111 protein-coding genes and 1 riboswitch are annotated in these 107,216 nt (G+C 71.1%); of the genes, 67 read left to right on the top strand and 44 right to left on the bottom strand.

Features of this window, described 5'->3' with window-relative positions; all coding sequences use genetic code 11:
• Positions 1-603: 603 nt before the first annotated feature.
• Positions 604-870, bottom strand: a complete 267-nt coding sequence (rpsT, locus tag ODJ79_RS34340; protein ID WP_030443163.1) for a 30S ribosomal protein S20 — start codon at positions 868-870, stop codon at positions 604-606.
• Positions 871-1,049: 179 nt separating this feature from the next.
• Complete coding sequence (locus ODJ79_RS34335; protein ID WP_263027805.1) at positions 1,050-2,018, bottom strand: phosphotransferase family protein; 969 nt, start codon at positions 2,016-2,018, stop codon at positions 1,050-1,052.
• 54 nt (positions 2,019-2,072) lie between these two features.
• Here ODJ79_RS34335 and ODJ79_RS34330 point away from each other — a divergent pair, with 54 nt between their 5' ends.
• From ODJ79_RS34330 to ODJ79_RS34315, 4 genes are all read left to right on the top strand, one after another.
• Entirely contained in the window at positions 2,073-2,606 is a 534-nt protein-coding gene (locus ODJ79_RS34330; RefSeq protein ID WP_263027804.1) for a DUF4240 domain-containing protein, read from the top strand.
• A gap of 217 nt (positions 2,607-2,823) precedes the next feature.
• Positions 2,824-3,798, top strand: a complete 975-nt coding sequence (locus tag ODJ79_RS34325; protein WP_263027803.1) for a transcription elongation factor — start codon at positions 2,824-2,826, stop codon at positions 3,796-3,798.
• A 275-nt stretch (positions 3,799-4,073) separates the two neighbouring features.
• The gene (gene lepA / locus ODJ79_RS34320; protein ID WP_263027802.1) at positions 4,074-5,954 is read left to right on the top strand and encodes a translation elongation factor 4; all 1,881 of its coding nucleotides are present in this window, start codon (positions 4,074-4,076) and stop codon (positions 5,952-5,954) included.
• Between the two features lie 81 nt (positions 5,955-6,035).
• A complete protein-coding gene (locus ODJ79_RS34315) occupies positions 6,036-6,314 on the top strand; it encodes a GlsB/YeaQ/YmgE family stress response membrane protein (RefSeq protein ID WP_263027801.1) in 279 nt (92 codons plus the stop codon).
• Between the two features lie 283 nt (positions 6,315-6,597).
• Here the strand turns inward: ODJ79_RS34315 and ODJ79_RS34310 are convergent, their stop codons facing one another.
• The 3 genes from ODJ79_RS34310 to ODJ79_RS34300 form a co-directional block, all read right to left on the bottom strand.
• Positions 6,598-8,253 (bottom strand): PAS domain-containing protein, encoded by a 1,656-nt coding sequence (locus ODJ79_RS34310; protein WP_263027800.1) that lies wholly within the window; start codon positions 8,251-8,253, stop codon positions 6,598-6,600.
• Between the two features lie 141 nt (positions 8,254-8,394).
• On the bottom strand, positions 8,395-9,255 hold the full coding sequence (locus ODJ79_RS34305) for a hypothetical protein (protein WP_411267399.1): 861 nt from the start codon (positions 9,253-9,255) through the stop codon (positions 8,395-8,397).
• Between the two features lie 67 nt (positions 9,256-9,322).
• Positions 9,323-10,111 (bottom strand): enoyl-CoA hydratase-related protein, encoded by a 789-nt coding sequence (locus ODJ79_RS34300; protein WP_263027799.1) that lies wholly within the window; start codon positions 10,109-10,111, stop codon positions 9,323-9,325.
• 31 nt (positions 10,112-10,142) lie between these two features.
• Between ODJ79_RS34300 and hemW the strand changes: the two genes are divergently transcribed.
• On the top strand, positions 10,143-11,345 hold the full coding sequence (gene hemW, locus ODJ79_RS34295) for a radical SAM family heme chaperone HemW (protein WP_263027798.1): 1,203 nt from the start codon (positions 10,143-10,145) through the stop codon (positions 11,343-11,345).
• Positions 11,346-11,378: 33 nt separating this feature from the next.
• On the opposite strand, the gene ODJ79_RS34290 is transcribed toward hemW, so the two are convergent.
• On the bottom strand, positions 11,379-11,951 hold the full coding sequence (locus ODJ79_RS34290) for a DUF4870 domain-containing protein (protein WP_263027797.1): 573 nt from the start codon (positions 11,949-11,951) through the stop codon (positions 11,379-11,381).
• A gap of 160 nt (positions 11,952-12,111) precedes the next feature.
• Here ODJ79_RS34290 and hrcA point away from each other — a divergent pair, with 160 nt between their 5' ends.
• Positions 12,112-13,134, top strand: coding sequence for a heat-inducible transcriptional repressor HrcA (gene hrcA, locus ODJ79_RS34285; RefSeq protein WP_263027796.1), 1,023 nt, complete (start codon positions 12,112-12,114; stop codon positions 13,132-13,134).
• A 34-nt stretch (positions 13,135-13,168) separates the two neighbouring features.
• On the top strand, positions 13,169-14,308 hold the full coding sequence (gene dnaJ, locus ODJ79_RS34280; protein ID WP_263027795.1) for a molecular chaperone DnaJ: 1,140 nt from the start codon (positions 13,169-13,171) through the stop codon (positions 14,306-14,308).
• Positions 14,309-14,512: 204 nt separating this feature from the next.
• Here dnaJ and ODJ79_RS34275 read toward each other — a convergent pair whose 3' ends face one another.
• Positions 14,513-15,145, bottom strand: a complete 633-nt coding sequence (locus ODJ79_RS34275) for an FMN-dependent NADH-azoreductase (protein WP_263027794.1) — start codon at positions 15,143-15,145, stop codon at positions 14,513-14,515.
• A gap of 86 nt (positions 15,146-15,231) precedes the next feature.
• On the opposite strand from ODJ79_RS34275, the gene ODJ79_RS34270 reads away from it, so the two are divergent.
• Together ODJ79_RS34270 and ODJ79_RS34265 are read left to right on the top strand one after the other, a co-directional pair.
• Positions 15,232-16,023, top strand: coding sequence for a MarR family winged helix-turn-helix transcriptional regulator (locus ODJ79_RS34270; protein WP_263027793.1), 792 nt, complete (start codon positions 15,232-15,234; stop codon positions 16,021-16,023).
• The gene (locus ODJ79_RS34265) at positions 16,004-16,444 is read left to right on the top strand and encodes a nitroreductase family deazaflavin-dependent oxidoreductase (protein WP_263027792.1); all 441 of its coding nucleotides are present in this window, start codon (positions 16,004-16,006) and stop codon (positions 16,442-16,444) included. The genes ODJ79_RS34270 and ODJ79_RS34265 overlap by 20 nt, the downstream gene beginning before the upstream one ends.
• Before the next feature lie 305 nt (positions 16,445-16,749).
• Here the strand turns inward: ODJ79_RS34265 and ODJ79_RS34260 are convergent, their stop codons facing one another.
• The 3 genes from ODJ79_RS34260 to ODJ79_RS34250 are packed head-to-tail and all read right to left on the bottom strand — an operon-like array spanning position 16,750 to position 19,328.
• Positions 16,750-17,070 carry a hypothetical protein gene (locus ODJ79_RS34260; protein ID WP_263027791.1) on the bottom strand — a complete coding sequence of 107 codons (321 nt, stop codon included), beginning with the start codon at positions 17,068-17,070 and terminating at the stop codon, positions 16,750-16,752.
• Positions 17,071-17,108: 38 nt separating this feature from the next.
• A complete protein-coding gene (locus tag ODJ79_RS34255) occupies positions 17,109-17,912 on the bottom strand; it encodes an IclR family transcriptional regulator C-terminal domain-containing protein (RefSeq protein WP_263027790.1) in 804 nt (267 codons plus the stop codon).
• Between the two features lie 9 nt (positions 17,913-17,921).
• A complete protein-coding gene (locus ODJ79_RS34250) occupies positions 17,922-19,328 on the bottom strand; it encodes an amidohydrolase family protein (protein WP_263027789.1) in 1,407 nt (468 codons plus the stop codon).
• Between the two features lie 161 nt (positions 19,329-19,489).
• On the opposite strand from ODJ79_RS34250, the gene ODJ79_RS34245 reads away from it, so the two are divergent.
• The 5 genes from ODJ79_RS34245 to ODJ79_RS34225 are packed head-to-tail and all read left to right on the top strand — an operon-like array spanning position 19,490 to position 23,604.
• Entirely contained in the window at positions 19,490-20,647 is a 1,158-nt protein-coding gene (locus ODJ79_RS34245; protein ID WP_263027788.1) for a CaiB/BaiF CoA transferase family protein, read from the top strand.
• On the top strand, positions 20,626-21,423 hold the full coding sequence (locus ODJ79_RS34240) for a citryl-CoA lyase (protein WP_263027787.1): 798 nt from the start codon (positions 20,626-20,628) through the stop codon (positions 21,421-21,423). Before ODJ79_RS34245 ends, ODJ79_RS34240 begins: the two co-directional genes overlap by 22 nt.
• Before the next feature lie 2 nt (positions 21,424-21,425).
• Positions 21,426-22,289 carry an extradiol ring-cleavage dioxygenase gene (locus tag ODJ79_RS34235; RefSeq protein ID WP_263027786.1) on the top strand — a complete coding sequence of 288 codons (864 nt, stop codon included), beginning with the start codon at positions 21,426-21,428 and terminating at the stop codon, positions 22,287-22,289.
• Positions 22,286-22,648 (top strand): hypothetical protein, encoded by a 363-nt coding sequence (locus ODJ79_RS34230; RefSeq protein ID WP_263027785.1) that lies wholly within the window; start codon positions 22,286-22,288, stop codon positions 22,646-22,648. Before ODJ79_RS34235 ends, ODJ79_RS34230 begins: the two co-directional genes overlap by 4 nt.
• Complete coding sequence (locus ODJ79_RS34225; protein ID WP_263027784.1) at positions 22,645-23,604, top strand: zinc-binding alcohol dehydrogenase family protein; 960 nt, start codon at positions 22,645-22,647, stop codon at positions 23,602-23,604. The genes ODJ79_RS34230 and ODJ79_RS34225 overlap by 4 nt, the downstream gene beginning before the upstream one ends.
• Positions 23,605-23,622: 18 nt before the next feature.
• On the opposite strand, the gene ODJ79_RS34220 is transcribed toward ODJ79_RS34225, so the two are convergent.
• Positions 23,623-24,447 (bottom strand): sigma-70 family RNA polymerase sigma factor, encoded by an 825-nt coding sequence (locus tag ODJ79_RS34220; RefSeq protein ID WP_263027783.1) that lies wholly within the window; start codon positions 24,445-24,447, stop codon positions 23,623-23,625.
• A 125-nt stretch (positions 24,448-24,572) separates the two neighbouring features.
• Between ODJ79_RS34220 and ODJ79_RS34215 the strand changes: the two genes are divergently transcribed.
• On the top strand, positions 24,573-25,031 hold the full coding sequence (locus tag ODJ79_RS34215; RefSeq protein WP_263027782.1) for a carboxymuconolactone decarboxylase family protein: 459 nt from the start codon (positions 24,573-24,575) through the stop codon (positions 25,029-25,031).
• A 33-nt stretch (positions 25,032-25,064) separates the two neighbouring features.
• Positions 25,065-25,727: a hypothetical protein gene (locus ODJ79_RS34210; RefSeq protein WP_263027781.1), complete on the top strand. Its 663-nt coding sequence runs from the start codon at positions 25,065-25,067 to the stop codon at positions 25,725-25,727.
• On the opposite strand, the gene ODJ79_RS34205 is transcribed toward ODJ79_RS34210, so the two are convergent.
• Genes ODJ79_RS34205 through ODJ79_RS34195 form a run of 3 tightly spaced genes read right to left on the bottom strand, consistent with a single transcriptional unit; the run spans position 25,722 to position 28,667 of the window.
• A complete protein-coding gene (locus ODJ79_RS34205; protein WP_263027780.1) occupies positions 25,722-26,831 on the bottom strand; it encodes a hypothetical protein in 1,110 nt (369 codons plus the stop codon). The genes ODJ79_RS34210 and ODJ79_RS34205 overlap by 6 nt on opposite strands.
• Positions 26,803-27,414, bottom strand: coding sequence for a class F sortase (locus ODJ79_RS34200; protein WP_263027779.1), 612 nt, complete (start codon positions 27,412-27,414; stop codon positions 26,803-26,805). Before ODJ79_RS34200 ends, ODJ79_RS34205 begins: the two co-directional genes overlap by 29 nt.
• Positions 27,414-28,667 carry a hypothetical protein gene (locus tag ODJ79_RS34195; RefSeq protein WP_263027778.1) on the bottom strand — a complete coding sequence of 418 codons (1,254 nt, stop codon included), beginning with the start codon at positions 28,665-28,667 and terminating at the stop codon, positions 27,414-27,416. Before ODJ79_RS34195 ends, ODJ79_RS34200 begins: the two co-directional genes overlap by 1 nt.
• Before the next feature lie 160 nt (positions 28,668-28,827).
• On the opposite strand from ODJ79_RS34195, the gene ODJ79_RS34190 reads away from it, so the two are divergent.
• The 9 genes from ODJ79_RS34190 (at position 28,828) to ODJ79_RS34150 (ending at position 37,978) form a co-directional block, all read left to right on the top strand.
• Positions 28,828-30,348 carry a serine/threonine-protein kinase gene (locus ODJ79_RS34190; RefSeq protein WP_263027777.1) on the top strand — a complete coding sequence of 507 codons (1,521 nt, stop codon included), beginning with the start codon at positions 28,828-28,830 and terminating at the stop codon, positions 30,346-30,348.
• Between the two features lie 49 nt (positions 30,349-30,397).
• Positions 30,398-31,369 (top strand): serine/threonine-protein kinase, encoded by a 972-nt coding sequence (locus tag ODJ79_RS34185; RefSeq protein ID WP_263027776.1) that lies wholly within the window; start codon positions 30,398-30,400, stop codon positions 31,367-31,369.
• Positions 31,370-31,376: 7 nt separating this feature from the next.
• Positions 31,377-32,111: a 16S rRNA (uracil(1498)-N(3))-methyltransferase gene (locus ODJ79_RS34180; protein WP_263027775.1), complete on the top strand. Its 735-nt coding sequence runs from the start codon at positions 31,377-31,379 to the stop codon at positions 32,109-32,111.
• Between the two features lie 271 nt (positions 32,112-32,382).
• A complete protein-coding gene (locus ODJ79_RS34175) occupies positions 32,383-33,906 on the top strand; it encodes an ABC transporter transmembrane domain-containing protein (protein ID WP_263027774.1) in 1,524 nt (507 codons plus the stop codon).
• 84 nt (positions 33,907-33,990) lie between these two features.
• Positions 33,991-35,712: an ABC transporter ATP-binding protein gene (locus ODJ79_RS34170; RefSeq protein ID WP_263027773.1), complete on the top strand. Its 1,722-nt coding sequence runs from the start codon at positions 33,991-33,993 to the stop codon at positions 35,710-35,712.
• A 298-nt stretch (positions 35,713-36,010) separates the two neighbouring features.
• Entirely contained in the window at positions 36,011-36,427 is a 417-nt protein-coding gene (locus ODJ79_RS34165) for a hypothetical protein (RefSeq protein WP_263027772.1), read from the top strand.
• Between the two features lie 155 nt (positions 36,428-36,582).
• On the top strand, positions 36,583-37,431 hold the full coding sequence (locus tag ODJ79_RS34160; RefSeq protein ID WP_263027771.1) for a helix-turn-helix domain-containing protein: 849 nt from the start codon (positions 36,583-36,585) through the stop codon (positions 37,429-37,431).
• Between the two features lie 64 nt (positions 37,432-37,495).
• A complete protein-coding gene (locus tag ODJ79_RS34155) occupies positions 37,496-37,690 on the top strand; it encodes a DUF397 domain-containing protein (RefSeq protein WP_263027770.1) in 195 nt (64 codons plus the stop codon).
• 105 nt (positions 37,691-37,795) lie between these two features.
• Positions 37,796-37,978, top strand: coding sequence for a DUF397 domain-containing protein (locus tag ODJ79_RS34150; RefSeq protein ID WP_263027769.1), 183 nt, complete (start codon positions 37,796-37,798; stop codon positions 37,976-37,978).
• Between the two features lie 4 nt (positions 37,979-37,982).
• Here ODJ79_RS34150 and ODJ79_RS34145 read toward each other — a convergent pair whose 3' ends face one another.
• Positions 37,983-40,334 carry a glycoside hydrolase family 3 protein gene (locus ODJ79_RS34145; RefSeq protein WP_263027768.1) on the bottom strand — a complete coding sequence of 784 codons (2,352 nt, stop codon included), beginning with the start codon at positions 40,332-40,334 and terminating at the stop codon, positions 37,983-37,985.
• Between the two features lie 23 nt (positions 40,335-40,357).
• Here ODJ79_RS34145 and ODJ79_RS34140 point away from each other — a divergent pair, with 23 nt between their 5' ends.
• From ODJ79_RS34140 to ODJ79_RS34105, 8 genes are all read left to right on the top strand, one after another.
• Positions 40,358-40,711: an HIT domain-containing protein gene (locus ODJ79_RS34140; protein ID WP_263027767.1), complete on the top strand. Its 354-nt coding sequence runs from the start codon at positions 40,358-40,360 to the stop codon at positions 40,709-40,711.
• The gene (locus ODJ79_RS34135) at positions 40,708-42,087 is read left to right on the top strand and encodes a serine hydrolase domain-containing protein (protein WP_263027766.1); all 1,380 of its coding nucleotides are present in this window, start codon (positions 40,708-40,710) and stop codon (positions 42,085-42,087) included. The genes ODJ79_RS34140 and ODJ79_RS34135 overlap by 4 nt, the downstream gene beginning before the upstream one ends.
• 125 nt (positions 42,088-42,212) lie before the next feature.
• The gene (locus tag ODJ79_RS34130) at positions 42,213-43,289 is read left to right on the top strand and encodes a PhoH family protein (RefSeq protein WP_263027765.1); all 1,077 of its coding nucleotides are present in this window, start codon (positions 42,213-42,215) and stop codon (positions 43,287-43,289) included.
• A 24-nt stretch (positions 43,290-43,313) separates the two neighbouring features.
• A complete protein-coding gene (gene ybeY, locus ODJ79_RS34125) occupies positions 43,314-43,784 on the top strand; it encodes an rRNA maturation RNase YbeY (RefSeq protein ID WP_263027764.1) in 471 nt (156 codons plus the stop codon).
• On the top strand, positions 43,784-45,160 hold the full coding sequence (locus ODJ79_RS34120; protein ID WP_263027810.1) for a hemolysin family protein: 1,377 nt from the start codon (positions 43,784-43,786) through the stop codon (positions 45,158-45,160). Before ybeY ends, ODJ79_RS34120 begins: the two co-directional genes overlap by 1 nt.
• The gene (locus tag ODJ79_RS34115) at positions 45,153-45,533 is read left to right on the top strand and encodes a cytidine deaminase (protein WP_263027763.1); all 381 of its coding nucleotides are present in this window, start codon (positions 45,153-45,155) and stop codon (positions 45,531-45,533) included. Before ODJ79_RS34120 ends, ODJ79_RS34115 begins: the two co-directional genes overlap by 8 nt.
• A gap of 520 nt (positions 45,534-46,053) precedes the next feature.
• Complete coding sequence (gene era / locus ODJ79_RS34110; protein WP_263027762.1) at positions 46,054-47,022, top strand: GTPase Era; 969 nt, start codon at positions 46,054-46,056, stop codon at positions 47,020-47,022.
• A gap of 70 nt (positions 47,023-47,092) precedes the next feature.
• Positions 47,093-48,124, top strand: coding sequence for an acyltransferase family protein (locus ODJ79_RS34105; protein WP_263027761.1), 1,032 nt, complete (start codon positions 47,093-47,095; stop codon positions 48,122-48,124).
• Here the strand turns inward: ODJ79_RS34105 and ODJ79_RS34100 are convergent.
• A complete protein-coding gene (locus tag ODJ79_RS34100; protein ID WP_263027760.1) occupies positions 48,104-48,850 on the bottom strand; it encodes a thioesterase family protein in 747 nt (248 codons plus the stop codon). The genes ODJ79_RS34105 and ODJ79_RS34100 overlap by 21 nt on opposite strands.
• Positions 48,847-49,635, bottom strand: coding sequence for a DUF4097 family beta strand repeat-containing protein (locus ODJ79_RS34095; protein WP_263027759.1), 789 nt, complete (start codon positions 49,633-49,635; stop codon positions 48,847-48,849). The genes ODJ79_RS34100 and ODJ79_RS34095 overlap by 4 nt, the downstream gene beginning before the upstream one ends.
• Positions 49,636-49,744: 109 nt before the next feature.
• Here ODJ79_RS34095 and recO point away from each other — a divergent pair, with 109 nt between their 5' ends.
• Entirely contained in the window at positions 49,745-50,533 is a 789-nt protein-coding gene (gene recO, locus ODJ79_RS34090) for a DNA repair protein RecO (protein ID WP_263027758.1), read from the top strand.
• Positions 50,533-51,312, top strand: coding sequence for an isoprenyl transferase (locus ODJ79_RS34085; RefSeq protein ID WP_263027757.1), 780 nt, complete (start codon positions 50,533-50,535; stop codon positions 51,310-51,312). Before recO ends, ODJ79_RS34085 begins: the two co-directional genes overlap by 1 nt.
• Before the next feature lie 460 nt (positions 51,313-51,772).
• Here ODJ79_RS34085 and ODJ79_RS34080 read toward each other — a convergent pair whose 3' ends face one another.
• On the bottom strand, positions 51,773-52,447 hold the full coding sequence (locus tag ODJ79_RS34080; RefSeq protein WP_263027756.1) for an HAD family hydrolase: 675 nt from the start codon (positions 52,445-52,447) through the stop codon (positions 51,773-51,775).
• 143 nt (positions 52,448-52,590) lie between these two features.
• Positions 52,591-52,884 (bottom strand): MTH1187 family thiamine-binding protein, encoded by a 294-nt coding sequence (locus ODJ79_RS34075; protein ID WP_263027755.1) that lies wholly within the window; start codon positions 52,882-52,884, stop codon positions 52,591-52,593.
• 303 nt (positions 52,885-53,187) lie between these two features.
• On the opposite strand from ODJ79_RS34075, the gene ODJ79_RS34070 reads away from it, so the two are divergent.
• Complete coding sequence (locus tag ODJ79_RS34070) at positions 53,188-54,018, top strand: aldo/keto reductase (protein ID WP_263027809.1); 831 nt, start codon at positions 53,188-53,190, stop codon at positions 54,016-54,018.
• On the opposite strand, the gene ODJ79_RS34065 is transcribed toward ODJ79_RS34070, so the two are convergent.
• Genes ODJ79_RS34065 through ODJ79_RS34050 form a run of 4 tightly spaced genes read right to left on the bottom strand, consistent with a single transcriptional unit; the run spans position 54,015 to position 57,779 of the window.
• The gene (locus tag ODJ79_RS34065; RefSeq protein ID WP_263027754.1) at positions 54,015-54,944 is read right to left on the bottom strand and encodes a methylenetetrahydrofolate reductase; all 930 of its coding nucleotides are present in this window, start codon (positions 54,942-54,944) and stop codon (positions 54,015-54,017) included. The genes ODJ79_RS34070 and ODJ79_RS34065 overlap by 4 nt on opposite strands.
• A 22-nt stretch (positions 54,945-54,966) precedes the next feature.
• Positions 54,967-55,752, bottom strand: a complete 786-nt coding sequence (locus ODJ79_RS34060) for an energy-coupling factor transporter transmembrane component T family protein (protein WP_263027753.1) — start codon at positions 55,750-55,752, stop codon at positions 54,967-54,969.
• Positions 55,749-57,179: an ABC transporter ATP-binding protein gene (locus ODJ79_RS34055; RefSeq protein ID WP_263027752.1), complete on the bottom strand. Its 1,431-nt coding sequence runs from the start codon at positions 57,177-57,179 to the stop codon at positions 55,749-55,751. The genes ODJ79_RS34060 and ODJ79_RS34055 overlap by 4 nt, the downstream gene beginning before the upstream one ends.
• Before the next feature lie 21 nt (positions 57,180-57,200).
• On the bottom strand, positions 57,201-57,779 hold the full coding sequence (locus tag ODJ79_RS34050; RefSeq protein WP_263027751.1) for an ECF transporter S component: 579 nt from the start codon (positions 57,777-57,779) through the stop codon (positions 57,201-57,203).
• Positions 57,780-57,842: 63 nt separating this feature from the next.
• A riboswitch (TPP riboswitch) is annotated at positions 57,843-57,947 on the bottom strand.
• A 65-nt stretch (positions 57,948-58,012) separates the two neighbouring features.
• On the opposite strand from ODJ79_RS34050, the gene ODJ79_RS34045 reads away from it, so the two are divergent.
• Together ODJ79_RS34045 and ODJ79_RS34040 are read left to right on the top strand one after the other, a co-directional pair.
• Entirely contained in the window at positions 58,013-58,834 is an 822-nt protein-coding gene (locus ODJ79_RS34045; RefSeq protein ID WP_263027750.1) for an alpha/beta fold hydrolase, read from the top strand.
• Positions 58,835-58,887: 53 nt separating this feature from the next.
• Positions 58,888-59,418 carry a DUF6328 family protein gene (locus tag ODJ79_RS34040; RefSeq protein WP_263027749.1) on the top strand — a complete coding sequence of 177 codons (531 nt, stop codon included), beginning with the start codon at positions 58,888-58,890 and terminating at the stop codon, positions 59,416-59,418.
• On the opposite strand, the gene ODJ79_RS34035 is transcribed toward ODJ79_RS34040, so the two are convergent.
• The 7 genes from ODJ79_RS34035 to ODJ79_RS34005 are packed head-to-tail and all read right to left on the bottom strand — an operon-like array spanning position 59,393 to position 63,616.
• Positions 59,393-60,007: a hypothetical protein gene (locus ODJ79_RS34035; RefSeq protein ID WP_263027748.1), complete on the bottom strand. Its 615-nt coding sequence runs from the start codon at positions 60,005-60,007 to the stop codon at positions 59,393-59,395. The two genes, ODJ79_RS34040 and ODJ79_RS34035, sit on opposite strands and share 26 nt — an antisense overlap.
• A gap of 26 nt (positions 60,008-60,033) precedes the next feature.
• On the bottom strand, positions 60,034-60,438 hold the full coding sequence (locus tag ODJ79_RS34030; protein WP_263027747.1) for a Fur family transcriptional regulator: 405 nt from the start codon (positions 60,436-60,438) through the stop codon (positions 60,034-60,036).
• On the bottom strand, positions 60,435-60,734 hold the full coding sequence (locus ODJ79_RS34025; RefSeq protein WP_263027746.1) for an ArsR/SmtB family transcription factor: 300 nt from the start codon (positions 60,732-60,734) through the stop codon (positions 60,435-60,437). The genes ODJ79_RS34030 and ODJ79_RS34025 overlap by 4 nt, the downstream gene beginning before the upstream one ends.
• A 36-nt stretch (positions 60,735-60,770) precedes the next feature.
• Positions 60,771-61,637: a metal ABC transporter permease gene (locus ODJ79_RS34020; RefSeq protein WP_263027745.1), complete on the bottom strand. Its 867-nt coding sequence runs from the start codon at positions 61,635-61,637 to the stop codon at positions 60,771-60,773.
• Entirely contained in the window at positions 61,634-62,416 is a 783-nt protein-coding gene (locus tag ODJ79_RS34015) for a metal ABC transporter ATP-binding protein (protein WP_263027744.1), read from the bottom strand. Before ODJ79_RS34015 ends, ODJ79_RS34020 begins: the two co-directional genes overlap by 4 nt.
• On the bottom strand, positions 62,413-63,309 hold the full coding sequence (locus ODJ79_RS34010; protein WP_263027743.1) for a metal ABC transporter substrate-binding protein: 897 nt from the start codon (positions 63,307-63,309) through the stop codon (positions 62,413-62,415). Before ODJ79_RS34010 ends, ODJ79_RS34015 begins: the two co-directional genes overlap by 4 nt.
• A 52-nt stretch (positions 63,310-63,361) precedes the next feature.
• On the bottom strand, positions 63,362-63,616 hold the full coding sequence (locus ODJ79_RS34005) for a DUF6703 family protein (RefSeq protein ID WP_263027742.1): 255 nt from the start codon (positions 63,614-63,616) through the stop codon (positions 63,362-63,364).
• Between the two features lie 34 nt (positions 63,617-63,650).
• Between ODJ79_RS34005 and ODJ79_RS34000 the strand changes: the two genes are divergently transcribed.
• From ODJ79_RS34000 to ODJ79_RS33990, 3 genes are all read left to right on the top strand, one after another.
• Positions 63,651-63,992 (top strand): antibiotic biosynthesis monooxygenase family protein, encoded by a 342-nt coding sequence (locus tag ODJ79_RS34000; protein ID WP_263027741.1) that lies wholly within the window; start codon positions 63,651-63,653, stop codon positions 63,990-63,992.
• A gap of 16 nt (positions 63,993-64,008) precedes the next feature.
• Positions 64,009-64,503, top strand: a complete 495-nt coding sequence (locus ODJ79_RS33995; protein ID WP_263027740.1) for a hypothetical protein — start codon at positions 64,009-64,011, stop codon at positions 64,501-64,503.
• Positions 64,504-64,587: 84 nt separating this feature from the next.
• Entirely contained in the window at positions 64,588-65,967 is a 1,380-nt protein-coding gene (locus ODJ79_RS33990) for a glycine--tRNA ligase (protein ID WP_263027739.1), read from the top strand.
• A 7-nt stretch (positions 65,968-65,974) separates the two neighbouring features.
• On the opposite strand, the gene ODJ79_RS33985 is transcribed toward ODJ79_RS33990, so the two are convergent.
• Positions 65,975-66,457, bottom strand: a complete 483-nt coding sequence (locus ODJ79_RS33985) for an XdhC family protein (RefSeq protein WP_263027738.1) — start codon at positions 66,455-66,457, stop codon at positions 65,975-65,977.
• Positions 66,458-66,594: 137 nt separating this feature from the next.
• Here ODJ79_RS33985 and ODJ79_RS33980 point away from each other — a divergent pair, with 137 nt between their 5' ends.
• The 5 genes from ODJ79_RS33980 to ODJ79_RS33960 all read left to right on the top strand — a co-directional run bounded on the left by ODJ79_RS33980 (position 66,595) and on the right by ODJ79_RS33960 (position 70,952).
• Positions 66,595-66,957, top strand: a complete 363-nt coding sequence (locus ODJ79_RS33980; RefSeq protein WP_263027737.1) for a hypothetical protein — start codon at positions 66,595-66,597, stop codon at positions 66,955-66,957.
• A gap of 66 nt (positions 66,958-67,023) precedes the next feature.
• On the top strand, positions 67,024-68,142 hold the full coding sequence (gene dusB, locus ODJ79_RS33975; protein ID WP_263027808.1) for a tRNA dihydrouridine synthase DusB: 1,119 nt from the start codon (positions 67,024-67,026) through the stop codon (positions 68,140-68,142).
• Complete coding sequence (locus ODJ79_RS33970) at positions 68,139-69,209, top strand: DUF2786 domain-containing protein (RefSeq protein ID WP_263027736.1); 1,071 nt, start codon at positions 68,139-68,141, stop codon at positions 69,207-69,209. Before dusB ends, ODJ79_RS33970 begins: the two co-directional genes overlap by 4 nt.
• A gap of 84 nt (positions 69,210-69,293) precedes the next feature.
• Positions 69,294-70,367 (top strand): MFS transporter, encoded by a 1,074-nt coding sequence (locus ODJ79_RS33965; RefSeq protein ID WP_263027807.1) that lies wholly within the window; start codon positions 69,294-69,296, stop codon positions 70,365-70,367.
• Between the two features lie 63 nt (positions 70,368-70,430).
• A complete protein-coding gene (locus tag ODJ79_RS33960) occupies positions 70,431-70,952 on the top strand; it encodes a DUF1269 domain-containing protein (RefSeq protein ID WP_263027735.1) in 522 nt (173 codons plus the stop codon).
• A 75-nt stretch (positions 70,953-71,027) separates the two neighbouring features.
• Here ODJ79_RS33960 and ODJ79_RS33955 read toward each other — a convergent pair whose 3' ends face one another.
• The 4 genes from ODJ79_RS33955 to ODJ79_RS33940 all read right to left on the bottom strand — a co-directional run bounded on the left by ODJ79_RS33955 (position 71,028) and on the right by ODJ79_RS33940 (position 73,502).
• Positions 71,028-71,399, bottom strand: a complete 372-nt coding sequence (locus ODJ79_RS33955; protein ID WP_263027734.1) for a hypothetical protein — start codon at positions 71,397-71,399, stop codon at positions 71,028-71,030.
• A gap of 85 nt (positions 71,400-71,484) precedes the next feature.
• The gene (locus ODJ79_RS33950) at positions 71,485-71,976 is read right to left on the bottom strand and encodes a roadblock/LC7 domain-containing protein (RefSeq protein ID WP_263027733.1); all 492 of its coding nucleotides are present in this window, start codon (positions 71,974-71,976) and stop codon (positions 71,485-71,487) included.
• Between the two features lie 42 nt (positions 71,977-72,018).
• Positions 72,019-73,119, bottom strand: a complete 1,101-nt coding sequence (locus tag ODJ79_RS33945; protein WP_263027732.1) for a DUF4388 domain-containing protein — start codon at positions 73,117-73,119, stop codon at positions 72,019-72,021.
• A gap of 35 nt (positions 73,120-73,154) precedes the next feature.
• The gene (locus tag ODJ79_RS33940) at positions 73,155-73,502 is read right to left on the bottom strand and encodes a hypothetical protein (RefSeq protein ID WP_263027731.1); all 348 of its coding nucleotides are present in this window, start codon (positions 73,500-73,502) and stop codon (positions 73,155-73,157) included.
• A 281-nt stretch (positions 73,503-73,783) separates the two neighbouring features.
• On the opposite strand from ODJ79_RS33940, the gene ODJ79_RS33935 reads away from it, so the two are divergent.
• A complete protein-coding gene (locus tag ODJ79_RS33935) occupies positions 73,784-74,140 on the top strand; it encodes a VOC family protein (RefSeq protein WP_263027730.1) in 357 nt (118 codons plus the stop codon).
• A gap of 29 nt (positions 74,141-74,169) precedes the next feature.
• On the opposite strand, the gene ODJ79_RS33930 is transcribed toward ODJ79_RS33935, so the two are convergent.
• Positions 74,170-75,756: a methyl-accepting chemotaxis protein gene (locus ODJ79_RS33930; protein WP_263027729.1), complete on the bottom strand. Its 1,587-nt coding sequence runs from the start codon at positions 75,754-75,756 to the stop codon at positions 74,170-74,172.
• 44 nt (positions 75,757-75,800) lie between these two features.
• Between ODJ79_RS33930 and ODJ79_RS33925 the strand changes: the two genes are divergently transcribed.
• From ODJ79_RS33925 to ODJ79_RS33915, 3 genes are all read left to right on the top strand, one after another.
• Positions 75,801-77,015, top strand: a complete 1,215-nt coding sequence (locus ODJ79_RS33925) for a deoxyguanosinetriphosphate triphosphohydrolase (RefSeq protein ID WP_263027728.1) — start codon at positions 75,801-75,803, stop codon at positions 77,013-77,015.
• Between the two features lie 20 nt (positions 77,016-77,035).
• Complete coding sequence (dnaG, locus tag ODJ79_RS33920) at positions 77,036-79,840, top strand: DNA primase (RefSeq protein WP_411267398.1); 2,805 nt, start codon at positions 77,036-77,038, stop codon at positions 79,838-79,840.
• Positions 79,841-79,968: 128 nt separating this feature from the next.
• Entirely contained in the window at positions 79,969-80,508 is a 540-nt protein-coding gene (locus ODJ79_RS33915) for a hypothetical protein (RefSeq protein WP_263027726.1), read from the top strand.
• Between the two features lie 197 nt (positions 80,509-80,705).
• On the opposite strand, the gene ODJ79_RS33910 is transcribed toward ODJ79_RS33915, so the two are convergent.
• Positions 80,706-81,827, bottom strand: coding sequence for a YihY/virulence factor BrkB family protein (locus tag ODJ79_RS33910; RefSeq protein WP_263027725.1), 1,122 nt, complete (start codon positions 81,825-81,827; stop codon positions 80,706-80,708).
• A 192-nt stretch (positions 81,828-82,019) separates the two neighbouring features.
• Here ODJ79_RS33910 and ODJ79_RS33905 point away from each other — a divergent pair, with 192 nt between their 5' ends.
• The 7 genes from ODJ79_RS33905 (at position 82,020) to ODJ79_RS33875 (ending at position 90,579) form a co-directional block, all read left to right on the top strand.
• Entirely contained in the window at positions 82,020-83,204 is a 1,185-nt protein-coding gene (locus ODJ79_RS33905; RefSeq protein WP_411267397.1) for an ROK family protein, read from the top strand.
• The gene (locus ODJ79_RS33900) at positions 83,201-84,715 is read left to right on the top strand and encodes a sugar ABC transporter ATP-binding protein (protein WP_263027724.1); all 1,515 of its coding nucleotides are present in this window, start codon (positions 83,201-83,203) and stop codon (positions 84,713-84,715) included. The genes ODJ79_RS33905 and ODJ79_RS33900 overlap by 4 nt, the downstream gene beginning before the upstream one ends.
• The gene (locus ODJ79_RS33895) at positions 84,712-85,713 is read left to right on the top strand and encodes an ABC transporter permease (RefSeq protein WP_263027723.1); all 1,002 of its coding nucleotides are present in this window, start codon (positions 84,712-84,714) and stop codon (positions 85,711-85,713) included. Before ODJ79_RS33900 ends, ODJ79_RS33895 begins: the two co-directional genes overlap by 4 nt.
• A 40-nt stretch (positions 85,714-85,753) precedes the next feature.
• Positions 85,754-86,794 (top strand): substrate-binding domain-containing protein, encoded by a 1,041-nt coding sequence (locus ODJ79_RS33890; RefSeq protein WP_263027722.1) that lies wholly within the window; start codon positions 85,754-85,756, stop codon positions 86,792-86,794.
• Between the two features lie 20 nt (positions 86,795-86,814).
• The gene (locus ODJ79_RS33885; RefSeq protein ID WP_263027721.1) at positions 86,815-87,993 is read left to right on the top strand and encodes a Gfo/Idh/MocA family protein; all 1,179 of its coding nucleotides are present in this window, start codon (positions 86,815-86,817) and stop codon (positions 87,991-87,993) included.
• Positions 87,994-88,510: 517 nt separating this feature from the next.
• Positions 88,511-89,425, top strand: a complete 915-nt coding sequence (locus ODJ79_RS33880; RefSeq protein ID WP_263027720.1) for a sugar phosphate isomerase/epimerase family protein — start codon at positions 88,511-88,513, stop codon at positions 89,423-89,425.
• A gap of 152 nt (positions 89,426-89,577) precedes the next feature.
• Entirely contained in the window at positions 89,578-90,579 is a 1,002-nt protein-coding gene (locus ODJ79_RS33875; RefSeq protein WP_263027719.1) for a sugar phosphate isomerase/epimerase family protein, read from the top strand.
• A 181-nt stretch (positions 90,580-90,760) separates the two neighbouring features.
• On the opposite strand, the gene ODJ79_RS33870 is transcribed toward ODJ79_RS33875, so the two are convergent.
• Complete coding sequence (locus ODJ79_RS33870; RefSeq protein WP_263027718.1) at positions 90,761-92,818, bottom strand: M14 family zinc carboxypeptidase; 2,058 nt, start codon at positions 92,816-92,818, stop codon at positions 90,761-90,763.
• 90 nt (positions 92,819-92,908) lie between these two features.
• On the opposite strand from ODJ79_RS33870, the gene ODJ79_RS33865 reads away from it, so the two are divergent.
• Complete coding sequence (locus ODJ79_RS33865; RefSeq protein ID WP_263027717.1) at positions 92,909-93,850, top strand: nucleoside hydrolase; 942 nt, start codon at positions 92,909-92,911, stop codon at positions 93,848-93,850.
• A gap of 23 nt (positions 93,851-93,873) precedes the next feature.
• Here ODJ79_RS33865 and ODJ79_RS33860 read toward each other — a convergent pair whose 3' ends face one another.
• Together ODJ79_RS33860 and ODJ79_RS33855 are read right to left on the bottom strand one after the other, a co-directional pair.
• Complete coding sequence (locus ODJ79_RS33860; RefSeq protein WP_263027716.1) at positions 93,874-94,107, bottom strand: TM2 domain-containing protein; 234 nt, start codon at positions 94,105-94,107, stop codon at positions 93,874-93,876.
• Between the two features lie 143 nt (positions 94,108-94,250).
• On the bottom strand, positions 94,251-96,296 hold the full coding sequence (locus tag ODJ79_RS33855; protein ID WP_263027715.1) for a prolyl oligopeptidase family serine peptidase: 2,046 nt from the start codon (positions 96,294-96,296) through the stop codon (positions 94,251-94,253).
• A gap of 258 nt (positions 96,297-96,554) precedes the next feature.
• On the opposite strand from ODJ79_RS33855, the gene ODJ79_RS33850 reads away from it, so the two are divergent.
• From ODJ79_RS33850 to ODJ79_RS33825, 6 genes are all read left to right on the top strand, one after another.
• Entirely contained in the window at positions 96,555-97,661 is a 1,107-nt protein-coding gene (locus ODJ79_RS33850) for an SPFH domain-containing protein (RefSeq protein ID WP_263027714.1), read from the top strand.
• Between the two features lie 6 nt (positions 97,662-97,667).
• Positions 97,668-98,738: a hypothetical protein gene (locus tag ODJ79_RS33845; RefSeq protein ID WP_263027713.1), complete on the top strand. Its 1,071-nt coding sequence runs from the start codon at positions 97,668-97,670 to the stop codon at positions 98,736-98,738.
• Between the two features lie 70 nt (positions 98,739-98,808).
• Positions 98,809-99,150, top strand: a complete 342-nt coding sequence (locus ODJ79_RS33840; RefSeq protein WP_317620726.1) for a YciI family protein — start codon at positions 98,809-98,811, stop codon at positions 99,148-99,150.
• Positions 99,147-100,373 (top strand): RNA polymerase sigma factor, encoded by a 1,227-nt coding sequence (locus ODJ79_RS33835; RefSeq protein WP_263027711.1) that lies wholly within the window; start codon positions 99,147-99,149, stop codon positions 100,371-100,373. The genes ODJ79_RS33840 and ODJ79_RS33835 overlap by 4 nt, the downstream gene beginning before the upstream one ends.
• 161 nt (positions 100,374-100,534) lie before the next feature.
• Entirely contained in the window at positions 100,535-100,951 is a 417-nt protein-coding gene (locus ODJ79_RS33830; protein ID WP_263027710.1) for an RpiB/LacA/LacB family sugar-phosphate isomerase, read from the top strand.
• A 96-nt stretch (positions 100,952-101,047) separates the two neighbouring features.
• On the top strand, positions 101,048-101,680 hold the full coding sequence (locus ODJ79_RS33825; protein ID WP_263027709.1) for a PilZ domain-containing protein: 633 nt from the start codon (positions 101,048-101,050) through the stop codon (positions 101,678-101,680).
• Positions 101,681-101,730: 50 nt separating this feature from the next.
• Here the strand turns inward: ODJ79_RS33825 and ODJ79_RS33820 are convergent, their stop codons facing one another.
• The gene (locus ODJ79_RS33820) at positions 101,731-102,126 is read right to left on the bottom strand and encodes an ATP-binding protein (protein ID WP_263027708.1); all 396 of its coding nucleotides are present in this window, start codon (positions 102,124-102,126) and stop codon (positions 101,731-101,733) included.
• Between the two features lie 153 nt (positions 102,127-102,279).
• On the opposite strand from ODJ79_RS33820, the gene ODJ79_RS33815 reads away from it, so the two are divergent.
• The gene (locus ODJ79_RS33815; RefSeq protein ID WP_263027707.1) at positions 102,280-102,654 is read left to right on the top strand and encodes a YciI family protein; all 375 of its coding nucleotides are present in this window, start codon (positions 102,280-102,282) and stop codon (positions 102,652-102,654) included.
• 94 nt (positions 102,655-102,748) lie between these two features.
• Here the strand turns inward: ODJ79_RS33815 and ODJ79_RS33810 are convergent, their stop codons facing one another.
• Positions 102,749-103,729 (bottom strand): transcriptional regulator TrmB, encoded by a 981-nt coding sequence (locus ODJ79_RS33810; RefSeq protein ID WP_263027706.1) that lies wholly within the window; start codon positions 103,727-103,729, stop codon positions 102,749-102,751.
• A 221-nt stretch (positions 103,730-103,950) separates the two neighbouring features.
• On the opposite strand from ODJ79_RS33810, the gene ODJ79_RS33805 reads away from it, so the two are divergent.
• Positions 103,951-105,462, top strand: coding sequence for a Na+/H+ antiporter NhaC family protein (locus tag ODJ79_RS33805; RefSeq protein WP_263027705.1), 1,512 nt, complete (start codon positions 103,951-103,953; stop codon positions 105,460-105,462).
• Between the two features lie 15 nt (positions 105,463-105,477).
• Here ODJ79_RS33805 and ODJ79_RS33800 read toward each other — a convergent pair whose 3' ends face one another.
• Positions 105,478-106,137 (bottom strand): Bax inhibitor-1 family protein, encoded by a 660-nt coding sequence (locus tag ODJ79_RS33800; protein ID WP_263027704.1) that lies wholly within the window; start codon positions 106,135-106,137, stop codon positions 105,478-105,480.
• A 203-nt stretch (positions 106,138-106,340) separates the two neighbouring features.
• Between ODJ79_RS33800 and ODJ79_RS33795 the strand changes: the two genes are divergently transcribed.
• The gene (locus ODJ79_RS33795) at positions 106,341-106,805 is read left to right on the top strand and encodes a DUF1772 domain-containing protein (protein ID WP_263027703.1); all 465 of its coding nucleotides are present in this window, start codon (positions 106,341-106,343) and stop codon (positions 106,803-106,805) included.
• Positions 106,806-106,844: 39 nt separating this feature from the next.
• Here the strand turns inward: ODJ79_RS33795 and ODJ79_RS33790 are convergent.
• Positions 106,845-107,216: cellulose-binding domain-containing protein (locus ODJ79_RS33790; RefSeq protein WP_263027702.1), on the bottom strand; the 372-nt coding region annotated here is incomplete at its 5' end.

Genomic DNA, 107,216 nt, shown 5'->3' with positions numbered 1-107,216 from the left:
CGCCGGCGGGGGGGGGGGGGGCGGGGGGGGGGGGGGGGGGGGGGGGGGGGCCCCCCCCCCCCCCCCCCCGCCGCTACGAGTAAGCCCGCACGGGTAGGCCGGCACGAGTAAGCGGGGAGGAGTTGGCCGGCGGCACGAGGCCCGCGGAGAGGGCGTAAGTCCGCGGGCCGTGAGCAGGGGTGCCGGGCAGGCGTGAGGCCGCTTGGCAAGCGTGAGGCCGACGGGGCATGTGTAAGGCCGCTGGGCACGCGTAAGGGCGCAAGGCGGGCGCAAGGCCGCTGGGGAGTCGTGAGGCCGCGCCGCGCGTGTAACGGCCGCTGAGCAGGCGCAAGGCCGTCAGTAGGAGCAAGGCCGCCGGTAGAAGCAAGGCCGCCGGTAGGAGCAAGGCCGCCGGGAATACGCAAGGCGGTCGGGCAAGCGCAAGGCGACCGGGTGGTGCCGTGGGCTCGCCGGGTGGGCAGCGTCGGGCGCCGGAAACGACGCGGGCACCGCTTTCGGGCCGTTTCCGGCCCGGCGGTGCCCGGGTGTGGTCGTCGAAGACCGGCCCGCGTGTAGCGGGCAGCGGCGCGGCTGCTTCCTTGCTGCCGCGCCTGGCCTGACGGATCAGGCAGACAGCGAAGCGACCCGCTTGGCGATGGCCGACTTGCGGTTCGCCGCCTGGTTCTTGTGGATGACGCCCTTGCTGACAGCCTTGTCCAGCTGACGCGAGGCGTCACGCAGCAGCACGGTAGCCGACTCGACGTTGCCCGCCTCGCTCGCCTCGTTGAGCTTGCGGATCACCGTCTTCAGCGACGACTTGACCGACTTGTTGCGCAGCCGGGCCTTCTCGTTCTGCCGGTTGCGCTTGATCTGGGACTTGATGTTCGCCACGCGACAGCCTTGTCCTGACTAGGTTCGGAAACTGGTCTCAAGCGGTGGTCACCACCATCGGCCGCCGGAGCGACCGTCTGCCGGAGCAGCAAACAGCGGCGCGTCACCACACGCGATGAACCAGATTACCAGCACCGCCGCGACCCGCCAAAACGGCCGCCTCCTCAAGCGGGACGGGCTTACCAGCCGCGCCTTTCGGCGAGCCAGGCCAGCGCCTGCTCGCCGCTGAACCGCTGATGCTGCCGGCTGTGCGGGGACGCACTGCTCGGGCCGCCGTCGGCCCGGACCAGCCAATACCCGGCCAGCGCCGCCAGTGCCCCGTCCACGCCGTCGTCCGGCGCCTCCCAGGATGCCAGACAGGCGTCCGTGTCGAGGCCACTCGCGTAAGCGCTGACCAGCAGGGTGACCGTGTCGAACCAGGGTGCGCCCAGGCTGGGCCAGGTCCAGTCACACAGCCAGGCCCGGCCGTCGCCGTCGATGATGACGTTGTCGATGCGCAGGTCGCCGTGCGTGAGGCCGGACCCGGCGGCCAGCGTGGGCAAGTCTCGTTCCAGGGCCGCCAGCTCGGGGATCCGGGCCGCGGCCACGGTCTCGCGCGCGGTCCGGGGCAGCGGCTCCCGGCCGGCCTCGATCGCCGACCACCAGGACATCTCGCCGCGCAGAATGTCGGGCAGGGCCGGCACGCCCACCGCCAGCAGCTCCGGTGTCGGCTCGCGCAGCGCCGCGGCGGCCGTCGACCAGGCGGACAGCGCCGCCTCCAGGTCGGGCGGTGACCACGGCAGCGACGGCACCCGCCCCTCGACCGCTTCCAGACACAGGACGAAATAGTCGGAGTCCACCATCGTCCAGCGTGGGCGGGCGGCCGCGACGGTCGACGGGAGTGCGGAGGTGAGGGCCGCTTCCCGGGCGTACCAACGGGAATTTGGATCTTGAAGGGGTGCGGCCTTGACGAAGGCACTCGGCCCGGCCGACGTGCGGAGGACCGCGGCGAAGGCGCGGGTGAAGCCGCCGCCGGCGCTTCGCGCCGAGACGACCGGCGAGCCGAGCCGAGCCGAGATGGCCTGCCGCAAGCTGCTGGGCAGGTCAGACCATTGAGGGCGTACGGCGGTGGCGCCGTACGCGACATCGGGGAGCGAAATCGGCCGCACCCGACCATCCTGCCGTCCCGATTCTTGTCGTACCCGGCTGGCAGGATCCTGGCCATGAGAACCGACGACTTCTGGGCGGTCATCGACCGCGCGACCGCCGATCGGCCCGCCTCCCCGGGCGAGGTGGCCAAACGCGCCATCGCCGATCTGGCCGCCCGCGACCCTGAGGAGATCGTCGCCTGGGCCCGCCACCTCGACAAGGTCCTGGTGGCCTCCGGCACCCAGGATCTGTGGGCGGCGGCCTACCTGATCAACGGCGGGTGTTCCGACGAGGGCTTCGACAGCTTCCGCGGGTGGCTGATCGCGCACGGGCGCGAGGCCGTGGCGCGGTCGGTGAAATCACCCGATTCGCTGGCCGATGTGCCGGCGGTGCGGGCCGCCGCGGATTCCGGTGCGGTGTTCGAGGCGGAAGAGGTGCTGGCCATCGGCGCCGAGGCATACCGGCAGGCCACCGGGTCCGAGTTGCCGGCGGGGGAGCGACCGGCGACGCGGCCCGATGCGGCCGAGCTGTGGGATTTCGACAACGAGGAGGAGATGCAGAGGAGATTGCCGCGTTTGTCCGCGTTGTTCCTGGAGCCGCCTGACTGACAGGCAAGGCCTCTGGGTAGCGACCGGTTGGCTGTCCTGCTGGATGTGCCGGCTTGGCGCGTTGCCCATGGCGCGTTTGCCCATGGCGCGTTTGCCCATGGCGCGGGAAACCGGGTCGAGCGGCGGGCGCTGCGTCCGTGACACTCGGGGCATGGGAGCTGTGCAGGGGACGGTTGCGGCGGTCAGCTGTAACGACACGTATGCGTTCACGAAGCCGGTGCGGGACGAGGTCGTGCTGATCGCCGGGGTCGGGGTGCAGGGCGACGTGCATGCCGGAGTGCACGTGAAGCATCGAGGCCGGGTGCGGGCCGATCCGACGCAGCCGAACTTCCGGCAGGTGCATCTGCTTCAGCAGGAGCTGTTCGCCGAGGTCGGGGCCAAGGGGTACGCGGTCGGGGCGGGCGACCTCGGGGAGAACGTGACCACGAGCGGCATCGACCTGCTCGGGCTGCCGCTGGGCACGATCCTGCGCTTCGGGTTGCCGGCGGCCGCTCAATTCGGGCCGCCCTTGGCGGACGGCGCGGCGACTGTGGCGGACGGCGTGGGGACCGCGGCGACTGTGGCGGACGGCGCGGCGACTGCGGCGGACGGCGCGGCGACTGCGGCGGACGGCGCGGCGACTGCGGCGGACGGCGCGGCGACTGTGGCGGACGGCGCGGCGACTGCGGCAGACGGCGTGGGTACCGCGGTGGATGAGGCGGCGACTGCGGCCGGTGAGGGCGACGGCGAAGGGACTGCCGTGGATCGTGCCGGGACCGCGGCGGACGGTGCGGGGACCGCGGTGGATGAGGCGGCGACCGCGGCCGGTGAGGGTGACGGCGGGGCGCTTGGTGAGGGTGCTAGCAGGCCTGACGCCGGGCCCCTTGGCGCGGTGCTGGAGGTTGCCGCGCGGGCGACGCTCGATCGGGAGACGGCGGCTTCGGCGGTGGCGATCGCGGCGGCTGCGGCCGGTGACCGGGGGGTTGATCCGCGGCCGGCGGTGGTGCTTGCGGGGCTTCGGAATCCGTGTGGGCAGATCAACGGGTTCCGGGACGGTCTGCTGAAGGAGGTCGTCGGGCGGGACGCCGACGGGAACGTGGTGCGCAAGGCAGGGGTCATGGCCGTCGTGCTGCGCGGTGGGCTGGTCCGGCCTGGTGACGCGGTGACGGCGGAACTGCCGCCGCTGCCGCATGCGCCGCTTGAGCGGGTGTGAGTGCTGGCGTGCCCCCCGCTTGGGCGCGCGTGAGTGGTGCCGCATTCGCCGGTTGGGTGGGTGTGAGTGCTGGCGTGCCCCCCGCTTGGGCGCGCGTGAGTGGTGCCGCGTGCGCCGGTTGGGTGGGTGTGAGTGCTGCCCTCGGGCGCCGCTTGAACGGGTGTGAGTGGGGCGTTGCCTCGGGCGTGGGACGATAGAACGCGCTGGAGCCCGCTTCGGCTCCGCTGCGCCGCCGGTTGGGGTGGTGCTCAGTCTGTTTGACAGAACGGAAGATCGTGCCTGGACCGCTCGACCCCGGTGTGAATGTGATCGGGGCTACCGACCCGAGTCGCATCCGGAACTTCTGCATCATCGCGCACATCGACCACGGCAAGTCGACGCTGGCCGACCGGATGCTGCAGATCACTGGGGTGGTCGACCCTCGGCAGATGCGGGCGCAGTATCTCGACCGGATGGACATCGAGCGGGAACGCGGCATCACGATCAAGTCGCAGGCTGTGCGTATGCCGTGGGTGGTGCGCGAGGGCGACCGGGCGGGCGAGTCCGCCGTTCTCAACATGATCGACACCCCGGGGCACGTCGACTTCACCTACGAGGTGTCCCGCAGCCTCGCCGCCTGTGAGGGCGCGGTGCTGCTGGTCGACGCGGCGCAGGGCATCGAGGCGCAGACCCTCGCCAACCTCTACCTGGCGATGGAGAACGACCTGCACATCATTCCGGTGCTCAACAAGATCGACCTGCCGGCCGCGCAGCCCGAGAAGTACGCCGAGGAGCTGGCCAAGCTGATCGGCGTCGAGCCGTCGGATGTGCTGCGGGTCTCCGGCAAGACCGGCGTCGGCGTGGATCACCTGCTCGACGAGATCGTCCGGCAGTTCGAGCCGCCGGTCGGCGACGCGCAGGCGCCGGCCCGCGCGATGATCTTCGACTCGGTCTACGACGTCTACCGGGGTGTGGTCACCTACGTCCGGGTCGTCGACGGGCGCATCGAGGCCCGCGACCGGATCAAGATGATGTCCACCGGCGCGGTGCACGAGCTGCTCGAGATCGGCGTCGTCTCGCCCGAGATGGAGAAGGCCGGCGCCCTCGGCGTCGGTGAGGTGGGCTACCTGATCACCGGCGTGAAGGACGTCCGCCAGTCCCGGGTCGGCGACACGGTCACCGGCAACGCCCGGCCCGCCACCGAGCCGCTGGGCGGCTACAAGGATCCCAAGCCGATGGTCTACTCGGGCCTCTACCCGATCGACGGCTCGGACTACCCGGCGCTGCGGGACGCGCTCGACAAGCTCAAGCTCAACGACGCCGCCCTGGTCTACGAGCCGGAGACGTCGGCGGCGCTCGGCTTCGGGTTCCGCGTCGGCTACCTCGGCCTGCTCCACCTGGAGATCATCGGCGAGCGGCTGGAGCGCGAGTTCAACCTCGACCTGATCTCCACGGCGCCGAACGTGGTCTACCGCGTCTTCACCGAGGACGCGGAGGAGAAGATCGTCACCAACCCCAGCGAGTTCCCGAGCGGGAAGATCGCCGAGATCCACGAGCCGGTCGTGCGGGCCACCGTGCTGGTGCCGAACGAGTACGTCGGCGCGGTCATGGAACTGTGCCAGAGCCGGCGCGGCAGTCTGCTCGGCATGGAGTACCTCTCCGCCGAGCGGGTCGAACTGCGCTACACGCTGCCCCTCGCCGAGATCATCTTCGACTTCTTCGACCAGCTGAAGAGCAAGACCAAGGGGTACGCGTCGCTGGACTACGAGCCGTCCGGGGAGCAGGTCGCGGACCTCGTGAAGGTCGACATCCTGCTGCACGGCGAGCCGGTCGACGCGTTCAGCGCGATCGTGCACAAGGACAAGGCGTACAACTACGGCGTGACCATCGCCGCCAAGCTGCAGAAGCTCATTCCGCGGCAGCAGTTCGAGGTCCCGATCCAGGCGGCCATCGGCAGCCGGATCATCGCGCGCGAGACCATTCGGGCGATTCGCAAGGACGTGCTGGCGAAGTGCTACGGCGGTGACATCACGCGGAAGCGGAAGCTGCTGGAGAAGCAGAAAGAGGGCAAGAAGCGGATGAAGATGGTCGGCCGGGTGGAGGTGCCGCAGGAGGCCTTCATCGCGGCGCTGTCGACGTCCGACACTCCGGACACCAAGGGTGCAAGCAAGAAATAGCCCGGTTTGGCTTCCTCGACACTCGGGAAATGTGGGGCTCGACGGACGCAACGTATTGCTCCACCCGAGGAGGAAACCCCCATGACTGTCACCGGCATCATCACCGCTCTCATCGTCGGTCTGATCATCGGTGCGCTGGGTCGCCTGGTCGTACCTGGCAAGCAGAACATCCCCATCTGGCTGACCATGGTGATCGGTGTCGTCGCCGCGCTGCTCGGCACGGTCATCGCTCGCGCCTTCGGTGTCGCACACACCAACGGCGTCGACTGGATCGAGCTGCTGTTCCAGGTGGTCCTCGCCGCGATCGGCGTGGCCCTGGTGGCGGGCGTCGGCGGCCGCCGCGGCATCACGCGGCGGTAACCCTCCACCCCCAGCGCGAAGCGCCGGACCTGGTCCAGGTCCGGCGCTCCGGCGCGCGAAGGGGCGACCGCGAAGGGGCGAGCGGGCCACGAGACGAGCGCGGGCCACGAGACGACCGCGGGCCAGCAGATGAGCGCGGGCCAGCAGATGAGCGCGGGCCAGCAGATGAGCGCGGGCCAGCAGATGAGCGCGGGCCAGCAGATGAGCGCGGGCCAGCAGATGAGCGCGGGCCAGCAGATGAGCGCGGGCCAGCAGATGAGCGCGGGCCAGCAGACAAGCGCCGTCAGTAGCGGAACTTGTGCCGAGCGCTTCGCCGGTTCGACCAGGCGGGCAGTTCGTCGACATGCTCGTGGTGGGGCTGGCGCTCGTCGGGGTCGTGCGCGTCCGTAACGTTGCGCATCGTCACGACGTATCCCCGGACGAGACGGTCTTCGCGCAGGTCCCGGTAGGTCGCCTCGACCAGGATCTGCGACTGGTCGGCCCGGCGGAGCGAGCAGAACAGCGTGCCGTCCCCGGTGGACTGGAACGCCCCCTGCACCTGGTCACGGTCGTCCGGGTGGACCAGGTCGGTGAGCGTCGCGAGCGGGGAGAGCGTGTCGTCGCCGAGCAGGTCGTGGACGGCTGGACTGGCGTACCGGATGCGCTGGTCGTCGTCGATCACCAGCATCAGGTCGGCGGTGTTGCCGATCACCGTGCGCAGGTATTGATCGCTGTCCCGCCGGCCGACCGCCTCGACCAGGGTGATCCGGTCCAACGCCATGGCGGCCTGGCCGGCCAGGGTCTCCAGGGCGTCCCGCGTGGCGGCCAGCACCTCGCGCCGCGCGGTCACGATCAGCGCCCCGCCGTTCGGCCGGGCCACCTCCATCGGCTCCAGCCACAGCGGGCAGACCAGCGTGTCGTCCTCCCCGGACTCGTCGGCCCACCAGCTGCGCGGGCTCGGCTCCGGGGAGACGGCGGGCGAGGCAGGCGAGGCGGCGGGCAGGGCGGGCGCGGTCAGCTTGCGGTCATCGGTCGCAAACACCATTCCCCGTACGGTCGAGGCCGGCATCAGCTGCGCGACGGCCGCGTGCACCGCCTCCTCCACCGCGGGCAGGTCGGCCGCCGCGACCAGTGCGCCGCTGGCCGTGCGCAGGGCGCGTTCCCGGGACGCGGCCTGGCTGTTCCGGGAGATCGAGTCGGCGAGCCGGGTGATCGCCAGCAGCAGGGTCAGCCCACCGGCGATGGCGATCACTACGCCGTCCCGGACCGTGCCGGTCAGCGCTTCGATCAGCAGCACCGCGGGCGGGGTGGCCACCGCCGCGCCGAGCAGGGCCGCCCAGTGCCCGCGCCACGGTGTCGCGCTCGATGGCATCGGCCGGGTCAGCCGGGTCATCGACGGCGGGAGGGCGGCCAGCCCCCAGGCCACATACAGCACGATGTAGCCGGTCTCGGCGATCGGGCTCGGCGCCAGTGGGTAGACGAGGTCGCTGACCAGCATGCCGACCGAGCCGGCCAGCAGCAGTGCGGCCGCCGCGTTGCGCCCGGCGGCGACCACCAGCCGGGCGGCCACGAGGACCAGCAGCAGGTCGCCGATGAAGTCGGACGGCGGGATGTGCCCGAACGGCGCGTTGTCGCCGACCAGGACGATCCAGAGCACCAGCAGCGCCGAACAGGCGCAGGCCAGCAGGTCGATCAGGCGACCACGATCGACCAGCGCCGATCCGGCGCGGGTGAACTGCAAGAGGGTCGCGGCGACGAGCACGAAGATCGCGAGGTCGCAGACCTCGGAGGCGGACAGGGCGCCGATCGCGAAAAAGAAGTCGCTCAGTGCCTTCGCGGCGACGGAGCCCGCGAGCAGCGACCATGGGCTGACGCGGGACGGGCGGTGCCGACGGACGCCGTACCCGATCGCCAGACAGCTCCCCGAACCCAGCAGGATCCATTCGATCGCCCTCGACACGTGTTTCTTAGTACCAGGGCGGTAGCTGTCTGTCCATGCGCGTATATACGCTGCGCTATTCGCCTAGTAAATCGATCGACATCACGGAGAGCTACGCCGATGGGGAGCGCGCCCGATCGTCCGAGCGGGACTTTGCCGACGTCAGCTGAAGACTTGGGCGATGACTTTACGCTCGTCCACTCCGGCGTCCGCGGTTACCGGCTGCCACTTGCCGTCCGGTGCGTACCACTCGAGATCAGCAAAACGTACCCGTTCGAGACCGGTGTCCTTGGCGTGCGAGACGAGCCAGTGTGCGTAGCGCCACCCGGTGCTCTTGTCGGTCACCGCGACCGTCACCCCGGCGGCCTGGGCGGCGGCCGGCTTGCTCAGGCCCTTGCCCCAGTCCAGCCTCAGCCCGTTCATCAGGGCCGCCGCGGCCGCCGCGCCGCGCAGCGCCGGCGCGCCGGTGACGGTGCAGGCAACCGCCCCGGTCGCGCGGCCGGTCAGGGCGCGGGCCAGGACCGCCGACTCGTCGGCCCACTTCTCGTACGCGTTGGGGTAGGCCGACCGCTGCACCCGCTGGGCCGCGTCGGTGACCCGCATCTTGTCCCAGCCCTTGACCTTCTTGAGGGCCGTGTAGAACTTGTCCGCGGCGTACCGCGGATCCTTGATCTTGTCGGCGGTGCCCCAGCCCTGGCTGGGCCGCTGCTGGAAGAGGCCGATCGAGTCGCGGTCGCCGTCTTCCCGATTTTCCAGCTTGGACTCCTGCAGCGCGGTGGCCAGCGCGACCACCACGGCCCGCTCGGGCATCCCGCGCCGGATCCCGACGGCGGTGATCGTCGCGGCGTTGGCCATCTGCACGGTGTCGAGGGTGACCTCGCCGTCGGCCTGCACGGTGCACGCGGGCCCGATCTGCGGCAGGGCGATCTTGATGTCGCCGGACATGCTTCGAACCACGATCACCACGGCGAGGGTGCCGACTATCGCGAGGAGGGCGAGCACCACGATCGGCGTCTTGCGCACTCACACCTCCTCGTCGGCCCGGCCCCCGGATGCAACAAGCGTAGTCAACGACCGCACGGCGCGGACGTCACCGCACGCCGTCCCGCGTGGCACCGGGCACCCAGACCGGGTCCCGCTTCTCGCGGAACGCGTTCACGCCCTCGGTGCCCTCGGCCGAGCGGAAGTAGGCGGCGGAGCGCTCGGAGAGGTCGGCCAGGTCGGCCCGGATCGAGCCGGCCGGGGCGCGCCGGAGCAGCTGCTTGGCGCCGGCCAGGGCGAGCGGGCCGCCGCGCACCAGGGCGTCGCAGTAGCCGGCCACGGTCGCGTCCAGCCCTTCGGCCGAGACCGCGGCGGTGACCAGCCCCACCTCGGCGGCCCGGACGCCGTCGAAGACCTCCCCGGTCAGGTACAGCTCGGTGGCCGCGCGCGGGGTCAGCCTGGGCAGGACCGTGGCGCTGATCACGGCGGGGATGACGCCGAGGCGCACCTCGGAGAAGGCGAACGTCGCCTCCCGGGTGCAGAGCGCGATGTCGGCCGCGGCGATCAGGCCCAGCCCGCCGGCCCGGGCCGGCCCGCCCACCCGGCAGACCACCGGCTTCGGGAACTCCCAGAGCGCGGCCAGCACGTCGGCCAGCAGCTCGGCCGGGACGCGACCGGACGCGCGGGCCTCGGCGGTCTCCTTGAGGTCGGCGCCGGAGCAGAAGACCGGGCCGGTGTGCGAGAGGACCACCACCCGCACGGCCGGATCGGCCAGCGCGGCGTCGAGCGCCTCGAGCAGCTGGGTCATCAGCGGGGTGGAGAGCGCGTTGCGGTTGGCGGGGCTGTCCAGGGTCACGGTGGTCACCCCGGCGGCGGTGGCGGTACGGACCAGATCCATGATCGGAACCCTAGCGGTGCACACTTGACGGATGGCCGGCGCACTTCCCGATGGCGAGCCCGTTCCGCAGGACGGGAGCCTCCCGCCCGACGCCGCGGCGAGCGCCGGAAAAAACGGATTTGCCGTTTACGTGCATGTGCCGTTCTGCGCGAGCCGCTGCGGCTACTGCGACTTCAACACCTACACCGCGAGTGAGCTGGGCGGCGGCGCGAGCCGGGAGACCTACGCCGACACGGTCCTGAGCGAGCTCCGGCTCGCCGGCAACGCCATAAAGCCGCAAAAGGTGGACACGGTCTTCGTCGGCGGTGGCACCCCGACCCTGCTCAGCGCCGACGACCTGGGCCGCATCCTGGACGGCGTCGCCCAGGTCTGGCCGCTCAGCGACGACGCAGAGATCACCACGGAAGCCAACCCGGAATCCGTCACACCCGACTATCTTCGCAAATTGCGCCGCCACGGTTTCACCAGGATCAGCCTCGGCATGCAGTCCTCGAGCCCAGCCGTTCTCAAGATCCTCGACCGGCAACACACCGCCGGGCGGGCGCCCCAGGCGGCCCGGGAGGCGCGAGAGGCCGGCTTCGAGCACGTCAACCTCGATCTGATCTACGGCACCCCGGGCGAGACCCCGGACGACTTCGCCGCCTCGCTGCGGACCGTCATCGACGCCGGGGTGGACCACGTCAGCGCGTACGCCTTGATCGTCGAGGACGGCACGCGGATGGCCGCCCGCATGCGCCGGGGCGAGCTGCCGTACCCGGAGGACGACGTCGCCGCCGACCGCTACCTCGCCGCCGAGGAAGCCCTGAGCGCGGCCGGCTTCGGCTGGTACGAGGTCTCCAACTGGGCCACCTCGGCCGGCGCCCGCTGCCGGCACAACCTGCTCTACTGGACCGGCGGCGACTGGTGGGGGCTCGGCCCCGGGGCGCACAGCCACGTCGGCGGCGTCCGCTGGTGGAACGTCAAACACCCGGCCGCGTACGCGACGAGGCTGGCCGACGGCGTCTCGCCGGGCCACGCCCGCGAGCTGCTCACCGACGAGGACCGCCGGGTCGAGGACATCATGCTGCGGGTCCGCCTCGCCGAGGGCATCCCGCTGGCACAGGTCGACGACCGGGGAGCGAAGCAGGCCCTCGAGGACGGCCTGCTGGTGCCCGAGGCGTACGCGAACGGGCAGTTGATTTTGACCTTGCGCGGCCGGCTGCTGGCCGACGCCGTGATCCGCGACGTCGTGTGACGCCGGGCCCCCCGGCCCGGCGCCTGCGCCTCGCTATTTGATGAACTGCACCGACAACGGATAGTTGTACGGCTCGTTGTTGCTGGCCTTGACGCCGGCGATGATGCCGAAGATCATCCCCACGAGCCAGGCCGCGGCCGTGATGATCACGCCGATGCCGAGGCACGAGGTGGCCCAGCCGATCAGGCCGACGATCGACCAGATGAGCTGGAAGTTCAGCGCCTTGACCGCCTCGCTGCGCAGGTAGGGCGATCGGTTGCCCTGGGCGAGCAGGACGATCAGCGGCGCGATCCAGCCGCCGACGCCGCCACTGACGAAGGCGCCGGCCGCGCCGCCGAAGTGGTTGATCAAGTTCCAGCTGCGGTCGTCGATCCCGGAGCCGCCGCCATACTGCGGGGGCGGGTTGTAGCCACCGGGTGGCTGGTTGTATCCGCCGGGCGGCGGCACGTAGCCGCCGGGCGGCGGAGGCGTGTAGTCACCGGGCGGCGGTGGCGCGTAGCCTCCGGTCGGCGGGGGCGGCGGCGGGGATGCCGGAGGTGGTGTCGAACCCGAGGCCGGGTCGTTCTCCCCATATGGGCCACCGGGCGGTCCAGGCGGTTCAGTCATGGCTGACACGGTATGACCGCTGCTCAACAGGGTCGAGACCGACATGCGGTACGGATCGAGGGAATAGACAGGCCACTCGATCATCGCGCTGTCGCGAACGGCGACGTAGACTGGCACTCGGTCACCCGGAGTGCCAATGCGACCGCGAGGGAGGGGTCATATGAGTCTTGATGACCGCAAGCTCGAGGTCCTGCGGGCCATCGTCGAGGACTACGTCGAAACGCAGGAGCCGGTCGGCAGCAAGGCCCTGGTCGAGCGGCACCAGCTCGGCGTCTCCCCGGCCACCGTGCGCAACGACATGGCCGTGCTGGAGGAGGAGGGGTACATCCGCCAGCCGCACACCAGCGCCGGCCGGGTCCCCACCGACGCGGGCTACCGCCTGTTCGTCGACCGCCTCTCCAAGGTCAAGCCGCTCAGCCAGGCCGAGCGCCGGGCGATCGAGCGGTTCCTGATCGGCGCGGTCGACCTCGACGACGTGGTGCACCGCACCGTCCGGTTGCTCGCCCAGCTGACCCGCCAGGTCGCGGTGGTGCAGTACCCATCGCTCGCCCGCTCGTCCGTGCGCCATCTGGAGCTCGTCCCGATCTCCACCACCCGGCTCATGCTCGTGATGATCGCCGACACCGGGCGGGTCGAGCAGCGCCTGGTCGAGCTGCCCGGCCCGGTCCTCGCCGACGACGTGACCGACCTGCGCCGCAAGGTCAACGAGAAGCTCGGCGGCCAGCGGCTCGCCGACACCCCGCCGCTGGTGCAGAGCCTGGTCGACGACTGCACGCCCGATCGCCGCAACACGATGGCGTGCCTGGCCAGCGTGCTCCTCGAGACGCTGGTCGAGCGGAACGAGGAGCGTCTGATGCTCGCCGGAACGGCGAACTTGACGCGGGGGAGTGTGCTGGACTTCCAGGGCACGCTGCGTCCCGTGCTCGAGGCTCTCGAGGAGGAGGTCATCCTGCTCAAGCTCATCGGCGACCTGGAGCCCAGCAAGACCAGGGTGCGCATCGGCGACGAGAACGAGATCGACAACCTGCGGTCGGCCTCGGTGGTCAGCACGGGTTACGGACCGGGTGCCACTATCGTTGGTGGGCTCGGTGTGCTCGGGCCTACCCGGATGGACTACCCCGGCACCATCGCCACGGTGCGTGCGGTGGCACGCTACGTGGGCGACCTGCTGGCACAGAACTGACGGAATCGCGCTGACATTGAGGACCCCAAACCCCGTGGCCAAGGATTACTACGGCATTCTCGGCGTGAGCCGGGAAGCAACCGACGACGAGATCAAGCGCGCCTACCGGAAGCTGGCTCGGCAGTACCACCCGGACGTCAACCCCGACCCGGAAGCGGCCGAGAAGTTCAAGGACATCAACGCGGCGTACGAGGTTCTCTCCGACGACCAGAAGCGGCAGATCGTCGATCTGGGCGGCGACCCGCTCGCCCCCGGCGGCGGCATGGGCCCGGGCGGTCCCGGCGGTCCGGGCGGCCCGTTCGTGGGCTTCCAGGACATCATGGACGCGTTCTTCGGCACCGCGGCCGGCGGCACCCGCGGCCCGCGCCCCCGCACCCGGCCGGGCGCCGACGCGATCCTGCGGCTCGAGCTCGACCTGGTCGAGACGGCGTTCGGCGTCGAGGCCCCGATCACCGTCGACACCGCCGTCCTGTGCACCCAGTGCTCCGGCGCCGGCACCGCGCCCGGCACCCACCTGGCCACCTGCGAGACCTGCGGCGGCCGCGGCGAGGTGCAGAGCGTCCAGCGCACCTTCCTGGGTCAGGTCGTGTCGTCCCGCCCCTGCTCCAGCTGCCAGGGCCACGGCACGGTCATCCCGCACCCCTGCCCCACCTGCGCCGGCGACGGCCGGGTCCGCACCCGCCGCTCGCTCACCGTGAAGATCCCGGCCGGCGTCGAGGACGGCATGCGCATCCGCCTGGCCCAGCAGGGCGAGGTCGGCCCCGGCGGCGGCACCGCCGGCGACCTCTACGTCGAGATCCACGAGCGCCCGCACGACGTCTACTCCCGCAAGGGCGACGACCTGCACTGCCGCGTGACCCTGCCGATGACCGCCGCCGCCCTCGGCACCCGTCTCACGATCAAGACGCTGGACAGCGAGGAGGCGATCGAGGTCAAGTCCGGCACCCAGCCGGCCAGCACCCTGCGCATCCGCGGCAAGGGCGTCCCGCACCTGCGCGGCCAGGGCCGGGGCGACCTCTTCGTGCACCTCGACGTCAAGACCCCGACCAAGCTCACCGCCGAGCAGGAGCGCATGCTCCGCGAGTTCGCCAAGACTCGCGGCGAGGACGTGGCCGAGCTCAGCAAGCAGGGCGGCTTCTTCAGCAGAATGCGCGACGCCTTCAACGGGCACTAGCTCAAAACCATGCGAAAGTACGCGACGGCACGAGTCCCCGGTCAGCCCGGCGATCGCCGTCGTTGGTCGCGCCTTTGCCGCCCGCGCCGGGCTGAGCTGCCGGGCTGAGCTACGAACAAAGGGCCGGCTTGCGCCGGCCCTTCTTCGTGCGTGCTTCGTGCGTGCTTCGTGCGTGCTTCGTGCGTGCTTCGTCCGTGCGAGGTGTCAGCGGGCGGCCAGCGTGCGGCCGGCGTCGCCGGCGGCCTCGTGGGCGGCCTTCTTGAGCAGGTTGGCGGTCTCGAGGAGCGGGTCCAACGCCGGGTTCACGCCGGCCAGCGTCAGCTCGCGCTCGATCAGCGTGAGGTCGGCACCCCACACGTCGGCGACGATCCGGCGCAGGTAGGCCGTGTTGTGGTCCCAGCCCTCGCGCGGGGTGCCCGGGCCGTAGCCGCCGCCGCGGGTGGTCAGCACGATGGCCGGCTTGCCGTCCAGCAGGCGCTCGCCCTGGCTGCCGCCGGCGATCGCCAGGTCGATCCAGATCTTGGCGTGCTGGGAGACGCCGTAGTTGTAGAGCGGCAGGGCGAGGATCACGGCCTCGGCCTGGCGCAGCTCGTCGGTCAGCGTCGTGGCCAGCTCGACCGCCCGGCGCTGCTGCTCGGTGTGCTGGTCCTCGGGCAGCCAGCGCGCCTGCAGCGCGAGGCTCCAGGCGTCCGCGGGCAGCGGGTCGGTGCCGACGTGCCGGCGCACGAACGTGGTCTCCGGCCGGACGGCCAGCCACTCGGCCTCGGCGAGATCGGCCAGCTCGCTGCTGGCCGAGTTCGGGCCCTGGATGCTGGCGTCGATGCGAAGAACGGTCACGAGGGACTCCTCAGCGAGGTGTTGAATGTTCAACACGAAGCTTGCCACGGCAGGTGTTGAATGTTCAAGACAGCTACGCTTTGGTGGTGAACACCACGGCGCCGGACCCCGACGACGTCCCCTGGCTGGCCGACGACGAGCGAGCCGCCTGGATGACCCTGATCTCGCTGCTGATGAGCCTGCCCACCGCGATCGACGCCCAGCTCAAGCGGGACGCGGGCCTGAACTTCTTCGAGTACTCGATCCTGACCGCACTCTCCCGCCCACCCGGCCGGCCGGTGCGCATGAACACGCTGGCGCTGTTCGCGGGCGGCTCGGCGTCGCGCCTGTCGCACGCGGTGAGCCGGCTCGAGCGACAGGGCTGGGTGCGGCGCGAGGTGCAGAACCCCGAGGTCCGCTGCACCGAGGCGATGCTCACCGAGAAGGGGCTGGCGGCGCTGGCCGCGGCCGCGCCCGACCACGTCCGCGAGGCCCGCCGGCTGGTCTTCGACGCGATCACGCCCGAGCAGGTGGCACAGCTCCAGCAGATCTCCCGGCAACTCCTCGAGGTCGCCGCCCCCGAGGTCGCCACGGCCCTCGACCGGGCGATCCACGAGGAGGCGGCGGTGGGCGGCGAGGCACTCGACGTCGCGATGCCCGCCGACCCGAGGTGCGCCGCTCCCGAGCACCTGTGTGCCGCCGTGACCGAGCCGGAGGGGGCTGACGCCGCCGGGCCGGCGCGGGCTGACGCCGCCGAGCCGGAGCGGGCTGACGTCGGCGAGCCGGAGCGGGTTGAGGTCGCCGAGCCCGTGCGAGGTGACGCGGCCGAGCACGTGCAGGCTGACGTTGCTCAGCACGTGCCGACCGGCGGGGCCGCGCATGTTCGAGCCGAGCGGTGAGGGCGCGGCCGTGGGGCGTGGGGCATTGAGGACGGTCCGGCGCGGCTGGCTGTGGCTGGTCAAGAACACCCTGAACCGGGTGACGACGCCGCTGGCGCGCGGGGGCTTCGGGCCGCTGGCGCTGGTCCGGCACGTGGGTCGCAAGACGGGGCGCCGGTATGAGACACCGTTGCTGCTGGCCCGGCTCGGCGACGACTTCGTGGCCGAGCTGACCTACGGGCCGAGCGTGTCCTGGTATCGCAATGTGGAGGCAGCGGGCCGCTGCGAGGTGGTGGTCGGCGGCCGGGCCGTCGCGATCGAGCGGATCGAGGTGCTGCCGGCCGAGGACGGGTTGCGGGCCTTCGGCTATCCGGCGGCGTTGGTGTTGCGGTTGCTGCGCCGCCGCGACTTCCGGCTCCTGAAGCGCGCCGCCACCCGCTGAGCGCGCCGCCACCCGCTGAGCGCGCCGCCACCCGCTGAGCGCGCCGCCACCCGCTGAGCGCGCCGCCACGCGGTGAGGGCGCTGCCGCGCGTTGCGGGCGTCTCCGCGCGTTGCGGGTGCTGAGGGCGCTGCCGCGCGGTGAGGACGCGGAGCGCGCGGTGAGGACGCGGAGCGCGCGGTGAGGGTGCGGAGCGCGCCGTCAGGCGTGCTGAACCACCGCTACACGCGAGAGTCGCGCTGCGGCCTTTCGTGGCAGGTGGTCGCGGTGTCGATCGGGGACCGGTGCCGTCGCGTACGGGAAAGGTTTAGATCTTTGCTCTTGCTCGGTCGACCAGCAGGGGGATCAGCTCGACGCGCCAGGTTTCCAGGTGGATGCTGCCGGAGGACATGCCGCCGTGGGCGAACTCCTCGCGGAAGACCGACGCGTCGGTCTCGGTGGCCAGGTCGACGGCGACCAGGCGGTTGAAGGCCGTGTAGAGCATCGCCTCGACCTCGCCCAGGGTGGGCGGCAGGGAGAAGCCCGCGAGGTGCTCGCGCATCGCCTGCCACACCCAGGGATCGCCGCGCAGGCCCCATCGGTCGGGCAGGGGATCGAAGAGGTCGTCCACCGTCTTCACAACTGTCACTTTGACACCGCCGCGGCGAATCCGCACGCCGCCGGGGGTCAGACCGTCACGGCCGGGACGGCGGCGGTCAGCGACCAGTCATGGCTGATGTCGGCCGCGGTGCGCAGCAGTTTGGGCAGATGCGCCTCGAGCAGGGTCTCCACCGACGTCTCGGCGGCGTGCACGGTCACGTTGATCGCGGCGATCACAGCGCCGTCGCCGTCGCGCACGCCGGTCGCGATCGAGCGGATGCCCGGCGCCAGGTCCTGGTCGGCGAGCGCCCAGCCCTTGGCCCGCACCTCGCGCAGCGCGGCGTCCAGCTCGGCGGCGGACGGCTGCCAGCGCGGGGTGATGCCGGAGCGGGACGGCTCGGCCAGCACGGACGCCAGCGACGCGGGTGGGAGGGCGGCCAGCAGCACCTTGCCCATCGAGGTGGCCGGGGCCGGGAAGCGGGTGCCGATCGTGACCGCGAGCGTGACGATCTTGGGAACCGCGACCCGGCACACGTAGACGATGTCGCCGCCGTCGAGCTGGGCCATCGAGGTGGACTCGTTGGTCTGGGCGACCAGCTTCTCCATGTGCGGGCGGGCGACGTCCCACATGCTCAGGGCATTCACGTACGCCATGCCCAGGTCGAGCACGCGCGGGGTCAGGGCATAGCCCCGGTCGGCGGCCCGGACGTAGCCGAGCGCCTCCAGGGTGATCAGGATGCGCCGGACCGTGGGGCGGGCGAGCCCGGTCCGGCCGGCGATCTCGCTGAGCGTCATCGCGGGCGTGCCGGGGCGGAAGGAGCGCAGGACGTCGAGGCCGCGGGCGAGGGCCTCGATGAAGTCGGGGCCCGCACCCCTTCCGCTGTCGGTCATTGCCGAACCCTACTTGGTGTACTGGTAAGGATTGTGGAGGATCCGGGCCTCGGGGATCTCCGGGTTCATGCCGCGCTGCCAGGCCTCCTCGCCCATCGTCTCGCGCAGGTAGTCGACGGTGGCGGCGACCTTGGCGCGGGCCGCGGCGAGGTCGGCGTCGACCAGCTTGCCGTCGCGCTTGACCACCCGGCCGCCGACCACGACGGTGTGGACGTCGCCGCGCTGCGCCTGGAAGACCACGTGACCGTACGGGTTGAGCACCGGGAACATGGCCGGCGACGCGTCGTTCTTGAGCAGCACGACGTCGCCCTGGCGTCCCGGGGTGAGCGCGCCGATCGAGGAGTCCATCCCCAGCGCCTTGGCGCCGCCGCGGGTGGCCCAGTCGACCACCTGCTCGGCCCGCAGCTGGTGGTGGGTGACCGTCTCCTTCTTGCCGTGCGCCTCCTGGTGCTCGCGCACCCGGTCGGCGCTGAGCGTGGTACGCATCGCCGAGAAGAGGTCGCCGCTCCACCAGACGCTGGTGTCCATCGACAGCGACACCGGGACGTCGTGCTTGCGCAGCTGCCAGGTGGGCGGGTAGCCCTGGCCGGCGCTCTGCTCGCTCTCGGTGGAGACCGACACCGAGCCGCCGGTGGCGGCGATCCGATGGTACGAGTCGCTGCTGAGCGAGGCGGCGTGGACGTAGACGGTGCCCGGGGTCATGAAGCCGTTCTCGTACATCAGCCGGATGCCGTCGTCGGTGGTGACGCCCCAGACGCCGGCGTGCGTGGTGACCGAGACGCCCAGGTCGCGGGCCACCTCGAAGGCCGCCTTCTCCTGGAAGGCGGGGTCGCCGGGGATGTCGAAGGCGAGCTGGAAGCCGGCCAGCTTGCCGCCGTCGATCCGGCGGCGGTAGAAGTCGTGGAACGCGTCCGAAGTCGACCACTCCCACGGTCCCTGCTGGATGTTGCCGTAGGCGAGCACGAACCGGCCCGGCACCGCCTCGAGCGCGTCCACGGCCGCGTCCGCGTGGTCGGTGGTCTGCAGGCCGTGCGACCAGTCGACGGTGGTGGTGACGCCGGAGTCGATCGCCTCGATCGCGCCCAGCAGGTTGCCGGCGTAGATGTCCTCGGGGCGGAACAGCTTGCCGGACTCGAGGTAGTACCAGACGAAGTACTGGGTGAGGGTCCAGTCGGCGCCGTACCCGCGCATGGCGGTCTGCCACATGTGCCGGTGCGTGTCGACCATGCCGGGCATCACGATGCCGCCGGTGGCGTCGATCTCGACGGCGCCCTCGGGCGCGGTCAGGCCCGGCCCGACCTCGGCGATGCGGCCGTCAATGATCAGCACATCGGCGTTCGGCAGCACCGTGTGCGCGTCGTCCAGGGTGAGAACCAGGCCGTTTCTGAGGATCACCGGCCGGTCGCTGTCGCTCATCGCCCATCCTTTCGGGAAAGCCGGACCACTGTCCGCAGAGCGGGCAGGGCGAGTGGCGCCAGTGTGCTCCCGGTCACCAGCAGGGTCAATAGGGTTCTTCAGATTTGTAAGGCACCCGTTGACAGGCGTGCTCCACCAGCGCAAGCTGACTTGGCGGACGAGTGTCCGCAGAACGGGCGGTGATGATGGCGCACGGTCCCTTGCACGGTCTGCTGGTGGCCGACTTCTCCCGGATCCTGGCCGGGCCGTACGCGACGATGCTGCTGGCCGACCTGGGTGCGCAGGTGATCAAGGTGGAGGGGCCCGGTGGGGACGACACCCGGACCTGGATGCCGCCGGTGCGGGACGGGGTCTCCACCTACTATCTCGGGATAAATCGGAATAAGAGGTCTATCTCCCTCGACCTGAAGGACCCCGCCGACCGGGAGGTCGCTATCGCCCTGGCCGCCCGGGCCGACATCATGATCGAGAACTTCAAGCCTGGGGGCTTGTCCCGATTTGGGCTTGATTTCGCGTCGGTCTCGGCGATCAATTCCAAGATTATTTACGCCAGCATCAGCGGCTTCGGCTCCGGCGCCGGGTCCGATCTCCCCGGATATGACCTGATGGTTCAGGCTATTTCCGGACTTATGAGTCTGACCGGCGACCCCGACGGACCGCCGTACCGCGCGGGGATCTCCGTCTTCGATGTGATGGCCGGCATGCACGCGACGATCGGCATTCTCTCCGCCCTGCATCATCGCGCGGCCACCGGGCGCGGCCAGCACGTCGAGGTCAACCTGCTCTCGTCGGCCCTCTCCGGGCTGGTCAACCACTCCAGCGGGTACGTCGCCGGCGGCACCGTCCCGTTCCGGATGGGCAACGCGCACCCCAGCCTCTTCCCGTACGAGCCGCTGCCCACCGCGGACGGCGAGCTCATCGTGATCGCCGGCAACGACGGGCAGTTCCGCAAGCTGTGTCAGGTGCTCGACCTGCCCGATCTGCCGACGGACCCGCGTTTCTCGCGCAACCAGGACCGTACGGCCAACCGGGAGGAGCTGCGCCCGATTCTGGTGGAGCGGCTCGCCAAGCGAGGCAAGGACGAGTGGTTCCGCGACCTGATCGCGGCCGGCGTGCCGTGCGCCCCGATCAACACGATCGACGGCGGCGTGGCGTTCGCCTCCTCGCTCGGCCTGAAGCCGGTGATCTCGTCCGGGGGCGTGCCCGGCGTCCGTAACCCGATCACCTTCTCCGAGACGCCGGCGACCTATGAGCTCCCGCCGCCGGGGCTCGACGAACACGGTGAGGAGATCCGCGCGTGGCTTCTTCGTCGGAACTGAGCTTCCCGACCGGGCTGGGCACGTCCACCCCCTCGTCCATCTCCCTGCTCGGGCAGGATCTCGCGGCCGACCTGATGGGCAAGGTGGGCTTCGGCGAGCTGGCGTACTGGCTGGTCGCCGGGCGGCGGCCGACGCCCGGCGAGACGCGGCTGTTCGAGGCGGTGCTGGTGGCCCTGGCCGACCACGGCTTCACGCCGACCGCGATCGCGGCCCGCCTCACCTACCTCTCGGCCCCGGAGTCGCTGCAGGGGGCCCTCGCCGCGGGCCTGCTCGGCGGCGGATCCCGCTTTCTCGGCGTGACCGAGGACTGCGGCCGGTTCCTCGCCGACACCCTGGTCGCCGCCGGCACCGAGCGGGACTACGACGTGATCGCGCTGGCCGCCGTGCGCGCGGCCCGCGACCAGAAGCGGCTCATCCCCGGCCTGGGCCACCCGGTGCACAAGGAGCAGGACCCGCGCACCCCGGTGCTGATCGCGATCGCCGAACAGGAGGGGCTGCGCGGCCCACACCTGCGGCTGTTCGAGGCGATCGGCCGGGTGCACCCGCAGGTGCTCGGCAAGCGCCTGCCGCTCAACGGGGCCGGCGTGTGCGGCGCCGCGCTGGCCGACCTGGGCCTGCCCACCGATCTGCTGCGCGGCTTCGCGCTGCTGGCCCGCGCCGCCGGGCTGCTCGGCCAGCTCGCCGAGGAGCGCCGCCGGCCGATCGCGAACCAGATCTACCGCACCGTCGACCGCAACGCCGTCTACGAACCCCTTCCCGGATCTCGAGAGGACTGACAATGGCCAGCATCGTCGCGGTCATCGCCTCGACGCATCACCCGTTCTACTACCGCGCCAGCACCTCGACCGCCGAGGACCGGCCGCCGTTCGCCGACGAGTGGGTCCGGAAGATCACCGCGTTCCGGGAGACGCTCACCAAGGCCAACCCGGACGTGCTGGTGATGGTCGGCTCCGACCACTTCCACCAGCTGTGGCTGGACAACATGCCGCAGTTCCTGGTCGGCAAGGCGCCGTTCTACGACGCCAACTGGTACAACGAGGAGCGCGAGTTCGGCCTGCCGCGGATGCTGCTCAAGGGCCAGGAGGACCTGTCCGCGCACATCCTGCGGGCCGGCCTGGACGCGGGCTTCGACCTGGCGTTCAGCAACGAGCTGCGGATCGACCACAGCGTCACCTGCCCGATCATCACGCTGCGGCCCGAGGCGGACCTGCCGATCGTGCCGATCTACACGAACATCTTCGCGCCGCCGCTGCCGCAGCCGTCGCGATTCGTGGCCCTCGGCACGGCGATCCGCAAGATCGTCGAGGAGTGGCCGTCGCATCTGCGCGTCGCGATCATCGGCACCGGGCACCTGTCGCTGGAGCTGGGCGGGCCCCGGCAGTTCGGGCCGCACGGGCCGGACCCGGAGTTCGACCGCCGGGCGGTCGAGTGGATCGCGACCGGCGACCTGGACAGCTGCCTGCGCGAGGTGTCCCTGGAGAGCCTGCACGCACCGGGCAACGCCACCCACGGCTTCATGGACTTCATGCTGATGATGGGCGTGGCGGGCGCCGGGGCGAAGGCCGATCACGTCGACACCCTTGATTTGTTCCACACCATGGAGGCTTACTTCACCTGGTACCCGAACGGAGTTCCGGCATGAGCAAGTATTTGCTGAACAAGTTTCTGTACACGGTGGACCGCGACCCCTCGCTCGTCGAGCGCTACCGTTCCGATCCTCGCGAGCTCGTCACGTGGTGGGAGGCTTCTCTCTCGAACGCCGTGCTCAACTGCCTCACGGCGGAGGCGAGCACCTGGCAGCGGCTGACGGACGAGGAGCGCGACGCGCTTGTCGAGCACGATCACTGCAAGCTGTTCGAGCTGGGCGCGCACCCGTTCCTCACGCTGACCCTGTTCATCGCGATGTTCGAGCGGGACAACACCGAGCCGCTCGAATACCAGAAGGCGTACGGCGCGCGGATGGCGCACTTCGCGCTGCCGTACCCGGACATCGCGACATGATCCCCGCGGCCGTGCTGCGGATCTGCGGCCGGCCACCGGCGCTGGAGAAGCGGCCGGCGCCGGTGCCGGGCGTGGGCGAGGTGCCGATCACCGTGGCGGCCGCGCCGATCACCCCGCTCGACCTGCTCTGCGCTTCCGGCACCAGCTATTTCGGCCTGCCGGCCACGCCGTACGTGCCGGGGGTGCAGGGCGTCGGCCACCGCGACGACGGCACGCCGGTGTGGTTCGCCACCTCGGCCGGGATGCGGCCCGGCGACGGGAGCATGGCGGCGGCCGTGTCGGTGCCCTTTGTGGACGTCGTGCCGCTGCCGCGCGGGGTGCCGCTGCCGTTGGTCGCGGCGCTCGGGCTCTCCGCGGTGGCGGCGCACTCGGCGCTGACCCGTACCGGTGGGCTGACGCCGGGGGAGACCGTGGTGGTGCTCGGCGCCGGCGGCGTGGTCGGCCAGGCCGCGATCCAGCTCGCGCTGCTGTCCGGCGCGGGCCGGGTGATCGCGGTGTCCCGCTCGGTGGCGGCGCTCGAGCGGGCGATCCGGCTCGGTGCCGAGGAGGCCGTCCAGCTGCTCCCCGACGACGACCCGGGCACGCTCGCGGACCGGCTGCGGGTCGCCTCCGGCCCGGCCGACCTGGTGCTCGACCCGGTCTTCGGGGTGCCGGCCGCGGCCGCGCTGCGGGTGCTGCGGCCGGGCGGCCGGCTGGTCAACCTCGGTGGCTCGGCCGCGCCGACCGCGCCGATCGACTCGGCGACGCTGCGCAGCGGCTCGCTGCGGCTGCTCGGCTACACCAACAACGCGCTCTCGGTGGCGCAGCGGGCCGAGTCGCTCGCCGAGGTGGCCGCGTATGCCGCCGCCGGGCGGCTCACCGTCGCGCACCAGCTGGTGCCGTTCGCCGACGTCGCCGAGGCCTGGGAGCGTCAGGCCGCCGGCGACACCAACGGGCGGATCGTCCTGGTGCTGTAGCAGCTCGACGTCGAACTCTTAGTGCTTTAGCAGCTCAACGTCGAGCGCGGCCACCTGCGAGGGGTCCGTGATCGCCTCGAACACGGTGATCCGGCCGCCGTCGGTGGTCACCCGGAGGGCGACCTTGACCTTGCCGTGCTCCACCACGGCGATCCCGAGCACGCCGTCGAGCAGGGCCGGCCGGGCGCCCTGGGCGCGGCCGTTGAAGAACCGGGCCACCACGCCGGCGCCGCGCTGCTGGCTGACCGGTCCGATCCGGATCTCCACGTCCGGGTCGAGCAACGTCAGCAGGGTGCCCAGGTCGCCGCCGCGGGAGGCCTCGATGAACGCGTCGACCAGCCGGCGGTCGGCGGGCGTGCCGACGTTCGGGGTGGTGCGTACCCGGCGGCGGGCCCGGCTGGCGAGCTGGCGGGTCGCGTCCGGTGACCGGCCGACGACCGGCGCGATCTCCTCGAACGAGACCGCGAACAGGTCGTGCAGCACGAAGGCGAGCCGTTCGGCCGGGGTGAGCGTGTCCAGCACGACCAGCAGGGCGAGGCCGACCGAATCGGCCAGCATCGCCTGCTCCTCGGGGGTCACCTCGGTGGCCGGCGGCTCCGCGGGACACTCGTCCTCCCGTCGCGCGGTACGTGTCCGCAGCATGTCCAGGCAGACCCGGCCGACCACGGTGGTCAGCCACGCCGAGAGGTTGGCGACGTCGTCGCCGCCGGTGCGGCTCAGCCGCAGCCACGCCTCCTGCACCGCGTCGTCGGCCTCGGCGGTGTTGCCCAGCATGCGCAGCGCCACCGCCCGCAACCGCGGCCGGTTCGCCTCGAACCGCTCCGCCAGCACCACGTCGTCCATCGTCGACCGCCCCCTTTGTGGCTTATGCCACATCGGTCACATTCCCCGTGCGGCTTTCGTCTACCCACCGACGAACCAGAGCGCGCCGATGTGACGGCGCCGGGAGAAATCGAAGGAGAAAGACGATGACCGCTCGTCTCACCAACCCCGCCGGGCTGCTGCCGGACACCACGAAGGCCGTCAACATCCTCTACAAGTCGGCGCACTCGGCCGGCGTCGACCCGGCCGTGCTCGCGCTCGTGCACCTGCGGGCCAGCCAGATCAACGGGTGCGGGCCGTGCGTCGACTCCGGCGCCCGGCAGATGCGCAAGGCCGGCGAGAGCGACGACCGGCTGTTCGCGGTGCCGGTGTGGCGGGAGACGCCCTACTTCACCGACCCGGAGCGGGCCGCGCTGGCCCTCGCCGAGTACGCCACCCGGCTGGCCGACCAGGCGGACGCGGTGCCGGACGAGATCTGGGACGAGGCCGCGAAGCATTTCGACGAGAAGCAGTTGGCGGCGATCGTGCTGTGGATCGCGACCACGAACTTCTTCAACCGGATCAACGTCACCACCCGTCAGCCCGCTCCGCAGAACTGGGGCTGATCCGATTTGGGGAGTTGATCTATCATCCGAGCCATGACCAGGACGGATGCTCCGCGTACGGTGCGGCTGGCGGCGATCATGACCATGGCGGTCGCGCCGGTTGGGCTCCTGCTGCTGCTCGACGGCCTGCTGGAAATGCACTGGCTGAGCAGCCCGGCGGCGCACCGGCTGGCCGCGCTGATGGACCAGATTCGCACCGACTACGGCATCGAGCCGCCCGCCTTGCTGCAGGGGTGGCCCGGCGCAGTGCAGGATGTGCTGCTTGGGCTGGTCTGCGTGGGGTATGGCGTCCTGGGCATCTGGCTGCTGCGCGGGCGCGGCTGGGCGCGCACCGCTGCGCTGATCCTCGGCATCGTGGTAACGATGGCCGGGATGGCCGCGATAACCGCCGATGCGACCGATTGGGGTCAGTTTGCCGGGTACGACCGAACGCCGGAGGCCGCAAAGCTCATCGACCGCGTGGCCACGCTGCGAGAGGTGCTCTACCCGGGGTGGCACTCCCGGTTCGAAGACGTCGTGCAGATCTTGCAGGTGATCGTGTCGGTGGTCGCGGTGGTCGCGCTCGCCTGGGCAGTGTTCGCGCACTCCAGCTATTTCACCGGCAAGCGCGACGCCGATGCGCCGCCGGACGACTGGGACAACGCCCTGGCCCGGGCCAAGGAGCTGTCCCGGAAGCCGCGCGAAGCCGGGTCATGACCAGGGTGTGCCGTGCTCCCGGGGCACGGCCGCCCGGCCGCGGGCCGGCTGGGGCGCGGCGGCACGCCCGATGAAGACGCTGGTCAGCGCCGGCGGCCCGGCCACCGGTCGCGGTCGCCGGGCGCGCGCGATCAGCAGGATGGCCACGGCCAGCACGGCCGCGAGCCCGGCGGAGCCCAGCAGCGACCCGATGATCGTGCTGCGGGCCGGCCCGCCACCGTGCGCGTCGCCCGGCGCGGGCACCACGGCGTCCCCGGTCAGCGTCAGGTCGCCGGTGTCGATCCGGACGGCCACCGTGGCCGGCAGCTTGGGCGGGGTCGCGAAACACACCAGATAGCGGTTGCTCAGCGTGGACTCGACCTGATCGAGGGCGGGAACCACCACCGGCTCGCTCGCCGGGGCGAAGAAACCGCCGGTCGCCCCGGCCGCGCCGGACCAGAAGCCGCTGGCCGCGGCGGTGCCGACCACCACGAGGATGGTGCCGGCCGCCCGGAAGTCGTCGGCGAGATCGGTGGCGCGGGCCCCGCCGGCGTCCGGCGCCGACGTGTAGAGCATCACCACCCGGTGGCCGGTCTCGACCCGGGGGAACTGGGTGCGGGCCAGGGTCAGCGCCGCCTCGGTGTCGCGGTCGCCGTCGGCGCGCATGCCGGTCAGCGCCCCGACCACGCCGGACGGCCCGCGGATCACACCGGTGGCCGCGGTGGCCGGGCGGCGATCGGGGATCACCACGGCCTGGGTGCTGGTGGGCGCCTCGAGGATGAACCTCGCGGCGGCGCTCAGCCAGGCCGGCAGGGTGGCGGCGCCGGCCGCGGAGGCGTCCACCACGATCGTGACGGCCAGTCCGTCGGACATCACCGGAACCAGGTCGGCGCGTTCCTGCTGACCGTTCAGGGTGACCTCGACGGTGCGCCGGCCGGTGCCGTTGCTGGCGCTCAGGTCGACCACCAGGGTCGTCTCGCCGCCACCGCTGAGCACCCCGGCCACCGGCAGCGGCACGGCGGCCCGCGCCGGCGCGGGAGCGAGCAGCGGCGCCAGCAGCAGCGCGATCACCGCGACGGCCCGGCGCCGCCCGCGCTCAGGCCGGGGTCGCGAAGGCGATGACATTGTCCCGGTAGCTTCCACGAGCCCGGTCGAAGCTGCCGCCGCAGGTGACGAGCCGGAGGGTGGGGTCGAGGGTGGGCGCGTACACGAGGTCGGTGGGGAACTGCACCTTCGGCACCTTGGTGACCTTCGTGATCCGGAACGTCACCGAGCTGCCGTCGGCGCGGTCGACCCGGACCGTGGTGCCCGGCCGCGCCCGATAGAGGTCGATGAAGATGCCCGGCCCGGCCTGCGAGTCGACGTGGCCGAGCAGCACCGCGGGGCCGGCCTGGCCGGGGCGCGGGCCGTACTCGTACCAGCCCGCGATGTCGGTGGTGGCCGGGACCGCGATCGTGCCGTCCCGTTGCAGGCCGAGTTTTTCGATCTTGGCGTCCACCCCGAGCGCCGGGATGCGCAGCCGCACCGGCACGGCGACCTCGTCGTAGGTGCGCGCCGACTTGAACACCTCGGCGGGAGCCTGGCCACGCGCCGGCGGGGCGACGGCCGCGGCGGTGGCCGGGCGCACGGCCGCGGCCGGCGCCGACCCGCCGGCCAGCAGCGCCAGGCCGAGGGCGGCGAGGGCGGTGACCCGGGCGTACGGCGGCATCAGCGTTTTTCCACGACCGCGGCCATGCCGCCGTACCCGGTCTGTGCCCCGCCGTGCGGGAGTTTCGCCGCGACCGTCGCCCCGAACGCGTCAGCCATCGTCCGGGCCAGCTCGAACATCTGCTGGTACGTGTCGTACGCGACGTCGTGCGCGGTGACGTAGTCCTTGCTCGCGTACGCATCGGCGTGCTTCATCAGCATCATGTCGTGCTTCTGCAGCGCGGCGGTGAGGTCGGCGGTGCTGATCCGCTTCCCGGTGGCGCCGGAGAGGAAGGCACCCATCCGCTTCTCGACGTCGGCCATCTCGGTCTTGGCCCGGGCCTGTCCGCCCGTGTCGCCGGAGGCCTCGGCGCTCGCGTACGCCACCAGCTGCTCGACGTGATCGGCCCAGAGCGACTGGAACTGCTTGGCCGCGGCCGCCCCGAACAGCGTGTCGATCGAGGCCGCGAGGTCGCGGGTGTTCCCGTTGATCATCTGGCCGGAGGCGGCGAAGTCGGGGGAGCGGGTCACCGCGGCCCGGGTCAGGTCCTCCACCAGCGCGGCGTGCTCGGCGAGCAGCTTGCCCAGCTGGGAGCGCAGCCGCCAGAGCGGTTGCTGCAGCGTGGCCCGGTCGGCGGCGGGCAACAGCGCGTTGGCGAGGGTCAGCCCGAGGTCGTACGTGTGCTGGTAGCCCATCCGGTACATCTGGTCGGCGCCGGTGTAGTCCTTGGCCGCGTACGCGTCGGCCTGCGCTGTCAGATGTCCGACATGCTCGACGATCGCCGCGCGGGCCGCCTTCTGGGACAGCCGGCCGTGCGACGCCGCCGCGAAGAAGTCGCCGAGCTCCTGCTCGTACTCGACGAGCTCCTTGCGCGCGTCCGCCTGGGCGGCGGTGTCCTGAGCCGCCAGCGCCCCGGCGTAGGAGAACAGTGTCACGATGTGCTCCGACCACATCGGACTGAACTGGTCGGCCGAGGCCTTGCCGAACAACTGACCGACGAGGTTCGTCATGGCCGTCGTGTTCTTGCCCAGCGCGGCGTTCGCGGCCTGCACGAAGTCGTCGTCACCACGGATCCGGCTGCGCATCAGGTCGGCCGCGAGCACCGAGTGCTGACCGAGCAGCGCCTCGAACTCGATCGCCAGATCGGCCGCCGAGGGCGCCGCCTGAAAGCGGGCCGGCTCGACCGCGGGCGCCGCGGTGGGCGCCACGAAGAGCAGACCGGCACAGAGGAGAGGCAGCGCCCGCCAGAGCCGACCATATCCAGGTATCCGCATGTGCCTCATCGCCCAGCTTCGCCACGGAGGAAGTCAGGGCCGACCATAACGCCACGCCGCCTGCCACGCGAGTCCGTACAGCGATCCCTCCCTTACTGAGCGTCCATGCAGTACGGTCGGTTTTGCTTACTGACACTGGTTGATCTTCGGGGTGGCCGGCATGGTGACGGTGGGACAGCAGGTCGCCGGGCGCTACCGGCTCCTGCGACCGCTCGCCGCCGGGGGCATGGGCGGTGTGTGGCTCGCCCACGACGAGGCCGCCGACGATCTGGTCGCCCTCAAGAAATGCGCCCTGCCCGACGGGCTCACCCCCGACGAGCAGGATCTCTTCCGCGTGTGGACGGTCCGCGAGGCCCGGGCGTTCGCCGTGATCGGTCATCCGAACGTGGTGCGCACGCTGGACGTGATCCCCAGCGACGACGAGCCGTGGATCGTCATGGAGTACGTGCCGTCCCGCTCACTGCAGCAGGTGATCGACGAGTCCGGCGCGCTGCCGCCGGCCCGGGTCGCCGGCATCGGGCTCGCGGTGCTCGATGCGCTGCTCGCCGTACGCCGGGCGGCTCTGTTGCACCTGGACGTCAAGCCGGGCAACGTGCTGATCGCCGACGACGGCCGGGTGATGCTGACCGACTTCGGCCCGGCGGTCACCGCCGAGGGGGTCCGGGCGCTGGCCACCGCCGGCATCATCCTGGGCTCGCCGAAGTACCTCGCGCCCGAGCGGCTGTTCGACGGGGTGGCGCTGCCCGAGTCGGACCTGTGGTCGCTGGGCGCCACGCTCTACCACGCCGTCGAGGGGCACCCGCCGTTCGCCCGGGACACCACGGCAGCGACGCTGCTGGCGCTCACCGAGGGCCCGCCCGATCCGCCGGTCCGGGCCGGCGCGCTCGCCCCGGTGATCGCGGGCCTGCTGCGGGTCGACCCGGCCGCCCGGCTTGCGCCGCCCGCGGTGGAGGACGGGCTGCGCGCGGTTCTCCACCCGCCGGCCGACCACCCGCCGGCCGACCACCCGCCGGCCGACCGCCCGGCGCTGCCCGCCTCGGGCCGCCCGTCGAGGGAGCCGGCGGCGGGCCGGCCGGCCGCGCCGCGCCGGGCCGGCCGGCAGACCGTGACGCTGGTCGCCGCCCTGGTCGTGCTGATCGCGGCGCTGGTCACGGTTCTCGTGGTGACCCGGCCCGGCAGGCCGCCCACCGCCCAGACGCCGACCGCCGCGACGCAGACCGAGGCCACACCGGCCGCCGCACCGGCCGACTACGCCTGGCATTCCCGGCCCGGCCAGTTCCGGATAGCGTTGCCGCGGTCGTGGAGTGTCGCCACGTCCGATCCCTTCTCGGCCACCGGCCCGCACGGCGCGCCGCGGCTGTCCCTGCGCGTCGCGCCGATGCCGGCCAACACGGTGGCCATGCTCACCGGCGAGGAGGCGACGGCCGGCCTGCCCGGGTACCGCCGGATCCGGATCGTGCAGGAGCCCGACGACGTGCTGCCGCGGCAGCAGGCGACGGTGTGGGAGTTCACCTATCGGCACGGCGGCGCCACGATGCGCGCCATGCAGGTGGTGATCGCCGACCCGGCGGCCAAGAAGATCTTCGTCCTCGACTGGCGGACGCCGCGGACGGATTGGGCTCGGGATCTCACCACTTTCGAGCAAATCGGGAGCACATTCAGCCTGCTCTTAGGCGAATGACGTACGGTGCGGGAGTGTCCGCACCGCGCCTCCGGATCGAGCTCATCGCGTGACATCGCACGTGTACCCGGTGCGGACGGGTCAGCTCATCGCCGATCGATACCTGCTGGTCGAGCCCCTGGGAGCCGGTGGTCTGGGCCGGGTGTGGCTGGCCCGCGACCACACCGACGACGGGCTGGTCGCGATCAAGCGATGCGCCCTGCCGGAGGGTCTCGCGCCCGACGCCGGCGACCTGTTCTTCGCCTGGACCGTCCACGAGGCGCGCGAGCTGTCCCGCATCGGTCACCCGAACGTGGTACGCATCTTCGACGTGATCCCGGACGACGAGCCGTGGATCGTCATGGAGTACGTTCCCTCCCGCCCGCTCCAGGAAGTGATCGACGAGTCCGGCCCGCTGCCGCCGGTCCGGGTCGCCGCGATCGGTCTGGCCATGCTCGACGGCCTGCTCGCCGTGCGCCGGGCCGGCCTGCTGCATCTGGACATCAAACCCGGCAACGTGCTGATCGCCCAGGACGGCCGGGCAATGCTCACCGACTTCGGCCCGGCGGTCACCACCGAGGGGCTGCGGGCGCTGGCCGCGGCCGGCATCGTGCTCGGCTCGCCGAAATACCTCGCGCCCGAGCGCCTGATCGACGGGATCTCGCTGCCCGAGTCGGACCTGTGGTCGGTCGGCGCCACCCTCTACTACGCGGTGGAGGGCCGGCCGCCGTTCGCGCGGCCGACGGTCGACGCCACGCTGCTGGCCATCGCCGGTGAGCGCCCCGACCCGCCACGGCGGGCGGGCCCGCTCATCGGCGTGCTCGCCGGCCTGCTGCGGTACGAGCCGGCCGACCGGTTGAGCGTGGACGAAGCCGGCGCGGCGCTGAGCGCGATCGTGCTGGAATCGGTCAGGACGCCGGCCGGCGGCGCCTGGCCGTGTCGCCCGAGCCGGTCGCGGATCGGCTTCGCGGTGCTCGCCGCCATGGTCAGCGCCCTGCTCGCGGTGGTCACGGTGCTGACGCACCGGCCCGGCGGCGCATAATTCTCCGGTGTCCGCACCCCTGTTCCTGGTCGACGACCTGCCTGCCGGCTCCTCCTACACGCTGACCGGGCCGGAGGGCCACCACGCCGCCACGGTGCAGCGGCTGCGCGCCGGCGAGGCGTTGATCCTCGCCGACGGCCGCGGCGGCCTCGCCACCGCCGAGGTCACCGCCGTCGGCAAGGGCGCCGTCGAGGTGCGGGTCACCGCCCGCGAGCACACCGCGGCCGCCGACCCGCGGCTGGTGGTGGCGCAGGGCATCGCCAAGGGCGACCGGGGCGAGCTGGCCGTGCAGGCGATGACCGAGATTGGGGTGGACGAGATCCTGCCCTGGGCGGCGACGCGGTCGGTGGCGCAGTGGCGGGGCGAGCGGGGGGCGAAGTCGCTTCAGAAGTGGGCGGCCACCGCGCGGGAGGCGGCCAAGCAGGCCCGGCGCGCCTGGCTGCCGGTCGTCGGCGGCGACCCGGACTGCTCGACCAAGCAGGTCGCGGCCCGGCTGGCCGACGCGGCGGCCGGGTTCGTGCTGCACGAGGAGGCGACCGTGCGGCTGGCCTCCGCCGAGCTGCCGTCGAGCGGGGAGATCGTGCTGGTGGTGGGTCCCGAGGGCGGCATCGCGGATGCGGAGCGGGCCGCGTTCGAGGAGGCGGGGGCGGTGGCCGTGCGGTTGGGGCGCGAGGTGTTGCGTACCTCGACCGCGGGGGTCGCCGCGCTCGCCGTGCTCTCCGCCCGCCTCGGTCGCTGGTAAACTTTCAGTTCGATCGATATTACGGAAAGTTACGACATCGGGTTGGGCTAGCCTGCCCCGGTGGTCTCCGATGCGACATGTTCTCGCCGCCTCGTACGCGGGGGTCCGGCCCCCGATCCGGCAAGTCCGCCTCTTGATCTGCTGAGCCCGTCGCGCCAATGTCGGTATTTGATTCGGCTAGGGAGGACGCAGTGAGTCGGGGCGTACGAGACCTCGCGGTCGGGCCGGACCGCCTTCCGAACGGCGAGCGTCGCGTCTGCCGGCACCGGCGGTGAGCATCCTCTGGCGGGCGGTGGCCCGCAACCGATGGCGGCTGCTGGCCGGGTGCGGCCTGATCGCGGCGCATCAGGCGTGCGAGGCGACGGTGCCGATCCTCATCGGCGAGACGGTCGACCGGGCGGTGGCGACCGGCTCGCTGGTGCGGCTGGCCGAGTGGGTGGGGTTGCTCGGCCTGCTGTTCCTGCTGCTGACCACGGCGTATCGGACCGGCGCCCGGCAGTTGATGCGGGCGCTGGCCGACGAGTCGCACGCGCTGCGGCTCGAGGTGGCGGCCAGGGTGCTCGACCCGCGCGCCGAGGTGCGTACCGGTGACGTGCTGACCATCTCGACGACAGACGCCGAGCACGCGTCCTACCTGCTGGACTACGTGCCCCGGATCTTCGGGGCGCTGGTCGCGACGGCGGTCAGCGCGGTCGGGCTGTGCCTGATCTCCGTACCGCTCGGGTTGGTGGTCCTGCTCGGAACCCCGGTCGTGCTGATCGCGCTGCAGCGAGCGGCACCACTGATCACCCGGCGGGTGGCGATCCGGCAGGAGGTCGCCGGACGCGCGTCGTCGCTCGCGACCGACCTGGTCACCGGGTTGCGGCCGGTGCGCGGGTTCGGGGCGCAGGAGGCCGCGGGCGACCGGTACCGCACGGTGAGCCGGGAGTCGTTGCACGCGACGCTGCTGGCGGCCCGGACCCAGGGCGGGTTCCAGGCCGCGTCGACCACCGTGAGCACGCTGCTGGCCTGCGGGATCGCGATCCTGGCCGGGTGGTTCGCGCTGACCGGGCGGATCAGCGCGGGGGAGCTGGTCACGGTGATCGGGCTGGCCGGCTTCCTGGGGGAGCCGTTCGGGACGCTGTCGGCGGCGCCCAACTGGGTGGCCACCGCCCGGGCCTCGGCCGATCGCATCGCCGAGGTGCTCTCGGTCGCGCCGTACGCCGAGGTCGCCGTCGATCCGCCGGTGCTGCCGACGTCCGGGGAGTGTCTCGGGGTGGTGGTCGAGACCGATCCGTCGAAGTTGCTGTCGCTCTACGACGACGGCTCGCCGGACGTGCTGGTGGCGCCGCATCACCCGGAGCTGTTCTCCGGAACGATCCGGGAGAACATCGTGCTGTCCCGGCCGCACGGGCTCGACGAGGCCCTGGACGCCTCGGCGGCCGACGACGTGGTCGACGCCCACCCCGACGGGCTCGACCATGCGATCGCCGAGCGCGGCTCCGCCCTCTCCGGCGGTCAGCGGCAACGCCTCGCCCTGGCCCGCGCGCTGCTGGCCAAGCCGCGGCTGCTGGTGCTGCACGACCCCACCACGGCGGTCGACGCGGTCACCGAGCACGCGATCGCCCGCGGCATCCGCGACCTGCGGCACAGCCCCGGCTCCACGCTCGGCACCCTGATCGTGACCACCAGCCCCGCGCTGCTCGCCGTCACCGACCGGGTGGTGGTCCTGCGCGACGGTGAGGTCGTCGCGACCGGCACGCACGCCTCGCTCGCCGCCGTCGACCCCGGGTACCGCGCGGCGGTGCTGCGATGACCCTGCCTGTTGACCCCGGTTGCCGCGCGGCGGTGCTGCGATGACCCTGCCTGTTGACTCCGGTTGCCGCGCGGCGGTGCTGCGATGACCCTGCCCGTCGCCACGCCGGCGCAGACCGGTGGGTGGCTGCTCGCCCAGTTGCGCAGCCGCCGGCTCGAGCTGGCGATCACGCTGTCCGCCGGGCTGGTCGCCGCGACGGCGTCGGTGGTTCCGGTGACCGCGCTGGGCCGCCTGGTCGATCTCGTACGCGGCGGCGCCCACCCCGCCGCCCTCGTCCCGATCGCCCTCGTCGTGACGGTCGCGGCGCTGATCGGCGGCGTCGCCTCGGGCGCCACCACGACCCTGGTGAGCCGCCTCGGCGAACGAATCCTCGCCACCCTGCGCGAGGAGACCGTCGGCATCGCGCTGCGCCTGCCCGCCACGGTGCTCGACCGGGCCGGGCGCGGCGACCTGCTCTCCCGGGTCGGCGCCGACGTCGCCGCGATCGGGACGGCCGCCACCGAGGTGCTGCCCACGGTCATCTCGGCGGTCCTGCTGGCCACGCTCAGCGTCACCGCCATGTTCGGACTCGACTGGCGGCTCGGACTGGCCGGGCTCGCCGCCATGCCCCTCTACCTGGCCGCGCTGCGCTGGTATCTGCCCCGCTCGGCGCCGATCTACGCCCGGGAACGCGCGGCGATCGGCGCCCGCTCGCAACTGCTGATGGAGAGCCTGCAGGGGGTGCGGACGGTCCACGCGTACCGGATCGAGGATCGCCATCTGACCGCGATCGACGCCGCGTCGGCCCGCGCGCGAGACCTGTCCATCGGGGTATTCACCCTGTTCACCCGCTTCGTCGGCCGGATCAACCGGGCCGAGCTGGCCGGCCTCGCCACGATCCTGACGGCCGGCTTCTGGTTCGTCCGGGCCGGCTGGGTCACGGTCGGCGAGACGGCGGCCGCGGCCGTGCTCTTCCACCGCCTGTTCAACCCGATCGGGATGATCCTGTTCACCTTCGACGAGATCCAGGAGGCCGGCGCGAGCCTGGCCCGGCTCGTCGGTGTCGGCACGCTGCCGGTCGCGCCGGCCGGCGACATCCGGCTGGACAAGGCGGACCTCGAGCTGGACCACGTGTGCTTCGCCTACGACGAGCGGGTGCCGGTGCTGCGCGAGATCACCCTGCGGGTCGCGCCGGGCGAGCGGGTCGCGCTGGTCGGCTCCACCGGCGCCGGAAAAACCACGGTGGCATCCATCGCCGCGGGCATCCTGCGCCCACAATGCGGTACGGCGTACGCCGGCGGCATCCCCGTCGAAGACCTGGCGCCCGGCGTGATCGCCGTGATCAGCCAGGAGACCCATGTCTTCGCCGGCCCGCTGGTCGAGGACGTGCGACTGGCCCGCCCGTCCGCGTCCCTGCTGGAGGTACGCCAGGCGCTGGCCACGGTCGGCGCCCTCGACTGGGCGGTGGCCCTGCCGGACGGCCTGCACACGCTGGTCGGCGAGGGCGGGTATCCCCTGACCGCCGCCCAGGGCCAGCAGCTCGCGCTGGCCCGCCTGGTGCTGCTCGACCCGGCCGTCGCGATCCTGGACGAGGCGACAGCGGAGGCGGGCAGCGCCGGGGCGCGGGCCTTGGAGGAGTCGGCGCTGGCCGCGACCCGCGGCCGCACCACCCTGCTGGTGGCCCACCGCCTGACCCAGGCCGCCACCGCCGACCGCATCGTGGTCCTCGAACACGGCACCGTGCTGGAGGAGGGCACCCACACCGAACTGGTCGGCGCGGGCGGCCGCTACGCGGAGCTGTGGGAGGCCTGGCAGTCCCGCTCCTGACCCTCCGTTGCTCCTATGTGCACGATTCCGATTCACTCATGGGCGCTATGTCGCCCTTGTTAGGATTCCTATCTGCGGTACCGCAGATTGCTGTCTAGCTCTCACGTCCGATTGGCCGCATACTGACCGTACAGAGTCATCGTTTGGGGTCAGACAAAAGGAAGCGGCGCGCCAGTCCTACCTGGAGCGCCGCTTCGGGCCTCCGACCCCGGAGAGGGGAAGGGAGTGCCTGTCAAACGCCATCTTTCTCCTCCTTTCCGGGTTGGTGCAAGAGCCACCCGGGAGGAGGTGAAGAAGAATGACTGTCTTTTTCAGATCAGCCAGCCTGGTGATCACGGGTCGGCTCATCCGGGTGCGGGTACCGCACGGCTGGCAGGTCTGGGTCATCACCGACCTCCACGACTACCGCGCCTACCGGATCGCGACGCCGGCCTGCCGCCGCAGTTGGTGCCTGGGCGGGCCGGCATTGGTGCTGGTGGTGGTGACCGGTCCCCTGGGCGGGTGGTTGCTGCCGATCGGGGTGCTGCTGTTCGCGGCCGCCTGCGCCTGGTATGCGGCCGACTGCCGGGCGGCCCGGCGCCGGGCGTGTTCCCAGCTCTGGGCGATGCGCTGGGGCGTGTCGGTGCTGATCTTCGAACGCCCGAACCGGGAGTTCGACGCCGCCTGGCGAGCCCTTCGGCGGGTCCTCGAGCAGGTCGGCGATGGTCTCAATTGAGTCAACCCGCGCGGCAAACCCCGCGGCGGTGGGCCTGTCGACGGTACTGTACCTGCGGTATAGCTACCTGAGGTGCGGCAGGCTCACTACCGGTAACGGATGGGATCGGAACTTTGGCCGGTCAGGGCGAGTCTCCAGCCGTCGCCCGTCGACGGGTGCGGTTGGCGCTGCGCCGCGCCCGCGACGCCATCGGCCTGAGTCAGGGCGCTGTGGCCGACCGCATGGGCTGGTCGCTGTCCAAAGTCCAGCGCATCGAAGCCGGTGACAACGCCATTTCCGGCACCGACCTGCGCGCGCTGCTCGATCTCTACGGCGTCACCGATCCGGAGGAGATCGAGCAGCTCCAGGAAGAGGCGAGGGTCTCCCGCCGCCAGCGTTGGTGGACGAAGCCGGAGTATCGCGAGTATCTGACCACTCCGATGTTGCAGCTTGTGCAGTTCGAGGCGGAGGCGGCAGAGATCCGGCTTTATTCTCCGATGCTGGTGCCGGGGAGCTTTCAGACATCCGAATACGCCGAACATGTCCTCGGCATCTTCAGCGCCGTGTTCGACGACGAGAAACGGCGGGTGCGACGTGATGTGCGGATACGTCGTCGAGAAGCGGTTCTGGAGTCGACCGACAGCACCCGGCACTACATCATTCTCGACGAGTCGGTGATTCAGCGCGAGGTCGGGGGGCTCGCCGTCATGGCCGATCAGCTCGACCTGCTTGCCGATCTCGCCCGGCGGCCGAACGTCTTCGTCCGCATAATCTCCTTGGGGGAAGGGGCGGTGCTGGGTTCGGCCGGCTATTTCTCGATCGTCGACATCGCGGACGAATTCGAGGATGCCATGCTGTATCGCGAGTTCTACACCGAGGATTCTTTCAGTCACGACCCCAAGGACGTGGCCTTCCATCGCGAGATGTTCGAGGACGCATGGAGCCGGTCGTTGAACGAGGAGAAGAGTATCCGGGCGATCGCGGCCGCGGCGACCGCGCTCCGAGCGCGCCTCGACCGCGCCTGACACCCGGAGTTTGATGCGTGCCGCCTAGAAGGGTGGACGGTGAAGATACGGGAAGGTGGAAGTGATGGCTCGGCCCACAACGGAGTGGCGTAAGAGTACGTTCTGCTCGACTGGCGCTTGTGTGGAAGTAGCCTTCGACGGGGATTCGGTTGCCGTGCGCGACGGGAAGAACCCGAAGCGGGAGGCGATTCGCGTCACGCGAGCACAGTGGAACGATTTCGTCCGCGGGGTCCAGGCTCACGAGTTTGACCGCTTTTGATGTGACGAGGCGCGCGCGGCACTTGTCCGCGCGCGCCGTACTTCCTTAGTCTTCGTTCAGGACTGTTGGTCGGTTGGCGTGTGAATCGACGCAGGGGAGGTCGACATGAGCGAAGCGGCGGCGAGGTGGCGTCGGAGCAGCTTCTGTGCGAACGCCGGCTGCGCTGAGATCAAGATTGACCGCGACACCGTCTCTCTGCGCAGCTCGGAGCGGCCCGAGCTCACTGTGGAGCTCACCAAGGCCGAGTGGGAGGCGTTCAAGAAGGGCATCGTCGCGGGCGAGTTCTGAGTTCTCAGATGGGCAGCGTTGCCGACAGGCGTAGGTCGTCCACGGCGTGGGCGGCGTGGATGGTGTAGTCGCCGGGGACCGTTTTCCAGCCTTCGTTCCAGGTCTGGAACGTTCGCGGGGGTAGCGGGATCCGCACCGTGACCGTCTCGCCCGGGTGGGCCTCGACGTTGGCGAAGCCGGCCAGCCAGCGCTGCGGGCGGGACGGGTCGGGGGCGGTGGGGGACACGTACACCTGAATCACCTCGCGGCCGAAGCGTGCGCCCACATTGCTCACCGTGACCATCGCCTCGGTGGCGTCGACCACCATCTCGTCGTAGCTCCACGTGGTGTAGCCGAGCCCATGTCCGAAGGCGTAGAGCGGCGGCTTCCCGGAGCGCAGCCAGCCCCGATAGCCGACGAACACGCCCTCGTCATAGGCGACCACACCGTCCCGAGGCGAAATCGAGAAGACCGGGCAGTCGGCCTCGGCTCGAGGCCACGTCGTGGGCAGGCGGCCGCCCGGCTCGGTGACGCCGAGTAGCACGTCGGCCAGGGCGGCGCCGCCCTCCTGGCCCGGGAACCAGGTCAGCAGGATCGCCGCCACCTCGGACGACCAGGGCATCAGGACCGGGGAGCCGGCGTTCACCACCACGATCGTGCGCGGGTTGGCCGCGGCCACCCGGGAGACCAGCTCGTCCTGGCGGCCGGGGAGGGCCAGGGACGTGCGGTCGAAGCCCTCCGACTCGACCTGCTCGGTGGTGCCGACCACGACCACCGCCACATCGGACTCGGCGGCCACGCGGGCCGCCTCCTCGATCATGCCGTCCTCGTCCGGGCGCGGCGGGCGGTGGCCCAGCGTGGTGGCCACCGAGTGAGCGGCGCCGGGTGCGATGAACTGGTCGAGGACGATCCGGGCGGGGACGCCGGCGGTCAGTTCCACGGTGACGCGTTGCTCGCGGGGCAACAGCAGCAGCTCGGCACGGCCGGTGTTGGCCGGGTGCAGGGCACCCTCGTACTGAAGGTCGCCGTCCACCGCGAGCCGGAACGAGCCGAAACCGGAGACCGCGAAGGTGTGCGGGCCGCTCTCGTCGGGGACGTACGTGGTCTCCAGGCGCAGGCCGTCGACCTGCGCGGGGTCCAGGCCGCCGGGGAGCGAGCCGATCCAGCGCACCGCGGCCGGGTCGACGGTGAAGGAATGCGAGCCGATGGTCACCCGGGTCGGGGCGTGCAGGGCCGGCAGGAACGGGCGCGGGTCGGCGCCGACCGCGTACTCGACGTCCACTCCGGACAGCGCCCGGGCCAGGCCCTCGAGCGGGGAGATCGTGTGCGGCGGGGACACCTGTGCGCTGCCGCCGCCGAGCACCCGCGCGTCCATCGCCAGCGCGCCGATCACCGCGACCCGGGTCAGGCCGGCCGCCTCGAGCGGAAGCGTGTAGTTCTCGTTCCGCGCCAGCACGAACGATCGGGCGGCCACCTCGTGTGCGACCCGGTCGCCGTCCAGGTTCTCGGCGATCTCGGGAAGATCGGCAAAAGCTCCCACGCGTACGGCGAGCCGCAGCACCCGGCGTACCTTCTCGTCGATCACCGCCTCCGGCACCTCGCCCGCGCGAACGGCTTCGACAAGTGCGCCGCCCCACGGGTTCTCCAGTTGCGGCATCGCGATGTCCAGCCCGCCCAGCGCCGCGCCCACGGTGGAGCGGGCGGCCCGCCAGTCCGAGACGACCACGCCGTCGAAGCCCCACTCGCCCTTGAGGATCTCGTCCTGCAGCCGGCCGTTGGCGGCCATCGGCGAGCCGTTCACCCCGTTGTAGGCGCTCATCACGCCCCACCCGCCGGCCTCGACCACCCGCTCGAAGGGCGCCAGGTAGATCTCGCGCAGCGTTCGCTCGTCGATCCGGACGTCCACCTCCATCCGGTCGGTCTCGAAGTCGTTGCCGACCAGATGCTTCACCGTGGTGCCCACCCCGTGCGCCTGTACGCCGCGCACGAATCCCACCGCGATCTCGCCGCTGAGCAGCGGATCCTCCGAATAGCACTCGAAGTGCCGGCCGCCGAGCGGGGTCCGCTGCAGGTTCACCGTCGGGCCGAGCACCACGTGCACCCCCTTGCGCCGCGCCTCCTGCCCCAGCAGCCGGCCCGCCGTCTCGGCCAGCTCCGGGTCCCAGGCCGCGGCCAGCGCGGTCGGGCTCGGCAGCGCGATCGACGGATCGTCCGGCGCCCACCCCGTTCCGCGTACGCCGATCGGCCCGTCCGACATCACCAGCGAGCGCAATCCGATCCGCTCGATCGCCGGCAGCGACCAGAAGTCCTGCCCGGCCAGCAGCGACACCTTCTCCTCAAGGGAGAGCTGCTTGATGACGTCCGCAATTTCGATCATCTGCTCACCCTATGATCTCGGGGGTGGACAATGACTGCTTGTTCTGCCGCATCGTCGCGGGCGAGATCCCGGCCACGGTCGTGCACGAGACCGACACCACGCTCGCTTTCCGGGACATCGACCCGAAGGCCCCCGTGCACGTCCTGGTGATCCCCAAGGAGCATCACGCCGACGTGGTCACGCTCGCACAGAACGATCCGACCGGCTCCGCCGACCTCCTCGCCGCCTGCGCCGCGGTGGCCGAGGCCGAGGGTCTGATCATGGAGGGCTTCCGGTTGCTGTTCAACACCGGGGGGTACGCCGGGCAGGAGGTGTTCCACGTGCACGCCCACGTTCTCGGCGGCGAGCCGCTCGGCCCCATGCTGGCCCGTCGATGACGGCCGCCGCCCGGTTCGAGCGCGCCGCCCGGCAGGCCCAGGCCGACGGCCGCATCCCGGCGCTGTCGGTCGCGCTGCACCGGGCCGACCGCGAGCCCTGGGTGCTCACCGTCGGCGAGTCCGGCAACCCGGACCACCCGCTCGGCCCGGACACCCGCTTCCGGATCGGCTCGGTCACCAAGACCTTCACCGCGGTGCTGGTCATGCAGGCCCGCGACGAGGGACTGCTCGACCTCGACGAGCCGATCTCGGCGTACCTCGACGTCCCGGCGCACGGTGACGCCACCCCGCGCCGGCTGCTCTCGCACACCGCCGGCTTCCAGCGTGAACCGGCCGGCGACGTGTGGGACACCCTGGTCACGCCGGACGCCGCGGACCTGCTCGCCCAGCTCGACCAGGCCGAACGGGTGCTGCCCAACGCCCGCCGGTTCCACTACTCCAACCTCGGCTTCGCCGTGCTCGGCCACCTGGTCGCCAAGCTGCACGGCACCACCTGGGAGCAGCTTTTCGCCGACCGGATCGGCACCCCGCTCGGCCTGACCGCCACCACCGCCGACCGGCCGGCCCAGGCCGCGGTCGGCTACCTGGTCGACGAGTACTCCGACGCCGCCCGCCCCGAGCCGCAGCCCGACCTCGGCGGCGTCGGGCCGGCCGCCCAGCTGTGGAGCACCGCCACCGACATGGCCCGCTGGGCCAGTTTCCTGGTCTCGCCGCAGACCGCCGACCCGGACGGCAAAGTCCTCGCCGCCGCCACGCTCGAGGAGATGCGCTGGCCGCTCACGCCGCGCGAGGAGACGGTCTGGGCCAGCGGCTTCGGCCTCGGCCTGCTGCTGGCCCCGCAAGCCCGCCGGGCCGTGCACGTCGGCCACGACGGCGCCATGCCCGGCTTCCTCGCCGGTGTCTACGGCCGTCGCGGCGACGGCGCGCCGGACGGGCTCGGCTGCGCGGTGCTCGGCTCCTCCGGCACCGCCGGCCAGGTCAACGAGCTGGTGCACGAGCTGCTGCGGATCGCCGTCGACGCCGACCCGGCCGAGATCAAGCCGTGGCGCCCGGCGCCGCCCGCGCCGCGCGAGTACCGCTCGGCGCTCGGCGTCTGGTGGAGCGAGGGCGGCCAGTTCGTCTTCTCCTGGCACGAGGGCGCGCTGCAGGCGCGGGCCGCCGGCGTGCCGGCCGACCGGCCGCCGGCGGTCTTCCGGCCGCTGCCGGACCGGCCGGACGTGCTGCGGACCGTCTCCGGGCGGGAGGCGGGCGAGCAGCTCCGGCTCACCCGCGACGAGCACGGCGTGATCGTGCGGATGCACTGGGCCACCTACCGGTTCACCCGGGTGCAGGAGGCCTTCGACGGGGGCGCGGCGTGGGACGGCAACGGCGACTGAGCGGGCGATAATGGCATCGGCGGCGGGAGGGCCGAGCGGATACGATGGCACGATCCTTTGGTACCCGTCGCCGGTGTCAGCGACGACAAAAATGAAAGCAGGTGCGGAGGCCTGCGGGCCGCCCTATGACCGGTACGCCGAACCCTTCCAGCGCGGGCTCCAGTGGCGCGGCGCGGGTGCAGACCAAGATCTCGGTATCCGACCCGAAGATCATGGTTAACCTGCTGGGTGCCAAGGACGAAATCCTGCGGCTCATCGAGCGAACCCTCGCCAGCGACGTCCACGTCCGTGGCAATGAGATCACCATCACCGGCGACCCCGCCGAGAACGCCATCGCCGAGCGCCTGTTCTCCGAGCTCATCGAGCTGATCGAGAAGGGCGAGACGCTGACCGTCGACTCGGTGCGGCGGACCGTCACGATGCTCGAGGAGAACACCACCGAGCGCCCGGCCGAGGTGCTGACCCTCAACATTCTCTCCCGGCGCGGGCGCACCATCCGCCCCAAGACGCTCGGCCAGAAGCGGTACGTCGACGCCATCGACGAGAACACGATCGTGTTCGGCATCGGCCCCGCCGGTACCGGCAAGACGTACCTGGCGATGGCCAAGGCGGTGCAGGCGCTGACCGCGAAGCAGATCAGCCGGATCATCCTGACCCGGCCCGCGGTCGAGGCCGGCGAGCGGCTGGGCTTCCTGCCCGGCACCCTCACCGAAAAGATCGACCCCTACCTGCGCCCGCTGTACGACGCCCTGCACGACATGCTCGACCCCGAGTCGATCCCGCGCCTGATGGCGGCCGGCACGATCGAAGTGGCCCCCTTGGCCTACATGCGTGGTAGGACATTGAACGACGCGTTCATCATTCTGGACGAGGCGCAGAACACCACGCCCGAGCAGATGAAGATGTTCCTGACGCGGCTGGGGTTCGGGTCGAAGATCGTGGTCACCGGCGACGTCACGCAGGTCGACCTGCCCGGCGGGACCAAGAGCGGCCTCAAGGTCGTCCGCGAGATCCTGCAGAATGTCGACGACGTGCACTTCGCCGAGCTGTCCAGCGCCGACGTCGTCCGGCACCGGTTGGTGGCCGAGATCGTTGACGCATATGCGCGGTACGACGAGGCGCAGGAGCAACCCGCCACATCCGTTCATGCCGTTCCCGGGCGCGCCGCCAGTGGTGGCGGCCGGTCCGGGCGTAGGCGCTGAGTCCAAGGGGTAAAGAGCACCACTATGTCCATCGAGATCGCCAACGAGTCGGGAGTCGAGGTCGACACCGACGCGATCCTCGCGGTGGCCCGGTACGCACTCGACGAGATGGGTGTCAACCCGCTCGCCGAGCTGTCGATCCTGCTTGTCGACATCGACTACATGGCGGAGCTGAACCACCGCTGGATGGGTGGTGACGGCCCCACCGACGTCCTCGCGTTCCCGATGGACGAGGGCAGCGTCGACCACGGTCCGGGCGAGGCCGGCACCGGCGAGCCGGCGCTGCTCGGCGACATCGTGCTCGCCCCGGAGGTCGCCGCCAAGCAGGCGGTGGCGGCCGGCCACTCGCCCGCCGACGAGCTGCACCTGCTCACCGTGCACGGCGCCCTGCACCTGCTCGGTTACGACCATGCCGAGCCGGAGGAGGAGCGCGAGATGTTCTCGTTGCAGAACCGCCTGCTGCAGGCATGGCGGGCCGGCCGGCAGGCCGGTTGATCGCCGTGGACCCCGCCCATCTACTCGCGGCAGGCAACACCTCGGCGGGCCTGCCGGACGTACAACTGATCTCCCTGGCCGTGATTCTGGTGTTGCTCGCCGGGCTCGCCTCGATGGCCGACGCGGCGCTGGCCACGGTGTCGCCGGCCCGGGCCGCCGAGATGGCCCGGGAGGGGCAGCGCGGCGCGGCGGCGCTGGCCGCCGTCGCCAAGGACGTGGTGCGCCACCTCAACCTGCTGCTCCTGCTGCGGCTGCTCTGCGAGCTGACCGCGACCACGCTGATCGCGCTGGTCGCGGTGGACAGCTGGGGGGTGGGCTGGCAGGCGGCGCTGGTCACGGCCGGCGCGATGACCGTGGTCAGCTTCGTCGTGGTCGGTGTCGCCCCGCGTACGGTGGGCCGCCAGCACGCGTACGCGGTGGGCCGGGCCGCGGCGCCGCTGATCCGCTGGCTGGGCAAGGTGCTGAACCCGCTGGCCTCGCTGCTGATCCTGATCGGCAACGCGGTGACCCCGGGCAGGGGGTTCCCGGAGGGGCCGTTCGGCAGCCAGGTCGAGCTGCGTGAGCTGGTGGACCTGGCCGAGCAGCGCGGGGTGGTGGAGCACGGCGAGCGCGAGATGATCCATTCGGTGTTCGCGCTGGGTGACACGATCGCCCGCGAGGTGATGGTGCCGCGTACCGAGATGGTGTGGATAGAGACGTCGAAGACGCTGCAGCAGGCGCTGTACCTCTTCCTGCGCTCGGGTTTCTCGCGCATCCCGGTGATCGGCGAGAGCGTGGACGACGTGCTCGGCGTGCTCTATCTCAAGGATGTGATCCGGCGCACCCAGTCCGGCGACCCGGCGGCGACCGCGCAGGCGGTGGCCGAGCTGATGCGGACCGCGACGTTCGTGCCCGAGTCGAAGCCGGTCGACGACCTGCTGTCGGAGATGCAGTCGGCGCGGACCCACCTGGTGATCGTGGTCGACGAGTACGGCGGCACCGCGGGCCTGGTCACGATCGAGGACATCCTCGAGGAGATCGTCGGCGAGATCACCGACGAGTACGACGTCGAGCGGCCGCCGGTCGAGCATCTCGAGGACGGCGCGGTGCGGGTGACCGCCCGGCTGCCGATCGAGGATCTCGGCGAGATCTTCGGGGTGGAGCTGCCCGCCGACGAGGTGGAGACCGTGGGCGGCCTGCTGGCGCAGACGCTCGGCCGGGTGCCGATTCCCGGCGCGCACGTCGACATGGGCGGGCTGCGCCTGGTCGCCGAGGGCACGACCGGCCGGCGGAACCGGATCGACTCGGTGCTGGTGCGCCGGGTCACGCCGCCGGAGCAGCCGGCCGAGCCCGATTCCGAAACCGAGACAGAGGAAAGACTGACCGCCGATGCCTGACCTGACTCCCGCCTCCGCCGTGCCGGCGACCGACGGCTCGGCGCTGAGCGCCGAGGACAACAAGCTGGTCACCCTGGCGCGAAGCGCACGCGCGCGGGTGGGTGCGGTCGAGGGTGCCGCCGTACGCGACCAGGACGGTCGCACCTACGCCGCGGCCACGGTGGTGCTGCCCAGCCTGGCGGTGACCGCCCTGCAGCTCGCGGTGGCGTCCGCGGTGGCGTCCGGCGCGACGAAGATCGAGGCGGCGGCGGTCGCCACCGAGGCGTCGGAGCTGGACGGCGCGGGACACGCGGCGGTGCGTGACCTGTCCGGGGACGCCCCGATCCACGTGGCCGGGCCGACCGGCGCCCTGCTCGGCACGGTTACGGCATGACCGCCTGCACCGAGCGGCACTGGCGCGAGTTGCCCGCCCAGGCCGCAGGCGAGGGCCAGAAGGGCATGCCTAAGGTGGGCACGGCATGACGGACCAGTCCGGCGAGGGCAGGACCGGCGCGGGCAAGACCGGGTCGGGGAAATCCGGCGCGGGCCGGTCCGGCGCAGGCAAGTCCGGCGCGAGCGACGAGCGGCGGCTCACTGCCGGCGAGCGCAACGAATTGCGGCGCCAGGAGAGGCGGGCCGCCCGGCGGGCCGAGGCGGCGACCGAGAGCGGACGAGGGTCGCGCTCCGGCGCGGGCGGTGGCAAACGTTCCGCCGCGGGCGGTGGCAAGCGTTCCGGTGCGGGCGCGGCCGGGTGGACGGACGGTGCCCGAAGCGGTTCGCGGACGCATCATTCAGGGGGCGGGCCGAGGGACGACCGGACGGGCGGGGCAGGGCCGCGCCGGGAACCGGGTGGACCGGCCAAGAATGCGGGACGGCCGGAATCGGCGTCGGCGGCGCCCACGCGTACGGACAAAATGCCGGAGGCAACCGCTCAGAAGTCGCCGCGGTATGCGGAAACGAAGTCGCATCGGCATGCGGAAGCGGCGCGCAGCGACGCGACGGACGAGGTCTATCGGGCCGGATTCGCGTGCTTCGTGGGGCGGCCGAACGCCGGGAAAAGCACGCTGACCAATGCCATCATCGGGCAGAAGATTGCCATCACGTCGAACAAGCCGCAGACCACGCGGCACGTGATCCGGGGCATTCTGCACCGGGAGAACGCGCAGCTCGTGCTGGTGGACACGCCGGGGCTGCATCGACCGCGGACATTGCTGGGGGAGCGGCTCAACGACCTCGTGCGGGAGGTGTGGAGCGAGGTCGACGTGATCGGCGTGTGTTTCCCGGCGGATGAGCCGGTGGGGCGCGGCGACCGGTTCATCTCGGCGGAGATGGCCGAGTTGAAGGCGACCGTGCTCGCGGTGGTCACCAAGGTCGATCTGGTCGACTCGCGGCGGCTGGCCGAGCATTTGCTGGCGGTCAGCCAGCTGCACGATTTCGCGGAGATCGTGCCGGTGAGCGCGGTCTCCGGGCACCAGGTGCAGAACCTGGTCGACGTGATGATCAAGTACTTGCCGGAGTCGCCGCAGCTGTATCCGGACGACGTGCTGACCGACGAGCCGGAGCAGGTGCTGATCGCCGAGTTGATCCGGGAGGCGGCGCTCGAGGGCGTGCGGGACGAGCTGCCGCACTCGATCGCGGTGCTGGTCGAGGAGATGATCGTCGAGGGCGGTCTCACGAAGATCTATGCGGATCTGTACGTCGAGCGGGACAGCCAGAAGTCGATCGTGATCGGCTCGCGCGGCGTCCGGCTCAAGGAGGTCGGCAGCCGGGCCCGGGCAGAGATCGAGCAGCTTCTCGGTGGCAAGGTGTATCTCGATCTGCACGTGCGCGTGGCCAAGGAGTGGCAGCGTGATCCCCGTCAATTGCGCAAGCTAGGTTTCTGATTTTGCGTATTATGGGATAATTCACTCCGATTTGTGACCTTGGGTGTGGCTTGGGTAAGCCAGTGGTCCTATGCGTACGCGTAACCAGTACCTGGACCTGCTGCGTGCGGTCGCGACCGTCCGCGTGGTCGTCTACCACTCCACCGGCTGGGCCGCCCTCAGCATCGTGTTCCCCGCCATGTCGGTGATGTTCGCGCTCGGCGGGTCACTGATGGCCGCCTCGCTCGACCGCTACGGGCCGTTCGCGGTCGAGAAGCGGCTGCAGCGGCTGCTGCCCTCGCTCTGGGTGCTGGTGGCGATCGCGGTGCCGGCGATGCTCGCGATCGGGCTGGTCTGGGACTGGCGGGTGCTGCTGTGGGCGTTCCCGCTGCAGGACCCGCCGGCCACCGGGTTCTGGCTCGAGGGGCTCGCCGCGATGTGGTACCTGCGCGACTTCCTCTGGCTGGTGATCCTGTCGCCGCTGCTGCTACCGCTGTTCCGGCGGGCGCCGCTGGTGACGATCATCATCCCGTACGTGGCATTGGCCGTCCTCACCTTCGCCGGGTGGCGCCCGCCGCCGGTGCTGCACGACGTCGCCCTGTACGGCGGGGCCTGGCTGCTCGGCTTCGCCCACCACGACGGCCTGTTGCGGCTCACCAAGCGCCGCTGCTGGCTGGTCGGCGTGCTGGCGGTGGCCGGTGCCGCCTGGACGCTGACCCATCCGGGCCCGCGCGGCTTCGACCTGAACGACATCCCGCTCGGCAACGCGCTCTGGTCGGCCGCCTTCATCCTGGTCGCCCTCGGGGTGTCGCCGACCGTGCGGCCGAGCCGGCTGCTGACCGTGCTGAACGCGCGGGCCCTGACGATCTATCTCTGGCACGTGCCGCTGATCGTCGCGGTCGCCCGCTTCGCGGAGTGGTCGGGGCTGCCGATCTTCGGCTGGGTCGGTATCGGCTGGCGGCTCGCCGTGGTGACGGCGGCGCTGTCGCTGGTCGTCCTGGCGGTGGGCTGGATCGAGGACGTCTCGGCCGGGCGGCGTCCCGCCCTGGTGCCCGGGGCGCCGAGTCGCCGGGCGCCGCTATCGCCGGCCCCGGCGTACGCCCTAGCGCGCTCGGACCAGTAGCGGCTGGGCGACCTGACCGATCTTTCCGTGCTCGTCGGACAGGACCGCCTCGGCCAGGCCCAGGCCGTCGTCGCTCAGGATGGTGCGGCAGGCCATGTGCACCCACTCGTCGCCGCTCTCGCGCAGCAGCGTGGCGGTCATCGTCGGCGGGATGGACAGCCACTTGTCCCAGTGCAGCTCGGCGGAGAGCCCGTTCGCCGAGTCGGCCACGATCAGCGCGCGGTCCTGCCCGTCGATCGGCACTCCCTCGATCAGCGGCATCCGCACCCGGGTCCACGCGTGCGTCTCGCCGAAGGCGTTCAGGCCGCCCTTGGTGCACCGCCACTCGATCGCCCGGCCGTAGCCCCAGCCGCCGTCGAACACGTCCTCCCGCTCGGGCAGGGCCGGCGGCAGGACCGGCTCGGAGACCACCGGCGGCTGCGGGCCGGGCGCGATGTGCCAGGCCCGGGCGGTCACCGCGACCCGGCCGTCGACCAGCATCCGGGCCTCGTTGAGCGCGGTCAGCCGGCCCGGCTTGACCGGCGACACCTCGACCCGGAACTCGCGGCGCGGTATCGGCCCGAGGAAGTCCACGGTGATCCGGGCCAGTCGCAGGCCGGTCAGGCGGAGCCGGTGGCCGAGCAGCGCGGCAGGCGGGCCGCCGTGCTGCATGGCGCTGTCCCACGGGGACTCGGTGAACTCGGTCGGTGCATAGTGGTCGTCGCCGAGCGGCTGGTAGAAGCTCACCCCACCGAGGCTACGGTGACGTCTCCGCTCCCGGCTCGGACGTCGATCACATTCTTCGACGACGAGTCGCTCTCCAGCCCATCGATGTTGAGGTCGCCCGAGCCGTGGCTGGTGACCAGCTTGTACTTGCCGTCCTGGGGCACGCCGACGGACACATCGCCGCTGGTGGTGTGCGCGGTCACCGAGTTCGGCGCGGCCAGCGACACCCGCACGTCGCCGGAGGTGACCCGGACGTCGACCGGGCCGCCGGCCTGGAGCGCCTCGATGTCGCCCGAGGTGGACTGGACCTTCACCGAGCTCTTGGCGTCGTTGACGTGGATGTCGCCGGAGGTGGCGCGGATCTGCACCGGGCCGGTCGCGTTGGCCACGATGAGATCGCCCGAGGTCAGCTGAAGGTCGGTGTCGGCCACGCCGTCCAGGCGGATGTCGCCGGACCCCTGCCGGCCGTGCACCTTCACGCCGGGCGGGGTCTTGATCTCGTACGACACCGAGCAGCGCATGCCGCAGGACGTGTCGATCGTCAGCGTCGTGCCCTGCAACTGGTACGAAGTGTCCGGATTGGTGGCCTGGCGGATCACCCGGCGGATCGTCGTCTCGGTCACCGGGGCGGTGGTCACGGTGATGTCGCCGGCCCCGCCGGAGAGCACAATATCGGTGATCTTGCCCTTCTCGGTGTCGTCGTAGGTCATCTTCGCCCCGACCACGCCGGCGCAGCCGCCGAGGCCGGCCGCCGTCGTGGCGATGAGGGCGAGGACTCCGGCACGCCGGATCAGGGTCGTGGTCATGGCCTGACGCTATTCGGGGGCCGGTCCCGGCACCATCGGTCCTCTCACTGAGCGATCCCCGAGATGACCCTGAGATCCGGGTCAGGGTTTGTCGTACCGCAGGGGCAGAATGGCTTCCGTGCCCACCGGATCCGGCTACCGCCGCCAGCTCTACCGCGACGACGCGGTGGTGCTGCGCGTGCAAAAGCTCGGCGAGAGTGACCGGATCATCACGCTGCTCACCCGGCGGCACGGCCGGCTGCGCGCGGTCGCCCGCGGCGTGCGGCGCACGACCTCCCGCTTCGGCGCCCGGCTCGAGCCGTTCGGCCACGTCGACCTGCAGCTGGCCGGCTCGCCCGAGGGCGTCGGCAGCTCGCTGCACTCGGTCAGCCAGGTCGAGGCCGTCGCGCTGTACGGCAAACAGTTCCTCGCCGACTACCCGCGCTACACCGCGGCCAGCGCGATCGCCGAGACCGCCGAGCGGCTCACCCCGATCGAGCGCGAGCCGTCGCTGCGGCTGTTCCAGCTCACCCTGGGCGCGCTCAAGGCGCTCGCCGCCGGGGAGCACGCGGGCAGCCTGGTGCTCGATGCATACCTGTTGCGCGCCATGACCACGGCCGGCTGGGCGCCCGCGATCGCCGAGTGCGCGGTCTGCGGCACCCCGGGCCGGCACGCCGCCTTCTCGGTGCCGGCCGGCGGCGCGGTCTGCCCCGACTGCCGCCCGCCCGGCGCGGCCCACCCGGCGCCCGCGACGCTGGCCCTGATGAGCGCGCTGACCGCGGGCGACTGGTCGGTCGCCGACGCGTCCGAGCCGCCGGTGCGCCGGGAGTGCAGCGGCCTGGTCGCCGCCCACCTGCAATGGCACATGGAGCGGGCGCTGCGCTCGCTCCCGCTTGTCGATCGACGGGAGACTTCCTGATGCCGCGTCCGCCCACCCCGCACCTGTCCGGGGCCCGCCCGCCCGAGCTGCCCAAGGGGTCACTGCCGCGTCACGTCGCGCTCGTCATGGACGGCAACGGGCGGTGGGCCAAGGAGCGCGGGCTCTCCCGCACCAAGGGTCACGAGCAGGGGGAGTATTCGCTGTTCGACGCCATCGAGGGCGCGATCGAGCTGGGCATTCCCTACCTTTCCGCGTACGCGTTCTCCACCGAGAACTGGAAGCGGTCGCCCGACGAGGTGCGCTTCCTGATGGGCTTCAACCGCGACGTCATCCGCCGCCGCCGCGACCAGCTGGTCGACCTCGGCGTGCGGGTGGTGTGGTCGGGCCGGCCCGGCCGGCTGTGGAAGAGCGTGATCCAGGAGCTGCAGACCGCCGAGCAGATGTCCCGCCACAACACCACGCTCACGCTGCAGTTTTGCGTCAACTACGGCGGCCAGGCCGAGATCGCCGACGCCGCCGCGGCCATCGCCCGGGACGTGGCAGCCGGCAAGCTCAAGGCCGACCGGGTCAACGAGAAGACGATCGCGAAATACCTGTACCACCCCGAGGTCCCCGAGGTGGATCTCTTCCTGCGCCCGTCCGGCGAGCAGCGCACGTCGAACTTCCTGCTCTGGCAGTCGGCGTACGCGGAAATGGTCTTCCTCGACACTCTCTGGCCCGACTTCGACCGCCGCCACCTGTGGTACGCGTGCGAGCTGTACGCGGGCCGGGACCGCCGCTTCGGCGGCGCGCTGCCCAACCCGGTGGCGCCGGCTTAGGTGTTCTGGGACGCGCCGGGCGACACCGGCGCAGGATCGCGTGACCGGTCGAGGCAGGCAGACCGAGCCGCCGACCCGGCCGGCCCGGGTGTGCGGGCCGGCTGCGGTGCGGCCGACTGACCCGGGTCGCTCATGCCGGCGGGACGTCTGGGTGGGCCGGCTCGGCGTTGCTGTGCGCGCTGTTGCGGCGGGGGCGTCTGGGTGGGTCGGCTCGGCGGTGCTGTGCGCGCTGTTGCGGCGGGGCGTCTGGGTGGGTCGGCTCGGCGGTGCTGTGCGCGCTGTTGCGGCGGGGCGTCTGGGTGGGTCGGCTCGGCGGTGCTGTGCGCGCTGTTGCGGCGGCGGCTGCGTGCTCGCGGTCCTCGGCGTGGTAGCGGTCGCGCGGGACCGAGCCCATCTCGGCGAGCGGGTTCTCGGTCAGGCGTTTCGCGGTGGTGACCGCCGCCTGGAGCCGGGCGACGGCCTACAGCTTCAGGATCCGCACCGTCGCTTCCACGTCGGAGAGATCCGGCAGCACCGCGTGCGCGCCGGCCAGCGCCAGGTCGGCCATCTTGGTCGACCCGGTGGCCACGCCGACCGCGTACGCGTGGTTGGCCAGCGCCGCCGTCACGTCGTGCACCGTGTCGCCGACGACGACCGGGGCGAAGCGCTCGCCATACTTCGCCTCGGCCCGTTCCAGGCTGCGCCGCACCAGGGTCGCCCGGACGGCGTCGTCGGTGCCGTAGCCGCCGACCTCGGCGTCGAAGGAGTCGGCGAGGTCGAAGGCGGCCACCTTGGCCCGGGCGACCTCGGGGACGTTCCCGGTCACCAGCGTCTGCACCACGGTCGGGTCGTCGCCGAGACGACCGAGCACATCCCGTACGCCCGGCATCAGCGCGCCCTGCTCGCCGAGTTCGTGGCGCACGGCCAGGAAGTTCTCGACGTAGCGGATGAAGAACCGCTCCGGGGTGCAGTCGGTGACACCGTGCGCGGCGAACACCTCGACGCAGATGTCCATGTCGGTGCGCCCGCCGAACTGCGGGTCGGACCGCCACGGGAGGCCGGTGACCTCGGTGAAGGCGCGCTTCCAGGCCCGCCCGGCCACCCCGCCGCCGCGCAGCAGGGTGTAGTCGACGTCCCACATGACCAGGCGTCGCAAGCGCGCGCCCGGTCGCCGTTCCGCAGCGTCAGTCCTCACTCCGGCGTCCGTTCTCACTTCGGCGTCCGTTCTCACTTCGGCGTCCGTTCTCACTTCGGCGTCCGTTCTCACTTCGGCGTCCGTTCTCACTTCGGCGTCCGTTCTCACTCTTGCAGCGCCCGTTCGATGTGCGCGACCTTGGCGGTGAGGGCGTCGGTGACGCCGGGCCGCACGTCGGCCTTGAGCGAGAGGCTGACCCGGGCGCCACCCGCGGCGACGGCCGCCACGGCCTGCTTGACGACCGCGAAGCACTCGTCCCACTCACCCTCGATCGTGGTGAACATGGCGTCGGTGTGGTTGGGCAGGCCGGAGGCGCGCACGACCCGGACCGCCTCGGCGACCAGGTCCCCCACCGACTCACCCGTGCCGATCGGCGTCACGGAAAAGGCAACCAGCATTCGCCCATCGTCCCAGCCTTTCCGGGGTGCTCGGCAAGCCTTGGCCGATCGCGGTTGGGGAACAAAGAGAGCGCTCTCACAGACGCCCGCGACGCGGCGGAAGGCGGGTGGACGGCCGGTCGGCGGCCGGAAAATCCGGCGATGAGATCGCGCTTCCCCGCAGGTCGAGGACCGATCTGCCGCGGGTGTTGCCCGTTCGTGCGCGGCCGGCCGACCTTTTGTACCGACCCGCTGTAGGGTGCTGCGGTGCTTGAGGCGTCGGCTGCGGGGACCTGGCTGCTCGGGGATCGGGTTGTCAACCGGATGGGATTCGGGTCCATGCGACTCACCGTGGATCCGGACGGGGACAATGCGGTTCGCGTTTTGCGGCGGGCGGTCGAGCTGGGCGTCGACCACATCGACACCGCGGCTTTCTACTTCTCGCCCGGCGGGGTCCTGGGCGTGGGGGAGGGCCCCGCTCGGTATGCGACCGAGCTCATTCGGCGCGCGCTTCACCCGTACGCGGGAAAGGTTTTCATTGCCACCAAGGTCGGTCCCGGGGTCCGGCCGGACGGCGGGTGGTGCGAGGCCCGGACGCCCGCCGAACTGCGCCGGCAGGTCGAGGAGAATCTGCGGCGGCTCGGGGTGGACCGCCTGGATCTGGTGAATCTGCGGGTCTTCCGGGGCGCCGACTCGGTGGGGGAGCGGTTCGCGGCGCTCGCGAAGATGCGGGACGAGGGGCTCATTCGGCATCTCGGGCTTTCCGCCGTCCGGCTCGAGCAGGTGGATGAGGCGTCCGCGATTGCGCCGGTGACCTGCGTGCAGAACAGTTTCTCGCTGGATCAGCGGCGCAGTGCCGAGCTCTTGCGGGTGTGCGGCGAGCGGGGCATCGCGTTCGTGCCGTTCTTCGCGATCGCGGGGGCGGGGCGCGAGGCGGGGCCGAGCGGCGAGCACGACGAGGCGGTCGCGCGGGTCGCCGCCCGGCACCGGATCACGCCACATCAGGTGCAGCTGGCGTGGACGCTGCATCAGGGGCCGCATGTGCTCGCCATCCCGGGCACCGGCCGCGAGGAGCACCTGCGAGCCAACGTCGCGGCCGGCGCCGTGCGGTTGACCGCCGACGAACTGCATGAGCTGGAGCGCAGCCCCGCCTAACCGCGCAGCAGGGCGCCGATCTCGGCGGCCAGCCGGGTCGCACCCTCTATCTCGGTCTTGCGGATCGACACGCTCTCCACGTGGAAGCCGTACGGCATGCCCAGCCGCAAGCAGAACGCCTGCAGGTCGCGGGCGATGGCCAGGCACTCCCGGTAGGACTCCGCCAGCGGGTCGGCGCAGTGGCGCAGGGTGTTCGCCATCCAGCGGGGCACGTCCACGCCCAGCCACTGGAGGAACTCCAGCGTCTTCTCCGAGCCGCACAGCGACAGCGTGAAGATCACCGGCCGCGGCTGGATGCCCAGGTCCTGGCAGGCGTAGAAGTAGTCGGAGATGAGGTTCTTGGTCTCGCCCACGTCGTAGATCACCTGGGAGATGAAGAAGCTGCAGCCGCGCTCCTGCTTGGCCAGCATGCGGCGGTGCTCGTCGCCGGAGCGGGCGTGCCGCTCGCTGATCACCACGGCGCCCAGTTGCAGCTCCGGGCGTATCTCGGCGCGCAGGTCCTGGGCCCGGCGCAGGTTGGTGCGCACCGGCTGGTCGCCGGCGGAGGCGCCGACGAAGACGCTCAGCACCCGGCCCGGGTCGGCGCCGTGCAGCCAGGTGCGCAGCTCGTCCTCGTCGTACTTGCCGACGCAGCGGTAGATGATCGTGGGCCGGTCCCACTCGCCGAGGTGCTCCGCGTGGAACGACGCCGGGTCGAGCGTCGGCAGATACGGGAACGGGCGCTCGGACGCGTTCCGCTCCGCCTCGTCGACGATGTCGTACAGGATCAGGCCGTCGAGATCCAGGGCGGACAACCGCTCGAGGGTGACCGCGGCGATCTCCTTGATTCGCGCCGGGGTGGAGCTCTGCCGCGGCGGGGTGATGCCGAACAGCAACACACCGCTCTGCGCTTCGGTCAGCATCGACTGCAAGGGGGGACGAGACATCCGGACAGCTTAGAAAGTGGCGTTAACCGAGGATCGGCCGGAACATGCCGGTGAGGACGGTCGTGGTGATCACCAGCGTGGCCAGGGCGACCGCGCCCACGATCAGCAGCCAGTCGCCCTTCGAAAAAACCTGCTTCCTTGCGTACGTGCGGGGAACGGCCGAATCGAAACCGCGCGCGTCCATCGCCACCGCGAGCCGGGTACCGCGCCGCAGGGCGCCCACGAGCAGGGCGAAGGCGAGCGCCGGGAAGGCGCGGAAGCCGGTGTCCACGCCGCGCGCCCGCCGGGCCAGCGTCAGCGTCTGCCACTCGGCGCCCAGCAGCGGCAGCAGCCGGAACGCGGCCAGCGCGCCGATCGCGAAGCGGGCCGGCGCCTTGGCGTTCTGCACCAGCGCGTCGGCCAGGTCGGTGGGGTCGGTGGTGGCGAAGACGATCACGCCGGGCAGCGAGATCGCGAACAGTCGCAGGATCAGGCCGAGCGCGGTGATCAGCACACCGCTGGTGATGTCGAACGGCCCGAGGTCGACCAGCAGCCGGCCGGAGCGGTCGGCCGCGAACAGCACCAACGAGATCAGCACGCCCGCGGCGGCCACCAGCAGCGGCCAGGCGCGCCGGGCCAGCACCGCGTACCGGACGCCGAACAGCGGCAGCACGGTGAGCTCGATGGCCAGGGCGAGGGCGGGGGTGAGCGGATCCAGCGTGGTGATCAGCGGCAGCGCGAACAGCAGCGCGGCGGCAAGCTTGGCGACCGGGTTGCGCCGGGCGAGCGGCGCGGCCGGATCGGCGACCGATTGCAGGGCGAAGCTCACCAGCGCCGCCGCCGGGGAAGCGGGTCGGGCAGGCGCGGCGACCCCAGCGGAAACGTACGGTCGGCGAGCTTCTGCACGAAGTCGTCGTCGTGGGTGATCGCCACCACGCCGTGCCCCTCGTCGCGCAGCGTCGCCAGCAGCGTGACCAGCTCGATCCAGGTGCGCCGGTCCTGGCCGAAGGTCGGCTCGTCGAGGACGAGCAGCCGCGGCGCGGTGGCCAGCGCCGTCGCCACGCTCAGCCGGCGGGCCTCACCCCCGGAGAGGGTGTACGGGTTGGCCTGCGCCAGCTTGGTCAGGCGCAACCGGTCGAGCAGTGCGTCCACCGTCTCCTTGATCTCGGCCTCGCCCCGGCCGAGTCGCCGCGGCCCGACCGCGAGCTCGTCCGCCACCCGCGCGGTGACGAACTGATGCTCCGGATTCTGGAAGACCGACCCGATCCGCTCGGTCAGCGTGGTGGCCTTCCACCGGTGCGGCGGGCGCGGGTCGCCGAACGCGGTGACCTGCCCGCCGGTCGGCGCCAGCAGCCCGCCCAGCACCAGCGCGAGCGTCGACTTGCCGGCGCCGTTCGGCCCGGTGACGGCCAGCACCTCGCCCTCGCCGACGCACATCGAGACCGGCGCCAGCCGCTGCCCGACCGCGACACCGTCGGCCCGGGCCAGCTCGCCCGTGCCCCGGACGCCGGCCTTGAGCGGCGGGATGGCGAACCCGGGCACCCACACGCCCTCGGCGGCGAGCCGATCCCCGTACGCGGCGAACACGACCTCAGGCGCGCCGTCCGACCGGATCCCGCCGCCGGGCTCGAGCACCACCACCCGGTCGACCAGCGGCAGCGCCTCGGCGACCCGGTGCTCCACCACGATCAGCGTCTCGTCGTCCCGGGACCGGCCGATCGCCTCGCGGACCAGCTGCGCACCGGCCGGGTCCAGGTTCGCCGTCGGCTCGTCGAGCAGCAGCAGGCCGGGCCGCAGCGCGAGCACCCCGGCCAGCGCGAGCCGCTGCGCCTCGCCGCCGGAGAGCGCGCCGGTCGAGCGGGTGATCGGGTACGGGAAGCCGACCCGGTCGAGCGCGTCGCTGACCCGCGGCCAGATCGCGGCGGCCGGCACCCCGCGGTTCTCCAGCCCGAACGCCACGTCGTCGCCGCTGCGGGCCATCACCAGTTGGGTCTGCGGGTCCTGGAAGACGATGCCGACCCGGTCGCGGGCGGCGCGCGGCTCGAGCCCGTCGATCGTCACCGTGCCGGCCGACTCGCCCGAGTCGGCCGGGAGCAGGCCGGCCAGCGCCGCGAGCAGGGTGCTCTTGCCGGCCCCGGACGGGCCGAGCAGGAGCACCCGCTCACCGTGCTCGACGGTCAGGTCGACGTCCCGGACAGCCCACGCGCGGCGGCCGGCATGCCGCCACCCGAAGCCCCGCAACTCGACCCGACTCATGATTCACCATCGAACCAAGAATCAGACCAGCGCGCGCGACCGGCCCGCCGGGAATCGGTCGAGCACACCCGTCTGAGCCAGCGCGCGGACCAGCAGCACGCTGCCGAGGCCGGCGATCACCAGCGAGGACGCCGCGGTGACCAGGATGTACGGGATCCGGAAGGTGGCCCAGGAGTAGCCGGGGTACCAGACGACCGCGTCGTACACCGAGGCCACGACGCCCGCGGTGGCGCCGGCCAGCATGGCCACCGGCAGGGTGTACACCTTGTAGGCGAACGCCGCGAAGATCAGCTCGGCGCCGAGCGCCTCCAGCGGGCCCTGGATCACGAGGGTCCAGCCCCAGCTGGTGCCGATGGCGACCGAGACGAGCGAGGCGAGGGTGAGGGTGTAGAAGGCGGCGCCGGGCTTGCGCACGATCAGCGCGCCGAGCACGGCCGGCACCAGCCACATGCCGTAGATGACGCAGCGGACCGGCTCGGTGATGCCGCTCAGCGGCCCGTTCCAGAGCAGGCCCCAGGCCCAGAAGATGACGCCGAACGCGACCGCGACGATCGAGGCGATCACGATGTCGATCGTGCGCCATCGGTTGGTGGACTCCATGAGTTGACCTCCCAGTTATAGCTACCGGGAGGAGACGCAGCGCCGTGGCTCGCCACGGCACGGCTGGAGAAAAGACCGAGCTTCCTGCGCTGGCATTACCCAGATCAGGTACGAGGGTCTGCGGGTGTCCCCACACTCTCAGCGCTGTGCGCTCCCCTGTCGGATTGCATGTGCTTCGATGGTGACGCTAACACCGGTGGGGGGCGTGCGACAGCGGAGGAGTGATCTACAACATGGAGATCAAGGCGCGGGGGTTCACCTTCGACGTGTACGAGGGCGGACCGGCGGACGGCGACCCGGTACTGCTCCTGCACGGGTTCCCGCAGGATCACCGCGAGTTCGACCTGATCCTGCCCCGGCTGCACGCGGCCGGCCTGCGCACGTACGCCCTCGACCAGCGCGGCTATTCGCCCGGAGCGCGACCCGACGCGGTCTCCGCCTACCGGATCGCCGAGCCGCTCGCGGACGCCGTCGCGGTGCTCGACGCCCTCGGCCTCGAGTCGGCGCACGTGATCGGCCACGACTGGGGCGCGCAGATCGGCTGGCTGCTCGCCGCGATGCACCCGGACCGGGTGCGCACCCTGACCGTCGTCTCCGTGCCGCACCCCAAGGCGCTGCAGCTGGCGATGCGGGTACGCCCGACCCAGCGCGCCCGGTTCGCCTACTTCGCCCTGTTCCGTTCGGCGATCGCGGAGCGCGTCCTGCTGGCCGGCGGCGGGGCCGCGCTCAAGGCGATGCTGCGTCCGATCGGCGACCGCGCCCGGCTGTACGTGGACGCGATGCGCGCCGACCCGGCCCGGCTGACCGGCGGCCTGAACTGGTACCGCGGCCTGGCCGGCACCGACCTCGGCGGCGCGCAGGTGATCACCGTGCCGACCACGTACATCTGGCCCGACCGCGACCTGGTCGTCGCCCGCACCGCCGCGCTGCGTACCCGGGACTGGGTGGAGGCCGATTTCCAGCTGGTGGTGCTGCGCGGGGTGAGCCACTGGGCGCCCGAGCAGGCGCCGGAGTCGGTCGCCGACTGCGCGCTGGCTCGCATCCGGCCGGCATGAGAACAGCGAACCGGCCGGCGTGAGAGCGGCATGAGGACAGAGAACCGGCCGGCATGAGGCCGGAAAGACGAAACCGGCTGGCGCACGAGACCGAGAGACACCGCTGGGATCGCAATTTCGGCGACCTGCTCCAGGAGCTGCGGGTGGCGCAGACCGGCGTGCAGATCCTCTTCGCCTTCCTGCTCACCCTGCCGTTCAGCAACGGCTTCGCGCACGTCTCGACGCTGCAGCGCGACCTGTACGTGGTCGCGCTGCTCGCCGCCGCCGGTGCCGCCGCGATGCTGATCTCGCCGGTCGCGTTCCATCGCGCGCTGTTCCGCCAGGGCCGCAAGCCGGAGCTGGTCCGCTACGCGCACCGGATGGTCACCGGTGGCCTGGCGTTCCTGCTGATCGCGATGGTGAGCAGCATCTTCCTGATCGTCGACTACCTGCTCACCCGCTGGGTCGCGATCGTGCTGGGCGGGACCGCGGCACTGTGGTTCCTGTTCTTCTGGGTCGGCCTCCCGCTCTACCGGCACAACTGGATCGACGAGGCCGACGAGCGGGAGGAGGAGGCGCTCAACGCCGACGACCCGACGCCGTGAGCCCGAGCCGCTTGAGCTCGAGCGCGGCGAGCGCGTCGACCGCCTCCGCGTCGCCGTTGCGCCAGCTCTGCGCGATGTCCGGGCCGAGCCGGGTCAGCTCGTTCAGCGGCCGGCCGGCCAGGGCGCGCAGGGCCAGCAGGTCGCGGCCGGCCGGCTCGGCGCGTACGGCCGACGCCAGCCCGGCCCGGCGCATCCAGCGCAACCGGAACGGCAGCCAGAGGAAGACCACCAGCGCGAGCGGCACCGAGACGGCAAGGATCGCCAGCAGCACCGACATCTGGTCGACGACATGCTGCTGTTGCCGGCCGGCGTCGGCGATCGCCCGGGCCGCGTCGGCGGCACCGTTGAACGGCTTGACCAACTGGTCGCCGACCAGCGGCACCCGGTTGACCTTGCTGCCCGCGTCGGCCAGGTTGTCCGCGATGCCGCCGCCCGCGCTCTGCAGCTTCTGCCCCGGGACGGCCAGTTTCTGCACCATGTCGTGCACCCAGAGGCCGGCCCGGATCCACAGATAGACCCAGACCACCACGACGATGTCGGTGAGCAGTTGACGGATGGCGGTGGGCAGCCGCTCGGCGTAGAGCTTCACGGGGGAAGCGTCGCACGTGGACGGTGTTACCGCTTGGTCGCACAGTCCGGGCAGGTGCCGAAGATCTCCATGGTGTGTGAGACGTCGGCGAAGCCGTGCTTGGCCGCCACCTTCTCCGCCCACGACTCGACGGCCGGGCCCTCCACCTCGACCGCCCGGCCACAGACCCGGCACACCAGGTGGTGGTGATGGCCCTGGCTGCAGCGGCGGTACAGGTGCTCGCCGCCGGGCGGGCGCATCACGTCGATCTCGCCGGCGTCGGCGAGTCCCTGCAGCGTGCGGTACACCGTGGTCAGCCCGACCCGCTCGCCCCGCTCGCGCAGCAGCGCGTGCAGCTCCTGGGCGCTGTTGAAGCCCTCGACGTCGTTGAGCACGGCGCTCACCGCGGTGCGCTGCCTGGTGTTGCGCTGTGCACTCGTCTCGGCGTTCAAGATCGGACCTCCCGCGCATGGTTGACGGCGTCGGCGACGATACGCGCGACATGATCATCCACCAGTGAGTACGCGATCTCCCGGCCGCGGCGCGCGCCACGCACCACTCCCGCCCCGCGCAGCACCCGCAGGTGCTGGGAGACCAGCGGCTGGGGTGCGCCCAGCTTCTCCACCAGCTCGTGCACGCAGCGCTCGCCCTCGCCGAGCTCGGCGACGATCGCGACCCGGATCGGCGCGGCGAGGGCGCGCAGCAGCTCCCCGGCCGACTCGTAGGCCTCATAACCGGTGGTCGTCATGGTTCCCGCCAATTTATCCCTCGGCCCCGTGATCCCTCAGCCTTGCAGGACGACATCGGGCGGCTCCACCTCTCGCGGCTGGTGGACGCGCCGGCGCAGGGTCCGGACGAGCCCGCCGCCGAGCGAGATCGCCACGAACGCGCCGAGCGCGATGATCACCGTGGTGGCGCCGGGCGCGGTGTCGATCCCGGCCGAGACCGCCACGCCCGCGCCGGCCGATGCCAGGCCGATCACCATCGCCAACGCCATCGTGCTGCGGAACCCCCGGGTGACCTGCTGGGCCGCGGCCACCGGAACGACCATCAGGGCCGAGACCAGGAGCAGGCCGACCGTACGCATGGCGATCGTCACCGTCACCGCGGTCGTCACCGCCATCAGGATGTTCAGCGTGCGCACCGGCAGGCCGCTGACCCGGGCGTACTCCTCGTCGTTGCAGACCGCGAACAGGGCCGGCCGGAAGACGGTCATCGCCAGCAGCACGGCCAGGCCCAGCACGGTGATCACCACGAGGTCCTGCGGCGAGGTGGTGATCAGCGAGCCGAACAGGTACTGCATCAGGTTCGCATTGCTGCTGTCGTCGGAGAGCCCGACCAGCACCACCCCGCCCGCGATGCCGCCGTAGAACAGCAGCGCCAGGGCGAGGTCGCCGGAGGTGCGACCGCGCTGGCGGATCAGCTCGATGCCGACCGCCCCGGCCGCCGACACGATCACCGCGCTGATCACCGGGGAGTGGTGCAGCAGCAGGCCCACGCCGACGCCGGTCAGCGCGACGTGCCCGATCCCGTCCCCGATCAGCGACAGCCGCCGCTGCACCAGGTAGATGCCGAGGGCGGGGGCGGCCAGGCCGATCACCAGCGCGCCGATCAACGCGCGGATCATGAAGTCGTACGCGAACAGGCTCATGGGCGGGCCGTGATCCGGTCGGTCGGCGACACGCAGATCTTGTCCTTCTCCGGGGTGGCGTGCGGGTGGACGTGGTCGTGGCCGGGGTCGGCGTGGTGGCCGGCCGGCTCGGGCGGGATGCCCTCGTGCGCTATCCGGCCCTCGTGCACCACGACGGCCCGGTCGATCAGCGGGCGCAGCGGGCCGAGCTCGTGCGCGACCAGCAGGATCGTGCCGCCGCCGGCCGCGAACTCGCCCAGCGCCGCGGCGAACGCCTCCTGGCTGGCCGCGTCCACCCCGGCCGTCGGCTCGTCGAGGACCAGCAGGTCGGGGCGGCCGGCCAGGGCCCGGGCGATCAGCGTGCGCTGCTGCTGGCCGCCGGAGAGGGTGGCCACCGGGTCGCCGATCCGGTCGAGCAGGCCGACCTTGGTCAGCGCGTCGCGGATCGCGGCCTTGTCGGCGGCGCCGGCGGGCCGGAAGATGCCGCGCCGGGCCAGCCGGCCGGAGGCCACCACCTCGCCGACCGTGGCCGGCACGCCGGAACCGGCGCCGAGCCGCTGCGGGACGTAGCCGACCCGGGCCCAGTCCCGGAACCGGCGCTGCGCGGTGCCGAACAGGTCGATCTCGCCGCGCGCGATCGGGACCAGGCCGAGGATGGTGCGGATCAGGGTGGACTTGCCGGAGCCGTTGGCGCCGAGGATCGCGACCACCTCGCCGCCGGGCACCGCGAGCGAGACGTCGTGCAGGATCTCCCGGCCGTCGTAGCCCACGGCCAGGTGGCGTACGTCGACGACGCTCATGAGGTGCACCCCAATGCCGTGGTGAGCGCGGCCAGGTTGGCCCGCATGACGGAGAAGTAGTCGGCGTTCGGGTCGGTCAGGCCTTCGAGCGGGTCCAGCACCGCAGTGCGGGCGCCGACCTCGCGCGCGATGGTCTCGGCGACCTTGGGGCTGACCAGGGTCTCGAAAAAGATCGTCGTGGTGCCGGTGGCTCGGGCCTGGGCGGCGACCGCGGCCAGTTGGCGCGCGGACGGCTCGGCCTCCGGGGAGACGCCGGTGATCCCGATCTGGGTCAGGCCGTACCGGTGGGCCAGGTAGTTGAACGCCTCGTGGCTGGTGACGACCTCGTGCCGCCGGCAGGTCGCCAGGCCCTCCGCGTACGCCCGATCGAGGTCTTGAAGTTGGTCTTGGAGGTCCTGGGCGCGCTCGCGATAGTCGGAGGCGTGCGTGGGGTCGGCCCGGCCGAGGCGGTCGCCCAGCGCGCCGGCGATCGCCGAAAGGCGCACCGGGTCGAGCCAGACATGCGGGTCCTTGCTGCCGTCCTCGGACTCGCCGCCGGTGTAGGGGAGCAGGTCGACGACCGAGGAGACGTCGAACGAGCGGCCCTTCGCCTCCATGGCGACGGCCGAGTCGACGGCCGGCTGGAAGCCCCGGAGGTAGACCGCGAGCCCGGCGTCCGCCACCTGGGCGACCTGGCGCGGGTTGAGCTCCACGTCGTGCGGCTCGGCGCCGGGCTTGGTGAGGTTCGTGACGGTCACCATGTCGCCCCCGATCCGCTCGCTGAGGAACTGCAGCGGATAGAACGCCGTGACCACGGCGAGCCGCCCGCCGGAGAAGCCGTTCTCGGTGGCCCGCCCGGCGCAACCGGCCGCGACGGCGAGCGTCAGGAGCGCGGCGAGCAGGGCGCGGGGCATGCTCCAACTGTCGCCGACAATGATAATGATTGTCAAAAGCGCATGAGTCGCGCTACACGGCCTTCGCCACCACGGCGGCGAGAAGAAGAACGAGCATGAGTACGCGCAGGGCACGGGTCGCCGGCGGCTGCACCGACCAGGTGGTGTACGTCAGCATGGCCAGCCCCGCACCCAGCGCGAACAGCAGCGCCGCCCCGACGATGCCGGGCAGGAACAGCCCCGCCAGCATCAGCGCCAGCGCCACCAGGAACGCCGTCGTCGGCTTCACCCGGGCCAGCCGGCGAAGCAGGTTCTCGGACGGTGCCACCGTGTCGCCTCCTCGCGCTGCGTACGCTCGTCCCATGCTCGTGCTCAACCGCTTCGTCGTCCCGCCGGACACGCAGGACGGCTTCGTGCTCCGGGCGCACGCCGCCCTCACCGCGCTGGCCGAGCGCCCCGGCTACCTTTCCGGCCGGCTGGCCCGAGCCATCGAGGACCCGTCCCGTTGGACGCTGGTCACCGAGTGGGAGTCGGTGGGAGCCTACCGGCGAGCCCTGGGCGGGTTCGACGTCAAGGTGCACGCCACCCCGCTGCTCTCCGAGTCGGTCGACGAACCCTCCGCGTTCGAGACCCTGGCCGAGGCGCGGCCCGGCGCCGAGGTGGTCGTGACCGCGAGCGACCGGGCCGCCGAGCCGTGGCGCTGACGACTAATCTGGCGATATGACGACGGCGCCCCACGTTCCCGCACCACCGCAGGGCCCCGGCGTTCAGCCGCCGTTCCCGGCCCCGCCCGTCGAGGGCCGCGGCCGCCGGATCGGCATGAGCATCGGCATCGCGATCGGCGTCGTCGTGCTGGTCTGCGGCGGCGGGCTCGCCGCGGTGATCGGCATCCTGGTCTCCACCCAGGGCGCCGCCCAGGAGCGAGCGCAGGCCGCGGTCAGCGAATATCTGAACGCGTTGCGCGACGGCAAGTACGACAAGGCGTACGACCTGCTGTGCGACGACGCGCAGCAGGCCGAGAGCGAGAACGCCTTCGAGAGCCGGGTGTCCGACGAGCCGGTCATCCGGTCGTACACGATGGGAAAGTTCGACATCGTGAGCTGGACGATGCCGGTCCAGGCGACCTACGACGACGGCAGCGACGCCCAGCTCGAGGCCCGTCTGGGCACGGATCAGGACACGGGCGAGTTCGAGGTCTGCGGGATCGGGGAGTAACCTCGCTGTTCGTCCGGATCAACCACGACACCGTGCCATCTACACATTTTGGCCCCGCCGACACCCAGCCGGCGTAGGAGGAACATGCCCGCCGACCGTATCGATGCCGTCGTCAGCCTGGCCAAGCGCCGGGGCTTCGTCTTCCCCTCCAGCGAGATCTACGGAGGAACCCGCTCGGCCTGGGACTACGGTCCGCTGGGCGTGGAGTTGAAGGAAAACGTCCGCCGCCAGTGGTGGCGCACCATGGTGCAGCAGCGTGACGACATCGTCGGCCTCGATTCCGCCGTCATCCTGGCCCGCGACGTCTGGGTCGCGTCCGGCCACGTCGAGGCGTTCACCGACCCGCTGACCGAGTGCCAGTCGTGTCACAAGCGCTTCCGGGCCGACCACCTCGAGGAGGCGTGGGAGGAGAAGCACGGCTCGCCGCCGGCATCGCTCGCCGAGCTCAACTGCCCCAACTGCGGCAACAAGGGCACCTTCACCGAGCCGAAGAACTTCAACGGCCTCATGAAGACCTACCTCGGGCCGACCGAGAGCGCCGAGGGCCTGCACTACCTGCGGCCCGAGACCGCCCAGGGCATCTTCGTCAACTACAACAACGTGGCCACCGCGGCGCGCAAGAAGCCGCCGTTCGGCATCGCCCAGATCGGCAAGAGCTTCCGCAACGAGATCACCCCGGGCAACTTCATCTTCCGTACGCGTGAGTTCGAGCAGATGGAGATGGAGTTCTTCGTCGAGCCCGGCACCGACGAGAAGTGGCACGAGTACTGGCTGCAGGAGCGCTGGAACTGGTACCGCGACCTCGGCCTCTCCGAGAACAACCTGCGCTTCTACGAGCACCCGGCGGAGAAGCGCTCGTTCTACTCGACCCGCACGGTCGACATCGAGTACCGCTTCCAGTTCGGCGGCAGCGAGTTCGCCGAGCTCGAGGGCATCGCGAACCGGACGAACTACGACCTGTCCACCCACTCGAAGCACTCCGGCGTCGACCTCAGCTACTTCGACCAGGAGAAGCAGGAGCGCTGGGTGCCGTACGTGATCGAGCCGGCGGCCGGCCTCACCCGCGCGGTCCTGGCCTTCCTGCTCGAGGCGTACGACGAGGACGAGGCGCCGAACACCAAGGGCGGCGTCGACAAGCGCACGGTGATGCGCTTCGACCCGCGGCTCGCGCCGATCAAGGTGGCGGTCCTGCCGCTGTCCCGCAACCCGGAGCTGTCGCCGAAGGCCCGCGGCCTCGCCGACCTGCTGCGCAAGCGCTGGATCGTCGAGTTCGACGACTCGCAGGCGATCGGCCGGCGGTACCGCCGCCAGGACGAGATCGGCACCCCGTTCTGCGTGACGGTCGACTTCGACACCCTCACCGACGACGCGGTGACGGTGCGCGACCGCGACACGATGAAGCAGGAGCGGGTCGCTCTCGCCCAGATCGAGGACTACCTCATTCAGCGTCTGCCCGGCTGCTGAACTTCGCTCAGAAGTCGAAGCCGCCCGGTCGGCCGTTCCGGTCCGCGATGAGCCCGGCCAGGGTCGCGATGGCGATCTCGGCCGGGGTCTTCGCCCCGATGTTGAGGCCGATCGGGCGGTGCACCCGGGCGATCTGATCCTCCGGCACGTCGAGGTCGCGCAGCATCCGGACGTGCGGCCCCTCGATCGTCGGCTTCCCAAGGATTCCGATCCACCGGGTCCGCTGCTCGAGCGCCGCCTTGAGCACCTCACCGATCTCGTCCCGGTGGTGGTCGCTGAGCACGACGTCGGTGTGCTCGTCGAGATGCGCGGCCTCCAGGTCGTGCACGAAGAGATCCCCGTGCGGCCGCGGCGTCCCCTGCAGTCGTGACTGATCCGGCTCGACGAGTACGGACTGGAAGCCGGCCTCCACGGCCAGGCGCAGCATCACTTCCGCCGTCGGCGACTCGAAGACGACGACCAGACGGCGCGGGCTAACCCCTTCGCTCACCGCGTCGACTCTGCCAGACAAATTCGGCTCCCGCAGCCATTGCCCGTCGCGCGACTAGTAGGCATTGGGCTAGTATCTGAGGCAGGCGGAGGCTCGACAGCTCCGCCGATCCCCTTACTCTGGTGCTGGAGACGTCAATGACCCCCACCCTTGAAGACCACGAACGACGCCTCACCGTCGTGGAGGAGCGCTTGGACCAGGAAGCAGGACTTCGTGCCAGCCAGGACCGTGACCTGGCCGCCATAGCCGAGGGCGTCCGTGTTCAAGGCCGCCTCATCCAGGCTCTTGCAGTGACGCAGTCCGAACACACCCGCAGCTTGGCTCAGCTCACCGATTCGGTGAATGAGGTCAACGGGAAAATCGATGAGGTCAACGGGAAAATCGATGGGGTCAACGGGAAAATCGATGAGGCCAACCGGACAATCGATGAGGTCCAAGGCGGGATCACGCAGATTATCGGCATGGTCGAAACGCTGATCGAGCGTCGCGAGAGCCGGTAGGCCGAGCGGGCGATTCGGGGTCGCCGGGCTGGACGTGTCACGCTGTATGGCGTGACTTCACCGCTCATGCTCGGCAACCACGCCGTGAACCCGCCCGTCGTGCTCGCGCCGATGGCCGGGATCACCAACGTGGCGTTCCGGCGGCTCTGCCGCGAGCAGGGCGGTGGCGTCTACGTCTGCGAGATGATCACCACTCGGGCGCTGGTCGAGCGGATCCCCAAGACGCTCAAGATGATTTCGTTCGCCGAGGACGAGGACTTTCGCAGCCTTCAGCTCTACGGCGTCGACCCCGAGATCACCGCGCGGGCGGTCCGGCTGGTCGGCGAGGACGGGCTGGCCGATCACATCGACCTGAACTTCGGCTGCCCGGTACCCAAGGTCACCCGGCGTGGCGGCGGTTCGGCCCTGCCCTGGCGGCGGCGACTGTTCGGCCGGATCGTGGCGCAGGCGGTCGAGGCGGCGCGGCCGTTCGGCATCCCCGTGACGATCAAGATGCGTAAGGGCATCGACGACGAGCACCTCACGTACGTGGAAGCGGGTTTGATCGCGCAGGAGGCGGGCGTGGCGGCGGTGGCGCTGCACGCGCGCACGGCCGAGCAGCGGTACTCGGGCAACGCCGACTGGGACGCGATCGCCACGCTCAAGCAGGCGCTCGACGTGCCGGTGCTGGGTAACGGCGACATCTGGGAGGGTTCGGACGCGCTGCGCATGGTCGAGCACACCGGCGTCGACGGCGTGGTCGTCGGCCGTGGCTGCCTCGGCCGCCCGTGGCTGTTCGCCGACCTGGAGGCCGCGTTCACCCGGGGCGCGGGCTACCGCCCGGTGCTGCCGGCCCTCGGCGAGGTCGCAAAGATCATGTCGCGCCACGCCGAGCTGCTGGTCGACGCCCTGGGCGACGAGCGGCACGGCTGCGCCGACTTCCGCAAGCACGTGGCGTGGTACCTGAAGGGCTTCCCGGTCGGCGGCGACCTGCGGCGCAGCCTCGCCATGATCTCCTCGCTGGCCGAGCTCGACGACCTGCTGGAAAAGCTTGACCCGTCGCTCCCGTTCCCGGCCGAGGCGCTGGGCCAGCCCCGGGGCCGGGTCAACTCCCCGGGCAAGGTCTCCCTGCCCTACGGCTGGCTGGACAGCCGCGACGACGACACGGTCCCCGTGGGCGCCGAAACCGACGAGTCCGGCGGATGACCACTACCACTATCCGGGACGTGCTGCGAGGCACGCTCAGCTACGAGGAGGGCTTGGACGCGCTCACCGTGGCGCCCACCGGTGAGGTGGACGCCGAGCTCGACGCGGCCGTGGATCAGGCGGTCGATCGGCTGTTCCGCAGCGGGTGGCAGCCAGCCGAGCTGTATCGAGTGGTGGCCCGGCTCGGGAACCCCCTGCAGGCGCAACGGGTGACCGATTCCGCCAAGGGCTATCTCACGAAATTTCCGGACATAGACCCTCGGTGGCGTGCGCAGGCTCAGGAGTTGCCGACCGCGAAGAGCCGGGCCGACCGGATCAAGGGCCTGGATGCCGGCCTCGGCCTGCTGCTCGAACTGCGCCGGCTCCCGGCCATCGAGAAGCTGATCCCGGCCCCGGGCGAGGCGCCCGAGAAGCGCCTGCGTGGCGCCGACAACCGGGTGCTTGAGCGGGTCCGGGCGCTGCTCGCCAAGGCCGAGTCCACCGACTTCCCGGCCGAGGCCGAAGCCTTCTCGGGCAAGGCGCAGGAGCTGATCGCCCGGCACAGCATCGAGGAGGTGCTGACCGCCACGCCGGACGAGACGCCGCTGCGCCGCCGGGTGGGGGTCGATCATCCCTACGAGAGCGAGAAGGCCAGCCTGCTCGACGCGGTGGCGCGGGCCAACCACTGTCACACCGTGTGGTCGCCGGAGCTCGCGTTCTCCACGGTGTTCGGCTTCGACGCGGACATCGACGCGGTCGAGTTGCTTTACACCTCGCTGCTGGTGCAGGCCAACCGGGCGATGGCGCGGGACGAGCCGGCCAAGGGCAAGGCCCGGATCAAGGCGTTCCGGCGGAGTTTCCTGGTCGCGTACGCGGTGCGCGTCGGCGAGCGCCTCGAGCGGGCCACCCGGCACGAGATCGCCCTGCACAGCGACCTGCTGCCGGTGCTGCGCGGGCGCGATCTCCAGGTCCGCGAGGCGGTGACGCGAGCCTTTCCGCGTACGGTGCGAGCCCGCGGCAGCCGCGTCGACAGCCTGGAGGGGTGGGAGTCCGGCCGGGCGGCGGCCGACGAGGCCGAATTAGCTTGACCGGCGGGGGAGGATGGACCCATGCCTTCGCCACCGTGCTGATCTCGACTCCTCTACGCGGTCCGCGCCTGTGCGGACGGCGTCCTGCTCTACCCGGTCTACGCGCTGCTGTTCGCCGACGCGGGCCTGTCCACCAGCCAGATCTCCGTGCTGTTCGCGATCTGGTCGGTGGTCTCGTTCGCCTTCGAGGTGCCCTCCGGTGCGCTGGCCGACGCCTGGTCCCGCCGCGGCCTCTACGCGATCGGTGAGCTGCTCACCGCCGCCGGCTACGCGCTGTGGCTGATCTGGCCGGCCTTCCCCGGTTTCGCGCTGGGCTTCGTGCTGTGGGGGCTGGGCGGCGCGCTCGCCTCCGGCACGCTCGAGGCGCTCGTCTACGACCAGGTCGGCGACGACTACGCCAAGGTCATGGGCCGGGCCGGCACCGTGGGCATCCTGGCCACGCTCGCCGCCACCCTGCTGGCCGCCCCGGCGCTCACCCTCGGCGGCTATCGCCTGGTGGGCATCGCGAGCATCGCCGTGGTCACCCTGGGTGGTCTTCTCGCGCTTCGACTTCCCGATTCCGTGCGTACGCCGGGGGAAGCCGACGACAGCGACGGCGGCAGTTATCGGCAACTGTTGCGATCGGGGCTGCGGGACGCGGTCAAGGACCGGCGCACGATCCTGACCGTGGCGGTCGCGGCCATGCTGCCCGGGTTCACCGCGCTCGACGAGTACCTGCCGCTGCTCGCCCGCGACAAGGGAGCGCCGACGGTAGCCGTACCGCTGCTGTATGCCCTGGTCGCACTGGCCATGGCCGCGGGAAGCGCGCTCGCCGGACGCTACGTCGCGTCGCTGCCCTTGGTCGTCGCCGCGGCGGCGGCCCTGCTCGCCGCCGGCGCCCTCGTCCCGCACCTGATCGGCATGGTCCCGGTGGCCGCCACGTTCGGACTGCTCCAGTACGCCATGATCCGCGCGGAGACGAGCCTCCAGGAGTCGATCACCGGGCCGGCCCGGACGACCGTTTTGTCGATCAGCGGCTTCGGCGCGGAAGTGTTCGCGGTCGTTCTCTACGCCGGCTTCGGCCTGCCCGTGCCGCTGCCGCCGCTGTTCGCGCTGGCCGCGCTGCCCTTGCTGTTGACCGCCGTGCTGGCGGCCCGGAATTTCGTCCGCGCAGGATGAGGGGCCAGACATCGATGCCGCCGAGCATGAGCGTGAGCCCCGAGTCTTCTTCAGGAGCGCGACATGACGACGTTTACGGTGTGGAAGTTCGACAGCCCTGACGGCGCGCGGCACGCCGCCGAGCAACTCAAGGACGCCGAAGCCGACGGCCTGGTCAAGATGCTCGACCATGCCGTGATCACCTGGCCGGTCGGTGCCGCACAGCCGGAGAAGCTGCACCACAGCAACGACTCGGTGTGGCGCGGCGCCGGCTGGGGCGCCCTCTGGGGCCTACTGGCCGGCACGCTCTTCCTGGTCCCGGTGATCGGCGGCGCGGCCGGCGCCGCGATCGGTGCGCTGAGCAAGGCCACCGAGGGCGCCGGCATCTCCAAGGACCAGCTCGAGACGATCCGCACCGAGATCACCGAGGGCACGTCGGCGCTGTTCCTGGTCACCGACGAGGGCAACCTGGACCGGCTGGGCGAACGCTTCCACGGCATGGGCGACCACAGCAAGCTGATCAGCACGAACCTCACCGAGGGCGAGCGCGAGATCCTGCTGGACACCTTCGGCGGGGGCGCCCACAAGAACCCGCAGCCCTACTGACCACTGGCGATCCGCCGCCGGGGCGGGGAGGGCTCGAGGAGTGCCCTCCCCGCCGGGAGCGGGCATCGGAGCGGGTCAGACGTCGAGGTCGTTCTCGATGCGCCTGAGTTGGTGGCGGGCCATGGCCAGGTTGGCGCGGTCGCGGCGCAGGGCGAGGTAGAGGAACAGGCCCTTGCCGGCGCGGCTCGTCAGCGGGCGGATCATGTGGTACTGGGTGTCCAATGTGATCAGGATGTCCTCGATCTTCTCGGAGATGTTCAGCATCTCCATCGCCCGCAGCTTGGCCCGGACCACGTCCGTGTTGCCGGCCGCCGCGACCGTCAGGTCGAGTTCCTTGCCGCCGCCGACGGTGCCGAGCGCCATGCCGCTCGTATGGTCCACGAGGGCCACGCCGACGGCGCCGTCGATCTCCATGATTTCCTTGAGTGCGGTGTCCATGTCGCCCATGGCAGTTCCTCCGTATGCGGTGGGATGGCGGCCCGCCGATCGGCGGCGGTACCGGTTGGGTCGCGGCGGATGCCGCGCACTCGGGTCAGCCCGTCGCCTGCCGGCGCCGGGGGTTGGTGGGCGGTGTGCCCGTCGGGGTACGCCGCGCCAGCGACGCCGGACCGGCCTGCGTGGGTATTGCCGGTCGGTTCGGCGATGAGGTGTTCGGCTCGATCGCGAGGATCCGGATCAGTCGGCGCACGCATCGCCGCGCCTCGAGGTGCACCATCGCGAGGTTCGCGTCGCCGGACGTGACCAGGGCGAGCAGCGCGGCCCGGCCCGCGGCGTAGGTGGTGATGTAGCCGCGATCGCACTCGACCACCGACTCCCGCAACTCGCCGTGGTTCACCGCGTGGGCGAACCGCCGGGCCAGCGCGAGGTGCGCGGCGGCGAGCGCGGCGAGACCGTCCGGTTCGATACCGCGCGCGTCGTGCGCGACCACCAGCCCGTCGGTGGTCGCGAGCACGCTGCCGGACAGGCTCGGCACCCGGGCACGCAGGCGGTCGAGCTCCTCCAGCACCGCCGGATCCACCGTCATCCTCGGTCTCGCTTTCTCGTCGGAAGGTCGGAGGCGCGCGCGTCACCGCAAGGCTCTCAATGCGGTGCGGATGCGTTTGAGCAGGAATTCGTCGGTGCCGGTGTAGGGCGGCGGGGGCTCACCGACAACGTCTTTGGGCAGCTTCGCGCCGGGTTTGCGGCGGGCCAGCAGGGACGGGCGATACACCGTGCCGGTGCCGCCGGTGCCGCCGGTGCCGCCGGTGCCGCCGGTGCCGCCGGTGCCGCCGGTCTCCTCGGTCAGGGCGGACGGTGCGGCCGCCGGCGCCGCCCCCGCGGATGACGGCGCCGGCGGGGGCGGTGCCGGGGGACCGGGGACGGCCGGGCGTACGCCGGAGACCACCGGCACCGTCGGCGAGTCGTCCGGCCGGGGCTGGGCGCGACGCGCGTCCACGGCCGTCCCGCGGGCATGCGGGAGCCGCACGAGTTCGGGAGCTTTGCCGCGTACCTCGGGAAGGTCCAGCAAACCGGCGGCCGCGAGCCGGCGCAGCTCCTGGAGGATCGCGAAGCCCGCCCGGCCCAGCAGGAAGGCGAGATCGGTCGGGGTGCGCTGGCCGTCCGCGTGCACGAGCAGCTCCCACTGCGGCGCGGTCAGCGTGATCCGCTCGCGCGGCGGACGGCCGATCGGCGTGACCGCCGCGGTGTCCACCCGCGGGTCCGGGAAGATGTCGTCGAGCATCTTGGCCCGGCGGTGCACCTCCTGGGTGACCGCGGCCGGATCGATGTGCACGACCGGCCCGAGCCAGTGGGTGGCGCCGTTGCGGAACTCGACCGGCGCAGCCGGCTGCGCGAGCGCGAAGTACGCGGCGTCGTAGGTCGCGCCGAGCACGCACAGCTCCAGTTCGCCCTGGGTGAGGTGGCCCTGCTCGACCAGCAGCCGGCCCACCCGGGCGGTGGCGGCGCCCCGGTCGAGGGCGTTCTGCCAGGTGCGCCCGGCCAGCCGGCCGGACGCGGTGAGCAACTCGCCGACCCCGGGGGCGGCCAGCGACTCGGCGTAGATCACCCGGCCCTCGAGGACGTAGACCGCGCCGCCCGGGTGGCCCCCGACCACCAGCGCACCGGTCTGCCGCTCCCCGGCCACCTGGGCGAGTAGGCGTCCCGAAGCGACGGTCGTCGAGCGGCTCACACGTTCTCCATCTCTTTCCGGTGAGATGTCGAGGTTCAGATGGCGACCAGGTCGTCGGCCAGCTTCTGCATCCGGCGACGAGCCACCGCGAGGTTCCCCAGCACGCGGTCGAGCCAGACGTAGAGGACCAGCCGGCCGTCGAAGTCGGTGTGCACCGGCCGTAGCAGGTGATAGCCGCCCGCGGTCGTGATGATCAGATCTTCGAGCAGGTCGTGCGGGACGGCCGAGACGAACAGCGAGCGGCTGTTCGCGGCCTGGACCACTTCGGCCGTGCCGGCGGCGGCGGCCTCGTGGTCGTCGTTCGGTGCGGCTCCCGTCGTGGCGACGGGGAAGCCTGTGGTGTAGTCGACGATGCTGGCGCCGACCGCGCCAGGGATCGCCATGGCCTCCTGCAAACAGTGATCGACGCCGGGCACCTCTACCCCTTGGTCTGCCTCCGCAGCGCTGGGAACCTCGACGGCGTCCCGTGTTCCTCGCCGTCACCGGGGGCCATCCTGCGGCGACCCCCGGGGTCTCAGTCGCACCCGCTGTGCGGCTCTGTCGCTACCGGCGTCTGGTCCTACGGACGGCGCGGAGAACCCGCATCCTCGTGAGGGCTGGAGGCGGGTCGCTCCGGCCCGATGCGCGTAACATGATCGTCACTTTTCGATAAGGAGGCGGCCACATGCCGATCAGCTGGGAACAGGTCGTCGTGGACGCCGACGATCCACATCGCCTGGCCCGATGGTGGGCCGAGGCGCTCGGGTACGTGATCGTGCACGAGGCGCCGGACGAGGTGGAGATCCGTCGTTCCCCCGGCGAACTGCCCGGCCTGCTCTTCGGCGCCTGCCCCGATCCCAAGACCGGGAAGAACCGCCTGCACCTCGACCTGCGCCCGGAGGATCAGGAGGCGGAGGTCGAGCGGCTGGTCGACATGGGCGCCCGCCCGGTGGACATCGGCCAGGGCGACGTGTCCTGGGTGGTGCTCGCCGACCCGGAGGGCAACGAGTTCTGCGTGCTCGCCCCCCGCCGATCTCAGTAGCGGAAACGGTCTCAGCAGCGGAAGCGTTCTCAGTAGCGGAAGCGGCTGATCAGCGTCTGGATCTCCCCGGCGGCCGAGCTAACCAGCTCGGCGGAGCCGCGGGTGGTGTTGGCGCCCTCGGCCGTCGATTCCGTCGACTGGGCGATGGTCGACACCGTGCTCCGGATCTCGGCGGCCGCCGCCGACACCTCGCCCACGTTGCGCCCCATCAGGTCGGTGGTCGCCGACTGCTGCTCGACCGCCGCCGAGATCGTCCGCTGACCGTCGTCGATCTGCTCGATCACCGCGGTGATCGCCGCGATCGCGTCCGCGGTGCCCGTGGTCATCTCCTGGATCGCCGAGATCTTCGCGGTGATGTCCGCGGTCGCCTGCGCGGTCTCCTGCGCCAGGTCCTTGACCTCGGTGGCGACCACCGCGAACCCCTTACCGGCCTCGCCGGCCCGGGCCGCCTCGATCGTCGCGTTCAGCGCCAGCAGGTTCGTCTGCTCGGCGATGTTCGTGATCAGCTGGACGATGTCGCCGATCTCCCGGCTGGCCTCGCTGAGCCGGGCCACCGCCGCCGCCGTGGCCGCCGCGTTCCGGTTCGCCTCGCTGGTCGTCGCGGTGGCCGTGGTCGTCTGCCGGGAGATCTCCCGGATCGACGAGGCCATCTCCTCGGTCGCGCTCGACATGTCGCTCACCGCCGACGCCACGTTCTGCGACGCCGTGTCCGCGCTGCGCGCCTGCGTCAACGTCTGCTCGGCCGACGAGTCCAGGTTGCCGGCCAGCGTCCGCAGATCCACGCTCGCCGCCGACAGCGTCCCCACCCGCGCCGCGGTCGCCGCCACGGTCTCGCGCAGCGCGCTCATCGCGCCGTTCAGCGCCATGGCCATCTCGCCCAGCTCGTCCCGGCGCAGCACCGGCACCTGCGCGGTCAGGTCGCAGCCCTCGGCCGCCCGCAGGCCGGTCAGCATCTCGCGCAGCGGCCGGCGGATCGCCCGCAGCGTCTGCAAGCCGACCAGCAGGGTGATCGCCGCGCCCGCCAGGCCGGCCAGCACGATGATCCAGTCGCTGTTGCGGCCCTTCGCGTTGCCGTTGGCGCTGGAAGCCTCGACCGCCTTGAGCATCGCGTCGTCCAGCCCGCCGAGCTTCTCCTCGAGCTCCGAGTAGACCGCGAGATATCCGTCGAGCTGCGACTTGGCCTTGGCCGGATCGGTGGCGGCGGTCGCCACCAGCGACGTCGCGGCGTCCGCGTAGGCGACCAGGCGCGGTCGCACCTCGGCGTACTGCGCCTGCAGGTCGGCCGGGGCGTCGGCCGCCGCCGCGTCGTACATCTGGAGGATCGTCTTCGCGTGGTCGGTGACCTCGTCCACGCCGTACGCTTGGCGCTGCGCGTCGCTGGTCGCGTACAGCGCCGACATCACGTCCGCCCGCAGCGCGTCGTGCATCATGTCCGCGTTCCACTGGTTGCTCATGCCGTCACTGACCCGGGCCATCTCCCGGCTGGCGTCGGCCTGCGTAGACGAGCTGTAGAGCGCGAAGCCCACGACCAAGCCGACGGAGACCAGCCCGGCCACGATCATGACCTTGAGGCGGGTGACGATCGCGATACCCCGGGACCTCGAATCGGACTCCACGGCTACTACATCGGCATCCGGGACGGGACGCTTAGGCTGAGATCATGACGGCGCTCGACGCCCAACGGTGGATACCCGAACCGACGAAGGACAGCGGCTACGGAAGGACCCCTTACGAGCGAGACCGGGCCCGGGTGCTGCACTCGGCCGGGTTCCGCCGGCTGGCGGCCAAGACCCAGGTGCACACGGCCGGGTCCGACGATTTTCTGCGTACGCGATTGACCCACTCCCTCGAGGTCGCCCAGATCTCCCGCGAGATGGGCGCCCGGCTCGGCTGCGACCCGGACGTCGTCGACGTCGCCGGGCTCGCCCACGACCTCGGTCACCCGCCCTTCGGCCACAACGGCGAGACCGCCCTCGACGAGGTCGCCGAGCCCTGCGGCGGCTTCGAGGGCAACGCGCAGACCCTCCGCGTGCTCACCCGGCTCGAGGCCAAGGTCCCCGGCGGCGGTCTCAACCTCACCCGCGCCTCCCTCGACGCGTGCAGCAAATATCCCTGGCCGCGCAAGCCCGGCACCCGCAAGTTCGGCGTGTACGCCGATGACCGGCCGGTCTTCGACTGGCTGCGCCTCGACGGCCTCGGCGAGCGCCGGTGCCTCGAGGCCCAGGTGATGGACTGGGCCGACGACGTCGCGTACTCCGTGCACGACGTGGAGGACGGCGTGCACGGCGGCTACCTCACCTTGCGCCCGCTGCTCGACGACCCGGCCGAGCGCGCCGAGCTCTGCGCCGACGTTGCCGCCACCTACTCCGACGAGCCGGCCGCCGCGCTCGCCGCCGCCCTCGACCAGCTGCTCGCCGATCCGGCGGTGGTTCCGGTCGCCGACTACGACGGCACCCACCGGGCCCAGGTCACCCTCAAACGGATGACCAGCATCCTGACCGGCCGGTTCGTCGCCTCCGCGGTCGGCGCGACGCAGAGCCGGTACGGCGTCGAGCCGGTACGCCGCTACGACGCCGATCTCATCGTCCCGCGAACCGTGCGTAATCAGTGCGCGCTGCTGAAGGGCATGGCATTGCGCTACGTGATGCGCACACGGGCCGCGGAGAGTTGGTACGAGCAGCAGCGGACGATCCTTGTCGAGCTTGTGGACGCTCTCGTGCGTACACCCGAGGGTTTGGACGTGGTTTTTCGGCCGCTCTTCGAAGCCGCGGAGAGTGACGCGGCGGCACTACGCGTGGTGATCGACCAGGTGGCGTCGCTCACCGATCACGCCGCCGTCGACTGGCACCGGACCCTGGTGGCGGCGCGGGCCTGACGCGAGGCAAGATGTTTGCCGTGGCGGGCAGGGTCAAGGACGAAGACATCGCGCTGGTCCGGGACCGGACGTCGATCGCCGACATCATCGGCGAGTCGGTGACGTTGCGGCCCGCGGGCGGCGGCAACCTGAAGGGGCTGTGCCCCTTCCACGACGAGAAGACGCCGTCCTTCACGGTCGCCCCGGCGCGCAACGTGTACTACTGCCTGGCCGGCGAGACGCGAGTCATCACCGACCAGGGCATTCGCGAGATCCGCGAACTAGCCGGCGGCCGGCATCGAGTGATCACGACGCATGGGGGGTTCGTCGAGGCGCCGTTCTACTCGTTCGGCGAGCAGCCCGTCGTGCATTTGCACCTTTCGCGCAATGGACTGAAGAAGACCATCCGCACGACGCTGAACCATCGGTGGTTCATCCGGAAGCGGAGCGGCGGCGCCGAGAAGCGGGTGGAACGCACGACGGCCGAGCTTCGCGCCGGTGATCGGTTGGCGCACGTCTTTCCGCGCGCACTCAAGACCCGCGACGGTGGGCAATCGCTCGCGCCGTCGCCGTTCGGCGTGGCGCGCGGGATCGTTTTCGGCGACGGCACGCTGTTCAACAAGGGCAGCGTCGCGCTGCTCTACGGTGGCAAAGACCGTGAGCTGCTGAAGTGGTTCCCCCTTAGCGAGACGTACGTATCCGACGGCAAGATCGTTGTTACCGATCTTCCGGCATACTTCAAGACGGATCTTCCGCCGCTCACCGAATCGTTGTCCTACCTTTTCGGCTGGCTGGCCGGCTATTTCGCGGCCGATGGCGACGTCGCCGCCGATGGCTGCATCTCGCTCAACTCGGCGAAGCGGGAGCACCTGGAGTACGTCCGCGATCTCTGCACGCGCATCGGCGTCGGCACGTTCGGCATCCGCGAGTACATCCGTACCGGTTTTGAGGGTTACACCGGGCCGATGTATCGGCTCACTCTCATGGGTGAGGACATTCCGGACGATTTCTTCCTCATCTCCGCTCATCGGGAGAGGTTCACTGCTACCCGCAAGAAATACGAGCGGCGTGGCTGGGTGGTCGAGTCGATCGAGGACCACGGTGAAGTGGAGGAGGTGTTCTGCCCCGTCGTCGAGGGCACGCATGCGTTCGTGCTTGAGGACAACATCCTCACCGGCAACTGCCACGGCTGTGGCCAGGGCGGGGACGCGATCAAGTTCCTGATGGATGCCGAGCATCTGTCGTTCATCGAGTCGATTGAGCGGCTGGCCTCGCGGGCCGGCATTCAGCTTCGGTACGAGACGGACAACTCGCCGAGCGCACCGCGGCCGCAGGCCGGGCACAGGCAGCGGCTGCTCGCCGCCCACGTGGCCGCCGCCGAGTTCTATCGCGACCAGCTCGGCACGCCCGGCGCGCGCAAGGCTCGCGAGTTCCTCGCCCAGCGCGGCTTCGGGCGGGACGCCGCCGAGCGGTACGGGTGCGGGTTCGCCCCCGACTCGTGGGACGCGCTCGCCAAGCACCTGCGGCAGAAGGGCTTCACCGCCGAGGAGCTGAACTCGGCCGGGCTCACCAAGCCGGCCCGGTCCGGGTCGCTGATCGACCGGTTCCGGCGGCGTCTGCTGTGGCCGATCAAGGACCTGACCGGGGACGTGATCGGGTTCGGGGCGCGGAAGCTGTTCGACGACGACGACGGGCCGAAATACCTGAACACGCCCGAGTCGCCGCTGTACAAGAAGTCGCACGTGCTCTACGGCATCGACCAGGCCAAACGGGAGATCGCCAAGCGCGGCCGGGCGGTGATCGTCGAGGGGTACACCGACGTGATGGCCTGTCACGAGGCCGGCGAGCCGACGGCGGTGGCGACCTGCGGCACGGCGTTCGGCGTCGATCACATCGGGGTGCTGCGCCGGCTGCTGATGGACAGCGACAGCTTCACCGGCGAGATCATCTACACCTTCGACGGCGACGCGGCCGGGCAGAAGGCGGCGCTGCGGGCCTTCGAGGAGGATCAGCGGTTCGTCGGGCGTACCTTCATCGCGGTCAGTCCGGACAACATGGACCCTTGCGAGCTGCGGCTGGCCAAGGGCGACCTCGCGGTGCGCGACATGATCGCCGGGCGCGAGCCGCTGGTCGACTTCGCGCTGCGACACACGATCGCCCGCTTCGATCTGGACACGGTCGAGGGGCGGGTCGAGGCGATGCGCCGGGCCGCGCCGCTGGTAGCCAAGATCAAAGACCGGGAGAAGCGACCTGAGTACGCCCGGAAGCTCGCCGGTGATCTGGGGATGGACCTGGAGCCGGTGCATCGGGCGGTGAACTCGGCGCTACGCGGCGAGGCGCCGGAGGCCCGGCCGGCTTCCCGTACCGTCGAGGCACCGCAGCGGCAGGTCGAGCGGGAATCGCTCAAGCTGGCCCTGCAGGAACCGGTGCTGGCCGGCCCGATGTTCGACTCGGTCGGCCCGGAGAACTACGGCGACGGCGTGTACGAGGCGATCCGTACGGCGATTCAGGAGGCCGGCGGCGTGCAGTCGGTCTCGGCCGGCGGGGTGGTGTGGATCGAGAAGGTACGCGACTCCTGCGACGACCTGGCCGGCAAGGGCCTGATCTCGGAGCTGTCGGTGGAGCCGCTGCACGTGGACGGCGTGGTCGACCCGCGCTATGTGCAGATCACGCTGGCCCGGCTGCAGATGGGCTCGGTGACCACCCGGATTCGTGATCTGAAGTCGAAGGTGCAGCGGGTGAACCCGGTGGCGCACAAGGATGAGTACCTGGCGCTGGCCGGGGAGCTCTTCTCGCTGGAACAGCAGGCGCGCGCGTTACGCGAACAGGCGGCAGGCGGACTGTGAGTCTTCAGTCAGGTCAAGGGCGGCGGTGGGGTGGTTGGATGGGGAGTCTTCAGTCAGGTCAAGGGCGGCGGTGGGGTGGTTGGATGGGGAGTCTTCAGTCAGGTCAAGGGCGGCGGTGGGGTGGTTGGATGGGGATTTTTCTTCGGCGGCGAGCCAAGCTGCCCGCGGCGTTGAAGCCCGCTCTCGAACCCGAGGAGCGGGTGTTGACCTGGGCCGGGGTCGGCGAGGACAAGGCGATGGTCGCCACGAACTTCGGGCTGTGGCTGCCCGGCTCGGGACAAGCCGCGGCGAAGCGGCTGGGCTGGCATCAGATCCACAAGGCGGCGTGGTCGGGGCGGGAGCTGCGGATCACGCCGGCCGAGGTGGCCGAGGAGCGGGACGACTACCTCGTGCTGGTGGACGGGCCGGTGGCGGGCTTCCTGCTGCTCGAGCCCGGTGAGCTACCCGATCAGGTGCGTACCCGGGTGACGAAGTCGGTGGCGTACACGTCGCATCACCAGCTGAACGTGGGCGGGGTGCGGGTGGTCGGCCGCCGGGTGCCGGGGCGGAACGGGCTGACCTGGTCGGTGCGCTACGACGCGGGCACCCCGGTGAACCTGCCCGCCGTGATCGAGCTGACCGACGAACTCGTGCTGGCCGCGCAGCGAGCGACGGAGCCACCGGACTGATCGGCCGATGTGGCCGGACCCGACACTCCCGCCCCGAGCCGGGCCCGGAGCGGGAGGACGACAGGGCCGATGCGAACCCGTCGGGTTGGACACCCTAACCGCCGACTCGGAAGGTTTGCCGCCATGATGTCCGACCTTAACGGTAACTCAGCGGTGACCATGGGTCCAACGCACGCGATCGGCGGGCCTCGGGTCGGTCAGTCCACAGTGAGGCCTTTCTCGCTGCCCTTCTTCAGTTTCCGCGAGTCGCGCAGCTCGAGGAACGGCTCGTCGGCGGGGTCGTGGCCGGCCGCGATCGCCCGGCCGCGTTCCAGCTCCGCGTCGAGCTCGGCGCCGAGCAGGATCGCGATGTTGGAGATCCAGAGCCAGACCAGGAAGGCGATGACGCCGCCGAGCGTGCCGTACGTCTTGTCGTAGTTGGCGAAGTTGCCGAGGTAGATCGCGAACGCGGCGGAGGCGACCAGCCAGAGCACGACCGCGAAGATCCCGCCCGGGCTGACCCAGCGGAAGCCGCCGGTCTTCGCGTTCGGCGAGGCCCAGTAGAGGATCGCGAACATCAGGCTGACCAGGACCACCAGCACCGGCCACTTGGCGATGCCCCACACGGTGACGGCGACACCGCCGAAGCCGAGCTTCTGGCCGACCACCTGGGCCAGATTGCCGGTGAAGACCACGATGAACGCCGAGACGATCAGCATCACGCCGACCACCGCGGTGACGCCGACCCGGATCGGCAGCGTCTTCCAGATCGGCCGGCCCTCCGGCACGTCGTAGACGGCGTTCGAGGCGCGCATGAAGGCCGCGATGTAGCCGGAGGCCGACCAGAAGGCGATCACGATGCCGAGGATCGCCGCGAAGCTCGCCTTGCCCGAGCCGTTGACCTGGCTGAGCACGGTGCCGGTCAGGTCCTGGATCTGCTTGTTCCCGGTCAGGTCCTTGATCGTGTCCTGCACGGTCTGCCGGCCGTTCGAGTTGAGGAACCCGAGGATCGACACGAGGACCAGCGCCCCCGGGAAGATCGAGAGCACCCCGTAGTAGGTGAGCGCGGCCGCCCAGTCGGAGATGTTGTCCTCGGAGAACTGCTTGAAGGTCCGCTTGATCGCGGCGAGGATGCCCTTGCCGCGCAGCCCGGCCGGCGATCTCGGGCCGGCGTCGGGCGGCACCGTCCGGCCTATCTCGCCGGTGTCCGGGCCGGTCCGGGTGGTGGTCGCCGCTTCGAGACGGAAGTCCTCGGCGCCCCGGGCACGCGCGTCGGCGGCTTCCGGCGAGTCTTCCGGGACGGCGGTGGCGGTCTTCGACTCGTCTTCATGGGGCTTCATCGCGGCTCTCCTCGAGGCGGGGCCATTTCCCCCACAATGCCCCCGACCAGGAGGTTGCTAACGCTGGTTCACGCGGAAGACCACTTTTGGTTCTGGAGACAAAAGTTTTGGCTGATCTTCGAGAAGGTATGGACTGTTGCGTCGGAAGGGGCCTAGTGTGACGGGCACAACACATCGCTCAGCGTCCCGGAGGTGGCCGTGTTTGGGGCCGACGCACCGCATTTGCGTATTTTGCGGCTTCTCCGTGACGACGGGCCGGTCTCCCGGGCCGAGTTGGGGGACCGGCTCGAGCTGACCCGCCCCCGCCTCCTCGCCGAGGTCGACCGGCTGGTCGCCGCCGAGATGGTGGCCGAGGCCGGCATGGCCGCCTCGCGCGGGGGCCGCCGCTCGACGCTCGTCGAGATCCATCCGCGGCTGCGGTTCGCCGCCGTCGACCTGGGCGCCAGTTCGATCGATATCGAAGTGACCAACGGGCGGCTCGAGCCGGTGGCCGCCTATCGCGAGCCGGCCGACATCCGCTCCGGGCCCAAGGCGATCCTGCAACGGGTCAGCGAGCTGCTGGCCAAGGCCCGCACGGACGGCGCCTACCAGCGGCTCGACGCGGTCGGCATCGGGGTGCCGGGGCCGGTCAGCTTCCGTGACGGGGTGCCGGTGTCCCCGCCGATCATGCCGGGCTGGGATCGCTATCCGGTGCGCGAGGTGCTGACCCGCGAGCACGGCTGCCCGGCCGTGGTGGACAACGACGTGAACATCATGGCGATCGGCGAGCGGCACGGCGGGGTGGCGCACTCGATCGACGACTTCCTGTTCGTGAAGATCGGGACCGGCATCGGGTGTGGCATCCACCTGGGCGGCACGGTGTATCGCGGGGTCGACGGCTGCGCGGGGGACATCGGCCACATCCAGGTCGACGCGAACGGTCCGGTGTGCTCGTGCGGGAACACCGGCTGTCTCGAGGCGCTGTTCAGCGGTGCCGCGCTGGCCCGGGACGCGCTGGCGGCGGCGCGTGCCGGTGATTCGCCGGCGCTGGCCGAGCGGCTGGTCGACGCCACCGAGCTGAGCGCCAAGGACGTCGCCGACGGCGCCGCCGAGGGGGACGTCGTCTGCATCAAGCTGATCCGCGAGGGCGGCCGGCGGGTCGGCGGGGTGCTGGCCACGCTGGTCTCGTTCGCCAATCCGTCGATGATCGTGATCGGGGGCGGGTTGGCCCAGCTGGGGCACGTGCTGCTGGCCGAGATCCGCAGCGTGGTCTACCGCCGGTCGCTGCCGCTGGCCACCGGCAACCTCCCGGTGGTCCTCTCCGAGCTGCAGGGCCGGGCCGGGGTCAGCGGGGCCGCGGTACTGGCCAGCGACATGGCGTTCGAGCAGGCATCATGACCGACGTCGTCCTGCGCCTGGTCGATGTGGTCAAGACCTTCCCGGGCGTACGCGCGCTGGACGGGGTCGAGCTGGAGGTGTCCGCCGGCGAGGTGCACTGCCTGCTCGGGCAGAACGGCGCCGGCAAGTCCACTTTGATCAAGGTGCTGGCCGGGGTGCACCACGCCGACGGTGGTGAGATCAGCTGGCTGGGCAAGCCGTTCGCGCCGGCCGGGCCGCAGGCCGCGATGCGGGCCGGGATCGCCACCATCTACCAGGAGCTCGACCTGGTGGACGAGCTGTCGGTGGCGGAAAATGCGTTCCTCGGGCACGAGCGGAGCCGGCTCGGCTTCAGCCGGCGGCGGGCCGCGGCTGCGAGGACAGCGGCGATCCTGGCCCGGCTGGGGCACGCCGAGATCTCGCCGACGGCCAAGGTCCGCCACCTGCCCGCGGCGGGCAAGCAGATCGTCAGCATGGCGCGTGCGCTCTCGCACGACGCCAAGCTGCTCGTCATGGACGAGCCCAGCGCCGTGCTCGCCCATGACGAGGTGGCGAACCTGTTCCGGATCATCCGGGACCTGACGGCGCAGGGGATCGCGGTCATCTACATCTCGCACCGGCTGGCGGAGATCCGCGAGATCGGTGACCGGGTGACGGTGCTCAAGGACGGCCGCACGACGGCGGCGAACCTCCCGGCCCGCACGACCCCGACCCGGGAGCTGGTCGGCAAGATGACCGGCCGCAGCATCGAGTACCTGTTTCCGGAACGTCCGGCAGATCGGGCGCAAACCCCGCCGATCCTGCAGGTGGCCGGTCTGACCAGGCACGGCGAGTTCGCCGACGCGAGCCTCACGGTGGCGCCCGGCGAGATCGTGGGAATCGCCGGCCTGGTCGGCTCGGGCCGCTCCGAGCTGCTGGAGACCATCTTCGGCGCCCGGCGGGCGGACGCCGGCACGGTCACCATGGACGGTCAGCGGATCACCGGCCTCGGCGCCGCGGTGCGCCGGGGCATGGGGATGGCGCCCGAGGAACGCAAGAGCCAGGCCCTGCTGCTCGACGAGCCGGTCTACAAGAACATGACACTGGCGTCGTTCGCCGGCTTCGCCCGGGCCGGCTTCACCGCCGCCCGGGATGAGCGAGCCGCCGCCCGGAACACCGCCGACCGGCTCGAGCTGCGGCCCCGCGACGTCGAGCGCCCGGTGCGCACGCTCTCCGGCGGTAACCAGCAGAAGGTCGTGGTGGGCCGCTGGCTGCTGGGCAAGACCCGGCTGCTGCTGCTCGACGAGCCGACCCGGGGCGTGGACGTGGGCGCCCGCGTCGAGCTCTACCGGGTGATCCGAGATCTCGCCGAGAACGGGGTGGGCGTGCTGCTGATCTCCAGCGAGGTGCCCGAGGTGCTGGGCCTGGCCGACCGGGTGCTGGTGATGCGGGAGGGCCGGATCGTCCACGAGGCGCCGGCCGACGAGCTCGACGAGGACACCGTGCTCGACCTCGTGATGGCGGGGTCGCTGATGGAGGGGGAGCCCACATGATCGCCGAAACGGCGCCCGCCTCTCGGAGATGGCGGCTCGACGACAACGCGGCACGCAACCTGGGCCTGGTCGGGGTCCTGGTCGTGCTGGTGGTCATCGGGATGGTCACCAAGCCCGAGCTGTATTCCGACCCGACCTGGGTACGCAACAACATCCTGACGATCCTGCAGCAGGCATCGGCGATCGGCGTGGTCACGGTCGGGATGACCTTCGTGATCATCGGCGGCGGCATCGACCTGTCGGTCGGCGCGATCATCGCGCTGGCCGGGGTGTGGTCGACGACGCTGGCGACGCAGAGCCACGGCGCGGGCGGCATGATCTTCACGGCGCTGGTCGTGGGCATCGCGGTCGGCCTGGTCAACGGCGTGCTCATCTCGTACGGCCGGCTCGTGCCGTTCATCGCGACGCTCGCCATGCTGGTGTCGGCGCGGGGACTCGCGGCGCAGATCTCCGGTAAGCAGACCCAGGTCTCGACGAACGACACGATCAACGGCATCGCGACGACCAAGCTGCTCGGCGTACCCCTGCTGGTGTGGATCCTGGCCGTGGTGGTCGCCGCCGGCTGGGTGCTGCTGAACCGCACGACGTTCGGCCGGCGGACGGTCGCGGTCGGCGGCAACCCGGAGGCGGCCCGGCTGGCCGGCATCAGCGTCAAGCGGCACACCGTGCTGCTGTACGTCGTATCCGGGATTTGCTGCGGCCTTGCGGCGATCATGCTGACCTCGCAGGCGACCAGCGCCCAGGCCGCGATGGCCAACCTCTACGAGCTGGACGCGATCGCCGCGGCGATCATCGGCGGCACGCTGCTCAGCGGCGGCCGCGGCACCATCATCGGCGCCCTCTTCGGGGTCCTGGTCTTCTCCACGATCACCAACCTCTTCGCGATCAACAACCTCTCCACCGAGGTCCAGAACATGGTCAAGGGCGGCATCATCGTCGCCGCCGTGTTGATCCAGCAGTTCCGCTACCGCTCACTAACCCAACTCCTCAAGCGCTGACCACTCCCGGCCCGCTTCCGGGTCCCCCCTTGGAGGAATCATGTCCGCTTTGTCCCGTAGGCGCGTTCTGTTCGGCGGCGCGGCCGTCGGCGCCGGCGCGCTGCTGACCGCGTGCACCAGCAACGACCCCGGCACCGGCGCGCAGGTGAAGACCGCCGCGAGCGGCGACGCCAACGCCGCGCCCGGGCAGAAGGTCACCATCGGGTTCTCCGCGCCGGCCGCCGACCACGGCTGGATCGCGGCGATCACCAACAACGCCAAGGCGCAGGCCGCCGCGTACCCCGATGTGGAGTTCAAGCCGGTGGAGGCCGGCGCCGACGCGGCCGCCCAGCGGGCCGCCCTGTCCACCCTGATCGCGCAGAAGCCGACCGTGATCGTGATGCTGCCGTGGGACGGCAAGGAGCTGAACGCGGCCGGGCTCGAAGCGATGCGGGCCGGCATCCCGGTGGTCAACCTGGACCGGGCGTTCCCGTCCGCGGCCGCCTACCGGTTGCAGATCAAGGGCGACAACTACGGCATGGGCCTGGCCGCCGGGCAGTACATCGGCGAGCAGCTCAAGGCCAAGGGCGTGACCAACCCGATCATCGGGGAGATCCCCGGCATCGACTCGCTCGAGCTGACCCAGGAGCGTACGCAGGGCTTCAACGCCGCCCTTTCGGTGTACGGGTTCAAGGTCGCCAACCGCCGGCCGGCCGAGTTCACCGCCGACTCCGGCCAGGCCGCCGCGACCGCCCTGCTGCAGGCACTGCCCAAGATGGACGCGCTGTGGAATCACGACGACGACCAGGGCATCGGCGTGCTCGCCGCGATCAAGCAGGCGAACCGCAGCGAGTTCTTCATGGTCGGCGGGGCCGGCTCGAAGGCGGCGATCGACGCGATCTCGGCCGACAACAGCGTGCTCAAGGCGACGGTCACCTACAGCCCGTCGATGGCCTCCTCGGCGGTCTCCCTGGCCCGGCTGATCGGCCAGGGCAAGGGCATGAGCGACCTGGTCGAGCTGCAGGTGCCCAAGGAGATCACGCTCGCCTCCGAGACGATCACCAAGGCCAACGCCGACAAGTACGCCAAGCTCGGGTTCTAACGGCGCAAGAGGGGATTCTCATGTCGGAACAGCTGCGGGTCGGCATGGTCGGCTACGCGTTCATGGGCGCCGCGCACTCGCAGGCGTGGCGCACCGTGAACCACTTCTTCGACCTGCCGCTGGCGGCCCGGATGTCGGTGGTGTGCGGCCGCTCCCCGGAGGGGGTCGCGGCCGCGGCCGCCAAGCTCGGCTGGGAGTCGCACACCACCGACTGGCGGGCACTGGTCGAACGGGACGACATCGACCTCATCGACATCTGCACCCCGGGCGACACGCACGCCGAGATCGCGCTGGCCGCGCTCGCCGCCGGCAAGCACGTACTGTGCGAGAAACCCCTGGCCAACACCGTGGCCGAGGCGCGCGAGATGGCCGCGGCCGCCGCGGTTGCGCGGACACACGGCGTACGGGCGATGTGCGGTTTCAACTATCGGCGGGTGCCGGCGGTCGAGCTGATGCGGCGGATGGTCGCCGACGGGCGGATCGGCGTGCTCCGCCACGTGCGAGCCCAGTACCTGCAGGACTGGATCGTCGACCCGTCCTTTCCGCTGGTGTGGCGGCTGCGCAAGGAGGTCGCTGGGTCGGGTGCGCTCGGCGACATCGGGGCGCACATCATCGACATGACGCAGTACGTGACCGGGCAGTCGATCGCGTCGGTGTCGGCGCTGACCGAGACCTTCGTCCGGTCGCGGCCGCTGCCCTCCGCCTCGTCCGGGCTGTCCGCCGCCGGCGACGGCACCGAGTTCGGCGAGGTCACGGTCGACGACGCCGCGTTGTTCCTGGCCCGGCTCAGCGGGGGAGCGGTCGCCACGTACGAGGCGACCCGGTTCGCCACCGGGCGCAAGAACGGGCTGCGGGTCGAACTCAACGGCTCGCTCGGGTCGCTGGCGTTCGACTTCGAGCGGATGAACGAACTGTCCTTCCACGACGCCACGCTGCCCGAGGCCGAGCGCGGCTTCACCCGGATCCTGGTGACCGAGCCGATGCACCCGTACATGGCGGCGTGGTGGCCGGCCGGGCATCCGATCGGCTACGAGCACACCTTCACCCACGAGATGCGCGACCTGATCGAGGCGATCGGCGTCGGCGCCGATCCGGCTCCGTCCTTCTCGGACGCCCTGCAGGTGCAGTTGGTGCTGGACGCGGTGTCCCAGTCGGCCGCCTCGGCCCAGTGGACGAAGGTGGAGCAGGTCATCGAATAGACGTCCGTCGCGGGCCGGCGAGGGACGGCGCGGTTGCGCCCCGCGCCGGCCGGCCCGGGACGGGACTTTGCGGCAGGCGGCCCCGGGCCGCCTGCCGCAAGATTTTTCGTTTCTGCATCGTCGGTGTCTTCCCGCACGGGTGAGCGTCGCGTGCATGTCCGAACGTGCATATAGCGCATATAGATAGCGCTCTCCGGGGCCTGGTGCGGCTACCCGAATGCGTATCTACCGGCAGGTCACCCTGGCCGCAAGCATCCACCATGACCGATGATTGAGGCGGTCTTGGATCATGTTCCCGCCGGTCACCGCGTCGCACGGTACGTACGCCGCTGATCCTGGGGACACCTGACGCTCGTATCCGAGGGCAGGTGGACCCCATGGATGGAGGCGTCATGTCAACCCGACGGACCGCGCCGCGTGCATCGAGGCGCGCGCGTCGCATGGTCCATACTGGACGCCTTAGCACGCGCGGATGCACGTGCAGATGCACCCGCTCGCACGCCCGGGGAGGACTCTGATGCGGCTGAGACATCCTTCCGGGCGGATCGTGCACCTCAGTTGTGCGGTCGCCCGACCGGAGAGCAATCTACCGGGCATCGTCCGGCAGCTCGACACGTACGGCGCCGTCCGGGCCCGCCTCGGCGTGGATGCGCTCGGTGTGAACCTCTGGCTTTCCCCCGCGCTCGCCGCCACCCTGGCCGTCGAGAGCCGCGCCCGCACCCGGCTTCGTGCCGAGCTCGACGCCCGCCGCCTCGAGGTCGTTACGTTGAGCGGCGCGCCCTTCGGCGAGGGTGGCGGCGAGCGGTCCCCCGCATGGACCGAACCCGCCCGCCGCGAGTACACCTTGGACCTCGCCCGCATCCTGCTCGACCTGCTCGACGAGGACGCCGTGCGCGGCGCGGTCAGCAGCATCGGCCTCGGCCCCCGGGCCGGTTGGGCCGAGGCCGAGGACAAGGCGAGCGCCGGCATCCTGCGCCGCCTCACCGCCGGCCTCGCCGACCTCGCCTGGCAGAACGGGCGGGCGGTGCGGGTCGGCTTCCTGCCCGAGCCCGGCTGCGTGCTGGACAGCGCCGAGCAGACCGTGGCCGCGCTCAGCCGCCTCGACAAGGAGCGGCTCGGCGTCTGCCTCGACCTCGGTCACGTGGCGCGCACGTGGCCCGACCCGGCCGCCGGCATCGAGTCGCTCACCGACGCCGGGCTGTCCATCATCGAGGTACGCCTCGCCGCGGTGCCGGGCGGGACGACCGAGGCGTGGCGGTCCGCGCTGCGGCACGTGTTCGGGGCCGGCGGGCCTCTCACCGAGTACCTGACCCTGCGGTCCCGGGTGCTCGACCCGGGTCCCGACCAGGTGGCCGGCGATCTCGCGTACCTCCTGGCGGAGCTGGCCGCCCTCGGCCTCGCGCCGGAGAACGAACCCTGCCCCGCCCGCTGAATTTTCGATAAGGTTTCCCTGGCGCTGCCTTATCGGCGGCCGATCGGGAGGCGCAGACCCGGCCGGCCTCAAGACGCTTCGTGGTGGCCCGTGGTTGTCCGGCCGGTATCCCTCGCCGTCCGCCGATTCCGGCTGCGATCAGGGAGAACGACATGGCCCGACCCATCACGCTCTTCACCGGCCAGTGGGCCGACCTGCCTTTCGACGAGGTGTGCCGGCTGGCCGCCGAGTGGGGCTACGACGGCCTCGAGATCGCCTGCTGGGGCGATCACTTCGAGGTCGACCGGGCGCTCGCCGAGCCCGACTACATCGACCGCAAACGCTCCGTTCTGCAGAAGCACGGTTTGCAGGTCTTCGCGATCTCCAACCACCTAGTCGGGCAGGCGGTCTGCGACCACCCGATCGACGAGCGCCATCAGGACATCCTGCCCGCCGCGATCTGGGGCGACGGCGAACCTTCGGGCGTCCGCGAGCGGGCCGCGGAACGGATGAAGGACACCGCACGCGCCGCCGCCAAACTGGGCGTCAAGACGGTCGTCGGCTTCACCGGCTCCTCGATCTGGCACACGGTCGCGATGTTCCCGCCCGCGTCCTCGGCGATGATCGATCGCGGGTATCAGGACTTCGCCGACCGATGGAACCCGATTCTCGACGTCTTCGACGAGGCCGGCGTGCGGTTCGCCCACGAGGTGCACCCCAGCGAGATCGCGTACGACTACTGGACCACCCGCCGGGCCCTGGACGCGATCGGGCACCGGCCGGCCTTCGGCCTCAACTGGGACCCGTCCCACTTCGTCTGGCAGGACCTCGACCCGGTCAACTTCATCCTCGAATTCCGGGACCTCATCTACCACGTCGACTGCAAGGACGCGAAGGTCCGCACCGGCGACGGGCGGCGCGGCCGGCTCAGCTCGCACCTGCCCTGGGCCGACCTGCGCCGGGGCTGGGACTTCGTCTCGACCGGGCACGGCGACGTGCCGTGGGAGGACTGCTTCCGGGCGCTCAACGCGATCGGCTACACCGGGCCGATCTCGATCGAGTGGGAGGACGCCGGGATGGACCGCCTGGTCGGGGCGCCCGAGGCGTTGCAGTTCGTGCGGCGGCTGGCCTTCGACGCGCCCTCGGCAGCCTTCGACGCGGCTTTCCGGAGCTAGCTGGCTCCGCTTCGCTCCGCGGGCGACGATCGCCTTTTGAGGTCAATGAGTTGGGCCCGGTTTTCAGCACCGCAAACCCCGCGGAGCCGAAAACCGGGCCCAACTCATTGACGGGCGATCGCGCGGATAGCTCCGTGGTATGGAGTCCACAGCAATGGCCGCGCCGACGCTGCCACTCCTCCTACTGAGATGGCTGCTCGCTTGCGATGCGGACCAGTTCGACCAGGCCGCCGGCGTACTCCTGGGATTCGGCGTGGGCTTCCGGGAACGGGGGCTGGAAGCCGACGCCGTCCCACTCCTGCGTCTGGTCGTTCCAGATGTCGTTGCCGACCTCGAAGTCCCAGGCGTCGATGCCCAGGTCGTAGTACAGCTCGTCGGCCGAGTTGCCGCCCGCCGAGTACAGCACGTCCGCGACCGGCCCGGTGTAGGCCGGCCAGGTCACCGTGCCGCGCGAGGACGCGATCGCCCCGACGATCCGGCGCGCGCTGTCCAGGAAGAACTTCGACTCGTCGATCGACGGCCGGGGCAGCGTGATCCGCCCGTCCGCCTTGTACGCGCCCGGCGGCCACATGAAGTACCCGCCGTAGCTGTGCACGTTCAGCGCGAACCTGATATTCGGGTGTGCGCTCGCCAGGGCGATCACGTTGCGGCTCTCCGCCTCGGAATGCTCGGCGGTGCCGGCGTAGGTGCCGGAAAGGCAGTTCGGGCTGCCGCCGACGTAACCGTCGAAATAGGAACCGACCGAGTAGTTACGGTTCACGTCGACGCCCCAGGAATCGCGGTACTTGGGGTCGCGGCTGGTACCCGTACAGTGATTGACCAGGTTTTTGCGTTGGAAGTTGTAGTCGTTGAAGGTGTAGTTGGCGCCGTCCGGGTTCACCGTCGGAATGACGAAGATGTCGACCGAGTCCACCAGCTGCCGGGTCGCCGGATCGGTGGTGTAGTTGGCCAGCATCCGCTCCGCGAACTCCAGCGTGACCAGCGGCGTCGCCCATTCCCGGGCATGCTCCTGGCTGTAGGCGAGCACGCCGATCTTGGAGCCGTCGCGCACCTTGCCGATCCGCAGCGCCTGGACCGTCCACGATTTCTTGGTGACCTCGGTGCCTTTCAGCCCGTCGTCGAGCCGGACCGGCCCGGCGATCGGCATGACCAGCCCGGCCGAACCGTCCTCGACAAAGGCGCGGAACCGCTGCGGGTACTTGGCGGTGACAAAGGCGGCGACATCGTCGGTCGTGCTTATCGTCTTGCCGCCGGCATCGGTGGCCAAGCTCAACGTCAAGACCCGGTCCTGGTACGTGGCGGACAACGGCCGATTCGGTTTCCCGGGATCGACGGTCTTCACCTGGACGCCGTTCATTCCCTGATCGCCGAACTTGACCGACTCGACGACGACCGCGGCGACGGCCGGATCGCCGAGGTAGGCCACCGCCGTCCGCCGATAGCCCTGGGTCCGGTTCGGCAGGTCGATGACGTCGACCAGCGCCGGGTACTGCCGCTTGAGCCGCTTGATGCGCGCGGCGATGTCGGTCGGCGTCATGTACGCCTCGACGAAGTCCTTCTGATAGCCGGTCGGCTCGGCCGGGGGAGTGGCGTTCGGCCAGACCGCCGGTGTGGTCGCCCGGGTCTGCCCGCCGAGGCTGGACACCGCGGTGACCTGCGTCGGCCGGCCGGGCAGCGACTGCGGGAGCGCGTAGTGGTACTGATACTCGCCGGAGTCCTCGAAGCGGATCAGCGGGTACGACCCGGTCGCGCCGTCCGCCGTTCGCCAGCTGACCGTGATCTCCACGTCCGGGTCGTCGGTGGCGGTGGTGGTGACCTGCGTCTGCAGGAAGGTGTGCCCGTTGGTGGTCCACCAGTACGCCTGCAGGAAGTGCAGCGTGTCGGCGCCGGCGACGGCGATCTTGGCGCGGCTCTGCGCGATCCGGGCCATGCCGTCCGACTCCCGCTCGATGACCTGCGTCGGCTGGGCACCGGAGTTGGTGAGCGCGGTCAGTTCCGCCTGGTCGACCACCAGGTCGGCGAGGATCGCGCCGTCCGCCGAGGTCTTCGGCCGGGCGGCGATGTCGGCGCCGTCCGCGACCAGCCGCCGCAGGGCGGCCTCGTCGGGAAGGCGGAAGCGGATGAGGGCGTGTTCCGAGCCGAGATCGATCGGCGCGGCGGCGTTCGCCGGTTGTGGGGCGAGCGCGACGATGAGGAGGGCGACGGCCAGCGCCGCCGTCCACCGGGCCCGAGGTGACATCGAACCTCCTGCGTCATCGAAGGATGTCGCTATCAGCCCATCGTCATCATCGATAGATGTCAATCACCTTCGAAGCGGGCAGGGGATCTCATGGCCGAACCGGTGATCATCGACTGCGATCCGGGGCACGACGACGCGCTGGCGTTGCTGCTGGCGGCCGGTGACTCCCGGCTGCGGCTGCTCGGCGTCACCACCGTCGCCGGCAACCAGACGCTCGACAAGACGACGCGTAACGCGTTGCGGATCCTCGCCCTGGCCGGCGCGGTCGACGTGCCGGTCGCGGCCGGAAGCGACCGCCCGCTGGTCGGCGAGCTGACCGTGGCCGAGGACATCCACGGCTCGTCCGGGCTCGACGGTCCGGAGCTCGACGTGCCGGTCGCCGAGGTCGCCGGCGTGCACGCGATCGAGTTGACGCGCCGGCTCATCGCCGGCTCCGACCGCTCGGTCACGCTGATCGCCACCGGCCCGCTGACCAATGTGGCTCTGCTGCTGCGCAGCCATCCCGAGGTGATGCCCCGGGTGCGCCGGGTGGTCTTCATGGGCGGCTCGACCGAGCGGGGCAACACGACGCCGTACGGCGAGTTCAACATCGCGACCGATCCCGAGGCGGCCGACATCGTGCTGCGGTCCGGCCTGCCGGTCACGATGATCGGGCTCAACGTCACCCACCAGGCGCTGGCGACCGACGAGGTGATCGCCGAGTTCCTGGCGATGGGCACCCGGCTCGGCGTGATCTGCGCCGAGCTGATGACGTTCTTCGCGAGCACCTACCGCCGGGTGTTCGGGTTCGCGCATCCGCCAGTGCACGACCCGATCGCCGTGGCCGCGGTGCTCGAGCCGTCGCTCGTGCGAACGGTCGAGGCGCCGGTCCTGGTCGAGCTGGGCGGGGCGTACACCCGCGGCGCGACCGTGGTGGATCTGCATCGCCGCACCGGGCATTCCCCGAACGCGGACGTCGCGGTGGGACTGGACGTGCAGGCCTTCTGGCGGCTGCTGATGGACGCGGTGGGCCGGCTGAACCGGGCGCCCTGAGGACGCCCGGTCACCGCCGAGGGTCAGCGGGCGAGCGCGTTGCCCTGCTTGTCGGAGAACTTGCCGATCGCGATCATGATGAAGTCGATCAGCGTCCAGATGCCGAGCCCGCCGAAGGTGACCAGCATGAGGATGCCCGTGCCGATCTTGCCGACGTAGAAGCGGTGAACACCGAAGGAGCCGACGAAGAAGCAGAGCAGCAGCGCGGCGATCCAGGACTTCGAGCCGGTCGCGGCCGGGGTTTCGGTGGCGGTCATTTCGCTTTATCTCCCAGTTCGAAAATCGTCGAAGGCGATGCAAGATAGCGGTATTCCACGGTCTTGGGCAATATGCGGGCCCGCGAATTCTGCTCGGAAGGGCAAAGATGACGGTGAGTGGGCGGCAGGCTATCGCGCCGTGATCACCGCGACGGCGATGGCCACGACCGCGGCGCGTGCGGCGGGCTGAGCGTGCGCCAGAGAAACTCCTGGGCCAGCGCGTCCAGGGTGGCGGCCTGCGCGTTGTCGGCGGCCGCGCCGTGGCCGCCCTCCACATTCTCGTAATAGCTGACCGGATACCCGTACTCCCGAAGCCGGGCCGTCATCTTGCGCGCGTGTGCCGGATGGACCCGGTCGTCCCGAGTGGACGTGATGAACAGGACCGGCGGGTACGGCTGCCCGGGCCGCACGGCGTGATACGGCGAATACTCCCGGAGGTACGCCCAATCCGCCTCGTCATCGGGGTCGCCGTACTCGGCGATCCAGGAATGGCCGGCGAGCAGCTTGGTGTAGCGGTGCATGTCGAGCAGCGGCACCGAGGCGACGACGGCGCCGAACAGCTCCGGATGCCGGGTCAGCATGACGCCCATCAGCAGCCCGCCGTTGCTGTCCCCGCTGATGCCCAGCCGGTCCGGCGTCGTGATGCCCCGGCTCACCAGGTCGGCGGCGACCGCGGCGAAGTCCTCGTACGCCCGGATCCGATTCTCCCGCCGCGCGGCCCGATGCCAATCCGGACCGTATTCGCCGCCGCCGCGGATGTTCGCGACCGCGTAGGCGCCGCCGCGGGCGAGCCAGCCCCGCCCGAGAACGCCGTCGTAGCCGGGGGTCATCGAGATCTCGAAGCCGCCGTACCCGGTCAGCAGGGTCGGCCCGGGGTGTTCGCCCCCGACCACGAAATAGGGCACCTGCGTCCCGTCGGCGGAGGTGGCGAAGAACTGCCGCACCGCCAGGCCGTCGGTGTCGAAAAACGCCGGCTCGCTCTTCAGGATCGCCATTTTCTCGTCCTCCCCGACCGTGGCCAGGCCCAAGGTGGCGGGCCGGAGATACCCCGAGAAGCGGATGGCGTACGAGTCGTTGCGGTCCGGATCGGTGTCGGCGATGCCGATGTCGTCGAATTCGCCGGGGCCGGGCATCTGCCGTCGCCGCCAGCCCGTCGCCCCCGCCGGTTCCGGGGAGAGGATGTGCACCCGGCTCTTGACGTCGGTCCGGGTGACGAGCAGAAGGTGGTTCCGCGTCCACGCCCAGGTGTCGAGCGACGTGTGCTCGTCCGGCCGGAACAGAACGGTCAACTCCCGTCCGCCACCGAGGAAATCGTCGAACTCGGTGGCCAGCAGCGTGCCGGCCGGATGGGTCAGCCACGCGGACCGAGGCCGGATGAGCAGCCATTTCCGGTGCACGTCGATCCAGGCGTCGTCCGGGACCTCGATCCGGACCAGGGCGCCGTCCGGCGTACGCAGGAAATGCTTTGCGCGGTAGAAGTCCAGGAACTGGGTGACCAGGTCCCGCTCGAATCCCGGCGTCGGATCGTGGCCGGCGCTCACGCCGAGCTCGCCGGTACCCGCCTCGTGCACCGGTTCCGCGGCGGACAGGGGAGTGCTGCGTCGCCATTGTTTGACGATGCGTGGATAGCCCGACGCGGTCAGCGAACCGGGCCCGAAATCCGTCGCGACGTAGATGGTGTCGGCGTCGATCCAGCCGACCGAGCTCTTCGCCTCCGGCAGGGTGAACCCGTCCTCGACGAAGGCCCGGCGCGCCAGGTCGAACTCGCGGACCACGACCGCGTCGGCGCCGCCCCGGGAGAGGCTGATCAGGCAGCGGTCGTACGCCGGGCGCAACACGGTCACCCCGGCCCAGGTCCAGCTCTCGCCCTCGGCCGCGTTCAGCGCATCCAGGTCGAGCAGCACGTCCCACTCGGGCTGGTCGAGGCGGTACTGGTCCGGTGTGGTGCGCCGCCACAGCCCACGGGGATGGTCGGCGTCCGTCCAGAAGTTGTAGTAGAGACCGTCGCCGCGCCACCCCGGCCACGGAACATGGTCCTTGTTGTCGAGCACTTCCCGAATCTCGTCCCGGCGGCGCGCGAAGCCCTCGCCGCCCAGCCCGGCCAGCGTCTCGGCGTTGCGGGCGGTCACCCAGCGCGCGACCTCGGGCGCGTCCAGCGATTCGAGCCAGCGGTACGGGTCGTCGGACACAGCCACCCCCGGCGTCGATCGATAGCTCGACAATCGCACCGTCCGGACCCCGTTGCCAAGCGGCGCCCGATCACCGGCCCCGGCGGCTGTCGGCGGGCCAGTGTCCGGAATCAGGCAGTCGCGGATGGGGGAAAGCCTTCCGCGGCCCACCCCATCAGGCGATTCTCTCTGCATAGGCCGAGCGACGGTGCTGGCGGCGAGTTGATAGCGTCGTCGCCGCGCGATGATCGCGCTTGGCGACGACGTCGAGGAGTCCGGATGGGTCTTTGGGACAAGCTCAAGGGTGAGCTGATCGACATCATCGAGTGGCTCGACGACAGCCGAGACACCATCGTCTGGCGGTTCCCGCGGTACGAGAACGAGATCAAGATGGGCGCCAAGCTCGTCGTCCGCGAGTCGCAGGTGGCCGTCTTCGTCAACGAGGGCCAGATCGCCGACGTCTTCACGCCGGGCACCCACACCCTGACCACGCAGAACATGCCGATCCTCTCGACCCTCAAGGGCTGGAAGTACGGTTTCGAGTCGCCGTGGAAGGCCGAGGTGTACTTCGTCAACACCCGGCAGTTCACCGACATGAAGTGGGGCACCCAGAACCCGGTGATCGTGCGCGATGCCGAGTTCGGCATGGTCCGGCTGCGCGCGTTCGGCGCGTTCGCCATGCGGGTCGCCGACCCGGCCGCGTTGCTGCGCGAGCTGGTCGGCACCGACCCGCAGTTCCGCACCGAGGAGGTGCAGGAATACCTGCGCCAGATGGTGGTCAGCCACCTCGGCAGCGCCCTGGCCACGGCCAACGTGCCGATGCTCGACCTGGCCGCGCGGCAGCAGGCGATCGGCGCCACGCTCGCCGCGGTGCTCACCGACGAGCTCGCGCCGAGCGGCATCGCGATCCCGAAGTTCATCATCGAGAACATCTCGGTGCCGCCGGAGGTGGAGGAGGCGCTGGACAAGCGCACCTCGATCGGCGTGGTCGGCAACCTGGACAACTACACCAAGTTCCAGGCCGCGAACGCGATGGAGGACGCCGCCAACAACACCGGCGGTGCGGGCGAGGCGTTCGGCTTCGGCCTCGGCATGGCTGCCGCCCAGCGGATGACCCAGGCTGCTTCCGGGCCGTCGGCTTCCGGACCGCCGGCTTCCGGGCCGCCGCCGCTGCCCAACGCCGCGGAGTGGTTCGTCGGCGTGGGTGGCCAGCAGCAGGGCCCGTACGACCAGAACGGTCTGGCCGCGATGGTCTCATCCGGCACGCTGCGGCGCGAGACGCTGGTCTGGAAGAACGGCATGGCGGGCTGGACCGCCGCCGGCCAGGTCGCCGAGCTGGGCGGCATCTTCGCCCAGGTCCCCCCGCCGCTCCCGCCGCAGGGCTGACCGCCGATGACCCAGACGCAGTACCCGTGTGCCAACTGCGGGGCGAACGTCGAGTTCGCCCCCGGCACCACCGTGCTCAAGTGCCCGTACTGCGGCGCCGAGACCCCACTCGCGCCCACCGGCCAGCAGATCCGCGAGCACTCGTACGCGCAGTTCGCCGGCCTGCCCCGGAAGCCGGTCGCGACGGTGGCGCCGCACGTCTTCACCTGCAAGGGCTGCGGCGCGATCACGCAGAGCGACAAGATCTCCGACCGTTGTCAGTTCTGCGGCGCGCCGCTGGTCGCCGACGTCTCCTCGGGCGACATGGTGATGCCCGAGGCGGTGCTGCCGTTCGGGGTCGACCGGCCGGCCCTGCGCGAGGCGCTGAAGGCCTGGACGTCGTCGCGGTGGTTCGCGCCGAACGGGCTGAAGAAGGTCACCACGGCCGAATCGTCACACAGCACATATTTGCCCCATTGGACGTACGACGCCCGCACGGTGTCGAACTACTGGGGCGAGCGCGGCGACCACTACTGGGTGACCGAGACCTACACCGAGGACGGCGAGACCAGGACCCGCCAGGTGCAGAAGACGCGCTGGTCGTCGGCGAGCGGCACGGTGGCCCGCGACTTCGACGACGTGCTGATCACCGGCACCACCCGGGTCGCCCCGAAACACCTGGACAAGCTCGAGCCGTGGCCGCTGCCGGAGTCCGAGCCGTACCGTCCCGAATACCTGGCCGGCCACGAGACGCTGCGCTACGACGTCGAGCCGGAGAGCGGGCTCGAGACGGCGAAGTCGCGGATGGCGCCGATCATCGAAGGGGACTGCCGGGACGACATCGGCGGCGACGAGCAGCGGGTGCACCAGGTCGACACCCAGTACGGCGACGTGACCTTCAAGCTGATGCTGCTGCCGGTCTGGATCGCCTGCTACCTGCACGCCGGTAAGACCTACAACATCCTGGTCAACGGGCGTACGGGCGAGGTTGCGGGCGAGCGCCCGTACAGCGCCGCCAAGATCGCCGCCGCGGTGATCGCCGCCATCCTGGTCATCGTCGTCATCGTCGTCCTGATCGCCATGAACAAACAGTCCTGAGGTGTCGGATCGCGGCGGCCGCATTCGTAGCAAGGGATGAGGGCGACCGAACGACGAGGGGATGATCCCGGTGGCGCAATACCTGATGTCCGTGCTCCACGACGACTCGATCGGCCCGGTGACCGCCACGCCGGCGGAGGACGCCGCGATCGACGTCTTCAACGAGAAGCTGCGAGCCGACGGCAACTGGGTCTTCGCGGGTGGCCTCGCGTCGCCCGCCTCGGCCACCGTCGTGGACGGCAGGCACGGCGAGCCGGTGTTCACCGACGGGCCCTACCTCGAGTCGAAGGAGCACGTCGTCGGCTTCTGGATCATCGAGGCACCGCACCTCGACGCGGCGCTCCGGCTGGCCGCCGAGGGGTCGAGGAGCTGCCACCGGCGGATCGAGCTCCGGCCGTTCCTGGCGGGATGACCGACGTCGGCGAGGTGATCGCCCGGGTCCATCGCGAGGAGTGGGCCCGGGTGGTCGCGACCCTGGCGCGCCGCATCGGCGACCTCGACGTCGCCGAGGAGTCGGCCGCCGAGGCGTTCGCGGCCGCCGTCGAGCACTGGCCGGCCGCGGGCGTTCCGCCCAATCCCGGCGGGTGGCTCACCACCACCGCGCACCGCAAGGCCATCGACCGGCTTCGCCGCGAGGTCAGGCGGGAGGAGAAGCACAGGGAGGCGCTGATGCTGCGGTCCGAGCCCGCGGAGCCGTTCGGCGCCATCGACGACGATCGGCTTCGCCTGATCTTCACCTGCTGCCACCCCGCGCTCGCCATGGAGTCGCGGGTCGCGCTGACCCTGCGCATGGTGGGCGGGCTCACCGTGCCCGAGATCGCCCGCGCGTTCCTGGTCCAGGAGACCGCGATGGGCCGGCGCATCACCCGGGCGAAAGTAAAGATCAAAGACGCGAGGATCCCGTACGGGATTCCGTACCGTGAAGATCTTCCGGCGCGCGTCACCGGGGTGCTCGCCGTGCTCTATCTGATCTTCAACGAGGGCTACCTGGCGTCCGACCCGGAGAAGGAGCCGATCCGCGCCGACCTGACCACCGAGGCGATCCGGCTGACCCGGCTGGTCCGCGCCCTGATGCCCGCGGACGGTGAGGTCGCCGGCCTGCTGGCGCTGATGCTGCTGACCGAGGCCCGCGGGCCGGCGCGCCTGTCGGCGACCGGCGAGCTGGTCGCGCTCGGCGATCAGGACCGCGGCGCCTGGGACCGCGCGCTGATCGCCGAGGGGCACGCGCTGGTGCGCGCCTGTCTCGACGCCGGCCGGCCGCCCGGCCGCTACCAGATCCTCGCCGCGATCAACGCGGTCCACACCTCCGCCCCCGACGTCCGGTACACCGACTGGTCGCAGGTGGTGGCGCTGTACGACCAGCTGACCCGCCTCGACCCGTCGCCGATCGTCCGGCTGAACCGGGCGATCGCGCTCGCCGAGCTGGACGGCCCGTCGGTCGCGCTCGCCGAGGTCGACGGCCTGCCGTTGGACGGCTACCACGCCTTCCACGTCGCCCGCGCCGAGTTGCTGCGCCGGCTGGGCCGCAGCGACCAGGCGCGGGCGGCCTACGACCGGGCCATCGAGCTGGCCGCCAACAGCGGCGAGACCGCCTACCTGATCCGCCGCCGCGACCAGTTGCCCGCCCGCCGCTGAAGCGCGTCGTAGGCCGCCAGCGGGTGGGTCGCCAAGCGGTTGGGTCGCCAAGCGGTTGGGTCGCCGGGCGGTTGGGTCGCCCCGCGGGTGGGGTCGCCGGGGCGGCGGGTGGGCCGCCGGCGTCGTCGGCCGCTTCGCCGCGGGCGGCATAGGCTGCGGGCATGCGGGTAGCGTTCGCCAGCGACGACGAGAACGAGACGACCCGAGCCGTCGTCGCGGCCCTGACCGAGGGCGGCCACGAGCTCATCCGCCCGGAAGCGCCGGAGAGCTGGCCCGATCTGGGCCGTTTCGTGGGCCGTGCCGTCGTCGAGGGCCGAGCCGACTACGGCGTGGTGATGTGCTGGACCGGCACCGGCACGGCGATCGCGGCGAACAAGGTTCCCGGCGTCCGGGCGGCGCTCGCGTGGGACCCCTGGATAGCCCGCGGCGCGCGACTCTGGAACGACGCAAATGTGCTGGCGATGAGCCTGAAACGACTGGCGCCGGACGTGGCGGTTGAGGTGCTGCGAGCGTTCCTGGACACGCCGGAACCCGACCCGGAGGAGGCCCGGAACATCGCCGCTGTGGAACACCTGTGAGGCGAGCCGAACTCCGGATGTGAATTTGGCTCAGGTCGGGGGCTCTGGGGCCGACTCCTACCCGCCGACAGGCCCTTTTCGTTTCAGGAGATCGTCGTGGCAGAGCTTCCTCGTCTCGGGACGACCATGTATTTGGTGCACGCCGAGGACACCAACTACCGCTCTCGGCTCGAGGGCGTGGAGAACGAGGTGTTGAGCGTCGCGGCGCCGCTCGAGACGACGGGAACCGAGGTACCCCGGCCGGGGCAGGAGATCGAGGTCTTCTGGGCGCAGCCGCGTACCCGGATCATTCTGCCCTGTCAGCTCGTCGAGATCACCGACAGCGCGCCGTTCCAGTGGCGGCTCCTGCCCACCGGCGAGCCGCAGCCGGGCAACCGCCGTGAGTTCGTCCGCGGCGGCGGCGGCCCGGAGGTGCAGCTCGGCGCCGAGCTCGAGGAGAAGCTGCTCGATGGGCGGCTGCTCGACATCAGCGAGGGCGGGCTGCGCTGCCGGCTCTCGATGAAGCCGCGGATCAAGGTCGGCGACCCGATGTCGGCCTGGCTCCAGCTCAACAACGTCGATGTCGAGGTCACCGGCACGGTGTACCGGCTGCGCGAGGCCTACCTCGGGTCCGGCTGGGAGATGGTGGTCATCTTCCGCGCCGACGAGAAGACCGCCCAGCTGATCCGCCAGTACGTCTACGCCTGGGAGATCGCCGAGCGTCGCCGCAACTCCGAGGACGACCTCTGACCCCAGCGTCGCGGCGCCCGAGCGGCCGGCGTCAGGAGGGCTGAGCTCGGTCACCCGCCGGACGGTGTGGGTGACGGTTCGGCCAGCACGGCGACCCAGGCCCAGACCACCTTGCCGGTGGCCGTGGGCCGGCTTCCCCAGGCCTGGGCGAGGGCGGCGACCAGCAGCAGGCCGCGCCCGCCCGGTCGGCGGGGATCGGACCGCTGCAGCTGCGGGAACGAGCGACTGTGGTCGTGGACCTCCACCTGCACGACGCCCTTCCCAGGGGTCAGGTTCAGATGGCCGCCGCGGTCGGTGTGCTGCACGACGTTCGCGACCAACTCCGTGATCACCACCATCACGTCGTCGACCACCTCGACCGGCTGCCCGCGGAGCACCTCGACCGCTCTGCCCCGGATCGACGCGATCTCCACCGCATCGGTGAAGGACAGCCGCAATACGTCCATCCCGGGTGCGTACCCAGCGGGCGCGATGACACTCCCCCCGTTCGGGGGACACCCACGCTCCGGAATCTGTGGCATAGCGTCGGATCCGGGCCGAGTCGTTCGTAGCTCAGGCGAGAGCGGTCGGCGGCGGCCGCCGGGACAAGGGAGCATGGGATGACGCGATACTTGATCTCGTTCAATGACGGCGCGATGGACCATATCCCCGCCGAGGACATGCCCGACGTCGGCAAGGCCGCGCGCGCGGTGATCGAGGAGGCCGTGAGCGCCGGCGTGTGGGTGTTCGGCCTCGGGATCGAACGGCAGCAGGCGAGCATCGTGTCCACCGACGGGATGGTCACCGACGGCCCGTACCCGGAGACCAAGGAGGTCCTCGGCGGGTTCGCGGTCGTCGACGTGGCCTCGCGCGAGGAGGCGCTGGCGTGGGCGGCCAAGATTGCCGTCGCCTGCCGCTGCGCGCAAGAGGTCCGGGAGGTCCTGCCCGATCCGGAGAGCGAGGCGCTGCTGCGCCAGATCGAGCAGCGACGGTGACCCTCCGGGGATCGGGCTCGAAGTGGAGCCCGGTCCCCGCGCCTGGCCGGCTCACGACCCCGGCGGCGTACCGCTCAGGAGGTTTCGCAGGCCGTCAGGCCCAGTCGTGCCGGGCGGCGTACCAGCCGAGCTGCATCCGGCTCTGCACGCCGGCCAGGTCCATCAGGTGGCGCAGGCGGCGTTGCAGCGTGCGCAGCGAGAGGTCGAGCTGGCCGGCGACCGCCTGATCGGTGAGGCCGGCGAGCAGCAGCGCCAGGATCTTGCGGTCCAGTGCCGTGGGCGCGTCCGCCTCCCGGGCGTCCTCCGCGGTCAGATCACCGAGCGCCGACGCGTCGAGTGGGTATCCGTGCCGCCACACGATCTCGAAGAGCGCGTCCATCGCCGTGAGCAGCCCGGAGCGGTGCAGCAGCACCGCGCCCGGTTCCTCGCCGGCGGTGGCGGTCAACGGGACCAGGGCGAGCTCGGCGTCGGCCAGGATCAGCTTCATCGGCAGCGACTCGGTCACCCGGACCTCGACCCCGTCGCGCAGGGACACGCTGGTCTCGGCGGCCACGCCGGGCTCGGAGAGCGCCGGCTGGTCGATCACCACGCGGTACCGGACGCCCTGGGCGACCAGCTGCGACTCCACCGGGTTGGCGCCCGGCGGCACGGCGACGAAGGGCCTGGTGACGAAGCTGCGAACCTGGGTGCGGGCGGCGTGCTGCACCTGGGCGAACCGGTGCCGGATCGCCTCCACGCCGGTGACCACCTCGATCAGCTCGTTGATGGTGCGGCCGGCCATCGCCTTGCGGTGCTCCTCGGCGAGGGTGACCAGGGCCAGCTCGGCGCTGCGCAGCTCCGCCCGCCGTTCGCTGATCATGGCGCCGAGCGCGATCGCGGGCGGCGCCGCGGCGAAGGCACCGTCCGGAGTGGACTTCACCAGGCCGAACGCCATCAGGTGCGACAGCGTGGCCTCGACCGTGGCGGCGGGCACCTGCAGAGCCTCGCCCAGCTCGGCCAGGTCGGCCTGGGCACGCCCGGCGAGCACGCCGTAGACCGCTTCGTGTTCGGGGGTCAGGCCCAGAGCGCCGAGCATCGGTGGCCGTCTCCTCTCCACCTGTCGCTGCGCAGAGAGTATGCGCTACTCGGCGACTCGTTGCCTAATGCCGCCCACCGAGGACGAATTCGGGTGGTTCGAGCCCGGCGCTTTCTGAAAGCACCTAAAATTCGGCCTTGGACCGGCAACGGTGCATCACAGATCGTGGGAGCGGACGGCGGTCGTCTCGGACGGGCTGGTACGACACGGGGGCAGCGCCCATGGACAACCGCAGTACCGAGGCTGACCGGGCGCCGGACCCCGCGGGCCGGCCACCGACGATGCTCGACGCGGTACTGCCGGTCGTCGTGCTCATCGCGCTGCTCGCGACCACCATCGTCCTGTTCGGCGCGCAGGCCATGGACGGGCCGTTGCAGGTGGCGCTGCTGCTGAGCGCCGCCTTCGCCGCCCTGGTCGCGTTGAAGAACGGCTTCGCGATGACAGCGGTGGCCGACGCGGCGATCGGTGGCGTCACCACGGCCATGGCACCGATCTTCATGCTGCTCGCGATCGGCGCGCTGATCGGCACCTGGAACATGGCGGGCACGATTCCCAGCGTGGTGGACTTCGGCATCCGCCTGATGAGCCCGACCTGGTTCTACCTCGCGACCGCGGTGGTGTGCGCCACGGTCGGCCTGATCACCGGCAGTTCGTGGACCACGGCCGGGACCCTCGGCGTCGCGTTCGTGGGGATGTCGAAGGTGATGGGCCTGCCGGTCGAGGTGACCGCGGGCGCGGTGATCTGCGGTGCCTACTTCGGCGACAAGATGACGCCGTTGTCGGAGACCACGATCCTCGTGCCGAAGCTCGTCGGGCGCGGCCTCACCGTCGCTCAGCACGTGCGCAACGTCTTCTGGACCTCGGGCCCGGCGCTCGCCATCAGCCTGGTCATCTTCTTCTTCATGGGCCTGAACGCGCAGCCGCAGGGCCGGCTCGACACGGCGGCGGCCCAGGAGGCGCTCGGCAACGTCTTCCACCTCTCGGTGCTCAACCTGTTGCCCCTGCTGCTGTTGCTGATCTTCACGGTGAAACAGATCCCACCGTTCCTCGCGCTGCTCGGGTCGGCGCTGTTCGCCGGCATTCTCGCCACCTTCACCCAACATGCCGCGGTGACCGCGTTCGTCCACGAACCGAGCCTCGGCCCGATCGCCACCGGCCTGAAGGCGATCTTCTCGGCCATGGCGACCGGGTTCGTCTGCCGGTCCGGCGCGCCGGTCATCGACGAGCTGTTCACGCGCGGGGGCATGGCGAGCATGCTGAGTACGGTCTGGCTGATCCTGGGCGCCCTCTCGTACGCGGCGATCATGGAGCACGCCGGTTTCCTGCGCCGGATCATCACACCCGTCGTCACCCGGGCGAAGCGGCGCGGCTCGCTGATCCTCGCCGTCAACAGCACCGGGATCGGCCTCAACGTGGTGGCCGGCGACGTGTACGTCGCGGACGTCCTGCCGAGCCGGATGTTCCGGGACGAGTTCGCCCGTCGTGGGCTGGCGCCACAGACGCTCGCCCGCGCGGTCGAGGACGCGGGCACCGTCACGGCCGTACTGGTGCCGTGGAACACCAGCGGGGCGTACACGGCCGGGGTGCTCGGCGTCGCCACCGGCGCCTACCTGCCGTACTGCTTCTTCAACATCCTCAGCCCGATCCTCGACGTGCTCTACGGCTTCATTGGCTTCAAGGTGCCGACCGTGGCGCAGGCCGGCGCGCCGTCCGACGACGCGGAACCGCGATGACCGCGGATCGTCCGGTCAGCGGTTGCCGCCGCGGAAGATGCGTAGGAAGAACAGGAACACGTTGAGGACGTCGAGGAAGATGGACGCCGCGAGCAGCGGTGCCGAGTCGACGTCGGACGAGCGGCGCACCCGCTGGAAGTCGAACATGATGAAACCAGCGAAGATCACCAAGCCGAGTACGGAGTAGATCAGAGCGCCGTTCGGGATGTTCACGAAGATCAGCAAGATCCCGAAGCCGAGCAGCGCCACCAGGGCCCAGAAGCAGATCCGGGCCAGCGCCGTCAGATCGCGCCGGGTGGCGTACCCGGCCGCGCCGAACCCGGCGACGAACAGCGCCGTTGCCGCGCCGGCCTGCCACAACGCCTGCGGGTCGGTGCTGGCGTAGTAGACCAGCGTCGGCGCGACCGCCACGCCCATCAGCAGGCCGAACACCATGAGCAGCGCCACGGTCTGCTGCCGCGACCGGCGTACGGTGAACTGCATGCCGATCAGGGCGGCGAACGACGCGAGATAGGCGACGAACGCCAGCCAGCCGGGCAGATTGCGCCCGAGGTAGGCGCCCAGCGCGAACAGGCCGGTGGTCGCCGCGACGTAGCCCATCGTCTTGGCGAACAGGACGTGGCCGCGGTCGCGGGCAGCGAGACCGGCCGGTTGGTATGGGTACGCGTTGTCCACCGAAGCCCCCTGAGGTCGAGGTGGTCCGACTACCACTGTGACCCCGAGCGGTCGGCGAGACACCGTCCGCCCGGGATGACTTACCACGGACCGGGCCGGTGCCCGGCCGGGCGGTCACATGGTCCGCACGGGGTAGACGCTCGCGTATGTAATCGGGTGTCCGCCGCATGGATCAGCTCACCCGGCTGCGGTCCCATGGAGTCATGAGTCGTACCTGGGAAGTCCTCACCGCAGCCACCACCGTGGGGAGCGGGCTGCTCGCCGGTGTGTTCTTCGCGTTCTCCGCGTTCGTCATGAGTGGTCTGCGGCGGCTGCCGGAGCCGGGTGGCGCGGCCGCGATGCGCTCGCTCAACGTCACCGCGGTCCGTCCGCCCCTCATGATCGCCTTGTTCGGTGTCTCGGCGCTCTGCGTCGCGATCGTCGTCCGGGCGCTCACCACCTGGTCGCAGCCCGGCGCCGCGTGGTTGCTGGCAGGCGCGGCCCTGACCATCGTCGGAGCACTCGGCGTCACGTCCGCGATCAACGTGCCGCTGAACGACCGCCTGGAGTCCGGCGCGGTCACCTGGTCGCGGTTCCTGGCCGGCTGGGAACCGGCGAACCACGCCCGTACCGTCCTCTGCCTGGCCGGATGCGCGGTGCTGCTGGTCGCGGCGGTCCGCCGGCATTGACGGGTGGGGGTCCGCACGGACCCCCACCCGAACGGTCACCTACCCGACGCTGCAGGCGGTGGTGTTGACCGAGAACGCGGTCGGCCGGTTGTTCGTGCCGGACCAGGTGGCGTTGAACCCGACGCCGTCAAGCGTCTGCCCGGGGTTGAGGGTGGCGTTCCAGGACGCGTTCGCCACCGGCACCCGGGCACCGTCCTGCGCGACGGTGCTGTTCCAGAAGCCGGTTATCTGCTGCCCGTTGGCGAACACGAAGCGCAGCTTCCAGGCCGGGATCGGCGTGGAGCCGGTGTTGGTGATGCTCATCGTGACGCCGAAACCGCCGGATGTCGGGGTGGTGTTCCACTGGCTGTCGACCCGGTACGTGACCCGGCAGCTGGTCGGTGGCACGTCGCCGTCGTCGAAGAACACGTT

Origin of the sequence: Actinoplanes sp. KI2 (assembly GCF_025630775.1) — a bacterium.
In the GTDB taxonomy this organism is placed as follows: Bacteria; Actinomycetota; Actinomycetes; order Mycobacteriales; family Micromonosporaceae; genus Actinoplanes.
Note: the sequence above shows the minus strand (reverse complement) of the source record. Positions and strands in the feature narration are given on the sequence as shown.

Excerpts from the sequence above, each read along its gene's own strand:
- ODJ79_RS34330 (WP_263027804.1), top strand. The coding sequence starts at position 2,073 with ATGAGAACCGACGACTTCTGGGCGGTCATCGACCGCGCGACCGCCGAT.
- ODJ79_RS34315 (WP_263027801.1), top strand. The coding sequence starts at position 6,036 with ATGACTGTCACCGGCATCATCACCGCTCTCATCGTCGGTCTGATCATC.
- ODJ79_RS34300 (WP_263027799.1), bottom strand. The coding sequence starts at position 10,111 with ATGGATCTGGTCCGTACCGCCACCGCCGCCGGGGTGACCACCGTGACC.
- hemW (WP_263027798.1), top strand. The coding sequence starts at position 10,143 with ATGGCCGGCGCACTTCCCGATGGCGAGCCCGTTCCGCAGGACGGGAGC.
- ODJ79_RS34290 (WP_263027797.1), bottom strand. The coding sequence starts at position 11,951 with ATGACTGAACCGCCTGGACCGCCCGGTGGCCCATATGGGGAGAACGAC.
- hrcA (WP_263027796.1), top strand. The coding sequence starts at position 12,112 with ATGAGTCTTGATGACCGCAAGCTCGAGGTCCTGCGGGCCATCGTCGAG.
- ODJ79_RS34265 (WP_263027792.1), top strand. The coding sequence starts at position 16,004 with ATGTTCGAGCCGAGCGGTGAGGGCGCGGCCGTGGGGCGTGGGGCATTG.
- ODJ79_RS34255 (WP_263027790.1), bottom strand. The coding sequence starts at position 17,912 with ATGACCGACAGCGGAAGGGGTGCGGGCCCCGACTTCATCGAGGCCCTC.
- ODJ79_RS34250 (WP_263027789.1), bottom strand. The coding sequence starts at position 19,328 with ATGAGCGACAGCGACCGGCCGGTGATCCTCAGAAACGGCCTGGTTCTC.
- ODJ79_RS34235 (WP_263027786.1), top strand. The coding sequence starts at position 21,426 with ATGGCCAGCATCGTCGCGGTCATCGCCTCGACGCATCACCCGTTCTAC.
- ODJ79_RS34230 (WP_263027785.1), top strand. The coding sequence starts at position 22,286 with ATGAGCAAGTATTTGCTGAACAAGTTTCTGTACACGGTGGACCGCGAC.
- ODJ79_RS34225 (WP_263027784.1), top strand. The coding sequence starts at position 22,645 with ATGATCCCCGCGGCCGTGCTGCGGATCTGCGGCCGGCCACCGGCGCTG.
- ODJ79_RS34220 (WP_263027783.1), bottom strand. The coding sequence starts at position 24,447 with ATGGACGACGTGGTGCTGGCGGAGCGGTTCGAGGCGAACCGGCCGCGG.
- ODJ79_RS34215 (WP_263027782.1), top strand. The coding sequence starts at position 24,573 with ATGACCGCTCGTCTCACCAACCCCGCCGGGCTGCTGCCGGACACCACG.
- ODJ79_RS34210 (WP_263027781.1), top strand. The coding sequence starts at position 25,065 with ATGACCAGGACGGATGCTCCGCGTACGGTGCGGCTGGCGGCGATCATG.
- ODJ79_RS34205 (WP_263027780.1), bottom strand. The coding sequence starts at position 26,831 with ATGTCATCGCCTTCGCGACCCCGGCCTGAGCGCGGGCGGCGCCGGGCC.
- ODJ79_RS34200 (WP_263027779.1), bottom strand. The coding sequence starts at position 27,414 with ATGCCGCCGTACGCCCGGGTCACCGCCCTCGCCGCCCTCGGCCTGGCG.
- ODJ79_RS34195 (WP_263027778.1), bottom strand. The coding sequence starts at position 28,667 with ATGCGGATACCTGGATATGGTCGGCTCTGGCGGGCGCTGCCTCTCCTC.
- ODJ79_RS34190 (WP_263027777.1), top strand. The coding sequence starts at position 28,828 with ATGGTGACGGTGGGACAGCAGGTCGCCGGGCGCTACCGGCTCCTGCGA.
- ODJ79_RS34170 (WP_263027773.1), top strand. The coding sequence starts at position 33,991 with ATGACCCTGCCCGTCGCCACGCCGGCGCAGACCGGTGGGTGGCTGCTC.
- ODJ79_RS34165 (WP_263027772.1), top strand. The coding sequence starts at position 36,011 with ATGACTGTCTTTTTCAGATCAGCCAGCCTGGTGATCACGGGTCGGCTC.
- ODJ79_RS34155 (WP_263027770.1), top strand. The coding sequence starts at position 37,496 with ATGGCTCGGCCCACAACGGAGTGGCGTAAGAGTACGTTCTGCTCGACT.
- ODJ79_RS34150 (WP_263027769.1), top strand. The coding sequence starts at position 37,796 with ATGAGCGAAGCGGCGGCGAGGTGGCGTCGGAGCAGCTTCTGTGCGAAC.
- ODJ79_RS34145 (WP_263027768.1), bottom strand. The coding sequence starts at position 40,334 with ATGATCGAAATTGCGGACGTCATCAAGCAGCTCTCCCTTGAGGAGAAG.
- ODJ79_RS34135 (WP_263027766.1), top strand. The coding sequence starts at position 40,708 with ATGACGGCCGCCGCCCGGTTCGAGCGCGCCGCCCGGCAGGCCCAGGCC.
- ODJ79_RS34130 (WP_263027765.1), top strand. The coding sequence starts at position 42,213 with ATGACCGGTACGCCGAACCCTTCCAGCGCGGGCTCCAGTGGCGCGGCG.
- ybeY (WP_263027764.1), top strand. The coding sequence starts at position 43,314 with ATGTCCATCGAGATCGCCAACGAGTCGGGAGTCGAGGTCGACACCGAC.
- ODJ79_RS34115 (WP_263027763.1), top strand. The coding sequence starts at position 45,153 with ATGCCTGACCTGACTCCCGCCTCCGCCGTGCCGGCGACCGACGGCTCG.
- era (WP_263027762.1), top strand. The coding sequence starts at position 46,054 with ATGCCGGAGGCAACCGCTCAGAAGTCGCCGCGGTATGCGGAAACGAAG.
- ODJ79_RS34105 (WP_263027761.1), top strand. The coding sequence starts at position 47,093 with ATGCGTACGCGTAACCAGTACCTGGACCTGCTGCGTGCGGTCGCGACC.
- ODJ79_RS34095 (WP_263027759.1), bottom strand. The coding sequence starts at position 49,635 with ATGACCACGACCCTGATCCGGCGTGCCGGAGTCCTCGCCCTCATCGCC.
- recO (WP_263027758.1), top strand. The coding sequence starts at position 49,745 with ATGGCTTCCGTGCCCACCGGATCCGGCTACCGCCGCCAGCTCTACCGC.
- ODJ79_RS34085 (WP_263027757.1), top strand. The coding sequence starts at position 50,533 with ATGCCGCGTCCGCCCACCCCGCACCTGTCCGGGGCCCGCCCGCCCGAG.
- ODJ79_RS34075 (WP_263027755.1), bottom strand. The coding sequence starts at position 52,884 with ATGCTGGTTGCCTTTTCCGTGACGCCGATCGGCACGGGTGAGTCGGTG.
- ODJ79_RS34070 (WP_263027809.1), top strand. The coding sequence starts at position 53,188 with ATGGGATTCGGGTCCATGCGACTCACCGTGGATCCGGACGGGGACAAT.
- ODJ79_RS34065 (WP_263027754.1), bottom strand. The coding sequence starts at position 54,944 with ATGTCTCGTCCCCCCTTGCAGTCGATGCTGACCGAAGCGCAGAGCGGT.
- ODJ79_RS34055 (WP_263027752.1), bottom strand. The coding sequence starts at position 57,179 with ATGAGTCGGGTCGAGTTGCGGGGCTTCGGGTGGCGGCATGCCGGCCGC.
- ODJ79_RS34050 (WP_263027751.1), bottom strand. The coding sequence starts at position 57,779 with ATGGAGTCCACCAACCGATGGCGCACGATCGACATCGTGATCGCCTCG.
- ODJ79_RS34045 (WP_263027750.1), top strand. The coding sequence starts at position 58,013 with ATGGAGATCAAGGCGCGGGGGTTCACCTTCGACGTGTACGAGGGCGGA.
- ODJ79_RS34040 (WP_263027749.1), top strand. The coding sequence starts at position 58,888 with ATGAGGCCGGAAAGACGAAACCGGCTGGCGCACGAGACCGAGAGACAC.
- ODJ79_RS34025 (WP_263027746.1), bottom strand. The coding sequence starts at position 60,734 with ATGACGACCACCGGTTATGAGGCCTACGAGTCGGCCGGGGAGCTGCTG.
- ODJ79_RS34020 (WP_263027745.1), bottom strand. The coding sequence starts at position 61,637 with ATGAGCCTGTTCGCGTACGACTTCATGATCCGCGCGTTGATCGGCGCG.
- ODJ79_RS34015 (WP_263027744.1), bottom strand. The coding sequence starts at position 62,416 with ATGAGCGTCGTCGACGTACGCCACCTGGCCGTGGGCTACGACGGCCGG.
- ODJ79_RS34010 (WP_263027743.1), bottom strand. The coding sequence starts at position 63,309 with ATGCCCCGCGCCCTGCTCGCCGCGCTCCTGACGCTCGCCGTCGCGGCC.
- ODJ79_RS34000 (WP_263027741.1), top strand. The coding sequence starts at position 63,651 with ATGCTCGTGCTCAACCGCTTCGTCGTCCCGCCGGACACGCAGGACGGC.
- ODJ79_RS33995 (WP_263027740.1), top strand. The coding sequence starts at position 64,009 with ATGACGACGGCGCCCCACGTTCCCGCACCACCGCAGGGCCCCGGCGTT.
- ODJ79_RS33990 (WP_263027739.1), top strand. The coding sequence starts at position 64,588 with ATGCCCGCCGACCGTATCGATGCCGTCGTCAGCCTGGCCAAGCGCCGG.
- ODJ79_RS33980 (WP_263027737.1), top strand. The coding sequence starts at position 66,595 with ATGACCCCCACCCTTGAAGACCACGAACGACGCCTCACCGTCGTGGAG.
- dusB (WP_263027808.1), top strand. The coding sequence starts at position 67,024 with ATGCTCGGCAACCACGCCGTGAACCCGCCCGTCGTGCTCGCGCCGATG.
- ODJ79_RS33970 (WP_263027736.1), top strand. The coding sequence starts at position 68,139 with ATGACCACTACCACTATCCGGGACGTGCTGCGAGGCACGCTCAGCTAC.
- ODJ79_RS33960 (WP_263027735.1), top strand. The coding sequence starts at position 70,431 with ATGACGACGTTTACGGTGTGGAAGTTCGACAGCCCTGACGGCGCGCGG.
- ODJ79_RS33955 (WP_263027734.1), bottom strand. The coding sequence starts at position 71,399 with ATGGGCGACATGGACACCGCACTCAAGGAAATCATGGAGATCGACGGC.
- ODJ79_RS33950 (WP_263027733.1), bottom strand. The coding sequence starts at position 71,976 with ATGACGGTGGATCCGGCGGTGCTGGAGGAGCTCGACCGCCTGCGTGCC.
- ODJ79_RS33940 (WP_263027731.1), bottom strand. The coding sequence starts at position 73,502 with ATGGCGATCCCTGGCGCGGTCGGCGCCAGCATCGTCGACTACACCACA.
- ODJ79_RS33935 (WP_263027730.1), top strand. The coding sequence starts at position 73,784 with ATGCCGATCAGCTGGGAACAGGTCGTCGTGGACGCCGACGATCCACAT.
- ODJ79_RS33925 (WP_263027728.1), top strand. The coding sequence starts at position 75,801 with ATGACGGCGCTCGACGCCCAACGGTGGATACCCGAACCGACGAAGGAC.
- ODJ79_RS33915 (WP_263027726.1), top strand. The coding sequence starts at position 79,969 with ATGGGGATTTTTCTTCGGCGGCGAGCCAAGCTGCCCGCGGCGTTGAAG.
- ODJ79_RS33910 (WP_263027725.1), bottom strand. The coding sequence starts at position 81,827 with ATGAAGCCCCATGAAGACGAGTCGAAGACCGCCACCGCCGTCCCGGAA.
- ODJ79_RS33900 (WP_263027724.1), top strand. The coding sequence starts at position 83,201 with ATGACCGACGTCGTCCTGCGCCTGGTCGATGTGGTCAAGACCTTCCCG.
- ODJ79_RS33895 (WP_263027723.1), top strand. The coding sequence starts at position 84,712 with ATGATCGCCGAAACGGCGCCCGCCTCTCGGAGATGGCGGCTCGACGAC.
- ODJ79_RS33890 (WP_263027722.1), top strand. The coding sequence starts at position 85,754 with ATGTCCGCTTTGTCCCGTAGGCGCGTTCTGTTCGGCGGCGCGGCCGTC.
- ODJ79_RS33885 (WP_263027721.1), top strand. The coding sequence starts at position 86,815 with ATGTCGGAACAGCTGCGGGTCGGCATGGTCGGCTACGCGTTCATGGGC.
- ODJ79_RS33880 (WP_263027720.1), top strand. The coding sequence starts at position 88,511 with ATGCGGCTGAGACATCCTTCCGGGCGGATCGTGCACCTCAGTTGTGCG.
- ODJ79_RS33875 (WP_263027719.1), top strand. The coding sequence starts at position 89,578 with ATGGCCCGACCCATCACGCTCTTCACCGGCCAGTGGGCCGACCTGCCT.
- ODJ79_RS33870 (WP_263027718.1), bottom strand. The coding sequence starts at position 92,818 with ATGTCACCTCGGGCCCGGTGGACGGCGGCGCTGGCCGTCGCCCTCCTC.
- ODJ79_RS33865 (WP_263027717.1), top strand. The coding sequence starts at position 92,909 with ATGGCCGAACCGGTGATCATCGACTGCGATCCGGGGCACGACGACGCG.
- ODJ79_RS33860 (WP_263027716.1), bottom strand. The coding sequence starts at position 94,107 with ATGACCGCCACCGAAACCCCGGCCGCGACCGGCTCGAAGTCCTGGATC.
- ODJ79_RS33850 (WP_263027714.1), top strand. The coding sequence starts at position 96,555 with ATGGGTCTTTGGGACAAGCTCAAGGGTGAGCTGATCGACATCATCGAG.
- ODJ79_RS33845 (WP_263027713.1), top strand. The coding sequence starts at position 97,668 with ATGACCCAGACGCAGTACCCGTGTGCCAACTGCGGGGCGAACGTCGAG.
- ODJ79_RS33835 (WP_263027711.1), top strand. The coding sequence starts at position 99,147 with ATGACCGACGTCGGCGAGGTGATCGCCCGGGTCCATCGCGAGGAGTGG.
- ODJ79_RS33830 (WP_263027710.1), top strand. The coding sequence starts at position 100,535 with ATGCGGGTAGCGTTCGCCAGCGACGACGAGAACGAGACGACCCGAGCC.
- ODJ79_RS33820 (WP_263027708.1), bottom strand. The coding sequence starts at position 102,126 with ATGGACGTATTGCGGCTGTCCTTCACCGATGCGGTGGAGATCGCGTCG.
- ODJ79_RS33815 (WP_263027707.1), top strand. The coding sequence starts at position 102,280 with ATGACGCGATACTTGATCTCGTTCAATGACGGCGCGATGGACCATATC.
- ODJ79_RS33810 (WP_263027706.1), bottom strand. The coding sequence starts at position 103,729 with ATGCTCGGCGCTCTGGGCCTGACCCCCGAACACGAAGCGGTCTACGGC.
- ODJ79_RS33805 (WP_263027705.1), top strand. The coding sequence starts at position 103,951 with ATGGACAACCGCAGTACCGAGGCTGACCGGGCGCCGGACCCCGCGGGC.
- ODJ79_RS33795 (WP_263027703.1), top strand. The coding sequence starts at position 106,341 with ATGAGTCGTACCTGGGAAGTCCTCACCGCAGCCACCACCGTGGGGAGC.